At 67.1% G+C, this 115,343-nt stretch carries 105 protein-coding genes, 7 tRNA genes, 1 other RNA gene and 2 riboswitches (1 of these 115 only partly in view); of the genes, 82 read left to right on the top strand and 31 right to left on the bottom strand.

Going from position 1 to position 115,343, the window contains the following annotated elements; translation table 11 throughout:
- Window positions 1-1,154: the 5' portion of a glucose-6-phosphate dehydrogenase gene (locus tag BM372_RS05920; RefSeq protein ID WP_090953169.1), read on the bottom strand. The gene continues 235 nt to the left of window position 1, outside the view; 1,154 of the gene's 1,389 nt are visible here — the first part of the coding sequence; the start codon lies at window positions 1,152-1,154; its stop codon lies off the left edge, out of view.
- A 152-nt stretch (window positions 1,155-1,306) separates the two neighbouring features.
- On the opposite strand from BM372_RS05920, the gene ffh reads away from it, so the two are divergent.
- Both ffh and BM372_RS05930 read left to right on the top strand, forming a co-directional pair.
- Window positions 1,307-2,893: a signal recognition particle protein gene (gene ffh / locus BM372_RS05925; RefSeq protein ID WP_090953171.1), complete on the top strand. Its 1,587-nt coding sequence runs from the start codon at window positions 1,307-1,309 to the stop codon at window positions 2,891-2,893.
- A 71-nt stretch (window positions 2,894-2,964) separates the two neighbouring features.
- Window positions 2,965-3,699, top strand: a complete 735-nt coding sequence (locus tag BM372_RS05930) for an alpha/beta hydrolase (RefSeq protein WP_090953173.1) — start codon at window positions 2,965-2,967, stop codon at window positions 3,697-3,699.
- A gap of 11 nt (window positions 3,700-3,710) precedes the next feature.
- Here the strand turns inward: BM372_RS05930 and thiC are convergent, their stop codons facing one another.
- Complete coding sequence (gene thiC / locus BM372_RS05935) at window positions 3,711-5,537, bottom strand: phosphomethylpyrimidine synthase ThiC (protein ID WP_090953175.1); 1,827 nt, start codon at window positions 5,535-5,537, stop codon at window positions 3,711-3,713.
- Window positions 5,533-5,640: riboswitch (TPP riboswitch) on the bottom strand. It overlaps the preceding gene by 5 nt.
- A gap of 79 nt (window positions 5,641-5,719) precedes the next feature.
- Between thiC and BM372_RS05940 the strand changes: the two genes are divergently transcribed.
- The 17 genes from BM372_RS05940 (at window position 5,720) to BM372_RS06025 (ending at window position 20,118) form a co-directional block, all read left to right on the top strand.
- On the top strand, window positions 5,720-6,802 hold the full coding sequence (locus BM372_RS05940) for an amidohydrolase family protein (protein WP_090953176.1): 1,083 nt from the start codon (window positions 5,720-5,722) through the stop codon (window positions 6,800-6,802).
- 82 nt (window positions 6,803-6,884) lie between these two features.
- Window positions 6,885-7,760 (top strand): VOC family protein, encoded by an 876-nt coding sequence (locus tag BM372_RS05945; RefSeq protein WP_090953178.1) that lies wholly within the window; start codon window positions 6,885-6,887, stop codon window positions 7,758-7,760.
- A gap of 573 nt (window positions 7,761-8,333) precedes the next feature.
- A complete protein-coding gene (locus BM372_RS05950; RefSeq protein ID WP_090953180.1) occupies window positions 8,334-8,771 on the top strand; it encodes a hypothetical protein in 438 nt (145 codons plus the stop codon).
- 230 nt (window positions 8,772-9,001) lie between these two features.
- A complete protein-coding gene (gene rpsP / locus BM372_RS05955) occupies window positions 9,002-9,427 on the top strand; it encodes a 30S ribosomal protein S16 (protein WP_090953742.1) in 426 nt (141 codons plus the stop codon).
- A 1-nt stretch (window position 9,428) separates the two neighbouring features.
- On the top strand, window positions 9,429-9,671 hold the full coding sequence (locus BM372_RS05960) for an RNA-binding protein (RefSeq protein ID WP_018773450.1): 243 nt from the start codon (window positions 9,429-9,431) through the stop codon (window positions 9,669-9,671).
- Window positions 9,672-9,779: 108 nt separating this feature from the next.
- Window positions 9,780-10,373, top strand: a complete 594-nt coding sequence (rimM, locus tag BM372_RS05965) for a ribosome maturation factor RimM (RefSeq protein ID WP_090953182.1) — start codon at window positions 9,780-9,782, stop codon at window positions 10,371-10,373.
- Complete coding sequence (trmD, locus tag BM372_RS05970; RefSeq protein ID WP_090953184.1) at window positions 10,374-11,186, top strand: tRNA (guanosine(37)-N1)-methyltransferase TrmD; 813 nt, start codon at window positions 10,374-10,376, stop codon at window positions 11,184-11,186.
- 250 nt (window positions 11,187-11,436) lie between these two features.
- Window positions 11,437-11,796, top strand: a complete 360-nt coding sequence (gene rplS / locus BM372_RS05975) for a 50S ribosomal protein L19 (RefSeq protein ID WP_090953186.1) — start codon at window positions 11,437-11,439, stop codon at window positions 11,794-11,796.
- Window positions 11,797-11,925: 129 nt separating this feature from the next.
- The gene (gene lepB, locus BM372_RS05980; protein WP_090953188.1) at window positions 11,926-12,606 is read left to right on the top strand and encodes a signal peptidase I; all 681 of its coding nucleotides are present in this window, start codon (window positions 11,926-11,928) and stop codon (window positions 12,604-12,606) included.
- Between the two features lie 249 nt (window positions 12,607-12,855).
- Complete coding sequence (gene lepB, locus BM372_RS05990) at window positions 12,856-13,680, top strand: signal peptidase I (protein ID WP_090953189.1); 825 nt, start codon at window positions 12,856-12,858, stop codon at window positions 13,678-13,680.
- Between the two features lie 10 nt (window positions 13,681-13,690).
- Complete coding sequence (locus BM372_RS05995) at window positions 13,691-14,356, top strand: ribonuclease HII (RefSeq protein WP_090953191.1); 666 nt, start codon at window positions 13,691-13,693, stop codon at window positions 14,354-14,356.
- Window positions 14,357-14,418: 62 nt separating this feature from the next.
- Complete coding sequence (locus BM372_RS06000; RefSeq protein ID WP_018773443.1) at window positions 14,419-14,745, top strand: DUF2469 domain-containing protein; 327 nt, start codon at window positions 14,419-14,421, stop codon at window positions 14,743-14,745.
- Window positions 14,746-14,867: 122 nt separating this feature from the next.
- Window positions 14,868-15,227: a YraN family protein gene (locus tag BM372_RS06005; protein ID WP_090953193.1), complete on the top strand. Its 360-nt coding sequence runs from the start codon at window positions 14,868-14,870 to the stop codon at window positions 15,225-15,227.
- Window positions 15,228-16,775, top strand: coding sequence for a YifB family Mg chelatase-like AAA ATPase (locus tag BM372_RS06010; protein WP_090953195.1), 1,548 nt, complete (start codon window positions 15,228-15,230; stop codon window positions 16,773-16,775).
- A 58-nt stretch (window positions 16,776-16,833) separates the two neighbouring features.
- Entirely contained in the window at window positions 16,834-18,021 is a 1,188-nt protein-coding gene (dprA, locus tag BM372_RS06015) for a DNA-processing protein DprA (RefSeq protein WP_090953197.1), read from the top strand.
- Between the two features lie 78 nt (window positions 18,022-18,099).
- Window positions 18,100-19,026: a tyrosine recombinase XerC gene (locus BM372_RS06020; RefSeq protein WP_090953199.1), complete on the top strand. Its 927-nt coding sequence runs from the start codon at window positions 18,100-18,102 to the stop codon at window positions 19,024-19,026.
- Window positions 19,027-19,614: 588 nt separating this feature from the next.
- Entirely contained in the window at window positions 19,615-20,118 is a 504-nt protein-coding gene (locus BM372_RS06025; RefSeq protein ID WP_090953201.1) for a DUF3145 domain-containing protein, read from the top strand.
- 145 nt (window positions 20,119-20,263) lie between these two features.
- Here the strand turns inward: BM372_RS06025 and BM372_RS06030 are convergent, their stop codons facing one another.
- From BM372_RS06030 to aceE, 6 genes are all read right to left on the bottom strand, one after another.
- Entirely contained in the window at window positions 20,264-21,499 is a 1,236-nt protein-coding gene (locus tag BM372_RS06030) for a beta-ketoacyl-[acyl-carrier-protein] synthase family protein (protein ID WP_090953203.1), read from the bottom strand.
- 207 nt (window positions 21,500-21,706) lie between these two features.
- Window positions 21,707-21,952 carry an acyl carrier protein gene (locus tag BM372_RS06035; RefSeq protein ID WP_090953205.1) on the bottom strand — a complete coding sequence of 82 codons (246 nt, stop codon included), beginning with the start codon at window positions 21,950-21,952 and terminating at the stop codon, window positions 21,707-21,709.
- 200 nt (window positions 21,953-22,152) lie between these two features.
- A complete protein-coding gene (locus BM372_RS06040) occupies window positions 22,153-23,214 on the bottom strand; it encodes a beta-ketoacyl-ACP synthase III (RefSeq protein ID WP_090953206.1) in 1,062 nt (353 codons plus the stop codon).
- Entirely contained in the window at window positions 23,211-24,140 is a 930-nt protein-coding gene (locus tag BM372_RS06045) for an ACP S-malonyltransferase (protein ID WP_090953208.1), read from the bottom strand. The genes BM372_RS06040 and BM372_RS06045 overlap by 4 nt, the downstream gene beginning before the upstream one ends.
- 87 nt (window positions 24,141-24,227) lie before the next feature.
- Window positions 24,228-25,472, bottom strand: a complete 1,245-nt coding sequence (locus BM372_RS06050) for a PucR family transcriptional regulator (RefSeq protein WP_090953210.1) — start codon at window positions 25,470-25,472, stop codon at window positions 24,228-24,230.
- A gap of 217 nt (window positions 25,473-25,689) precedes the next feature.
- Window positions 25,690-28,470, bottom strand: coding sequence for a pyruvate dehydrogenase (acetyl-transferring), homodimeric type (gene aceE, locus BM372_RS06055; RefSeq protein ID WP_177235913.1), 2,781 nt, complete (start codon window positions 28,468-28,470; stop codon window positions 25,690-25,692).
- Window positions 28,471-28,877: 407 nt separating this feature from the next.
- On the opposite strand from aceE, the gene BM372_RS06060 reads away from it, so the two are divergent.
- The 8 genes from BM372_RS06060 (at window position 28,878) to BM372_RS06095 (ending at window position 34,795) form a co-directional block, all read left to right on the top strand.
- Window positions 28,878-29,297, top strand: coding sequence for a DUF3052 domain-containing protein (locus BM372_RS06060; protein WP_090953212.1), 420 nt, complete (start codon window positions 28,878-28,880; stop codon window positions 29,295-29,297).
- On the top strand, window positions 29,294-29,800 hold the full coding sequence (locus tag BM372_RS06065; RefSeq protein ID WP_090953214.1) for a peroxiredoxin: 507 nt from the start codon (window positions 29,294-29,296) through the stop codon (window positions 29,798-29,800). Before BM372_RS06060 ends, BM372_RS06065 begins: the two co-directional genes overlap by 4 nt.
- A gap of 31 nt (window positions 29,801-29,831) precedes the next feature.
- Complete coding sequence (locus BM372_RS06070; protein WP_371261705.1) at window positions 29,832-30,737, top strand: NAD-dependent protein deacetylase; 906 nt, start codon at window positions 29,832-29,834, stop codon at window positions 30,735-30,737.
- 111 nt (window positions 30,738-30,848) lie between these two features.
- A tRNA-Val gene (locus tag BM372_RS06075) sits at window positions 30,849-30,924 on the top strand.
- Window positions 30,925-31,050: 126 nt separating this feature from the next.
- Window positions 31,051-31,341, top strand: coding sequence for a hypothetical protein (locus BM372_RS06080; RefSeq protein ID WP_090953218.1), 291 nt, complete (start codon window positions 31,051-31,053; stop codon window positions 31,339-31,341).
- Window positions 31,342-31,533: 192 nt separating this feature from the next.
- Window positions 31,534-32,406, top strand: a complete 873-nt coding sequence (locus BM372_RS06085; protein ID WP_090953220.1) for a fumarylacetoacetate hydrolase family protein — start codon at window positions 31,534-31,536, stop codon at window positions 32,404-32,406.
- Window positions 32,407-32,485: 79 nt separating this feature from the next.
- The gene (locus BM372_RS06090) at window positions 32,486-33,283 is read left to right on the top strand and encodes an IclR family transcriptional regulator (RefSeq protein ID WP_090953223.1); all 798 of its coding nucleotides are present in this window, start codon (window positions 32,486-32,488) and stop codon (window positions 33,281-33,283) included.
- Window positions 33,284-33,445: 162 nt separating this feature from the next.
- The gene (locus BM372_RS06095) at window positions 33,446-34,795 is read left to right on the top strand and encodes an MFS transporter (protein ID WP_090953746.1); all 1,350 of its coding nucleotides are present in this window, start codon (window positions 33,446-33,448) and stop codon (window positions 34,793-34,795) included.
- Window positions 34,796-35,012: 217 nt separating this feature from the next.
- Here the strand turns inward: BM372_RS06095 and BM372_RS06100 are convergent, their stop codons facing one another.
- A complete protein-coding gene (locus BM372_RS06100; protein WP_090953225.1) occupies window positions 35,013-36,077 on the bottom strand; it encodes a D-2-hydroxyacid dehydrogenase in 1,065 nt (354 codons plus the stop codon).
- A 63-nt stretch (window positions 36,078-36,140) separates the two neighbouring features.
- Here BM372_RS06100 and BM372_RS06105 point away from each other — a divergent pair, with 63 nt between their 5' ends.
- Genes BM372_RS06105 through BM372_RS06115 form a run of 3 tightly spaced genes read left to right on the top strand, consistent with a single transcriptional unit; the run spans window position 36,141 to window position 38,942 of the window.
- The gene (locus tag BM372_RS06105) at window positions 36,141-37,094 is read left to right on the top strand and encodes an NAD(P)-dependent oxidoreductase (protein ID WP_090953227.1); all 954 of its coding nucleotides are present in this window, start codon (window positions 36,141-36,143) and stop codon (window positions 37,092-37,094) included.
- Window positions 37,095-37,107: 13 nt separating this feature from the next.
- Complete coding sequence (locus BM372_RS06110) at window positions 37,108-37,878, top strand: SDR family oxidoreductase (protein ID WP_090953229.1); 771 nt, start codon at window positions 37,108-37,110, stop codon at window positions 37,876-37,878.
- Window positions 37,878-38,942 (top strand): L-idonate 5-dehydrogenase, encoded by a 1,065-nt coding sequence (locus BM372_RS06115; protein WP_090953231.1) that lies wholly within the window; start codon window positions 37,878-37,880, stop codon window positions 38,940-38,942. The genes BM372_RS06110 and BM372_RS06115 overlap by 1 nt, the downstream gene beginning before the upstream one ends.
- A 47-nt stretch (window positions 38,943-38,989) precedes the next feature.
- Here the strand turns inward: BM372_RS06115 and BM372_RS06120 are convergent, their stop codons facing one another.
- Window positions 38,990-39,718 carry a FadR/GntR family transcriptional regulator gene (locus BM372_RS06120; RefSeq protein WP_090953233.1) on the bottom strand — a complete coding sequence of 243 codons (729 nt, stop codon included), beginning with the start codon at window positions 39,716-39,718 and terminating at the stop codon, window positions 38,990-38,992.
- 263 nt (window positions 39,719-39,981) lie between these two features.
- Here BM372_RS06120 and gndA point away from each other — a divergent pair, with 263 nt between their 5' ends.
- Entirely contained in the window at window positions 39,982-41,418 is a 1,437-nt protein-coding gene (gndA, locus tag BM372_RS06125; RefSeq protein ID WP_090953235.1) for an NADP-dependent phosphogluconate dehydrogenase, read from the top strand.
- A gap of 90 nt (window positions 41,419-41,508) precedes the next feature.
- Window positions 41,509-42,342, top strand: coding sequence for an oxidoreductase (locus tag BM372_RS06130; protein WP_090953237.1), 834 nt, complete (start codon window positions 41,509-41,511; stop codon window positions 42,340-42,342).
- An 84-nt stretch (window positions 42,343-42,426) separates the two neighbouring features.
- Here BM372_RS06130 and epsC read toward each other — a convergent pair whose 3' ends face one another.
- The 3 genes from epsC to msrA form a co-directional block, all read right to left on the bottom strand.
- Window positions 42,427-43,011, bottom strand: coding sequence for a serine O-acetyltransferase EpsC (epsC, locus tag BM372_RS06135; RefSeq protein WP_090953239.1), 585 nt, complete (start codon window positions 43,009-43,011; stop codon window positions 42,427-42,429).
- Between the two features lie 39 nt (window positions 43,012-43,050).
- Window positions 43,051-43,986 (bottom strand): cysteine synthase A, encoded by a 936-nt coding sequence (gene cysK, locus BM372_RS06140; protein WP_090953241.1) that lies wholly within the window; start codon window positions 43,984-43,986, stop codon window positions 43,051-43,053.
- A 65-nt stretch (window positions 43,987-44,051) separates the two neighbouring features.
- Entirely contained in the window at window positions 44,052-44,576 is a 525-nt protein-coding gene (gene msrA / locus BM372_RS06145; RefSeq protein ID WP_090953244.1) for a peptide-methionine (S)-S-oxide reductase MsrA, read from the bottom strand.
- Window positions 44,577-44,674: 98 nt separating this feature from the next.
- Here msrA and BM372_RS06150 point away from each other — a divergent pair, with 98 nt between their 5' ends.
- Window positions 44,675-45,634 (top strand): Nif3-like dinuclear metal center hexameric protein, encoded by a 960-nt coding sequence (locus BM372_RS06150; protein WP_090953246.1) that lies wholly within the window; start codon window positions 44,675-44,677, stop codon window positions 45,632-45,634.
- Between the two features lie 61 nt (window positions 45,635-45,695).
- Entirely contained in the window at window positions 45,696-46,433 is a 738-nt protein-coding gene (locus BM372_RS06155; protein ID WP_090953248.1) for a zinc ribbon domain-containing protein, read from the top strand.
- Window positions 46,434-46,440: 7 nt separating this feature from the next.
- Here the strand turns inward: BM372_RS06155 and BM372_RS06160 are convergent, their stop codons facing one another.
- Window positions 46,441-47,205, bottom strand: a complete 765-nt coding sequence (locus BM372_RS06160) for a YaaA family protein (protein WP_090953250.1) — start codon at window positions 47,203-47,205, stop codon at window positions 46,441-46,443.
- A gap of 24 nt (window positions 47,206-47,229) precedes the next feature.
- Window positions 47,230-48,171, bottom strand: a complete 942-nt coding sequence (locus BM372_RS06165; RefSeq protein ID WP_090953252.1) for an alpha/beta hydrolase — start codon at window positions 48,169-48,171, stop codon at window positions 47,230-47,232.
- Between the two features lie 90 nt (window positions 48,172-48,261).
- On the opposite strand from BM372_RS06165, the gene rnpB reads away from it, so the two are divergent.
- Window positions 48,262-48,653, top strand: an RNA gene (gene rnpB, locus BM372_RS06170) — RNase P RNA component class A.
- A gap of 56 nt (window positions 48,654-48,709) precedes the next feature.
- On the opposite strand, the gene BM372_RS06175 is transcribed toward rnpB, so the two are convergent.
- The gene (locus tag BM372_RS06175) at window positions 48,710-49,783 is read right to left on the bottom strand and encodes a hypothetical protein (RefSeq protein WP_143111439.1); all 1,074 of its coding nucleotides are present in this window, start codon (window positions 49,781-49,783) and stop codon (window positions 48,710-48,712) included.
- Between the two features lie 197 nt (window positions 49,784-49,980).
- Between BM372_RS06175 and BM372_RS06180 the strand changes: the two genes are divergently transcribed.
- The 6 genes from BM372_RS06180 to BM372_RS06205 all read left to right on the top strand — a co-directional run bounded on the left by BM372_RS06180 (window position 49,981) and on the right by BM372_RS06205 (window position 55,845).
- On the top strand, window positions 49,981-51,648 hold the full coding sequence (locus BM372_RS06180; protein ID WP_090953256.1) for a GMC family oxidoreductase: 1,668 nt from the start codon (window positions 49,981-49,983) through the stop codon (window positions 51,646-51,648).
- 230 nt (window positions 51,649-51,878) lie between these two features.
- Window positions 51,879-53,369, top strand: coding sequence for a glyceraldehyde-3-phosphate dehydrogenase (locus BM372_RS06185; RefSeq protein WP_090953258.1), 1,491 nt, complete (start codon window positions 51,879-51,881; stop codon window positions 53,367-53,369).
- Window positions 53,370-53,475: 106 nt separating this feature from the next.
- On the top strand, window positions 53,476-53,685 hold the full coding sequence (locus BM372_RS06190) for a hypothetical protein (RefSeq protein ID WP_090953260.1): 210 nt from the start codon (window positions 53,476-53,478) through the stop codon (window positions 53,683-53,685).
- 112 nt (window positions 53,686-53,797) lie between these two features.
- Window positions 53,798-54,604, top strand: a complete 807-nt coding sequence (locus BM372_RS06195) for an HNH endonuclease family protein (protein WP_090953262.1) — start codon at window positions 53,798-53,800, stop codon at window positions 54,602-54,604.
- A gap of 62 nt (window positions 54,605-54,666) precedes the next feature.
- Entirely contained in the window at window positions 54,667-55,125 is a 459-nt protein-coding gene (locus tag BM372_RS06200) for a DUF1579 family protein (protein ID WP_090953264.1), read from the top strand.
- Window positions 55,126-55,134: 9 nt separating this feature from the next.
- Complete coding sequence (locus tag BM372_RS06205) at window positions 55,135-55,845, top strand: alpha/beta fold hydrolase (protein WP_090953266.1); 711 nt, start codon at window positions 55,135-55,137, stop codon at window positions 55,843-55,845.
- A 154-nt stretch (window positions 55,846-55,999) separates the two neighbouring features.
- Here BM372_RS06205 and def read toward each other — a convergent pair whose 3' ends face one another.
- From def to orn, 4 genes are all read right to left on the bottom strand, one after another.
- Complete coding sequence (def, locus tag BM372_RS06210) at window positions 56,000-56,572, bottom strand: peptide deformylase (protein ID WP_090953268.1); 573 nt, start codon at window positions 56,570-56,572, stop codon at window positions 56,000-56,002.
- Between the two features lie 38 nt (window positions 56,573-56,610).
- Complete coding sequence (locus BM372_RS06215) at window positions 56,611-57,765, bottom strand: acyl-CoA dehydrogenase family protein (RefSeq protein WP_177235914.1); 1,155 nt, start codon at window positions 57,763-57,765, stop codon at window positions 56,611-56,613.
- Between the two features lie 212 nt (window positions 57,766-57,977).
- Window positions 57,978-58,050 (bottom strand) — tRNA-His (locus BM372_RS06220).
- Between the two features lie 131 nt (window positions 58,051-58,181).
- Window positions 58,182-58,799 carry an oligoribonuclease gene (gene orn, locus BM372_RS06225; RefSeq protein WP_090953270.1) on the bottom strand — a complete coding sequence of 206 codons (618 nt, stop codon included), beginning with the start codon at window positions 58,797-58,799 and terminating at the stop codon, window positions 58,182-58,184.
- Between the two features lie 168 nt (window positions 58,800-58,967).
- Between orn and mptB the strand changes: the two genes are divergently transcribed.
- The 3 genes from mptB to BM372_RS06240 all read left to right on the top strand — a co-directional run bounded on the left by mptB (window position 58,968) and on the right by BM372_RS06240 (window position 62,470).
- Complete coding sequence (mptB, locus tag BM372_RS06230) at window positions 58,968-60,584, top strand: polyprenol phosphomannose-dependent alpha 1,6 mannosyltransferase MptB (protein WP_177235915.1); 1,617 nt, start codon at window positions 58,968-58,970, stop codon at window positions 60,582-60,584.
- Between the two features lie 17 nt (window positions 60,585-60,601).
- Window positions 60,602-61,369: a type I methionyl aminopeptidase gene (gene map / locus BM372_RS06235; RefSeq protein WP_090953273.1), complete on the top strand. Its 768-nt coding sequence runs from the start codon at window positions 60,602-60,604 to the stop codon at window positions 61,367-61,369.
- 84 nt (window positions 61,370-61,453) lie between these two features.
- Window positions 61,454-62,470, top strand: a complete 1,017-nt coding sequence (locus BM372_RS06240) for a magnesium and cobalt transport protein CorA (protein WP_090953275.1) — start codon at window positions 61,454-61,456, stop codon at window positions 62,468-62,470.
- Window positions 62,471-62,542: 72 nt separating this feature from the next.
- On the opposite strand, the gene BM372_RS06245 is transcribed toward BM372_RS06240, so the two are convergent.
- Window positions 62,543-62,615: transfer RNA gene (locus BM372_RS06245), tRNA-Arg, on the bottom strand.
- A gap of 70 nt (window positions 62,616-62,685) precedes the next feature.
- Entirely contained in the window at window positions 62,686-63,597 is a 912-nt protein-coding gene (locus tag BM372_RS06250; protein WP_256214075.1) for an EamA family transporter, read from the bottom strand.
- Window positions 63,598-63,680: 83 nt separating this feature from the next.
- Here BM372_RS06250 and BM372_RS06255 point away from each other — a divergent pair, with 83 nt between their 5' ends.
- The 3 genes from BM372_RS06255 to ettA all read left to right on the top strand — a co-directional run bounded on the left by BM372_RS06255 (window position 63,681) and on the right by ettA (window position 67,042).
- Window positions 63,681-64,589, top strand: coding sequence for a LysR family transcriptional regulator (locus tag BM372_RS06255; protein ID WP_090953278.1), 909 nt, complete (start codon window positions 63,681-63,683; stop codon window positions 64,587-64,589).
- Between the two features lie 117 nt (window positions 64,590-64,706).
- Entirely contained in the window at window positions 64,707-65,240 is a 534-nt protein-coding gene (locus BM372_RS06260) for a single-stranded DNA-binding protein (RefSeq protein WP_090953752.1), read from the top strand.
- Between the two features lie 119 nt (window positions 65,241-65,359).
- Window positions 65,360-67,042, top strand: coding sequence for an energy-dependent translational throttle protein EttA (gene ettA, locus BM372_RS06265; RefSeq protein WP_090953280.1), 1,683 nt, complete (start codon window positions 65,360-65,362; stop codon window positions 67,040-67,042).
- Between the two features lie 78 nt (window positions 67,043-67,120).
- Here the strand turns inward: ettA and BM372_RS06270 are convergent, their stop codons facing one another.
- Complete coding sequence (locus BM372_RS06270) at window positions 67,121-68,095, bottom strand: acyl-CoA thioesterase (RefSeq protein WP_090953282.1); 975 nt, start codon at window positions 68,093-68,095, stop codon at window positions 67,121-67,123.
- Between the two features lie 164 nt (window positions 68,096-68,259).
- Between BM372_RS06270 and BM372_RS06275 the strand changes: the two genes are divergently transcribed.
- Window positions 68,260-68,919: a DUF8185 domain-containing protein gene (locus tag BM372_RS06275; protein ID WP_090953284.1), complete on the top strand. Its 660-nt coding sequence runs from the start codon at window positions 68,260-68,262 to the stop codon at window positions 68,917-68,919.
- 57 nt (window positions 68,920-68,976) lie between these two features.
- On the opposite strand, the gene BM372_RS06280 is transcribed toward BM372_RS06275, so the two are convergent.
- The 4 genes from BM372_RS06280 to pepN form a co-directional block, all read right to left on the bottom strand.
- Entirely contained in the window at window positions 68,977-69,435 is a 459-nt protein-coding gene (locus tag BM372_RS06280) for a globin (protein WP_090953286.1), read from the bottom strand.
- A gap of 4 nt (window positions 69,436-69,439) precedes the next feature.
- Window positions 69,440-70,099, bottom strand: a complete 660-nt coding sequence (locus BM372_RS06285) for a mechanosensitive ion channel family protein (protein ID WP_090953289.1) — start codon at window positions 70,097-70,099, stop codon at window positions 69,440-69,442.
- 145 nt (window positions 70,100-70,244) lie between these two features.
- A complete protein-coding gene (locus BM372_RS06290; protein WP_090953291.1) occupies window positions 70,245-70,724 on the bottom strand; it encodes an OsmC family protein in 480 nt (159 codons plus the stop codon).
- Window positions 70,725-70,847: 123 nt separating this feature from the next.
- The gene (gene pepN / locus BM372_RS06295) at window positions 70,848-73,403 is read right to left on the bottom strand and encodes an aminopeptidase N (protein ID WP_090953292.1); all 2,556 of its coding nucleotides are present in this window, start codon (window positions 73,401-73,403) and stop codon (window positions 70,848-70,850) included.
- A gap of 306 nt (window positions 73,404-73,709) precedes the next feature.
- Here pepN and BM372_RS06300 point away from each other — a divergent pair, with 306 nt between their 5' ends.
- From BM372_RS06300 to BM372_RS06310, 3 genes are all read left to right on the top strand, one after another.
- Entirely contained in the window at window positions 73,710-74,711 is a 1,002-nt protein-coding gene (locus tag BM372_RS06300; protein WP_090953294.1) for a hypothetical protein, read from the top strand.
- A 78-nt stretch (window positions 74,712-74,789) separates the two neighbouring features.
- Window positions 74,790-75,281, top strand: coding sequence for a ribose-5-phosphate isomerase (locus tag BM372_RS06305; protein WP_090953296.1), 492 nt, complete (start codon window positions 74,790-74,792; stop codon window positions 75,279-75,281).
- On the top strand, window positions 75,281-76,252 hold the full coding sequence (locus BM372_RS06310; RefSeq protein WP_090953298.1) for an Fpg/Nei family DNA glycosylase: 972 nt from the start codon (window positions 75,281-75,283) through the stop codon (window positions 76,250-76,252). The genes BM372_RS06305 and BM372_RS06310 overlap by 1 nt, the downstream gene beginning before the upstream one ends.
- 105 nt (window positions 76,253-76,357) lie before the next feature.
- Here BM372_RS06310 and BM372_RS06315 read toward each other — a convergent pair.
- Window positions 76,358-76,431: transfer RNA gene (locus BM372_RS06315), tRNA-Gly, on the bottom strand.
- A 131-nt stretch (window positions 76,432-76,562) separates the two neighbouring features.
- Here BM372_RS06315 and BM372_RS06320 point away from each other — a divergent pair.
- From BM372_RS06320 to BM372_RS06350, 7 genes are all read left to right on the top strand, one after another.
- Window positions 76,563-76,637 (top strand) — tRNA-Pro (locus BM372_RS06320).
- A gap of 67 nt (window positions 76,638-76,704) precedes the next feature.
- Window positions 76,705-78,102: a trigger factor gene (tig, locus tag BM372_RS06325; protein WP_090953300.1), complete on the top strand. Its 1,398-nt coding sequence runs from the start codon at window positions 76,705-76,707 to the stop codon at window positions 78,100-78,102.
- A 260-nt stretch (window positions 78,103-78,362) separates the two neighbouring features.
- On the top strand, window positions 78,363-78,983 hold the full coding sequence (locus tag BM372_RS06330) for an ATP-dependent Clp protease proteolytic subunit (RefSeq protein ID WP_090953301.1): 621 nt from the start codon (window positions 78,363-78,365) through the stop codon (window positions 78,981-78,983).
- 38 nt (window positions 78,984-79,021) lie between these two features.
- Entirely contained in the window at window positions 79,022-79,681 is a 660-nt protein-coding gene (locus tag BM372_RS06335; protein WP_090953754.1) for an ATP-dependent Clp protease proteolytic subunit, read from the top strand.
- A 131-nt stretch (window positions 79,682-79,812) separates the two neighbouring features.
- A complete protein-coding gene (gene clpX, locus BM372_RS06340) occupies window positions 79,813-81,102 on the top strand; it encodes an ATP-dependent Clp protease ATP-binding subunit ClpX (RefSeq protein WP_090953303.1) in 1,290 nt (429 codons plus the stop codon).
- 101 nt (window positions 81,103-81,203) lie between these two features.
- Window positions 81,204-81,821, top strand: a complete 618-nt coding sequence (locus BM372_RS06345) for a mycothiol-dependent nitroreductase Rv2466c family protein (RefSeq protein ID WP_090953305.1) — start codon at window positions 81,204-81,206, stop codon at window positions 81,819-81,821.
- A 361-nt stretch (window positions 81,822-82,182) separates the two neighbouring features.
- The gene (locus tag BM372_RS06350) at window positions 82,183-84,081 is read left to right on the top strand and encodes a glycoside hydrolase family 15 protein (protein WP_090953307.1); all 1,899 of its coding nucleotides are present in this window, start codon (window positions 82,183-82,185) and stop codon (window positions 84,079-84,081) included.
- A 46-nt stretch (window positions 84,082-84,127) separates the two neighbouring features.
- Here the strand turns inward: BM372_RS06350 and valS are convergent, their stop codons facing one another.
- A complete protein-coding gene (gene valS, locus BM372_RS06355) occupies window positions 84,128-86,734 on the bottom strand; it encodes a valine--tRNA ligase (RefSeq protein ID WP_090953309.1) in 2,607 nt (868 codons plus the stop codon).
- Window positions 86,735-86,784: 50 nt separating this feature from the next.
- Between valS and BM372_RS06360 the strand changes: the two genes are divergently transcribed.
- Both BM372_RS06360 and BM372_RS06365 read left to right on the top strand, forming a co-directional pair.
- On the top strand, window positions 86,785-87,165 hold the full coding sequence (locus tag BM372_RS06360; RefSeq protein WP_090953311.1) for a DUF488 domain-containing protein: 381 nt from the start codon (window positions 86,785-86,787) through the stop codon (window positions 87,163-87,165).
- A 27-nt stretch (window positions 87,166-87,192) separates the two neighbouring features.
- Entirely contained in the window at window positions 87,193-87,966 is a 774-nt protein-coding gene (locus tag BM372_RS06365) for an SDR family oxidoreductase (RefSeq protein ID WP_090953313.1), read from the top strand.
- Window positions 87,967-87,992: 26 nt separating this feature from the next.
- Here the strand turns inward: BM372_RS06365 and BM372_RS06370 are convergent, their stop codons facing one another.
- Window positions 87,993-89,039, bottom strand: a complete 1,047-nt coding sequence (locus tag BM372_RS06370; protein WP_090953315.1) for an endonuclease/exonuclease/phosphatase family protein — start codon at window positions 89,037-89,039, stop codon at window positions 87,993-87,995.
- 181 nt (window positions 89,040-89,220) lie between these two features.
- Here BM372_RS06370 and BM372_RS06375 point away from each other — a divergent pair, with 181 nt between their 5' ends.
- From BM372_RS06375 to ndk, 5 genes are all read left to right on the top strand, one after another.
- Window positions 89,221-90,303 carry a glycerophosphodiester phosphodiesterase family protein gene (locus BM372_RS06375; RefSeq protein WP_090953317.1) on the top strand — a complete coding sequence of 361 codons (1,083 nt, stop codon included), beginning with the start codon at window positions 89,221-89,223 and terminating at the stop codon, window positions 90,301-90,303.
- 399 nt (window positions 90,304-90,702) lie between these two features.
- The gene (gene ileS / locus BM372_RS06380; RefSeq protein WP_090953320.1) at window positions 90,703-94,053 is read left to right on the top strand and encodes an isoleucine--tRNA ligase; all 3,351 of its coding nucleotides are present in this window, start codon (window positions 90,703-90,705) and stop codon (window positions 94,051-94,053) included.
- A gap of 3 nt (window positions 94,054-94,056) precedes the next feature.
- Complete coding sequence (locus tag BM372_RS06385; RefSeq protein ID WP_090953322.1) at window positions 94,057-95,415, top strand: bifunctional folylpolyglutamate synthase/dihydrofolate synthase; 1,359 nt, start codon at window positions 94,057-94,059, stop codon at window positions 95,413-95,415.
- 3 nt (window positions 95,416-95,418) lie between these two features.
- Window positions 95,419-95,895, top strand: a complete 477-nt coding sequence (locus BM372_RS06390) for a DUF4233 domain-containing protein (protein WP_090953324.1) — start codon at window positions 95,419-95,421, stop codon at window positions 95,893-95,895.
- 51 nt (window positions 95,896-95,946) lie between these two features.
- Window positions 95,947-96,360 carry a nucleoside-diphosphate kinase gene (gene ndk, locus BM372_RS06395; RefSeq protein WP_090953326.1) on the top strand — a complete coding sequence of 138 codons (414 nt, stop codon included), beginning with the start codon at window positions 95,947-95,949 and terminating at the stop codon, window positions 96,358-96,360.
- 97 nt (window positions 96,361-96,457) lie between these two features.
- Here the strand turns inward: ndk and BM372_RS06400 are convergent, their stop codons facing one another.
- Window positions 96,458-97,129 carry a vitamin K epoxide reductase family protein gene (locus tag BM372_RS06400; RefSeq protein WP_090953328.1) on the bottom strand — a complete coding sequence of 224 codons (672 nt, stop codon included), beginning with the start codon at window positions 97,127-97,129 and terminating at the stop codon, window positions 96,458-96,460.
- A gap of 482 nt (window positions 97,130-97,611) precedes the next feature.
- Between BM372_RS06400 and BM372_RS06405 the strand changes: the two genes are divergently transcribed.
- The 17 genes from BM372_RS06405 (at window position 97,612) to BM372_RS06485 (ending at window position 115,080) form a co-directional block, all read left to right on the top strand.
- The gene (locus BM372_RS06405) at window positions 97,612-100,968 is read left to right on the top strand and encodes an Rne/Rng family ribonuclease (RefSeq protein WP_090953330.1); all 3,357 of its coding nucleotides are present in this window, start codon (window positions 97,612-97,614) and stop codon (window positions 100,966-100,968) included.
- Window positions 100,969-101,133: 165 nt separating this feature from the next.
- Window positions 101,134-101,231, top strand: a riboswitch (TPP riboswitch).
- 48 nt (window positions 101,232-101,279) lie between these two features.
- Window positions 101,280-102,896: a bifunctional hydroxymethylpyrimidine kinase/phosphomethylpyrimidine kinase gene (locus BM372_RS06410; RefSeq protein ID WP_143111440.1), complete on the top strand. Its 1,617-nt coding sequence runs from the start codon at window positions 101,280-101,282 to the stop codon at window positions 102,894-102,896.
- 368 nt (window positions 102,897-103,264) lie between these two features.
- Window positions 103,265-103,573 (top strand): 50S ribosomal protein L21, encoded by a 309-nt coding sequence (rplU, locus tag BM372_RS06415; protein ID WP_090953333.1) that lies wholly within the window; start codon window positions 103,265-103,267, stop codon window positions 103,571-103,573.
- Between the two features lie 60 nt (window positions 103,574-103,633).
- Window positions 103,634-103,897, top strand: a complete 264-nt coding sequence (gene rpmA / locus BM372_RS06420; protein WP_009372867.1) for a 50S ribosomal protein L27 — start codon at window positions 103,634-103,636, stop codon at window positions 103,895-103,897.
- Window positions 103,898-104,013: 116 nt separating this feature from the next.
- Window positions 104,014-105,603: a GTPase ObgE gene (gene obgE / locus BM372_RS06425; RefSeq protein WP_090953335.1), complete on the top strand. Its 1,590-nt coding sequence runs from the start codon at window positions 104,014-104,016 to the stop codon at window positions 105,601-105,603.
- Window positions 105,593-106,738: a glutamate 5-kinase gene (gene proB / locus BM372_RS06430; RefSeq protein ID WP_090953755.1), complete on the top strand. Its 1,146-nt coding sequence runs from the start codon at window positions 105,593-105,595 to the stop codon at window positions 106,736-106,738. The genes obgE and proB overlap by 11 nt, the downstream gene beginning before the upstream one ends.
- A 26-nt stretch (window positions 106,739-106,764) precedes the next feature.
- On the top strand, window positions 106,765-108,132 hold the full coding sequence (locus tag BM372_RS06435) for a glutamate-5-semialdehyde dehydrogenase (RefSeq protein WP_090953337.1): 1,368 nt from the start codon (window positions 106,765-106,767) through the stop codon (window positions 108,130-108,132).
- Window positions 108,133-108,212: 80 nt separating this feature from the next.
- On the top strand, window positions 108,213-108,452 hold the full coding sequence (locus BM372_RS06440) for a hypothetical protein (RefSeq protein WP_090953339.1): 240 nt from the start codon (window positions 108,213-108,215) through the stop codon (window positions 108,450-108,452).
- 55 nt (window positions 108,453-108,507) lie between these two features.
- Window positions 108,508-109,191, top strand: a complete 684-nt coding sequence (gene nadD, locus BM372_RS06445) for a nicotinate-nucleotide adenylyltransferase (protein ID WP_371261713.1) — start codon at window positions 108,508-108,510, stop codon at window positions 109,189-109,191.
- A gap of 7 nt (window positions 109,192-109,198) precedes the next feature.
- Complete coding sequence (locus BM372_RS06450) at window positions 109,199-110,395, top strand: hypothetical protein (protein WP_090953343.1); 1,197 nt, start codon at window positions 109,199-109,201, stop codon at window positions 110,393-110,395.
- 131 nt (window positions 110,396-110,526) lie between these two features.
- Window positions 110,527-110,928 (top strand): ribosome silencing factor, encoded by a 402-nt coding sequence (gene rsfS / locus BM372_RS06455; RefSeq protein WP_090953345.1) that lies wholly within the window; start codon window positions 110,527-110,529, stop codon window positions 110,926-110,928.
- Between the two features lie 153 nt (window positions 110,929-111,081).
- Window positions 111,082-111,154 (top strand) — tRNA-Ala (locus BM372_RS06460).
- Window positions 111,155-111,354: 200 nt separating this feature from the next.
- Window positions 111,355-111,430, top strand: a tRNA-Ala gene (locus tag BM372_RS06465).
- Window positions 111,431-111,588: 158 nt separating this feature from the next.
- Window positions 111,589-112,410, top strand: a complete 822-nt coding sequence (locus BM372_RS06470; RefSeq protein ID WP_177235917.1) for an amino acid ABC transporter substrate-binding protein — start codon at window positions 111,589-111,591, stop codon at window positions 112,408-112,410.
- Window positions 112,411-112,446: 36 nt separating this feature from the next.
- Complete coding sequence (locus BM372_RS06475) at window positions 112,447-113,112, top strand: amino acid ABC transporter permease (protein WP_090953349.1); 666 nt, start codon at window positions 112,447-112,449, stop codon at window positions 113,110-113,112.
- Window positions 113,099-113,896, top strand: coding sequence for an amino acid ABC transporter ATP-binding protein (locus tag BM372_RS06480; protein ID WP_090953351.1), 798 nt, complete (start codon window positions 113,099-113,101; stop codon window positions 113,894-113,896). Before BM372_RS06475 ends, BM372_RS06480 begins: the two co-directional genes overlap by 14 nt.
- Before the next feature lie 74 nt (window positions 113,897-113,970).
- On the top strand, window positions 113,971-115,080 hold the full coding sequence (locus BM372_RS06485) for an NAD(P)/FAD-dependent oxidoreductase (RefSeq protein ID WP_256214076.1): 1,110 nt from the start codon (window positions 113,971-113,973) through the stop codon (window positions 115,078-115,080).
- Window positions 115,081-115,343: the final 263 nt, after the last annotated feature.

Consider the following 115,343-nt stretch of genomic DNA (forward strand, 5'->3'; position numbering starts at 1 on the left):
ACATCACCCGGGCCGTTCACATCGACGTCGAACGCCAGCGTGTCCGGGCCGAAACCGATCCTCAGCTTGTTGGGGGCGTCCACGCCGGTGAATCCCTTCGGCAGGTGCGGCACCGGCCGGAAGGTCACCACTGCTTCCTTGCGCTTGTTGCTCAGCGCCTTGCCGGAGCGGAGGATGAACGGCACGCCCTGCCAGCGCCAGTTGTCGATCGCGAGCTGCACTTCGGCCAGCGTCTCGGTGCCCCGGGACGCGTCCACGCCGTCCTCCTTGGCGTAGTCCGGGACTTTCCGGCCATTGATGGAGCCTGCCGTGTAGCGGGCCCGGCGCGTGGTCTCCCGGTACGGGGCCTTGATGCTGCTGGCGCGCAACAGCGTGGCCACGGCATCGCGCAGGTCGCGTTCGTCCACGGACGCCGGCGGCTCCATCGCCATGAGGGCCATGATCTCCAGCAGGTGGCTCTGAATCATGTCCCGCAGGGCGCCGGCGCCGTCGTAGTAACGGGCACGGCCTTCCAAGGCGAGGTCCTCGTCAAAGATGATCTCGATCTTTTCAACGTGCTGCCGGTTCCACACCGGCTCCAAGAACGTGTTCGCAAAGCGCAGGCCCAGAATGTTTAGGACGGTCGCCTTGCCCAGGAAATGGTCCACCCGGTGGATGTGGTCCTCCGGGACCAGCGCGGCCAGCGTCGCGTTCAGGTGACGCGCGGACTGCTCGTCGGAGCCGAACGGCTTCTCCATCACCAGCCGGGTACCGGCGGGCACTTCTGCCGGGGTTAGCGCCTCGCACGCCAGCTGGCTGACGCGCGGCGGGAGCGCAAAGTAGACGGCCACGGGCCCCTCGAGCTCTGCCAGCAGCCCGGCGAGCTGGCCCTTGGCCGTGACGTCGAGCTGGTGGTAGCTGCTGTCCTGCCGGAGCCGCTTCAGCTCCCGCTTGCCGTGGGCGTCGGCCTGGGAGTCCTCGTCCGCGAAGGACTCCTCGACGCGTCCCTGCCACTGTTCGGCCGTCCAGGGCTCCGATCCCGCCCCGGCCAGCACCAGCCCGTCGGCACGGCCGCGGGCCACCAGCCGGGCCAGCCCGGGAAGCAGGAGCCGGCCGGTGAGATCGCCCGAGGCGCCCAGGATGAGCAGGGTTTTTACAGTCGTTTGGCTGGTCATCTAAGCCAGCATGCCATCTTGGAGGCGCATCTTGGTACCCTAGATAGTCGAGTCCCGTTGTCGAGGCGGTTCGTTCAGGCGAAAACCAGCCGCGACGCTGGCGTGCCGGACCGGCCGCCACCTGTAGATCCACTGAAAGAAGTGCACGGCGCGTGTTCAATTCACTCTCTGACCGGTTGACAGCAACCTTCAAGAATCTGCGTGGCAAGGGCCGCCTCACCGAGGCGGACGTTGACGCCACGGTCCGCGAGATCCGGCGTGCCCTCCTGGACGCTGACGTCGCCGTTCCCGTCGTCCGGGAATTCACCGGCCGCGTCCGCGAGCGTGCCCTCGGCGCCGAGGTGTCCGGCGCACTGAACCCGAGCCAGCAGATCGTAAAGATCGTCAACGAGGAGCTCGTGGAGATCCTCGGCGGCGAGACCCGCCGGATCCGGCTCGCCAAGACCGGACCCACCATCATCATGCTGGCCGGTCTCCAGGGTGCGGGTAAGACCACCCTCGCCGGCAAGCTGTCCAAGTGGCTCAAGGCCCAGGGCCACAGCCCCATGCTGGTGGCCTGCGACCTCCAGCGCCCCAACGCCGTCACCCAGCTTCAGGTGGTCGGCCAGCGCGCCGGCGTCCCAGTGTTCGCCCCGCACCCGGGCGCCACGTCCACCGAACTTGACCACCCTGCCGGCGACCCGGTCGCCGTCGCCCGTGCCGGCGTCGAGGAAGCCAAGCGCACCCTCCACGACGTCGTGATCGTGGACACCGCCGGCCGTCTCGGCGTCGACGCCGACATGATGGAGCAGGCGCGCCAGATCCGCCGCGCGATCGTCCCGAACGAAGTCCTGTTCGTGATCGACTCCATGATCGGCCAGGACGCCGTCAACACGGCCCTGGCCTTCGACGAGGGCGTCAACTTCACCGGCATCGTGCTCTCCAAGCTCGACGGCGACGCCCGCGGCGGTGCCGCGCTCTCTGTCGCCTCGGTGACCGGCAAGCCGGTCATGTTCGCGTCCACCGGTGAAGGCGTGGACGACTTCGAGCTCTTCCACCCGGACCGCATGGCTTCGCGCATCCTGGACATGGGTGACGTCCTCACCCTGATCGAGCAGGCCGAGAAATCCTGGGACAAGGACGAGGCCGCCCGGATGGCGAAGAAGTTCGCCGACCAGGAAGACTTCACCCTGGACGACTTCCTCGCCCAGATGCAGCAGATCCGCAACATGGGCTCCATGAAGAAGATGCTCATGATGATGCCCGGTGCGCAGAACATCCGGCAGCAGCTGGAGCAGTTCGACGAGCGCGAGATCGACCGCGTCGAAGCCATCGTCCGGTCGATGACCCCGCACGAGCGCGTGGCTCCCAAGATCATCAACGGCTCGCGCCGGGCACGCATTGCCCGCGGTTCCGGTGTGCACGTCTCCGAGGTCAATGGGCTGCTGGAGCGTTTCGCCCAGGCCCAAAAGATGATGAAGAAGATGGCCGCCGGCGGCGGCATGCCCGGTATGCCGGGAATGCCGGGCATGAACGGCGGCGGTGCCCGCAAGGGAGCCAAGAACGCGCCGAAGAAGAAGGCGCGCTCCGGCAACCCTGCCAAGGCGGCGCAGGAACTGCGCGACGCCGAGGCGCGGCGCGCGGCCGGCGCCAAGGCCCTGCCCACCGGAGCGTCGTTCGGCCAGCAGGGCGGCGACTTCGATCCGTCCCAGCTGAATCTGCCCAAGGGCTTCGACAAGTTCCTCGGCGGCAGCAAGTAGCCACCACCGGCTGGCGCCGCCGGGGCTGTGTCGACGGCGGCTCAAGCGGTCCGGTGCCATAGGGTTAGACCATGTTCAAGCAGCGCGTAGTCTTCGTCCACGGGGACGGCAGCTTCGGCGCTGCCGCGTGGCCAAAGCAGCACGGAATGGCGCTGGACTACGACGCGTTGTTCCTGCGGCGGCACGGGTTTGACCCCGTTGCCGAACCGCTCGAATCCAGCTTCTCCGCCGACGCCGCGATCGTGCTCGCGTCGCTGGCCGACGACGGCCGCGGTGAGGCCGGCGGCCATGTGGTGGCCCATTCCCAGGGCGCCATCTCCGCCATGATGGCCGCGGTGGAGCGGCCGGACCTCGTCCAGTCCCTGACCCTGGTGGAACCGGCCTGCCTGTCGCTGACCGCGGAGCTGCCGGCCACCGCCGCGCACCGTGCCCTCATGCAGCCGCTGTACGACGTCCGGCACAGCCTCAGCGACGACGACTTCCAGCGGGAGTTCATCCGACGTGCCTTCGCCGCAGACGCCCCGGGGGCCACGACGCCGGAGGCCCTCCGCTCGGCCCGCCGGCTCCGGCTGCAGGCGCCGCCGTGGGATGCCCCCCTGCAGATCGTGCCGGGCGTGCCGACGCTGGTGCTCACCGGCGGCTGGGAACCGCTTTACGAGGAAATCGCCGGCTACCTCCGCGAGACCGGTGCGCTGCACCGCACCGCCCCGGGAGGGCACCGGCCCCAGGACTCAACCGAAGGGGACCGGGCCATCCGGTCGTTCATCGCCGAGGTCAGCCGGCGCCGGCACGCGCGGGCCTCCTGAGAAACGGCTGGTCAGCCTACGGCGGGTTCGCCCACGGCGGGCTCCGGCAAGTAGACCTTGCCGCCCGAGGCCAGGAACTCATTGCTTTTGGCCTGCATCCCGGCCGCCATCTGCGCCAGGGCCGCTTGTGAATCAGCTGAACCGTATTCGTTCCGGATGTCCTGGCTGATCCGCATGGAGCAAAACTTGGGTCCGCACATGGAGCAGAAGTGCGCCGTCTTGGCCGGCTCCGCGGGAAGCGTCTCATCGTGGAAAGCCTCTGCGGTGACCGGGTCCAGGGACAACGCGAACTGGTCCCGCCAGCGGAACTCGAACCGCGCCTTGGACAGGGCGTCGTCGCGTTCGTGCGCGCCGGGATGGCCCTTGGCGAGGTCGGCGGCGTGGGCTGCGATCTTGTAGGTGATCACGCCGGTCTTCACGTCGTCCTTGTTCGGCAGACCGAGGTGTTCCTTGGGCGTGACGTAGCACAGCATGGCGGTGCCGTAGCGGGCGATCTCCGTGGCCCCGATGGCCGAGGTGATGTGGTCATACCCCGGCGCGACGTCGGTGACCAGCGGCCCCAGCGTGTAGAAGGGCGCGCCCTTGCAGAGTTCCTGCTGGCGCTCCACGTTCTCCCGGACGAGGTGGAAGGGCACGTGTCCCGGACCCTCCACCATCACTTGGACATCGAACTCCCATGCCCGCTGCGTGAGCTCGGCCAGGGTGTCCAGTTCGGCGAACTGCGCGGCGTCGTTCGCGTCCGCCGTCGCCCCTGGCCGCAGGCCGTCGCCCAGGGAGAACGCGACGTCGTACTTCGCGAAAATCTCGCACAGCTCGTCGAAGTGGGTGTAGAGGAAGTTCTCCCGGTGGTGCGCCAGGCACCAGCCGGCCATGATGGAACCGCCGCGGGACACGATGCCGGTGACCCGGTTGGCCGTCAGGGGCACATACCGCAGCAGCACGCCGGCGTGGATGGTCATGTAGTCCACGCCCTGCTCGCACTGTTCGATCACGGTGTCGCGGAAGATCTCCCAGGTCAGGGCGTTCGCTTCGCCGTTGACCTTCTCCAGCGCCTGGTAGATCGGGACCGTGCCGATGGGGACGGGGGAGTTGCGGATGATCCATTCGCGCGTCGTGTGGATGTCGTCCCCGGTGGACAGGTCCATCACCGTGTCCGCGCCCCATTGGGTGGCCCACTGAAGTTTGTCGACCTCCTCGGCGATCGAGCTGGTCACCGCGGAGTTGCCGATATTGGCGTTGATCTTCACCAGAAAGGCCTTGCCGATGATCATCGGTTCGGACTCGGGGTGGTTGACGTTGTTGGGGATAATCGCCCGGCCCGCTGCCACCTCGCTGCGGACAAGTTCGACGTCGCAGTTCTCGCGCAGGGCCACGAACCGCATCTCCTGGGTGATCACCCCGTCCCGCGCATAGCGCATCTGCGTCACGGTCCGGCCGTCGACGGCGCGGCGCGGCGCCGGGCGCCCGCCCCGCCACTCCGCCGACGCCGCACCCCGGCGCACCGCCGACTTGCCGTCGTCGAGCAGGTCCCTGGCCCGGCCATCGTAGGGCTCCGTGTCCGCCCTCGCCTCAATCCACGGGGTACGGAACGGCTCGAGCCCGCAGACCGGGTCGCTGCCCGGACCGGCCGTTCGGTAGACCCGGAACGGCGGGTTTTCGACCCCGCCAGGAGAGGGCTCCAGGGCAATTTCGGTCACCGGGACGCGGAGGCCGTATTCCGGGTCCGTCGTGAAGGCCAGCGAGTGGGACTTCAACGACTGCGTGGGGGCGGCAGGCTCGGTTTGGGCAGGGCTGTGCTCATTCTGGACAGGGCTGTGCTGTGTTTCTGTGGTGCTCAAAGGACTACTCACTTCCTTCGCCGGCATTACCCGGACAGGTTCAACGGTCGCAGGCTGCGTCAGCCCGATCTCAGCCCCTGCAGGGGCACCCGTGTGGTCGTAGACGAAGCTACCACGTCCCCGGCGCCGGCCTGCGAGTGTGACGGGCCGCCAGGGTCAACGCGGGGGCTAGGCTGGGTGCCATGATCGGCATCATTGCATTCACTGGCCCCGTCCTCACCGGACCCGACCAGGAACGGTGCGGGCTCTGGTCCGTCAACGGCAGGCTGACCTTTAACCGCCCCAGTGCCGCGCCGGACCTCGTGCTGGACGGCTGGGTCATCCCCGGCCTGGTGGACGCGCACTGCCACATCGGGCTCGGCCCGGATGGGGACGTCCCGGACAACGTCGCCGAGCAGCAGGCCGCTACCGACCGCGACGCCGGGACGCTGCTGGTCCGCGACGCCGGTGCCGTCCACGACACCCGTTGGATCCAGCAGCGGGCCGACCTGCCGCGGATCATCCGTGCCGGCCGGCACATTGCCCGCGCAAGGCGCTACCTGCGGGGCCTCGCCGTCGAGGTGGAGCCGGACGGACTGGTCGAGGCGGTGCGGAAGCAGGCCCGCGCGGGCGACGGCTGGGTCAAAATCGTGGGGGACTGGATCGACCGCGACGCCGGCGACCTCGCTGCCAGCTTTCCCGCCGCGACCGTCAAGAACGCCGTCCGGGCTGCCCACGATGAAGGCGCCCGCGTCACCGCGCACTGCTTCGCCGAAGACACGCTGGATGACATGCTCGACGCCGGAATCGACTGCATCGAGCACGGCACCGGCCTGCTGCCCCGGCACCTGCCGCGCTTCGTGGAACAAGGGGTGCCGATTGTCCCCACCCTGATCAACATCGCCACCTTCCCGGACATCGCCGCGCGGGCGGAGGCCAAGTTCCCACGCTACGCCGCGCACATGCGCTCGCTGTGGGAGCGCAGGGAGGAGCGGATCCTCGAAGCCCACGAGGCCGGGGTGGCCATTTATGCCGGCACTGACGCCGGCAGCGTGATCAGCCACGGCCGGATCGTGGACGAGATCCAGGCCCTGCACGCCGCGGGCCTGCCGGCCGCCGCCGCCCTCGACGCCGCCAGTTGGTCCGCAAGGACGTGGCTCGGGGCGGAAGGCATTGCCGAGGGGGCCAGCGCCGATGTCCTGGTGTGCGCCGAGGACCCCCGGCAGCACCTTGGCACCCTCGGCGGACCGCGGCACATAGTGCTGCGGGGCCAGCTCCTCCATTAGGAATAAATTGAAGCTTCAAGTAATTTAACTGTATGCACAGGTCGCCGAAACCCGGCGGCCACAGAACCCTTGGAGAGTTTCGATGACCGCAGAAGCCAGCACCCAGGATCTCCTTCCTGCCGCACTCACTATGGGCACTGTGATGCTCAAGGTTGGCGACATGAAGCTCATGACCGATTACTACCAGCGTGCCCTCGGCCTGGACATCGTGGCTGAACAGGACGGCGGGCTCTACCTCGGACGCCAGCAGAAGCCGCTGGTCCACCTGGCGCCCGCGCCGGGTCTGAACCTTCCCTCCCGCGGCGAAGCCGGGCTCTTCCACACCGCCCTACTCTTCGAAGACCAGCACTCCCTGGCGGCCACCATCGCCAGCGCGGCCCAGTATGAGCCCCAGTCCTTCACGGGCAGCGCCGACCACCTGGTCAGCGAAGCCTTCTACTTCAACGACCCCGAAGGCAACGGCATCGAGCTGTACTGGGACCGGCCCCGCGAAGCCTGGTCCTGGGAAGGCAACAACGTGGTCATGGACAGCCTGGCCCTGCCGCCGCAGCGCTACCTGCAGCAGTACCTGACCGAAGAGTCCGTCGCCGGGCAGCGGAACGCCGCCGCCGGCGTCGGGCACGTCCACCTGCAGGTCGGCGACGTCCAGTCCGCGCACGACTTCTATGTCGGCACGCTCGGGTTCGAAAAGACGGCGGGCTGGCACGGCCAGGCGCTGTTCGTCTCGGCCGGCGGCTACCACCACCACATGGCCATGAACGTGTGGAACAGCCGCGGCGCCGGTCCCCGGCGCGACACATTGGGCCTGGGTGAAGTGCTTATCGAGGTGCCGTCTGGCGACGACGTCGGAGCCCTCGCCGACCGGCTCCGGGTCGCCGGTGTCGACTCGCACCACACCGGCGCGGAACTGCGCTTTGAAGACCCGTGGCGCAACCGGATCCGCGTCGCCGTTCGGTGAAAGCCGCCGGCCGGTGAAGGCCGCCGGTCGGTGAAAGCCGCCGGGCCGGGGGAGCATGTCCACCCGTGGCCGGCGAGTCCGCTGGACATGTCCATTGGTCAGGCCCGGCAATGGGCATATTGGCATCATGTCCAGTGGTCGTGGTCTGGGTAGGGCATGTCCGCCAGAGGTTAGGTCCGCCGGGGAGCATGTCCAGTGGTCGCGGGCAGGGTAGAGCATGTCCCCGGGAGACCGGATGGTGCCCGCGCCGGGGAGCATGTCCACCCTTGGCCGGTGTCACCGCTGGGCATGTCCATTGGTCAGGCCCGGCATTGGGCATATTGACATTATGTCCAGTGGTCGCGGTCAGGGAAGGTCATGTCCGCCAGAGGTTGGGTCCGCCGAGGAGCATGTCCAGTGGTCGCGGGCCGGGAAGGGCATGTCCGCCAGAGGTTAGGTCCGCTGGGGAACATGTCCAGTGCTCGCGGGCCGGGCAGGGCATGTCCCCCGGAGCCGTTTGCTGAAGGCACGCTAGGCTGAAGCGACGCCGACAACAGCGGACAATGTGCCGCCGAACCCTAAAGGACTAGCTGCATGGGATTCACCGAAATCTTTGTGTCCACCCACGAAGAGGCCCTCAAGCGCGCCGGCGCACTCGAAAGTGGCGCGCAGGCAGCCGCGGGCGCCGTTCGCATCCCGGACATCAGCGACTTCGAGGTGGAACGCCTCGGCGACCTCGCCGGGGTGGCCGTACACGCCCCTGGCGCGGACTACGAACTGGCCATGGTGGACGTGGCAAGCGACGCGCTGCTCGGCGTGCCCTCCGCCATGGTCCGCACCCTGGCGGAACTGCTCAGCTATGAGACCGAAGGGGACGGCGACGTCCTTGAGGACGTTGCCGTGAACTGGGCCAACGAGGAAGACATGCCCTTCGGTCCGGACGAGGCCAGGAGCTACGTCCGCCGGATCGCCGAGCTCGCCGCGGAAGTCGACCCCGCCACCAGGTCCGGGCTGTACGTCTGGACGTCCTGACCGGACGTCCGATCGGGACCGACGGCCCCGCCCGGGCCGGGCGTTCCTGCGCCGGGACCGTGTCAAGTCGAAATCTTGCCGGTGATCTGGCACAATGAACAGGTACTTGATCTGCGTGGCCCCTCTCTCCGCGTCCGGATCTTGTCCTTTAGAACCCCCTAGTATGGCCCGCCCCACGGGTGCAGAACGCCGGGCTCGACCCCGTTTCAGAAACAGGAGTGACCACAAAAGTGGCCGTAAAGATTCGCCTTAAGCGCTTCGGTAAGATGCGCGCACCGTACTACCGCATCGTCGTCATGGACTCACGCTCCAAGCGTGATGGCCGTGCCATCGAAGAGATCGGCAAGTACCACCCGACCGAAGAGCCCTCGTACATCGAGGTCGAATCGGACCGTGCCCAGTACTGGCTCGGCGTCGGCGCACAGCCGTCCGAGCAGGTTGCCGCGATCCTCAAGATCACCGGCGACTGGCAGAAGTTCAAGGGTCTCCCCGGCCAGGAGGGCACCTTGAAGACCAAGGCCCCCAAGGCTGCCTTCGTTACCCCGGAAAAGGGTTCCGTGATCATCCCGGAAGCCATCACCAAGAAGGCTAAGAAGGACGAAGCTGCCGAGGCTCCCGCCGACGCCGCCGACGCAGAGACCACCGAGGCTGAGTAAATTGCTGGCAGAAGCGCTCGAACACCTGGTCCGAGGGATTGTTGACAGCCCCGAGGACGTCAAGGTCAGTGCGAAGAACAACCGCCGCGGGGAAACCCTCGAGGTGCGCGTTCATCAGGACGACCTCGGACGGGTGATCGGCCGGCAGGGCCGGACCGCACGCGCATTGCGCACTGTGGTTGCGGCGCTGGCGGACGGTGAGCCGGTCAGGGTCGACGTCGTCGACACGGACCGCCGCCGCTAACGCGTTCAGCATTACTTGTCTTAAAAGGCCGGCCCCTTCACCAGATGGTGGAGGGGCCGGTCTGCTTTCAGCCCCACTCCACACGACCAACCCCGAACAGAGGACCAGATGCAGCTCCAGGTGGCACGAATCGGCAAACCCCACGGCATCCGCGGCGAAGTGACCGTCCAGGTGCTGACCGATGCGCCCGGCGACCGTTTTGTCCCCGGCACGCGATTCATCGTGGAGCCCGCCTCCTCCGGCCCGCTGACGGTATTCAGCGCCCGCTGGAACAAGGACATCCTGCTGCTGGCGTTCGAGGAAATCGAGACCCGCAATGACGCCGAGACACTCCGCGGCGCCAAGTTGTTCATCGAGACCGAAGATATCGACGAGGACGACGACGAAGGCTGGTACGAGCACGAGCTCGTGGGCCTGGACGTCCGCGTGGGCGACGCTGTGGTCGGTAAGGTCTCGGCGCTGCACACGATGCCGGTCCAGGACCTGCTGGTGGTCACCACGGACGAGGGCAACGAAGTCCTTGTCCCCTTCGTGGAGCAGATCGTGCCCGAGGTCAACGTCGGTGAGAAATACGTCCTGGTCACCCCGCCGCCCGGGCTCTTTGAGGTCAACACCGACGAGGCCGCTGAATCGCCGGCCGCCGAACTGCAGGGTACTGACAAGCAGGGACCCGAAGGTGCCGGCGCGGGGAGCAACGCGTAGATGAGAATCGACGTCGTCAGCATCTTTCCGGAGTATCTGGCCCCGCTGGAACTGTCCTTGATCGGCAAGGCCCGTCAGGACGGGCTGCTGGACCTGCAGGTCCACGACCTGCGTGCGTTTACGACGGACCGGCACCGGACCGTCGATGACACCCCCTACGGCGGCGGGGCCGGCATGGTCATGAAGCCGGAGCCCTGGGCCCAGGCGCTCACGGCGGTCGCGGCTGCGCGCCCCGTGGGTGCCGCCGTTCCCGGATCCGCCGGCAAGCCGGTGCTGATCGTCCCGTCGCCGGCCGGAGAGCGGTTCACCCAGGCCATCGCGCATGAGCTCGCGGAGGAGGATCATCTGGTCTTCGCCTGCGGCCGCTACGAGGGCATCGATGAGCGGGTCCTGGAGTGGGCCGCGGACCACTTCACGGTGCGCCCCATGAGCCTGGGGGACTACGTCCTCAACGGCGGCGAAGTCGCCGTGCTGGCCATGGTCGAGGCCGTCGGCCGGCTGCTGCCCGGCGTCGTCGGCAACCCCGAATCCCTCGTGGAGGAGTCCCACTCGGACGGGCTGCTCGAGTATCCGGTGTACACGAAGCCCTCCAGCTGGCGGGACCGGGACGTCCCGGCGGTGCTGCTGAGCGGCAACCACGGCAAGATTGCCCAGTGGCGCCGGCACGAGCAGTACCGGCGCACCGCGGAGCGCCGCCCCGACCTCCTTGACGAGTTCGACGCCGGCGCGCTGCCCCGCGCGGACCGTACGGCGTTCGCTGACCTCGGCTACGACGTCGTCGACGGGCACCTCTTGCGCCGCCCGGACGCCTAGCCGCTCCGCAGCCGAAAGGTCCTGGTTGGTTTGTTCTGGTTGATTGTGGCAAAATTAGTCCTTGTGCCTGCTGGGTTGCGAACCTGCCACAGGGGGAGCGCTACCAACAGCCCGGCACCCCGGCCCCGTCTAGTCCTGACAGGGCCGGATTGACAAACTTTCGGCGGAAATTTCCGGGCGGCGCCTGCCCCCGGGCTTGGCCGCCGTAACCCAAAGTGAGTGACCTGTGGCGTTCACCAGGAGTGGATCAATGCATATCCTCGATTCCGTAGACGCAGCCTCGCTGCGCAGCGATGTTCCCGAGTTCCGCGCGGGTGACACCATCAAGGTTCACGTGAACATCATCGAAGGCAAGAACTCCCGCGTCCAGGTCTTCCAGGGCTTCGTCCTGGGCCGCCAGGGCGATGGCGTCCGCGAAACCTTCACCGTCCGCAAGGTTTCCTTCGGTGTGGGCGTGGAGCGTACCTTCCCGGTGCACTCCCCGATCATCGACAAGATCGAGCTCGTCTCCAAGGGTGACGTGCGCCGCGCCAAGCTTTACTACATGCGTGCACTGCGTGGTAAGGCCGCGAAGATCAAGGAAAAGCGCGACTTCCAGACCGCCAAGTAAGCCTTCCAGACTTTCACAAAGGCTTTCACCGCGGGCCCACGGACCGTACCCGGTGCGTCAGCTAGTGCGGCGCCGGAGCTATCCGCAACAGCGCCAATCAGTTCACCACAGCGCCAAGGGATACGGAACATGGATCAGCCAAAACGCCAGCCCAGGAACCCGGGCTGGCGTTTTGCGTTGCTGGCCGTTGTGCTTGCGGTGGCCATCAGCGCCGTGGTCCGCTCGCTGTGGGTGGACATCTACTACATCCCGTCCGCCTCCATGGAGCCGCTCCTGCTCACGGGGGACCGGATCCTCGTGGCACGGACCGCCGTCGAGCCCGCATCCCTGAGCCGGGGTGATGTCGTGGTCTTCGACGGCCGCGGCTCCTTCGCCCCGCTGAACAGCGGGAAGGGACCCGTGGTGGACGCCCTCGCCGACGCCGGACACTGGCTGGGCCTTGCGGGCAGCGACACCACGTACGTCAAGCGAGTCATCGGACTGCCCGGAGACCGGGTGGTGTGTTGCGACGCCGGCGGCCGGCTCACAGTCAACGGCCAGCAAATTGCGGAACCCTATCTGTATCCCGGGGACACCCCGAGCGAAACGAAATTCAGTGTTGAGGTGCCGGCGGGGCGGCTATGGCTCATGGGGGACCACCGTTCGGCGTCGGCCGATTCGAGGAGCCTCCTCGGCGCCCCGGGCGGCGGCATGGTGCCGCTGGAACGCGTCATCGGCCGGCCGGTACAGATCATCTGGCCGCTTGATAGATTTGCAGCAGTAGCGCGGCCCGAACAGGCCGCGGCAACGACGACGACGAACGGACAGTAGATGCCCGAGCCAGAACCGCGCATTCCTGATCCACAGGGCCAGGACCTGCCGCGGGTTACCTCCTCGGCAATCCCCGACGAGCAACAGGCCGGACTCCCGACCACCCGGCTGCCGCAGGCGCGGGTCGCGGGCGAAAGTGCCGCGGATGCGGGTCCAGGTGCTCGCGCGGGTGCGGGTGCTAGTACAGGCGCTGGTGCTGGTGCGGGGCGGGTTGCTGGGGCTGTTGACGGTACGGCAGCCACGGCGCCGGTGTCGCAGGGCGAAAAATCCGGAGCGCCGGTCGCTGACCGGTCGAGCGCTGACCGGTCGAGCGCCGAGCCGGCGGGCCCGCGGCCCGCGGGTCCCGCCCACGCTGGCGCGTCCTCCCGCCGGGCCAAAAAGGCCAAGGCCCGCGAGGGACGCAGCCCGCTCTTTCTGTGGCTGAAGGAAGTCGCCACCGTCGTGATCGTTGCGGTTGTGCTGTCCTTCCTGATCAAGACCTTCCTGTTCCGGGCCTTCTACATCCCGTCCGAATCCATGGTCAGCACCCTAGATGTGAACGACCGCATCTTCGTCAACCTCCTCGTGCCCGAGCCCATGGCGCTCCAGCGCGGCGACGTCGTGGTGTTCAAGGACAGCCAGGGCTGGCTCGCCCCGGCCGCGCCGAAGACCAAGGGGCCGTTCACGTCGGTACAGGACGGGCTGACGTTCGTCGGCCTGCTCCCGGACAACTCCGAACAGCACCTGGTCAAACGCGTCATCGGGCTCCCCGGCGATCACGTGGTCTGCTGCGACGCCGGTGGACAGCTCACCGTCAACGGCGCGCCGCTGGACGAGAAGTACGTCAACCCCGCAGAAATCCCCCAAGTCCGCGACTTCGACGTCGTGGTCCCGGCGGGCAAGGTCTGGGTCATGGGTGATAACCGGAACCACTCCGCGGATTCGCGCGCCCATATGGACACCAACGGCGGCTTCGTCAACGAATCCGACATTGAAGGCAAGGCCGCCGTCATCGCCTGGCCGCTGAACCGGATCTCGGCCCTGGACAACTATCCGGACGTCTTCCGCAGCGTGCCGGCCCCGGAAGGAAAGTAAGCCGACCGCCATGTCCATTGCCCCCACCCTCGACTACGAACGCCGCTTCCGCGGCTCCGGCGCCCGGCTGCTCGCGGGCATCGACGAGGTCGGCCGCGGCGCCCTCGCCGGCCCTGTCAGCGTGGGGATCGCCGTCGTGGACCTGGAGCGACCGAAGCTCCTGGCCGACGTCCGGGACAGCAAGCTGCTCAAGGTCGGGGACCGGGAGCGGCTGGTGCCCGTCGTCCAGCACTGGAGCGTCGCCTCCGCCGTCGGGCACGCGTCCGCGAAGGAGATCGACGACCTCGGAATCATCGCCGCGCTCCGGCTGGCCGGCAACCGGGCCTGGTTCGCCGTCCTGGCCGCCGGCGTCCGGCCCGAGGTGGTCCTGCTGGACGGCAGCCACAACTGGCTCTCGCCGGATCTGCAGCCCTCGCTGTTCGACGACGCTCCCGCCGAACCCGGCTGCGACGCCCCGGTGCACACCCTGGTGAAGGCCGACATGCAGTGCCTCAGTGTCGCCGCGGCCAGCATTATCGCGAAGGTCGAGCGCGACCGGATGATGTGCGAGCTGCACAACGAATACCCGGTCTACGGCTGGGACGTGAACAAGGGCTACGGTACCGCCACACACAAGGAAGCCCTCCGCGCTGCCGGTCCCTCGCCGTACCACCGGGTCAGCTGGCAGCTGCTCTAACCGGCGGGTGCCCCCGCCGTCGTGTGGCGCGCGGGCGGCACCGGATGGTGCAAGATGGAACCATGAGTGCCGAGGACCTTGAAAACTATGAGACCGACATGGAGCTGCAGCTCTACCGCGAGTACCGTGACGTCGTCGGGCTGTTCAGCTATGTGGTCGAGACCGAGCGGCGTTTCTACCTTGCCAACCATGTGGATCTGCAGGCCCGCAGTGCCGACGGCGAAGTCTATTTCGACCTGACCCTGCAGGACGCTTGGGTGTGGGACGTGTACCGCTCCGCCCGCTTCGTCAAGAGCGTCCGCGTCATCACGTTCAAGGACGTCAACGTCGAGGAACTGCCGCGCAGCGAGGAGCTGGCCCTGCCCAAGGTCGAGGACCTGGGCAACTGATCCTTCGCGGCGGCCGGACCCCGGTTCCGCCACTTGTCCTCCACAGGGGCCCGGCGATCGGGTTGTCCACATAGCCCAAGTGGGTCCTGTGTCCGCCACGGGCGGCGCTGCACGCTGGAGGCATGAGAGCTAAGGACGTGCTGGGCCGGCGCGGTGAGGAACTGGCGGCGTGCTACTTGGAAGCCCAGGGCATGCAGATTCTGGACCGCAACTGGCGCTGTCCCGAAGGCGAGATCGACATCGTGGCGCTGGACGGCGACGCGCTGGTCATTGCGGAGGTGAAGACCCGGAAATCCCTTGCCTACGGACATCCGTTTGAGGCTGTGGGCGCGGAGAAACTGGGCCGGTTGCACCGTTTGGCGTCGGCGTGGTGCCGGGTGCAGGGGCTGCGAACGCCCGCGCCCTGCCGTGTGGACGTGGTTGCCGTGCTCGACGACGGCATCGGCGAGCCCGCCCTCGAACACCTTAAAGGGGTGGGCTAGGTGGCGCTGGGCCGGACGTACTCTATCGCCCTCGTGGGCCTCAAGGGCTACATCGTGGAGGTCGAGGCCGACATCGGCCAGACCCTGCCGGCGTTCGTGATTCTGGGTCTCCCGGACGCCTCGCTCAACGAGGCCAAGGAGCGCATCCGCTCCGCGGCGCAGAACTCCGGGATCCCGCTGAGCCGCCGGAAGATCACGGCCAACCTCATCCCGGCCTCGCTGCCCAAACGCGGCTCCGGCTTTGACCTCGCCATCGCCATGTCCGTCCTGCTCGCGGCCAACGACATCCGGCCCACGGGCCACACCGTCTTCATCGCCGAACTCGGACTGGACGGCCGGCTGCGGCCGGTGCGCGGCATCCTTCCTGCTGTGATGGCCGCGGTGCAGGCGGGCTATCCCGAGGTCGTCGTTGCCCGGGCCAACGTGGCCGAGGCCGCACTCGTTCCGGGCGCCAGGGTCCGGGGCTACGCGACGCTGGCCCGGCTGGCTTTCGACTGCGGCGCCGATCCGCAGGACCTGGCCCTCGACTTCGAACCCGAGCCGGAGGACCAGGAAGACCCCGGTGCCGGCGTCGTTCCCGCGCTGGCGCCGGACATGTGCGATGTCTCCGGCCAGGCTGCGGCCCGCAGGGCTTTGGAAGTGGCCGCCGCGGGCGCCCACCACCTCCTGCTGACGGGACCGCCCGGCGCCGGGAAGACCATGCTCGCCGAACGGCTGCCGGGCCTGCTGCCGGACCTGGGTGACACCGAGGCCATGGAGGTCACCGCGATCCGTTCCCTGTGTACGCTGCCTTCGGGCTCCGTGCAGCTGGTGCGCCGCCCGCCCTACGAAAACCCGCACCACACCGCCACGGCGGTGGCCATCATCGGCGGCGGGTCCGGGCTGCCGCGGCCCGGGGCGGCGTCCCGGGCGCACCGCGGTGTTCTCTTCCTCGACGAAGCCCCGGAATATGATCGCGGCGTCCTGGACGCGCTGCGGCAACCGCTCGAGAGCGGTGAAGTCGTGATCCACCGGTCGGCCGGGGCCGCCGCCTATCCCGCCCGCTTCCAGCTGGTCCTCGCGGCCAACCCCTGCCCCTGCGGCAAGGCAACAGGGAAAGGGGTGGACTGCATCTGCACCCCCACCATGCGCCGCCGGTACCAGGCCCGCATGTCCGGACCCCTGCTGGACAGGGTCGACATTCAGCTCGAAGTTGAACGGGTCTCGCTCGCAAGCTTCGGCCAGCCCGCGGCCGAGGAGGGATCCGCAACCATCGCGGCGAGGGTCCGCGCGGCCCGGGACCGTCAGCTGGAGCGGCTGCTGCCCTTCGGGATGGAAACGAACTCGCAGGTGCCAGGCCGCCTGCTGCGTGGAGCATTGCGGCTCAAGGCTCCCACCACTCGCATCCTGGACTACGCCCTGGAACGCAGCGCCCTGACGGCACGCGGCTATGACCGTGTCCTGCGCCTCGCCTGGACCCTTGCGGACCTGTCCCTGCGTGACGTCCCGGACGGCGATGACGTAGGGCAGGCGCTGGGTCTGCGCCAGGCCGCGTCGGCCTCCCCGTGAGCCGGATGGCCCAGATTCCCAACTCCAGACCAACGCAAGCCAAGCCGAAGGAACCACCATGAGCGATGACGAACGGACAGCCCGGGCAGCCCTGTCCCGGCTGTTCGAGCCGCAGGACGCAGCGGCCCTGGCCTTGGTGCAGGCCGCAGGGGCGCAGGACGCCCTGGCGATCGCCAGCGGCCGGCTCGCGGCCAGTCCCGCGCTTGAGCAGAAGATCGCAGCAATCCTCGCTGACAGCGGCTCCGGCAGCGGCTGGTCCGGGCTGAGCGGGGCGCTGCAGCGCTGGGCGCCGCGGATCCCCGACCTCGCCCCCGAACGGGACCTGGCCACCATGCAGCGGCTCGGCGGACGGCTCATCATTCCCTCAGACGGGTTGTGGCCGCCACAATTGGCGGACCTCGGGCTCCAGGAGCCCCTGTGCCTGTGGTGGCGCGGCGTCGAGCAGGAGCTGCCCGCCGCGGCGATGACTATCGCCCTCGTGGGTTCCCGGGACAGCACCAGCTACGGAGCCTCGGTCACGGGTGACCTCTCGTACGCGCTGGCCCAGCGCGGCTTCACGATTGTTTCCGGCGGTGCCTACGGGATCGACGCCCACGCCCACAGGGCGGCCCTTGCCGGAAGCCCGGCCGGCCTGCCCACCATTGCCGTCATGGCCGGGGGAGTGGACCGGTTCTATCCCGCCGGAAACGAGGACCTGCTCCGCGCCGTGGCCGACCACGGCGCAGTCCTGGCCGAAGTCCCGCCCGGGTCCGCGCCAACCCGCTACCGGTTCCTGCAACGGAACCGCCTGATTGCGGCGCTGGCGTCCGTCACCGTGGTGGTCGAGGCCCGGTGGCGGTCCGGTGCGCTCAATACGGCCCACCACGCGGAAACCCTGGGCAGGGCCGTGGGCGCCGTTCCCGGATCAATCCACAGCGCCAATTCGGCCGGCTGCCACCGCCTGCTCCGGGAAGGCGGGGCCGTGTGCGTCACGGATGCGGGGGAAATCGCCGAACTCGCCTCCCCGAGCGGTGATTCCCTGCCCGCGGACAAAACGGGCCAGACCGCGGTTCAGGACGGGCTCACCCTCGAGGATCTGATCCTGCTCGACGCGCTGCCGCTGCGGACCACGAGCTCGGTCGAGAAGCTCGCCGCGGTGGCCGGCCTGAGCCCGGAATCGGTCCGGGCAGGGCTTGGCCGGCTGGGCTTGTTGGGGCTGGCAGAATCCCGGCACGGCGGCTGGAAACGCACAGGGAAGGAGTCCTGACATGCTCAGTGCCGCCGGTATGCGGCGGCTCGCCGACCGGCTCCTTGATTGCCCCGCGATTACTGCCAGAGTAAGAGGGTGTCTACACAGGTTCTTCCCGCCGCGCTGGCTGGCGCCGCCGCACGCTTTGGCCGTTACCTGGAAGCGGAGCGGGGGCGATCCGCGCATACGGTGCGGGCCTACCTCTCCGATGTCGAGAGCCTGCTGGCACACGCCGCGACCGAGGGGGTCCAAGACCTGGCGGGAGTGGAACTGGGTACCCTGCGCCGCTGGCTCGGCGCCCAGAGCGAGTCCGGGAAGTCCCGTGCCACCCTGGCCCGCCGCGCCGCCACGGCCCGGGCCTTCACCGCCTGGGCCGTCCGCGAGGAGCTGATCGGAGCGGATCCCGCCCTGCGGCTCAAGGCCCCGAAACGGGAGAAGTCCCTTCCCGGTGTCCTGCACCAGCGCCAGGTCCGGCGGCTGGTGGATGACGCGGCAGCGGCCTCGACCGAGGGGGAACCGCTGGCCTTGCGCAACCGCGCCATGCTCGAACTCCTTTACGCCACGGGCGTCCGGGTTGGCGAGCTGGCCGGCATGGACGTGGACGACCTCGACCCGGACCGCAGAACCCTGCGCGTGCTCGGCAAGGGCAACAAGGAACGCACCGTGCCCTACGGGCTGCCGGCGGCGCTCGCCGTCGACGACTGGCTCCGACGGGGCCGGCCGGCCCTCGCGACCGGAACGAGCGGCCCGGCGCTTTTCCTGGGCGTGCGCGGCGGCCGGGTGGACCAGCGCCAGGTCCGCAGCGTGGTGAAGGACATGCTGGAGCGGCTGGGGGACACCGCTGCCACCGGGCCGCACGCGCTGCGGCACTCGGCCGCCACCCACTTGCTCGACGGCGGGGCGGACCTGCGTGCCGTGCAGGAAATCCTCGGCCACAGCAGCCTTGCCACCACGCAGATTTACACCCATGTTTCCGTGGAGCGGCTCCGGCAAAGCTACCAGCAGGCGCACCCCCGGGCGTGAGGTGGGCCGGGGCACCGACCCGCACGGCTGCTGCCCGGCTGCGACCGGCACGAAGGCTGGCCGGCATCGACCGGCCCGGGGGCTGCCCGGCTGCGACCGGCCCGGCGGCTGCGCGGCTGCGACCGGCCCGCAGGGCGTGTCAAGCAGCGTCCGGCGGCTAGCTGCTTGGTCCCGGACCGACCGGCTCCCGCGGCCGCGTCCCCGGTGCCATGCCGTGTCATGCGGCGTCATGCGGGCGATCTCAGGCGGAAGCCACGGCTGGCCCGGACCGTATCTGGACGGGCCGCGGAGACCGCTGAAACCAGCGTTGGAGGGGCCCGCCCAGGTGCTCCCCGGGACCCGGAACGGCGCGCCGAGAAGACGCGCCGAATCGCACTGGCGGAATTAGGAGGGGTAGGGCAGAATAAAACTCACGCCCGGGAAGTTTCAAGTCGAGCTTGAAGCTGGAATGCATCACGTCCAGCTTGGAAACCGGTTGTACATTAGTAGTCATGCAGGGACCGCCGGCACCATTACGGATCCGCGCAACAGACTTACATCCAGGCAGAGGTCGTTGGGGAAGACGTACCTACAGCTATGGAGGATGGAATGTCTGTTGCACTGACCCGCGGTGTGTTGTTCGTTCACTCGGCCCCGACTGCCTTGTGTCCCCACGTCGAGTGGGCCATAGGGTCGGTCGTGGACAAACGGACGGATCTGGAGTGGACTGCTCAGCCTGCTGCGCCCGGAATGTTCCGGGCCGAGCTGTCGTGGACCGGAAAGCCGGGCACGGGGGCTCAATTGGCGTCGGCTCTGCGCGGCTGGGCGCACCTGCGCTACGAAGTCACCGAAGAGCCGAGCCAGGGAGTCGACGGCGGACGCTGGTCGCACACCCCCGAGCTGGGGATCTTCCACGCCACCACTGACGTGCACGGCAACATCATGGTCTCCGAGGACCGCATTCGCTACGCCTACGAATCCGGCGCCGGCGACCCCTCGGCCGTCTACCACGAACTCTCGCTCGCCCTTGGTGAGGCCTGGGATGAGGAACTGGAGCCCTTCCGCCACGCCGGCGAGGGCGCCCCGGTGCGCTGGCTCCACCAGGTCGGCTAAATACCGCCAGGCGCAACCCGCGGCAGTTCCGCAGCAATTTCACAGCCGGCGCCAAATCCATAGCTAGGTGCCAAACGACAGATGGCGGCAATGTTCATGATGAACATTGCCGCCATCTGTCGTGAGGCCGGGAAGTGTGGTGGAACTACACGCTGCGAACCGCGATCACGGCGTTGTGGCCGCCGAAGCCGAACGAGTTGCTCAGCGCGGTGATGCTGCCGGCGGGCAGGTCGCGGGCCGTCGTGACGACGTCGAGCGGGATTTCCGGGTCCTGGTTCTCCAGGTTGATGGTGACCGGGGCCTTGCGCTCGTACACGGCCAAGACCGTCAGGACCGCTTCGACGGCACCGGAGGCGCCCAGCAGGTGCCCCATCTGGGACTTCGTGGCCGAGACGGCCACGCTGTCCACGTGCTTGCCCAGGGACGCCTTCAACGCGGTGTATTCCGGCTTGTCGCCGACCGGGGTGGAGGTGGCGTGCGCGTTGACGTGCACAACGTCCTCGGCCTGGATGCGGCCGTCGAACATGGCGGCCTTCAGGGCGCGGGTGGCGCCGAGGCCCTGGGGGTCCGGCGCGGTGATGTGGTAGGCGTCGGCCGTGACCGAGGTGCCGGCCAGTTCGGCGTAGATCCGGGCGCCGCGTGCCAAAGCGTGCTCCTCGGCCTCGATGACGAGGGCGCCGGCACCCTCACCCATGACGAAGCCGTCACGGCCCAGGTCGTAGGGGCGGGAGGCGTGCTCGGGGTCATCGTTGCGGCGGGAGAGCGCCTGCATCGAGGAGAAAGCCGCGATCGGCATCGGGTGGATGGCGGCCTCGGCGCCGCCGCAGACCACGACGTCGGCCTTGCCGGAGCGGATCAGGTCCAGGCCCATGTGCACGGCTTCCGTGCCGGAGGCGCAGGCGGAGACGGGGGTGTGGGCGCCGGCGCGGGCACCGAGGTCCAGGCTGACCGCTGCCGCGACGCCGTTGGGCATCAGCATGGGCACGGTCATCGGCAGGACACGGCGGGGGCCCTTTTCGCGCAGGGTGTCCCAGGCGTCGAGCAAAGTCCAGACGCCGCCGATGCCGGTGGCGAAGGCCACGGCGAGGCGGTCGTGGTCGATCTCCGTGATCCCGGAGTCGGCCCATGCTTCCCGGGCCGCTATGACACCGAACTGCGTGGACGGGTCCATGCGCTTGGCCTCGACCCGGCTAAGGACCTCGAGGGCCGGGGTGGAGGCGCGGGCGGCGAAGTGGACGGGCAGTTCGTATTTTGCCACCCAGTCGTCCTCAAGCGTGTGCGCGCCGGAGACGCCCTTGAGCGCGTTCTTCCACATCGTGGGGACATCGCCGCCGATGGGCGTCGTGGCACCCAGCCCGGTAATGACTACTTTGCGTGCCATGGGATCACTCTCTGTCGGTGCGCCTGCCGTATCCGGAACCCGCAAACGGGGTCACCGGGGCCTGCGTGGGGAAAACTCTGTGGTGGTGCACTTGATGGTGGTGCACTCGAATGGTGGTGCACTCGAATGGTGGTGCTGGGCGGCCGGTCCGGGCGCTGCTGCGCCGGGACCGGCCACCGGGTCCGCCGTCGCCGGCGAGAGCGTGGCTTAGGCCTGGGCGCTGGAGATGAAGGTGACGGCGTCGCCGACGGTCTTGAGGTTCTTGACCTCTTCGTCCGGAATGCGGACGCCGAACTTCTCTTCGGCGTTGACGACGATAGTCATCATGGAGATGGAGTCGATGTCCAGGTCTTCGGTGAAGGACTTGTCCAGCTCGACAGCCTCCGGCGCCAGGCCGGTCTCTTCGTTGACGATTTCAGCCAGGCCGGCCAGGATTTCTTCGTTGCTAGCCATTGATGGCTCCTTTTCTAGTTGGTGCCCTCGGCTGCCGGTGGAGTGCCGGCCGTCTAGGGCGGAAATGATTCAAACCGAGGGTTTCGGCTTGGTGCGGGAATGCTTGCGGTGCGCCGTCCGGGGAAGAGATCGGAATCTCAGGCCTGCGGTGCAGGGTGGAACAGGCAGAACGTATTCAGTTCAGAAAAGCGGGTGGCTGCCTAGGGAAGCACGACCACCTGGGCGCCGAAGACCAGTCCGGCTCCAAAGCCGATCTGCAGCGCCAGCCCGCCGCTGAGCTCGGGGTTTTCCTCGAGCAGGCGGTGGGTGGCCAGGGGGATCGACGCCGCCGAGGTGTTGCCGGCGTCGGCGATGTCACGGGCGATCTTGACCGTCTCGGGCAGCTTGAGCTTCTTGGCCATCTCGTCGATGATGCGCATGTTGGCCTGGTGCGGGATGAAGGCGGCGAGGTCCTCGGACGTGATGCCGGCGGCGTCCAGCGCCTGCTGGGCCACCTTGGCCATCTCCCAGACGGCCCAGCGGAAGACGGTCTGGCCGTCCTGGCGCAGGGTCGGCCACAGGGACGCGTCGGTCACGGCGGCTTCTTCGGCGCTGACGGCTCCGCTGTTCTTGCCGCTCCGGGCCAGTTCCCGGACGTCCAGCATGGAGTGGGTCATGCCGATGGCATCCCACTTGCTGCCGTCCGAGCCCCACACCGAAGGGCTGATGCCGGGTGTGTCGGAGGGGCCGATGACGACGGCGCCCGCGCCGTCGCCGAGGAGGAAGGAAATGGTCCGTTCCGTGTTGTCAATGACGTCGGAGAGCTTTTCGGCGCCCACCACCAGGACGTACTTCGCCGCCCCGGAGCGCACCAGGGCATCGCCCTGGGCAATGCCGTAGCAGTACCCGGCGCAGGCGGCGGAGATGTCGAACGCCGGAGCCGGCGTCGCGCCGAGCCGGTCGGCCAGGCTCGCGGCGGCGGACGGGGTGGCGTAGGGGTGGGTGACCGTGGAGACGATCACGGCGCCCAGCTGGGAGGCCTCGATGCCGGCCTTCTCCAACGCCTCCCGGGCGGCGCCTTCGGCCATGTCGATCACGCTGACGTCGGCCGGCGCGCGGTGCCGCGTAATGATGCCGGTGCGCTGGCGGATCCATTCATCCGAGGAATCGATCCACTGGCAGACGTCGTCGTTGGTGACGATGACCTCGGGCCGGTACGCGCCGACGGCCAGGATCCGGGTGTTTTCCTGGACAGGCGCCTGCTTCAGAGTGGGAACGCTCATGCCCCTCCCTCCAGTTCTGCAAATAGGGCCAGGGCCGCGGAAAGATCGTCCGGGGTCTTGACGGTGACGGTCTTGACGCCGGGCATGCCGCGCTTGGCCAGGCCGGCGAGGGTCCCTGCGGGAGCCAGTTCAATCACACCGGTCACGCCGCGCTGCACCAGCGTCTCCATGCAAAGGTCCCAGCGGACCGGGCGGGACACCTGGGCGATGAGGCTGTCGACGGCGGCGCCGCCGTCGGCCACTTCCGCGCCGTCGAAGTTGGACAGCAGCGGCACATGCGGGTTGCCGGGGTGCAGCGACGGGCGCAGCGCCTTGAGCGCAACACCGGCGGGGGCCATGTGCGAGGTGTGGAACGCACCGGCGACCTTCAGCGGAATGACCCGGGCCTTGGCCGGCGGGTTCTCGGCCAGGACCTTGAGCTGCTCCAGGGTGCCGGCGGCCACGGTCTGGCCCGCACCGTTGACGTTAGCCGCGGTAGCGCCGGCGGCTTCAATCGCCGCCAGGACCTCGGCCGGGTCGCCGCCGACGACGGCGCTCATGCCGGTCGGGGTGGCGGCAGCTGCGGCGGCCATGCTGTTGGCGCGTTCGCGGACAAACGTCATGGCCTCGGTTTCGGTCAGGACGCCGGCCAGTGAGGCCGCGGTGATTTCGCCGACGGAGTGGCCGGCAAGGATGACCGGAAGCGTGCCCAGTTCGACGTCGAACAGCGACTTGGCGGCCACAAGGCCCGCCGCGACGATCAGAGGCTGCGCGACGGCAGTGTCCTTGATGGTTTCCTCATCCGAGGTGGTGCCGTGGGCGGTGAGGTCGATGCCTGCTATTTCGCTGAGGGAGGCCAGGAGGCCTGCGACGGGTGGCAGTTCCAGCCAGGGGGCCAGAAAACCAGGGGTCTGGGAGCCCTGTCCAGGGCAGACGATTGCAAGCACGTAACCAGCTTTCCAAATTACCGCGTGAACATTGGTGTTTTCATACACCAAGCTCACTGGGTCAGTTTGTAGGAAGTCTACAACGGTTCAGGAGCCGTTTCGGGCAGGTTGCCGCTCGGCGGGGGCCTTCGGCGGCGTCGACAGCCGGCCCACGACGAGCGCGGTCTGGAGCACGAACGCCTCCCGTGGCAGGAGCGGGTCCCACCCGGTGACGTCGCACACCCGCTTGAGCCGGTAGCGCACCGTGTTGGCATGCACGAAGAGTTCGCGGGCTGTCGCCTCAAGCGAATGGCCCAGTTCGAGGTAGGTGCCCAGGGTCTCCACCAGCCCGTTGGAGGCCGCCACCAGGGGCCGGTAGATGTTCTTGACCAGGGACCGGCGCGCCGCGTCGTCGCCGGAGATGACGCGCTCGGGGAGCAAATCATCTGCCGCCACCGGGCGGGGCGCCGAGGGCCAGGCGCGGGCCGCGGTGAGCCCGGCGAAGGCCGACTGGGCAGAACCGCTGGCCTCGAGAAGGGAGCCGGCCTCGGGGCCGTAGACCACCGGGCCGGGGGCGAAGAGTTCGCTCAGTTTCAAGTACGCGGTCTCGCGGTCCTGGACCCCGCCCAGGATCAGGATGAGGCGGTCGCCCTGGATGCCCACGAGGGCGTCTTCGGCGAAGCGTCCGGCGGTGCGGCGCAGCTCGCTGACGTAGCTGGCACTCGGTTCCGACGGGGAATTGCCCACCATGACGGTGAACCGCTCCTGCGCCTTCCAGCCCAGGGCCGCAATCCTTGACCGCAGCGCGTCCGTGTTTTCGCCGCGCAGGATGGCATCGACAATCAAGGCTTCCAGCCGGGTGTCCCAGGAGCCGCGGGATTCCGCGGCGCGGGCGTAGACGTCGGCAGCCGCGAACGCGACCTCCCGGGAATAGCGCAGCACGGCCTCCCGGAGGGCCGCCTGGTCCGCCTCCGGGGCGATGACCGGAACCTGGTCCTCCACGACTTCCACGACGATCCGGATGAGCTGGAGCGCCTTCTGGAGGCTGATGGAGCGGGTCAGTTCGGTCGGGGCGGTGCCGAAGACGTCGGACAGGATCCACGACGGCGAACTGGGCCGCTCGTACCAGGTCACGAACGCCGCGATGCCGTTCTGGGCCACCATGCCCAGGGCAGAGCGTTCATCCGAGTTCAGCCGGCTGTACCACGGCAGGGACTTTTCCAGTTGGCGCAGTGTTGTGGTCGAGAGCTGGCCCACGCTGGCCCGGAGCTTCTTGAGCGTCTCTGCCTTCTCCGGAGTCATCGCCCGCGAGGCCGGCTTGCGTTTTTCTGGAGTGGTGATCGGCTCTGCCATGCATCGAGCATACGCACCGCGCCGCCCAAAGCTCCATTTGTGCGAAGGCTACAACTGTCGTTGTCCTGCATCACAGCAGCCCGGCCCGGGCACCGGACTTAATTGCCTCCGGAGCTTATAGGCCCCCGGCGCTTAAACGCCCGACGGCGGCCCCCTCCTTTCGGAGTGGAGCCGCCGTCGGACACGGCTGCCAGACGTCGCCGCCCGGCAGGGGCCGTTAGGAGTCGCCGCCCGCGTTGCCGGTGGTGCCGGCGTTGACGTTGTGCAGGCGGTACTTCTCGATAGCCTGGGCCGGAGCCTGGGCATCCACTTCACCCCGGCGGGCCAGCATCTCCAGGGAACGGACCACCACGGAGTGGGTGTCGTTCTTGAAGAACCGGCGCGCCGCGGCGCGGGTGTCCGAGAAGCCGAAGCCGTCAGCGCCAAGCGAGGCAAACTCGTTCGGCAGGAACTGGCGGATCTGGTCCGGCACGGCCTTCATGTAGTCCGTCACGGCGACGATCGGTCCGGTGGCGCCGGCGAGCTGCTGGGTGACGAACGGGACACGGGCGGGCTGGCCGGGGTTGAGGAAGGCGTCTTCCTCGGCCGCCATGGCGTCGCGGCGCAGTTCGGTCCAGGAGGTCACGGACCAGACATCGGCGGAGACACCCCAGTCCTCCGCGAGGATCCGCTGGGCGTCGAGGGCCCAGGGAACCGACACACCAGACGCAAGGATCTGCGTGCGCGGGCCGTCGATCTTGGCCGGCGCCAGCAGATAGATGCCCTTGACGATGCCCTCGACATCGAGTTCCGCCGGTGCCGGCGGCTGAACAATCGGCTCGTTGTAGACAGTGATGTAGTACATCACGTTCCGCGACGGGTCGTTGTCGGCCGGGCCGGGACCGTACATCCGGTTGAGGCCGTCACGCATTATGACGCCCATCTCGTAGCCGTATGCCGGGTCGTAGGTGATGACGGCCGGGTTGGTTGCCGCAAGCATGGGGGAGTGCCCGTCCGCATGCTGCAGGCCTTCGCCGGTCAGCGTGGTGCGCCCTGCCGTTGCGCCGATGATGAACCCGCGGGTCATCTGGTCGGCGGCGGCCCAGAAGGAATCGCCTGTGCGCTGGAACCCGAACATCGAGTAGAAGACGTAGACCGGGATGAGTGGTTCGCCGTGCGTGGCATAGGACGTGCCGGCGGCCGTGAAGGCAGCCACGGAACCGGCCTCGTTGATGCCGGCGTGCACGATCTGGCCGGAGATGGACTCCTTGTATGCCAGGACGAGCTCACGGTCCACGGAGAGGTAGTTCTGGCCGTTCGGGTTGTAGATCTTCGCCGTCGGGAAGAACGCGTCCATGCCGAAAGTACGGGCCTCATCCGGAATGATCGGCACAATCCGCTTGCCGAACTCCTTGTCCCGCATGAGGTCCTTAAGCAGGCGGACAAACGCCATGGTGGTGGCGGCCTGCTGCTTGCCGGAACCGCGGTTGGCGACTTCGTAGACCTTCTCATCCGGGAGTGTGACGTCGACGTGCTTGGAGCGGCGCTCGGGGACGAATCCGCCGAGTTCCTTACGGCGGCCCATCAGGTACTGGATCTCGGGGGAGTCCATGCCGGGGTGGTAGTACGGCGGCCGGTAGAGGTCTGCTTCCAGCTGCTCGTCCGTGATCGGGATACGCAGGTGGTCGCGGAAGGCCTTGAGGTCGGCCATCGTGAGCTTCTTCATCTGGTGGGTCGCGTTGCGGCCCTCGAAGTGCGTGCCCAGGCCGTAACCCTTGACCGTGTGGGCCAGGATGACGGTGGGCTTGCCCTTGAACTCGGTCGCTGCCTTGTACGCGGCGTAGACCTTGTTGTAGTCGTGTCCGCCGCGCTTGAGGTTCCAGATCTCGTCGTCGGTGAGGTCCTGGACCAGTTCCTTGGTCTGCGGAGTCTGGCCGAAGAAGTGCTCGCGGACGAACGCGCCGGACTCGGCCTTGTACGTCTGGTAGTCCCCGTCGACGGTCTCGTTCATGATCTTCACCAGCGAACCGTCCCGGTCCTTGGCCAGCAGGTCATCCCACTCCCGGCCCCAGACCACCTTGATCACGTTCCAGCCGGCACCGCGGAAGAATGCCTCAAGTTCCTGCATGATCTTGCCGTTGCCGCGGACGGGTCCGTCGAGGCGCTGCAGGTTGCAGTTGATGACGAAGTTCAGGTTGTCGAGCTTGTCGTTCGCGGCGAGCTGCAGCAGCCCGCGGGACTCCGGCTCGTCCATTTCGCCGTCGCCCAGGAACGCCCAGACCTGCTGGTCGGAGGTGTCCTTGATGCCGCGGTTGTGCAGGTACCGGTTGGACTGGGCCTGGTAGATCGCGTTCATCGGCCCGATGCCCATCGAAACCGTGGGGAATTCCCAGAACTCCGGCATCAGCCGCGGGTGCGGGTATGAGGAGAGGGCGTGGCCTTCCTTGGACTTTTCCTGCCGGAAGCCGTCCATGTCCTCCTCGGACAAACGGCCCTCCATGAACGCCCTGGCGTACATGCCGGGGGAGGCGTGGCCCTGGAAGAAGATCTGGTCACCGCCGCCGGGGTGGTCCTTGCCGCGGAAGAAATGGTTGAACCCGACCTCGTACAGGGTCGCGGCCCCGGCGTACGTGGAGATGTGCCCGCCGACGCCGATGTCGGAGCGCTGCGCCCGGTGCACCATGACCGCCGCGTTCCAGCGCAGCCACGCCCGGTACTTCCGCTCGATCTCCTCATCGCCCGGGAAGGGCGCTTCCTGGTCCACCGGGATCGTGTTGACGTAGTCCGTGGTGGTGACCATCGGAACACCCACGCTCTGCGCCCCGGCCCGCTGAAGCAGGCTCCGCATGATGTACTGGGCACGTTCGGTGCCCTGTTCCTGAATCAAAGAATCCAGGGACTCCAGCCATTCGGCGGTCTCTTCCGGATCACGATCAGGCAGCTGGTTAGTCAACCCGCTGAGGATATGGGAGGTATCTTCTCCTGCAGCCACGTCCAACCTCTCTTTGAGCGCATCCATCGGCACCCTCAGCTCCGGGCAGGGTGACTGCCTGGGGTGAACGCGACGTGTGCGACATATCGGTTACAACAGCCCGGTCGGATGCGCCGGGCGGTCCAGTCACGGTACGCCTGCCTGTGTCATTAGGGCGGTTGCCCGCGCAGGCGTAGTCGTCAACAGCCACTCTAGCCGGGGGAGCAGGCTGATGCGTAGCCGTAGTCTGGACCCCTCGACGCATTTCACGGGCATACTGGTTGTGTGACCGAGCGCTGCCCGACAGCCTTCGGATTGCCCTGTGTGACGCAGAATATGGCGGATCGCGGTGCCAACAGCTTGAAGCGAGGGCTCAAAGGGTGTTGGCTTGGAGTAATGGAAATCACTAGTGCCATTGAAAACATGAAGCAATTCACAAAGCATAGGAGCAACACGTGAGCGAGGCCGACGCCGCCACTTCGGTAAATGTGGCGGAGAAACTGGGTTTCAAAGACGGGGACCTTATTCAGGAATTCGGTTATGACGACGACGTCGACTTCGACTTGCGTGACGACATCGAGGATCTTACGGGCTCTGAACTCCTCGATGAGGACGATCACGAAGTCGTCGACGCCGCCATATTGTGGTGGCGGGCTGGTGACGGAGACCTCGTTGACACCCTGGTTGATTCGCTGACCACGCTCACCGAGGGCGGCGTCGTATGGGTCCTGACCCCCAAGTCCGGACGTGCCGGCTACGTTTCGCCGGCCGACATCCAGGACGCCGCGCCCACCGCAGGACTTCACTACACCACCTCGGCGGGCGTCTCCAAGGACTGGAGCGCGACCCGGCTGGTCACGCGGAAGAACAAATGACCCAAGCGGTCCAGCAAGACGCCGCCGCCGGCGCCGCGCCGGTTCCCGCCGTCGGCGATTCTGCCCCGGATTTCGAGCTCGCCAACCAGTTCGGCGAACCGGTACGCCTCTCGGACTTCCGCGGGGGCAACGTCGTGATTGTCTTTTATCCCTTCGCTTTTTCCGGCATCTGCACCGGGGAACTCTGCGAGATCCGGGACAATCTGGCGCTCTTCCAGGACGCTGACGCCGCCGTGCTGGCGGTCTCGGTGGACAGCAAGTTCGCCCAGCGCGCGTACGCCGAAAAGGAAGGCTACGACTTCGACCTGCTCGCCGACTTCTGGCCGCACGGCGCGGTGGCCTCGGCTTACGGCGTGTTCGACGCCGAAAGCGGGATGGCCCTGCGAGGCACCTTCATCATCGACGCGTCAGGCGTTGTCCGCTATGTCGTGGTCAACCCCCGCGGCCAGGCCCGCGACCTCGCCGAATACCGGACCGCCCTCGCGGGGCTCGGCGGGAACTGATCCGGTGAGGCAGCGGCGGCCAGGGATCGGCATGACCGGGTTTGCCAGCCTTCCCCCGGTCACTGCCGCCGGTACCCCGGCCGAACTGGGGCGGAGCGAGCTCCAGATCCTGCAGCACATCCACGCGCTCCTGGCCGGGCGACAGTTCGCGGTGCTCACCGGCGCCGGCCTGAGCACGGATTCCGGCATCCCGGACTACCGCGGCCCGGGCGCCGTCCCGCGTGCCCCGATGACCTACCAGGAATTCATCGGCGCTGCCGAAAACCGGCAGCGCTACTGGGCCCGGAACCACATCGGCTGGTCGCATCTGCGCCGGGCGGACCCGAACGACGGCCATGCCGCAGTGGCCCGGCTGGAGCACCGGGGGCTGCTCACCGGGCTCATCACCCAGAACGTCGACCGGCTCCACCAGGACGCCGGGAGCATCAACGTGGTGGACCTGCACGGCCGGTTCGACCGGGTCGTCTGCCTGGACTGCCACCGGAGATACAGCCGCAGGCTCCTGGCCGGCGTCCTGGAGGAGCTCAATCCCGGGTTCCTCGAACGGGCCCGCGCCGGCGGGGCCGTTGAAATGGCGCCGGATGCCGACGCCACGGTCGAAGACTCCGCGTTGATCCAATCCTTCGTCGTCGCCCGCTGCCCCGCCTGCGGAGGGACGCTGAAGCCCGACTTCGTGTACTTCGGGGAAAACGTGCCCAAGGACCGGGTGGAGCGCTCCTACGCCATGGTCGACGCGGCCCGGGCGCTCCTGGTGGCCGGGTCGTCCCTCACCGTGATGAGCGGCCTGCGCTTTGTCCGCCACGCCGCGAAGCAGGGCAAGGCCGTAGTCATCATCAACAGGGGAGCGACCCGCGGGGATGACCTGGCCACCATCAAGCTTGAAACAGGCGTCAGCGGGGCCCTGACCTGGCTCGCCGCCGAGCTGCCGCCGCTCTGAGCGGTCTTGGTGCAGCATCGGCGCGGCGCCGGCCAATTGGCGCTGGGCCGGTTGCGTCCGGTAGAGTAGCTGTTCGTTGGTTGAAGCGCTGAGGCGCGGATGCCGCGGTTTGGGTCTTTAGCTCAGCTGGTAGAGCGCCACGTTTACACCGTGGATGTCATCGGTTCGATCCCGGTAGGACCCACCACGAAGAACCCCGTCATTGCCGTCCAAGGGACCGGTTATGGCGGGGTTTTGTGGTTTCGGGAATCTGAGGGGATCAGGGCCCGTCCGACACCCGAAATTGTCTGAGCCCCGCCCTAGTGTGACGGGCATGGAGCACGTGGTGATTAAGACAGGTCCAGACGGGCAGCCCCACGCGGTGGTCCGCGGGGGCAGGGAATGGTTGATCGGGGCAGAGCCGGTCCGCTGGTTCGAGCGCGTGAACTGGTGGGAGGCAGAGCGCCGGATGCCGAAGGGACGCAGCCGGGTGGACGTCGAGGTCTGGCAGGTCCAGGCCCGGCTTGGCCGCAACGTGGGATCCGCGCTTACCACCATGGAGTTGATCCGGGACGGACTCGGCGGCGGCTGGCGCCTGCGGGAGGCAGTCGCGGACGCTGCCTAGAATCCCCGCCCAAACCGGCATTGGAAAAGCCTTCCACCGCGACTATTGGGGGATGCCGCGGTGGAAGGCTTGTTATGAATATACCGTGAACGTTTGGAAATGTTAAACGCCGGGCGCCGTTTCCGCCCGACGTAAATACCCTAATCGATGGCCTAACCGGACCCGGCCGCCCGCCTGCCTAGGATGTGTTTCATGACCGTTCCAAGTGGCCGCCGAATCGCCCGAGTCCGCCCCGTTTCCCCTCTTGACGAAGACGAGCACTTCTTCGTCATAAATGACGCCGAGGACTTCGAAAGCGCTGCAGGCAGGGTGTGGACCGTGGCGCCGACGCCGTTCCCCGGCTCTGCCGCCAACGCAGGCAGCCCGCCCCGCGACGGTTGGGAACTGGGCGCCAGCGTAGATGAGGAAGCGTTCAGCTTCCTGGCCCCGAGCGTCCCCGCCAACGTTCTGGGCATGGCGCACAACACCGGCCGCGCCGGCCGCGACCTTCCGCCGCAAGCCTTCCACAAGGCGGCGACCAGCGTGGTCGGGCCGGGTGACGCCATCGAACTCCAGCCAAACGTGGGCCGCGTTGAGCCGGAGGCCGAGCTGACCGTTGTCATCGGAAGCAAGGCCCGGGGCTTGACGCCGGGGAACGCAACGACGGCCATTCTGGGTTACACGATCGGAAACGACGTCTCCGCCCGTGACCTGCAAGACTCCGATGATTTGTGGATCAGCGCCAAGAGCCAGGACACGTTCACACCCGCGGGACCCTGGATCGTAACGGGCCTGCCGGGCGGGAACCTCACAATCGGAATCCAGCACAACGGCGTGCAACTCGAGGCGGCCGGTTCCGCCGATCTCGGCTGGAAAGTCGAAGAGATCCTCGCTTATCTGACGTCCTTTATGACGCTGCACCCCGGCGATCTCGTCCTCACGGGATTTCCCGCACAGACCGTTCCCATCGCCGCCGGCGACACCGTCAGCTGCCACATCTCCGGGATCGGCCAGCTGACGAACCCTGTAGTGGCCGCAGGCTCTCCCGCCGTGCCGAATTCTGGCACCAGACACTATGATGGTTAGTGTTCAACTGACTGGACGGCAGTCAAGAGATGGCTGCCCATGACGGCACGGATCTACGCGCAATACCTGAAGGAGAATCATGGCCGATTCCCGAGTACCCCGGACCTCTGACGGATTGGGGAGCGCGTCACCTGCGCCGGCCGTCACCCGAGCCGCGGCCGTGCTGGACGCACTCTCCGCGTCTGCGACCGGACGCCTGACGCTGAGCGACCTGGCCCGGGAGCTGGGAATCCCGAAGTCCTCCACGTCCAACCTGCTGCTCGCGCTCGAGGAGGCCCGGCTGATCAGCCGCCAAGGGGCAGAATTCACCCTCGGGCGCAAACTGGTGGAGCTCGGTGCGGCGTACCTCAGCCGGCTCGATGAGGTCCAGGAGTTTTACCGCTTCTGCGAGCAGGCCCCCACCCTGTCCGGCGAAACTGTCCGCATCGCCATGCTGGACGGGACCAACGTCATTTACCTGGCCCGGTACGAAGGGCATCCCGCGGTTCGCCTGACGTCAAACATTGGCGACAAAATGCCGGTGTCCCTGTGCGCCGTGGGCAAGGCCCTGATCGCGCGGCTGCATGACCACGACATCGACGAGATGTTTCCCGACGACGCCGAACTGCCGATCCTGACGCCAAAATCGCTGCGGACCGGAGCTGAACTCAAGGAGCAACTCGCCCTCATCCGGAAGCGCGGCTACGCCTTCGAGGACGAGGAATCCACGACGGGCGTTGTCTGCCTCGGTGTCGCCGTCCCCACGCGCGGTGCGCACGGGCCCAGCCTGGGCCTCTCGGTCACCGCGTTGAAGGCGACCTACTCCGAGGAGCAGGGCGCCATGATGGTGAAGGAACTCCAGGACCTGGCCCGCTCCTTGGGCAATCCCATGGGCTGAGTCTCTGCCGGGGCAACTTCCGCCCCGGCAAGAATAAGTCTGATAGTCATTGGCTCGTCGATCAGTATGTTGTACGCTGTTCAACATAGTGATCGACTCCTCGAGGGTTGCTCCTATCCCACCAGGCCAACGGGGGTCTGGAGTGTTCTTGAGGGAGTGCTTGTGACAACTAGTACTAATACACCGCTCGCAGAAGCGGACGGCGCCGTCGTCGATCCGGACCAACTGCGGCGGGCAACGCTTGCCAGCTCCGTGGGCTCCGCCCTGGAGTACTACGACTTTTACATCTACGGCCTGGCTTCGGCCCTGATCTTCGGCCCGCTGTTCTTCAAGCCGCTCGGCGATGACGGAGCCCTGATCGCCTCGTTCGCCACCTATGGCGTAGGCTTCGCGGCCCGGCCGTTTGGCGGCATGGTCTTCGGATACATCGGTGACCGGTTCGGGCGCAAGATGGTGCTGATCCTAACGATTGGCCTGATGGGAACCGCAAGCTTTGCCATCGGCCTGCTGCCGACGTACGAACAGGCAGGCATGCTGGGTGCCGTTCTCCTGGTGACGCTGCGCATCCTGCAGGGACTCGGCGCCGGAGCGGAGCAGGCCGGCGCCACCACGCTGATTTCCGAAGTCGCACCGCGCCGCCGTCGTGGTTTCTTTGCTTCGCTCCCGTTCGTCGGCATCCAGCTGGGTACGCTGCTCGGTGCCGGAACGTTCGCCCTCATAGCGATGGCTGACAAGGCCGTCCTGGAGGGCTGGCTCTGGCGGGTGCCCTTCCTGGCCAGTGTGCTCCTGGTTGTGGTCGCCATCTTCATTCGCCTGCGGCTGAAGGAAACGCCCGTCTTCCAGGAGTTGGAAAAGCACAAGAACGTGGTCAAGAACCCCCTCGGGCAGCTGTGGAAGAACTCCAAGAAGAACGTGCTGATCGGTATCGGGCTGCGGATGGGCGAGAACGGGAATTCCTCGATCTATTCAGCCCTCCTCATCGCGTTCCTGGCGGCCAAGGGCGGTATTTTCCCGGACGATAAGTTCATCGGTCCGGTGGGGCTGCTCATCGCGGCGGGCTTCGCCGCCGTCATGGTGATTACCTTCGGCGCGCTGTCCGACAGGTTCGGCCGCGTGCCGGTCTACCGCTACGGTGCGCTTTTCCAGGCAGTCATCGCGCTGCCGGCGTTCTATCTGGTGACGCTGGGCAACGTCACGCTCGTCTGGGTTGTCATGGTGGTGGGCATCGCCCTCGGCGTGCAGTCGATGCTCGGACCGCAGTGCCCGCTCCTGCCGGAACTCTTCGGCTCGCAGTACCGCTTCACCGGTGTGGCCATGAGCCGGGAGCTTTCCGCCGTGCTGGCCGGGGGACTGGTGCCGCTGGTGGGCGCCGCCCTGCTGGCCGCTACGGGTCATTCCTGGCTGGTGCTCGCACTGTATTCGCTGGTGCTTGCCCTGATCTCGTTCGTCACCACGTTCTTCACGCCCGAGACGGCGGGACGCGATCTCCTTTTGACGGAGGACGCGCACTAGGTCCAACCGCAAGACCAGCAGAACCAGAGGCCGTGGCCCCTTCCACCCGGGAAGGGGCCACAGCCGTTTCTGCGAGACGGCGTTCTGCCGAAGCGCGTTGCCGGGGGACGCGCACAGCCGCGGCGGTGCGCACCAATGCAAGGGGCGGCCCCTCCGGAACCGGAGGGGCCGCCCTGGTATGCGCTGCGGCGCGGGCCGCAGGGGTGGGGGGTTAGACCTAGTAGAAGTGGACCGTGTCCACGAGGTGGGGGAGTTCGCCGCCGTCGAGGTAGGTCCGCAGGTTGCTGCAGAAGCGGTCGGCGATCAGCCGGTTCTCTGCGGCGCTAAGGGCCGAGGTGTGCGGGGATACCATCACCCGGGGGTGGGTCCACAGCGGGCTGTCCTGCGGAAGCGGCTCCACGGCAAACACATCGAGGCAGGCGTAGGAGACCTGGCCGTTCCCGAGCGCCTCAAGCAGTGCCTCTTCGTCCACGACGGTGCCGCGGCCCACGTTCACGAAAACCGTGTCCGGCTTCATGGCAGCGAAGACTTCGCGGCCGAAGAGTTTCTCCGTGTAGGGGGTGCCCGGCAGGGTGTTGACCACGGCGTCGGCCGAGCCCAGCAGGTCCACGAGGCCGTGGTTGTCCGTGACGTCCTCGATGCCCTCGATGGGCTCCACGGTCCGTTTGGTGCCGCTGACGATCATGCCCAGGGCACGCGCGATCCGTGCAGTTTCGAGCCCGATCTCGCCCAGTCCGGTGACCACGAGGCGGGAACCGTTCACCAGCCGCGTTGGTGTGCGCAGCTCGGGCCAGACCTTGGCTGCCTGGTCCTGCGCCAGTTCGGCGCTGCGCTTGAAACCGTTGAGGATGCCGAGGGCGGCGAACTCGGCGAGCGGAAGGGCGTGCACCCCGGCGGAGGTGGTGACCTTGAACTTCTGCAGCGTCGCGGCGTCGAGCCCCGATGCCTTCACCGCGCCGCCCGCGCCGGCCGCCATGGCGTGGATCCACTCCAGGCGGGGATTGCTGCCGGCGATTTTGGCAAGGCCGGCCGGGCTTTCGTTGGGGAACCCGTAAAGCACCTGGGCCTTGTTGAGCATGTCCCAGTAGCGCTCTTCCTGTTCCGGCGTCCGGCGGAAGTCCGGATCGCCCGCATGGTCGGCGGGAAAGCGTTCGGGCGGCAGGAGTTCGGGGTCGTAGAGGACAGTCACAGTGGGGTCGACGGCGCGGATACGTTCCACATGTTCTGCTTCGAGCGGGACGGCAATCGCGACGGTGGTTTGAGTCGTCATGCTGTTCATCATACTGAATGGAGGTTAGAATACTGAACAAGTTTGAGCAGATTAACCACGACGGAGTGAGGCAACATGCAGCTGGACCGGAAGGAAGCGGGGTTTGTCGGGCTCGGCCTGATGGGCGCACCGATGGCGGCAAATCTCTTGGCGGCGGGGTGGGCCGTGCGGGCCTGGAACCGCTCGCCGGCGGCGTTGGAGGCGTTCGAGGCCCTCGGCGGTTCCCGCGTCACAGCGGTCGCCGATCTCCGCGACCAGCCCGTCATTGTCTTCATGCTTCCGGACCTTTCCGATATTGAGGACGCCAGCGCCGGGCTCCTGGCCTGCTGGGCGCAGGAACCGCCCGCCCCCGGAACTGTCATCGTGGTGATGAGCAGCGTCTCGCCGGCGTTGGTCAAGGAATTCGGCGAACGGGTGGCCGGGGCCAGCGGCGGGAACGCCGTCGTCGTCGATGCTCCCGTCAGCGGCGGCACCAAAGGCGCGCTGGACGGGACGCTCGCCATTATGGCGGGCGGAAGCGAGGACCAGTTCCGGCGGCTGCTGCCGCTCTTCAACGCGATGGGCGGCACGGTGCGGCGGCTGGGCGAGTTGGGGTCGGGCTCGCTCGCCAAAGCGTGCAATCAGCTCATTGTTGGAACCACGACGGCGGCGCTCGCCGAAGCGGCGGAGCTTGCCGAACGTTCCGGCCTGGACGTGCCCGCGCTCTACGAGGTGCTCGCCGGCGGCCTGGCCGGAAGCCGGGTTCTGGACATTGTGGGGCCCCGGCTCGCCGCGAAAGACTACGAGCCCACCGGCCCCGCCAAATTCATGCACAAGGACCTGACCTTCGTGCTCGAAAGCGCCGCCGCCGCCGCTGTGGCAACACCCATGGCGGCCGCGGGCGTGCAGCTCTACGCGGCTCTGTTGCGCCAGGGCCTCGGGGACCAGGACCTCGCCGCCGTGCGGCAAACCATCTGCAATCTCAGCGGCACCTCCAGATGCAGCACAGCAGGCAACACAACAGTCACCCCAGCAGCAAACACGCATTGAGGATCAGCGAACCATGAGTGGACTTTTTGACCTGACAGGCCGGACCGCCCTGGTCACCGGCTCCAGCCGCGGGATCGGCAACGCCCTGGCCCGGGCACTGGCCGACGCCGGCGCCACGGTGGTACTGAACGGCATCAACGCCGAGCGGCTCAAGGCCGCGGAAGCTGCAATGGCCGCGGACTACCCGCCGGGGCGGATCCACAGCTGCGCGTTCGACGTCACCAGCGACGCCGAGGCAGCCCGGGGCGTCGCCTGGGTGGAAGAAAACATCGGGCCACTTGAAATCCTGGTGAATAACGCCGGCATCCAGCACCGGGTGCCGATGCTCGAGCTCGATGTCGCCGACTGGGAGCGCGTGATCTCCACGGATCTGACCAGCGCCTTCCTCGTGGGCCGGGAGGCGGCGGGGCACATGATCCCGCGCGGCCACGGCAAGATCATCAACATCTGCTCGGTGCAGACAGACCTGGCCCGTCCCACGATCGCGCCCTACGTTGCGGCGAAGGGGGGCCTGCGGAACCTGACCCGTGCCATGACGGCGGAGTGGGCCGGATCCGGGCTGCAAATCAATGGCATCGCGCCGGGCTACATCCACACTGAAATGACCCAGAACCTCGTGGATGACCAGGCCTTCAATTCGTGGATCCTGGGCCGGACCCCGGCCCACCGGTGGGGGACCGTCCAGGACCTGGCCGGTCCCGCGGTGTGGCTGGCCTCCGACGGGTCGAACTTCGTCAACGGGCAGACGATCTTCGTCGACGGCGGAATGACGGTGGTGGTCTGATGGGCGGCGCAGCAGTGCTGCCGGCACGGACCGCAGCGGTGGTGGCCCACGCGGCGGGCGACCTGCGGATCGAGGACATGCCGGTAGCGGTGCCGCGACCCGATGAAGCGCTTATCGAAGTGGCCTTCGGCGGGATCTGCGGCTCGGATCTGCATTACTGGATGCATGGCGCAGCGGGGGAGTCCGTGCTCAGGGCGCCCATGATCCTGGGCCACGAGATCGTCGGAACCGTGATCCGGGCCGCGGCGGACGGTTCGGGACCCGGGGCCGGCACGGCCGTCGCGGTGCATCCGGCCACCCCGGGTCCCGGTGCCGCCAGGTACCCGGAAGACCGCCCGAACCTTTCCCCCGGCTGCACCTACCTGGGCAGCGCGGCCCGTTACCCGCACACCAACGGTGCGTTCAGCCGCTACGCCGCACTGCCTGCCCGGATGCTCCGGCCGCTGCCGGCGGGGCTGGAGCTGCGGACCGCGGCCCTGGCGGAACCGGCCGCCGTCGCCTGGCACGCCGTCTCGCGGGCCGGAAAGGTGGCTGGCAAGACGGCGCTGGTCATCGGCAGCGGTCCCATCGGGTCCTTGGCGGTGGCCGTCCTCAAGCGCGCCGGCGCGCGGCGGATCGTGGCGGTGGACATGCACGACCGGCCGCTGGAAATAGCGCGGGCTGTAGGGGCGGACGAGGTCCTGAAAGCCGACGACGCTGAAGCGATCGAGGCCGTGGAGGCCGACGTCGTGATCGAGTCCTCGGGAAACCACCACGGGCTGGCATCGGCCATCAAGGGCGCCGTGCGCGGCGGGACCGTGGTCATGGTGGGCCTGCTGCCCACCGGAATGCAGCCAGTGCCGATCTCGCTGGCCATCACGCGGGAACTCCAGCTGCGGGGGTCCTTCCGCTTCAACGATGAGATCGACGAGGTCATCGCGGCGCTAGCCGACGGATCGTTGGCGGTGGATCCCGTGGTCACCCACACGTTTCCGGTGGACCAAGGACTCGAGGCGTTCGGGGTGGCCAGGAACTCCGCCGAATCCGGAAAGGTCCTGCTGGACTTCAGGCCGGCCCCGGAGTGAGCCTGACGCCCCTAACAGCGGTGGCGCCCCTAAAAGCGTTGCCGCCTCTAAAATCGCTGGAACGGGACAAAAACCCGCGGCTGGTTCTTCCAGTCCGGCTCCATCTCGGAGATCGTCTCGCGCATGATCCGGTTGGAGGCCTCGCGCGCGGCCGCGGCATCCCCTGCGGCAATGGCTTCGGCGACGTCGACGTGCCACTGCAGCGCCGTCTCCCGCGGGTGGTCCGGCATCAGGCCGTGGAGGGTACGGCCGGTCAGGGTTTCCGTGACCTGACCCACCATGTTGGCGAACATCTCGTTGCCGGAGCCTGTCAGCAGCAGGGAGTGGAACAGAATGTCCAGCTCGAGGAACCTCGGCACGTCCCCGGCCTGCCCGGCCTCCCGCATGGCGTGGGAGATCTCCACGAGTTCCCGGCGGAGCTCGTCAGGGGCGTTGGCCGCGGCCAGCTCGGCAGCCACCGGTTCGACGGCGGTGCGGAGCTCGGCAAGGGAACGCAGCTGGGCGCCGCGGCCCTCGCCGGCCAGGCGCCAGCGGATCACTAGCGGGTCGAACGGGTTCCACCTGCTGGCGGGCAGCACGCGGATGCCGACACGCTTGATGGTCTCCACCAGGCCCAGGGACTGGAGAACGCGGACCGCCTCCCGGACCACCGAGCGGGAGACCTTGAGTTCATCCTCGAGGTGCTCGGCAAGCATGACGTGCCCGGCAGGAAGCTCGCCGGCGACGATCCGGCTCCCGAGGTGCTCAATGGCACGATGGTGGAGGCTGGTTGACATAGTCGTAAGCATAATGCGGCTGCACCCGTCCGGGCTGACCGGCGCAAAGGGCGCGGCGGATCATAGACTGTTTGTGACGCGCATTATTCCGCTACGTGGGCGCTGCTTTCCCGCAGCCCGCGGAAATACATATGGTTTATAGACAGCCACTGATCATCTAGAGCGGGTTCCGCCCACTGCGGCACGGCCTGCCCGAGCCCTGGAAGAACGTCATACATGAGTCGCCGTGCATCCATGGCGAACAGAAATGAATTGGAGTTTTGATGTCAGCACACATCGGTGTCACCGGCCTCGCGGTGATGGGGGCCAACCTCGCACGCAACCTGGCCCGGAACGGCTTCACCGTTGCCCTGCACAACCGGTCCGTGGAAAAGACGGACGCCCTGCTCGCCAAGCATGGTGACGACGGCGACTTCGTCCGCACGGAGACGCTGCAGGAACTCGTCGATTCGCTGGAGAAGCCGCGCCGGGTCCTGATCATGGTCAAGGCCGGCAAGCCGGTCGACTCGGTCATCGAGCAGCTCGAGCCGCTGCTGGAAGCTGGCGACATCATCATCGACGCCGGCAACTCCCACTACGAGGACACCCGCCGCCGCGAGGCCGCGCTGGCCAAGAAGGACCTGCACTTCGTCGGGATCGGCGTCTCCGGCGGCGAGGAGGGTGCCCTGAACGGCCCCTCGATCATGCCGGGCGGCTCCAAAGAGTCCTACGACGCCCTTGGCCCGCTGCTGGAAAAGATTGCCGCCCAGGTTGAGGGCCAGCCGTGCTGCGCATGGATCGGAACCGACGGTGCCGGACACTTCGTCAAGATGGTCCACAACGGCATCGAATACGCCGACATGCAGGTCATCGGCGAGGCCTTCGACCTCCTGCGCTCCGGCGCCGGGATCGAACCGGCCGAGCAGGCCAAGATCTTCGAAGAGTGGAACAAGGGCGACCTCGCCTCCTTCCTGATCGAAATCTCCGCCGAGGTCCTCGGCCACGTGGATGCGAAGACCGGCAAGCCGTTCGTCGACGTCGTGGTGGATGCCGCCGGCCAGAAGGGCACCGGCCGCTGGACGGTCATCTCCGCGCTTGAACTTGGCTCCCCGGTCTCTGGCATCGCCGAATCGGTCTTCGCCCGGGCCCTGTCCTCCCAAGCGGAGCAGCGCGTCCTGGCCCAGGAACTGCTGACCGGCGCCGAAGCCGCCGTCGAGGTTCCGGAAAGCTTCGTCGAAGACGTCCGCCAGGCGCTCTACGCCTCCAAGCTGGTCTCCTACGCCCAGGGCCTGGACATGCTGACCTCCGCCGCGAAGGAATACGGCTGGGACCTGAAGCTGGACGAGATCGCCTCGCTGTGGCGCGGCGGCTGCATCATCCGTGCGGAACTGCTCAAGGAAATCACCAAGGCGTACGCCGCCGCGGAAAAGCCGGCCAACCTGCTGTTCGCCCCGGCGTTCACCAAGGCGATCGCCGAGGTCCTGCCGGCCTGGCGCCGCGTGGTCGCCACGGCGGTCCAGCTCGGCATCCCGGTGCCGGTGTTCTCCTCCTCGCTGGCCTACTACGACGGCCTGCGCCGCAAGCGCCTGCCGGCCGCCGTCATCCAGGGCCAGCGCGACCTGTTCGGTGCGCACACCTACGGCCGCGTTGACACCGAGGGCACGTTCCACACCCTGTGGGGCGAGGACAAGTCCGAAATCGAGGCAGTCGACACCCACTAGGCACCGCCCCGGACGGCCGGCTCTTTCCAGATACTCTGGGAGGCGCCGGCCGTTCGTGTATCCGGCCGCACCTGCTAAGGAGTTCAGCCCATGCCCCAGCCCGTAGCATTTGTCACCGGTGCATCCACGGGCATCGGCTTCGAAACGGCGAAGAAGCTCGCCGCGGCCGGCTTCACGGTTTATGCCGGTGCCCGACGGGTGGAAAAAATGGAGCCGCTGTTGGCTTCCGGCGTCAATGTGGTGGCCCTGGACGTAACGGACGAAGCCTCGATGAGCGCCGCCGTCGAAAGGGTGCTGGCCGCCCACGGCCGGATCGACGTGCTGGTCAACAACGCGGGCTACGGGACGTACGGATCCCTTGAGGAAGTGGACCTGGCGGAGGGGCGGCGGCAGTTCGACGTCAACGTCTTCGGCCTGGCACGGATGACGCAGCTGGTGATCCCTGCCATGCGGGCCGGGCGTGCCGGAAGGATCATCAACATCTCCTCCATTGGCGGAAAGATGTACGAGCCGTTGGGCGCCTGGTACCACGCGACGAAGTTCGCGGTGGAAGGCCTCAGCGATTCCCTGCGGCTGGAGCTAAAGCCGCACGGCATCAAGGTTGCCATCATTGAGCCCGCCGGGACGGCGTCGGAGTGGGGCTCCATCGCGGCGCAGGGGCTTCTGGCAAGCTCGGGGAGCGGGCCCTACGCGGCCCAGGCCACGGCGGTGGCGGCGGCACTGGGCACTACAGTGAATCCGGCGACCTCGACGCACCCGGAACAGGTGGCGGAGGCGATCCTGCATGCCGCTACCGCGCGGCGGCCCAAGACGCGCTACCCGGTGGGTGCCAGCGCCAAGGGGATTTTGCTGCTGCGCCACCTGCTGCCGGACCGGGCGTTCGACGCCCTGCTCTGGAACGCCTACAAGCGTCTTCCCCGGTAGAGCCGCCGGCCGCGGGCGTGCCCGGTGGGCCGGTCGCCGCGGAACCGCCAGCGGAACTCCCGGTCGGGGCCCGCCGGCCACGCCCTAAATGTGGTAATCGATCAGGTATTCGGCGGGGTCGACGGCGGGTTTGGTCTCGCGCTGGGCGTCGCGGTGCCGCCACGTGGCGGGCACACCTGTAACAATCGATTCGGCCGGGGCATCCTTGACCACCACGGCGTTAGCACCGACGGCACTGTCCCGGCCGATCGTGATGGGCCCCAGGACCTTGGCCCCGGCGCCGATCACCACGCGGTCCTCGATGGTGGGGTGCCGCTTGATCTTCGCCAGCGAGCGGCCGCCGAGCGTCACGCCGTGGTAGATCATGACGTCCTCGCCGATCTCGGCGGTCTCGCCGATGACCACGCCCATGCCATGGTCGATGAAGAAGCGCCGGCCGATGGTGGCTCCGGGGTGGATCTCAATGCCGGTGAGGAACCGGGCCAGCTGGGAGATCAGCCGGGCCGGAAACCGCAGTGCGGGATTTTGCCACAGCCGGTGCGTCAGGCGGTGGAACCAGATCGCGTGCAGGCCGGAGTAGGCGAAGAAATTCTCAAAAGAACCCCGCGCCGCCGGGTCGTGCGACCGGGCGGCGTCGAGGTCTTCCTTCAGTCTTGCGAAGAAGCTCACAAAGACCTTTCTGGGCATTCGTGGGGCAGCGGCTGGTACTTAGCCGCGGATGTCGTCGTACAGCACGGTGGAGATGTAGCGCTCACCGAAGTCGCAGACGACCGCAACAATGAGTTTACCGGCGTTCTCCGGGCGCTTGGCGACCTCCAGGGCGGCCCAGACGATCGCGCCGGAAGAGATGCCGCCCAGGATGCCTTCCTTGATGCCGAGATCGCGCGCGACGCGGACGGAATCCTCCAGCGTGGCGTCGATCACCTCGTCGTAGACGTTGGTGTCAAGGATCTCGGGGACGAAGTTCGCGCCGAGGCCCTGGATTTTGTGCGGGCCGGGGGCGCCGCCGTTGAGGATGGCGGAGTCCTTCGGCTCGACGGCGACGATCTGCACGTCCGGCTTGCGCTCCTTCAGGACCTGGCCCACGCCGGTGACGGTGCCGCCAGTGCCGACGCCGGCGACGAAGATGTCCACCAAGCCGTTCGTGTCGGCCCAGACTTCCTCGGCGGTGGTGCGGCGGTGGACCTCCGGGTTGGCCTCGTTGGCGAACTGCTGGGCCCAGATGGAGTTCTCCGTGTTGGCCACGATCTCCTGGGCCTTCTCCACGGCGCCGCGCATGCCCTCGGACCCGGGGGTCAGGACGATCTCGGCACCGTAGGCGCGAAGCATCACGCGGCGCTCGGTGGACATGGTCTCGGGCATGGTCAGGATGACCTTGTAGCCGCGGGCCGCGCCGACCATGGCCAGGGCGATGCCGGTGTTGCCGGAGGTGCCTTCGACGATCGTGCCGCCGGGCTTGAGGGCACCGGACTTCTCCGCCGCATCGATGATGGCGACGCCGATCCGGTCCTTGACGCTGTTGGCCGGGTTGTAGAACTCCAGCTTGACGGCCACCGTGGCCTCCAGGCCTTCGGTCAGCCGGTTCAGCCGGACGAGCGGGGTTCCGCCAACCAGCTGGGTAACATCGTCATAGATCGGTGCCATGTATGTATGCCTGTCTCTGAAGAGGGATAACTTTGGTCAGCCTAACGAGCGCTGGCAGACCCAAGCTAAGAATTAAGCCACGCAGAGTAATATTTCCTGGCCTTGGCCAGCTTCGGGTTGATGATGACCTGGCAGTAGCCCTGCTCCGGGTATTTGGCGTAGAAGTCCTGGTGGAAATCCTCGGCCACATGGAACTTCGGCAGCCGGCTGACCTCGGTGACGATCGGGTGCCGCCACAGCTCCTGGTTCCGTTCGATGGCCTCCTCGAACAGGATTTTTTCCTCGGTGGTCTCGTAGAACATCGAGGAACGGTACTGGGTCCCGACGTCGTAGCCCTGGCGGTTCAGGGTGGTGGGGTCGTGGAGGGCGAAGAACATGTCCAGGATGACCTCGGCGGGGATGACGTCCTCGTCGAACGTCACGGCCACCACCTCGGCATGGCCTGTGGTGCCGGAGCACACAGAGTAGTAATCGGGGTTGTGGTCATGGCCTCCGGTGTAGCCCGAAATGACCGAACTGACACCCTTGGTTTTCTGGTAGACGGCGTCGAGGCACCAGAAGCAGCCTCCGCCGAGGACAAAAGTTCTCATGATCTCTTCAATGGTTCGGCGCCTCCGATGATTCCCCATCCACCTTACGAGACTGTTACAAGTGCCGGGGCTGACCATGGATAGGGTAAAAATGGGGTATGGAACCTGTGAACACCGATGTTTCAGCTGAGTCCGACGGCGCTGCAGCCGCCCCCGACGCCGGTACCGGCGCCCGGGACGCCCCCGGCGCCGCGACCCTGGGAACCACGACCCTGGGAACCACGACGCTGGGAGCGATCCAGCTGGCGGTGGAGGAACTCTGGCCAGAATCGCTGGCCGAGGACTGGGACGAGGTGGGTCTCGTGGCAGGCCATCCGGACGCCGAGGTGCGCAAGGTTATGTTCGCCGTCGATCCGACCAGCGAGGTGATCGAGGAAGCGATCGACTTCGGCGCCGAGCTCCTGATCACCCACCATCCGCTGCTGCTCAGAGGTGTGACGAGCGTTGCCGCCAACACGGCCAAGGGCAGGGCCGTCCACCGCCTCATCGAGTCCGGCACCGCGCTCATGACTGTGCACACCAACGGCGACTCCGCCGTCGGAGGCGTCTCCGATGTTCTGGCCGACGCGCTGGGACTGCAGGACGTGGCCCCCCTGACGCCTGCCGCGAACGGGCTCCCGGAGGAAGGCATCGGCCGCGTCGGCGACCTCGAAGAGGCGCTGACCCTGGGGGACTTCGCCGCCCGCGTATTCGGCATCCTGCCCTCCGTGGCCGGCGGGGTCCGGGTATCCGGGGACCGGGACGGCATCGTCCGGCGGGTGGCTGTCTGCGGCGGCGCCGGCGACTCCCTCTTCGGCGAGGTCCGGGCCAGCAACGCCGACGTCTACCTGACCGCGGATCTGCGCCACCACCCGGCGTCGGAAGCCCGCGAAGCCGCGGTCAATGACCGGCCGTACCTGATTGACGTTTCCCACTTCGCCAGCGAGTGGCTGTGGCTGCCCGCGGCCGCCGAAGCGCTGGGCAACGTGCTCGCCGACCAGGGACACGACGTCGAGATCCGGGTCAGTACCACCAACAGCGATCCGTGGGACTTCATTCTGACTCCGGGCGGGGACTAGAGTTAGGAAGCGCCGCGACGGTGCCCGGCTACGGCCGGATGGGAACAAGCGGAGGTAAAGAGTGGCTAAGGCAGCACCGGCGGAACAATTGAAGTTGCTTGACTTGCAGGGACTGGACGCCAAGCTCAAATCCCTGTCCAGCCGCCGCCGAAGCCTTGAAAGCGACTCCCGGATCACCGACCTGGAAGCAGCCCTCAGCGTGGCCAACGGGGAACTCGGTGCCGCCAAGATGGCCGTCCACGATGCTGAGCTGGAACTCAAGCGTGCCGAGGCCGACGTTGAACAGGTGACGTCCCGGATCGAGCGTGACGAGGCGCGGCTGAACAGCGGCACCGGACTCTCCAAGGACCTCGTCGCCCTCCAGCGTGACCTCGTCTCCCTCAACAAGCGCCGCTCCGACCTCGAAGACGTTGAGCTCGAGGTCCTGGAACGGCTGGACTCGCTCCGTGCCCGCCAGGCTGCGCAGCAGCAAATCGTCGACGACATCCAGGGCTCGTTCGGCTCCATCCGTGCCGAGCTGGACGAGCAGTTGGCTGAGATCGCTGCCGAGGCCACCGTGGTGCGCGGGCAGCGCGCCGAGTTCGCCGGGGGACTGGACGCGGGAATGCTCGCGGTCTATGAGAAGACCCTGGCCAAGCGCGGGGTGGGCGCTGCGCGGCTCTTCCACGGCACCTCCGAAGGCTCCGGGATGCAGCTGAGCCCGGGCGACCTCGCCGAGATCAAGGCCGCGGCCGAGGACGACATCGTCTTTTGCCCGGATTCCGGCTGCATCCTGGTCCGCTCGGCTGAGTGGGCCTAGGCGGTTCCTAGCCCGGCAGGATGATGTTCAGGGTGTGCGGCTTCCGGGCCGTGCCCTCAACAAGCTCCGCAACCCACTTTTCCGACGCCGCCTTCTGCAACTGGGCGGCCGTCTGGGGCGCCTTGCCTCTGCGGCTGAGCAAATGCCGGGCCAGCTCGCCCCGGGTGTGCTTGGCGAAGTGGCTGACCACCTTGCGCACGCCGGCTGTCTCGGTGAAGACATTCACGGCCACCGTCTGTTCCGCCGGGGGAGTCCAGGCCGCCGCGTAGGTGCTGGACCGGCAGTCCACCAGCAGTTCGCCCGCGGTGGCCGCCGCCAGGGCATCGTTCAGCAGCGGCTTCCAGAAAGCGGCGAGCCGTCCGACGTCGGGCAGCGAGGTCCCCATCGACAGCCGGTAGGCCGGCACGCGGTCGGCGAAGCGGATGGCACCCCACAGCGCGGACACCACCAACACCGAATCGTCCGCCTTCTTTCGCTGCGCCGGGGTCAGGGAGTCGTAGCCCAGGGCGTCGTAGAGCACGCCCGAATACACCTGATGGGCCGGGGCGGCCGGTTCGGCGTGCAGGCGGGTGTTGCGTTCGACGTCGGCACTCAGCGACGCCCCGACGCCCAGCAGCGCCAAGGCGTCCTCGTGCGCGCTGACGGTGCCGAGTGCGTCGAGGACCGCAGCCCGGGAGCTGTTGAGGGCGGGAAAGCTCAGTGCGCTCCAGTCGGCGGCGTCCCCGCCGGTCGCGGGAGTCTTGCCCTCGGAGGGCGGCAACAGAATTAGCACCGTACGATCTTACCGGCGGCGGGTTCAGGCGAGGTTGTAGCCGAGAAAGGACACCACCTCTGGCAGGATGGTCCGCCAGTAGTGGTAGTCGTGGCCGCCGGGCCGGAACCCGCCCTCGACGTCGCCCGGCAGTCCTGCGCGGTATGCACGAACCGTTGCGGCAAGGTCGTCCCCGGTGCCGCAGTCGATCCGCTTGGGCACGGCCGCGAGCCGGGGCCGGAGCGCGAACACATCATGTGCCGCGAAATCGGCCGGGCCGTCGAAGGCGGATCCCTCCCGTGGGTCGTAGTGGTCCCAGACCGCCGGACTCATGGCCGCGACGGCGCGGACTCCGGGCAGCCGGCCCTGCGAGGCCAGCAGCAGGGAACCGAAGCCGCCCATGGAAATGCCGAAGAGGCCGATCCTGCCAAGGTCGTAGCCCTGGCCGCCCAGGAACGGAACAAATTCCCTGACCAGCATCGACTGCGTGTCGCTGCCGTCCGCGCGGGCGTGCCACCAGGTGTTTCCGCCGTCCACCGCGGCGATCGCGAAGGGCGGGCCGCCGGCGTCGAGGTGCCGTTGGAGGGTCTCATGGGCGGCCAGATCGCCCAGCAGGACCGTGTGGCTGCCGCCCACTCCGTGCAGAAACACAGCCAGGGGCAGTTGGGGCTGCGCGCCGCCGGGCGGCATTCCGGGGGCTGCCAGCGACCAGTGGCTGGTGGTCCCGGGGCGGAAAGCCGAGACGAACGAACCGGTGCTGGTCCGGACTGTCAGCGGGGCAGGCGCCAACGGCGCTGTCGCCGTCGCTGTCGCCGGCGCTGTCGCCGTCGCTGTCGGTCCGGCGGGCGGCGGTGTCGGCGCGGGCGGCACGGGTGGGGATGTCCCCGCGGGCGCGATGCCGGCGGTGCAGGCCGTGAGGGCAGACGCCCCAAGGCTGACTCCTGCCAGCTCAAGCAGCCGGCGCCGGGTCAGACCGGACTCCTCCATCCCTCGATCATAAGCCTGTGAACACCTCCGGTGCAGACCTGGCATCGGATGCGGCGCCGCCACCGGGGAGCCCGTAGACTGGACAACGGATGGGTTGACCAGGCGGCCGCGCGCCACGCAAGTGGCTCGAGGAACGTCCGGGCTCCGCAGAGCAGGGTGGTGGGTAACGCCCACTCGGGGTAACCCGCAGGCCAGTGCCACAGAAAACAGACCGCCTGCATCGCGCCGATTTGAAAGCGGCACGAAGCAGGTAAGGGTGAAACGGTGGTGTAAGAGACCACCAGCTTCCCGGGTGACCGGGAAGGCTAGGTAAACCCCACCCGGAGCAAGGCCAGACAGGACGCGATTGAGGGCTGCTCGCCCGAGTGTCCGGGTAGGCCGCTGGAGGGCGTCGGCAACGGCGTCCGTAGATGGATGGCCGCTACTCCCGCGCCGGCAACAGCGCGGGAACACAGAACCCGGCGTATCGGTCAACCCATCCACTTAACCGAATCAGGTAACGGGCCGTGGGCCAGGTTTTTGCGCGCTTCGCCAAGGGTCAGTGACCCAGCAGTTTCGCTGGCTGCATCTTGCCCCGGACTCCGTCCAGCCGGTGGTGCTGGAGCACCAGGACCCGCGCGTCAGTGATCACGGAAGGGTTGTTGTTCACGACCTGCACCGAGACGAGTTTGCCCTCGTAATTGAGTGCGCCCTCTGCCTCGTAGGCATATTTCGGGTTCGTGAGGTACCCGGGCTTGAGTTTATTGACCAAATTCCTAAAGTCGCTGCGGGTGTATTTGCAGGCCACCGCCAGTTTACCGTTGGAGTCCCATGCCTGGAACGTGGGGCTCTGCGCCGGATTACCTTGGATGAGGTAGAAGTAACTGCCGACCCAAGCCAAGCCCTGGTTCTTTCCTGCGGTCCTCGCCCCGGCCTGCGCAGGAATGGTTGCCACCAGCCGGGGAGCGCCGGCGCGGACACTGCTCCAGTCGTAAATGTAGAAGTGTTTCACCGATATGGTGTTCGCGTCTGTCGTGACCAGATATCCGCCGGATACGTCCGCCCGCCATATGCCTTTTATGGGAATGTTGGCGCCCTTGGTTCCGGTGGTGTAGTTGTAGATCGCGTAGGTGGATGAATGCGCATATCCTCCGCCGGTTGCCCTAATGATGAAACACAGCTGCCCCCTTTTGTTGTAGAACCAGGGCAATGCTTCCGTCCAGCACTTATCCTCGGTTCTAATAGTTCTCGAGGACTTTCTGGCTCCTGACGGCAGGGCCCGCACGTCAATCCGCAGTTGGGTGCCATTCTGGTTCGACACATAGATTTCCTTGGCAGCCTGGTTGATCGACACGCCTTGTGGCCACGTTGTTTGGCCTTTTTCCCGGGCGGGAAACTCGCAGAGGAGCGCCACGCTATTGAGGTAGGCGAACGGGCTGGAGTTGAGTTGGAAATCGCTTCTGTAGCCCGTCCGGGGGACGGCGGGGTTGGCGACCGCGCCGTGGTCAGCCGCCGTGGCGGCGTTGTTCAGTGCTGTGGCTACGGCTGCTAGCGCGCCTGTTAACCAGGCCCGCCGCGTCAATATCCGCCGCTGCATTGCGCTGAAGGAAGTTCCTCGGGGCGACGGCCCCATTGCAGAGCCCCTCATAAACCGTAAGGTACTCAGGAGCCCCCGGGCCGTCTAGGGTCTTTCGGCGTTCCGGCTGTCCGTAATTGCCGCGCCATGCCGGAACACTAAGCTGCAGAGAATGCTTGACATAGATCGGGCGTGGCCCGACACTTCAGTGAACGCTTCAAATCGGTGCATGGATTTATGGTTGAGGAGCCAAGGTGCCGGACGATGCAGCATACGACTATGTAATTGCGGGGGGTGGAACGGGCGGCAGCGTCCTGGCCGGCAGGCTAAGTGAAGACCCGTCTGTTCGCGTACTCCTGCTCGAGGCCGGCAGATCCGACCGCCATCCCTTCATCCATATGCCCGCCGGCTTCCCCAGACTCAAGGGAGGCCCCTATCAATGGGGCTATAGAAGCGTTCCGCAAAAGTACAGCAACGGCCGTCGCATCCCGCTCGCCCAAGGCCGCGTGCTCGGCGGCGGAGGGTCCATCAACTCCCAGGTCTTCACCACGGGGGTGGCCGCGGACTACGACGGCTGGGCCGTGGACTACGGATGCGAAGGCTGGTCCGCAGAGGAGGTGCGCAAGTATTTCGTCCGCTCGGAGGCAAACTCCAGACTCTCAGGACCCCACCACGGAACCCAGGGACCGCTCGGCGTCTCGGACCTCCGGCGTCCGCACACTCTCTCGGCCGCCTTCGTGCAGGCAGGCCAGGAGTTTGGGCTGCCCTACAACAGCGATTTCAACGGTGCCGAACAGCTCGGCGTCGGCTTCTACCAGACCACCACCAAGAACGGCCGCCGGTGCAGCGCAGCCGTCGCCTATCTGAAACCCGCGCGCAAACGGCCCAATCTCACTGTTCGCGTCAATGTGACCGTCTCAAAAGTAATCATCAAGAATGCCCGCGCCACCGGCATCCAGACGATCGAACGCGGCGTGGTGCGGACCTACAGCGCACGGCGTGAAGTGATCGTCGCCAGCGGCGCTTTCGGCTCGCCGAAGTTGCTGCAGCTCTCAGGCATTGGCGACCCGGCAGACCTAGCTGCAGCCGGCATCGACGTCCTCCACGCGCTGCCGGGCGTCGGGAAGAACCTGCAGGACCACCTGGATCTGGACATCATCTACGAACTCACCGACGACCACAGCCTGGACCGGTTCAATCGCGTGCGCCCGGCGACCGCCATGGCCGGCCTGGAGTACCTGGCCTTCCGGTCAGGACCGTTCGCCTCCAACCTCGTGGAGGCCGGTGGCTTCAGCTATGCCAACACCGAAGAGTTGACCCCGGACCTGCAGTTCCACTTCCTGCCCGCGGCGAGGTCGGAGCCGGGCATAGCGTCGCTGCGGCCCGGATTCGGGGCGACGCTGAACTCGTACTTCCTGCGCCCCCGCAGTCGGGGGACCGTACGCGTCGCGTCCGCGGACCCCACAATGACCCCGCTCATCGATCCGAATTTCCTCGCGGACGACTACGATCTCGAGGAAACGATCGCCGGCGTGCAGCAGAGCCGCCAGATCATGGGGCAGGCATCGATGGCAGCCTTCATCAAGAAGGAGCACATCGGCGACGGCTCTCGGGTGGCAACCCGCGACGAGTACGTGAAGTTCGTTCGCTCCTACGGACGGACCTCATACCACCCGGTTGGCACCTGCGCGATGGGTACCACCGATGATTCTGTCGTCTCCCCGCGGCTGAAGGTCTATGGGCTGGAGGGATTGCGCGTCGTTGACTCCTCGATCATGCCCCGACTGATCAGTGCGAACACTCAGGCGCCCACCATCATGATCGCGGAAAAGGCCGTCGACATGATCCTCGAGGACGCAGCTGCCGCGGCCCCGGGCGTGAGTGGCTTGGCCGGCTCCTACAGGGGCCCGAACGGTGTGTGAGTCATTTCACGCGTAACCGGGCAGCGTAGGCCGCCGGGCCGCCCGTAGTATTGAAGGCGAACGTAGAAGTTCCGCCGCCGGGCCTGCGTTCGCAGCCGGCGGTTTTCTTTGCGCTCAGCGAGGCGCCCGGGGTGGACCGAATCCCCGGTGCCGCCAGGTACCCGGACACCCGCCGGCGGCCGACTTCCCCATACGAGGACGTAGGGGATGGATTCTAGGAAGGTAGTTCTGTGAGCCAGACGTCAGATTCTTGTCTTGATACGTGGATGAGCCGTGAGGCGCTCGCCGAGGCCATGATCCCGGTGATCGGCCGGCTGTACCGCGAGAACAACGTGGTGACGTCCATCCACGGACGCAGCCTGATCAACAAGTCCACGATGAATATTCTCAAGGCCCACCGCTTCGCCCGCCGGATGAGCAAGGAAGAACTGCGCCTGGAGGAAACGGCCCCTCTGCTGGAGGCCCTGACCAGGCTGGACCTCGGCGCCGCTGCGATCGACATCGCCCGCCTCACCGAGAAGTACCGCGCCGAGGGTGACGGCGTCAGCCTGGACGAGTTCCTGCGCGGGGAACTCGCTGAGGTTGTCGGCAAGCGTGGCGGCGATGACCGGACCAGCACCGACGTCGTCCTTTATGGCTTTGGCCGCATCGGCCGGCTCCTGGCCCGCCTCCTGATCGAAAAGGCCGGCGGCGGGCACGGCCTGCGCCTGCGGGCCATCGTGGTGCGCCGCGGTTCGGACAACGACCTCGCCAAGCGCGCCAGCCTGCTGCGCCGCGACTCGGTCCATGGTTCCTTCGAGGGCACCATCAAGGTGGACCTCGAGAATGACACCATCACCGCCAACGGCGTCCAGATCCAGGTCATCTACTCGGACAACCCCGCCACGGTCGACTACACCGCCTACGGCATCAACGACGCCCTGGTGGTGGACAACACGGGACGTTGGCGCGACGCCGAGGGCCTGTCCCAGCACCTGCAGAGCAAGGGCGTTGCCCGGGTCCTGCTCACAGCCCCGGGCAAGGGCGAGCTGAAGAACATCGTGCACGGCATCAACCACCGGGACATCACCGACTCCGACACCATCGTGTCGGCCGCATCCTGCACCACGAACGCCATCACCCCGGTGCTTAAGGCGATCAACGACCGCTACGGCGTGGTGCATGGGCACGTGGAGACAGTCCACTCCTTCACGAACGACCAGAACTTGATCGACAACTTCCACAAGGGTGACCGCCGCGGACGCTCGGCCGCGTTGAACATGGTGATCACCGAGACCGGTGCCGCCAAGGCCGTCGCCAAAGCCCTGCCCGAACTGCTGGGCAAGCTCACCGGCAGCTCCATCCGTGTCCCCACCCCGGATGTGTCGCTGGCTATCCTGAACCTGAACCTGGAGAACGGCACCACCAAGGACGAAGTCAACGACTACCTGCGGGAGTTGTCGCTGCACTCGGAGTTCCGCAAGCAGATCGACTACATCGATTCGCCCGAGGTTGTCTCCACCGACTTCGTCGGCTCGCGCCGCGCAGGCATCGTGGACGGCCTGGCCACCATCTCCAACGACAAGAACCTCGTGCTCTATGTCTGGTACGACAACGAGTTCGGCTACAGCTGCCAGGTGGTCCGCGTTATGGAGGAAATGGCCGGCGTCAATCCGCCGTCCTTCCCCGCCAAGGACGCAGCTGCCATCCTCGAGGCCGCCGGGCTGCCGGTCGAGGTCTAACCGGGCAGCCAATCCTGCAGGCGGAGCCGCCCGCCTGAGCGGAGCTCGCTGCGCTTTCCCGGCCGATGCACTGGAATCGGCCGGGAAAGGACCCCACAATGGAGCCATGGAACAGAACCCGGCACTTGAACACGAGACCACCCTGGAACACGCGCTGGACGTCGCCCGGAGGAACGCTAAGGAAGCCAAGCGGCTCCTCGACGACGCCCTCGTCAAACGCCAGGCCGGTGAAGTCAACGACGACCGGGTGAACCAGCTTCGGGACCTGCTGGATCTGGCCAACGAAGACCTGAAACGGGTTACGCGGGAACAATAAAACCCCCGGCTTCTTCGGCACCTGTCCCCAACACTGTGGACAGGGCCCCGGGTGTCGGGCCGCCGTCGTAGGCTCACTGTGTGCAACCAGAACGCGGCGCCCGGCGACCCTCATGACCGTCACCTGGACGCAATACCGCCGCGCCCGGCGCCGGTCGCGCCAGGCGTGGATTCTCCTGGCTGCGGCTGGCCTGGCCGTGCTGGGCGGACTGGTCTGGTTCTTCACCGCCGGACAGTTTGCCCTCGGGGAACCCTCGCCCCAGGGTCCCAGCGAGGCCCCCGTGCTGGCGGCCGGGTGGATGAAGCCCGTCAGCGCCGTCCGGGCGGTGCCGGAGGCGCCCGCCGCCGTCGTTCTTGACACGCTCGAGGTGAAGGGCCGGTCCGCCAAGGACAACTATGACCGGAGCGCCTTCGGCCAGGCGTGGCTCGACGTCGACGGCAACGGCTGCGATACCCGCAACGACATCCTGCGCCGGGACCTGACGGCGGCGCACTTCGTCGAAGGCTCCCGGTGCAAGGTCACCGGCGGCACTTTCCGGGAACCGTACACCGGCCACGTGATCGCGTTCCGGCGGGGCGCCGAGACCTCCGCCGCGGTGCAGATCGACCACGTTGTGGCGCTCGGTGACGCCTGGCAAAAGGGCGCCCAGCAGCTCACCGCGCAGCAGCGCGAACATCTGGCCAACGACCCCCTCAACCTGGTCGCCGTCGACGGTCCCGCCAACCAGGACAAAAGCGCTTCCGACGCCGCCACCTGGCTGCCGCCGAACAAGGCTTTCCGCTGCCATTATGTTGCCCGCCAGATTTCCGTCAAGGCGGCCTATCGGCTGTGGGTCACGCCAGCAGAGAAGGAGGCAATGAAGCGGATCCTCACTTCGTGCCCCGAGCAACAGACCATCGTTCCGCAGCCGCCCCGCTGAGCGGCCTGCTGCACCGCCGGCGGCCGGGGCTGTCCGCTTGACGGTGCTCAGTAAACTGCAGCATGGACATTGTGCGATACCTGACGCCTCTGCTGGGCAGCTGGCAGGGCGAAAACCGTTTCCGGCTCATGCCCACGGACGATTTCAAGGGCTCGGCGGCCACCGGCACCGTCACGGTGACTGCGGCGCATTTCGCGACCGTCGCCTACACGTGGTCGGACGGGGAGAGCCCGCAGGAAGGCCTCCTGCTCCTGGCCGGCGGAATGTCCGACGCGGACCCGGCCACCGCTGTGTGGGCGGACTCCTGGCATACGGGAAGGGCGCTGATGCAGTTCGCCGGGACGGTGGGCGGTGACGGTGTGCTCCGCCTCCATGGCTCCTACGCGGCACCGAGCGGTCCGGACTGGGGCTGGCAGATCCACATTCACCCGGGGGAGGGCGGTGGCGGGCGCCTCACCATGCACAACGTCGTCCCAGGTGAGGACCCCTATCAGGTGGTCGAGCTGGCACTCGAACGGTAGGGTACCGGCATGGACATCATCCTCGTTCCCGGATTCTGGTTGGATGCCTCGTCGTGGGACCAGGTCACCCCGCCGCTCACTGCGGCCGGGCACAACGTCCACCCGCTGACATTGCCGGGCCTGGAGTCGGCGGACGCTCCGCGCGCTGGCATCGGCCTGCGCACCCACATCGACGCCGTCGTGGCGAAGATCGACACCCTCGATGCGCCGGTGGTCCTGGTGGGCCACTCCGGCGGCGGAGCCATCATCCATGGCGCCGTCGACGCCCGGCCGGAGCGGGTGGCCCGGGCGATCTACGTGGACAGTGGCCCGCTCGCCGACGGTGGCGTCATCAACGACGAACTCCCGGCTGACGGCGACGACGTGCCGCTGCCGCCGTGGGAACTCTTCGAGGACGAGGACCTCACGGACCTGACCGACGGCCTGCGCGCCATGTTCCGGGCCCGGGCCATCCCGCAGCCTCGCGGCGTGGCCCAGGACCGGCAGCAGCTCCAGGATGAACGCCGCTTCGAGGTGCCTGTCACCGTCATTGCCTGCGAGTTTCCGTCTGCGATGCTGACCGGAATGATCGCCGAGGGCCACCCGTACGTGGCCGAACTCGGACGGATCCGGGACGTCGAGTACGTGGACCTGCCCACCGGGCACTGGCCGCAGTTCACCAAGCCGGCCGAGCTCGGCGCCGCCATCCTGGCCGCCGTCGACCGAACCTCGGGCAGCTAGCTGGCGGGCAGCTTCTGAACTCGGGAAATTCCGCCGAAATTCCCCACCTTTGGGACCCGCCGCCGCCGCGTCCCGCCAAACCGCCGGCGAGTTCCTGCGCATCGGCGTCAAGGGTGGGGAAAATCCGCGTACAGCCGCGCCTAACTGCCTGCCGTCAGTGGCCGAACGGGTCCGGGTCGACGCCCGGCATCCAGGTCAGCCCGGGGACGCCCCAGCCGCTGCGCTTGGCCTGCTTCAGGGCCTTGCGGGAGTAGCGGTCGATCAGCCGGTTCACGTAGAGCTTGCCGTCGAGGTGGTCGTACTCGTGCTGGATGACGCGGGCAAACCAGCCCGTCGCCTCGAATTCCACCGGCTTCCCGTCGCCGTCGAAGCCCTGGACCCGCGCCCATTCGGCCCGCTTGAGCGGATACTGTGCGCCGGGGAAGGACAGGCAGCCTTCCTCTTCCTCGTCCGGGTCCGGCAACGCGCCGGAGACCTTGGAGAGCGTCAGCACGGGGTTGACGACGACGCCGCTCGGCGGGGCGCCGTCGTCGTTGGTGTACTTGTACACGAAGAGCCGTTTGCCGACCCCCACCTGCGGGGCGGCCAGTCCGACGCCGTTGGCGGCGTCATTGGTCTCGAACATGTCGGCGATCAGGGTGCGCAGTTCGTCGTCGAAGGTTTCGACTTCCGCGGCCCGGCGGTGCAGTACGGGCTCGCCCCAGATCGTGATGGGCAGGACGGTCATGTCAGGAAAGTTCCTCGGGTGCAGGTGGAAGCGGCGGGTCAGCCGGCGATGGTGCGGCCGACGACGTCGCGCATGATTTCGTTGGTGCCGCCGAAGATGGTCAGCAGTCGGGCGGCGAGGTAGGCCTGGGCCACCGGATATTCCATGATGTAGCCGTAGCCGCCGTGCAGCTGCAGGCAGCGGTCCGTGACGGACTTGGCGCGCTCGGAGGCCCAAAGCTTGGCGCGGGCGGCGTCCCCTGCGTCGAGCTCGCCGGCATTGAAAGCCAGGATGGCCTGATCCACGTAGGCCTCGGTGACCTCAACCTCGGTGAGGATGTCGGCGAGTTCGAAGCGGCTGTTCTGGAAGTCGATGATCCGCTCGCCGAACGCGTTGCGGTCCTTCGTGTAGCGGACGGTCGCCTCGTAGACGGCGCGCACGACGGCGGAGCTGGCCACGGCGATCGCGAGGCGGCCCTGGGGGAGCTGCTCGGCCGCGTACTGCAGGCCTTTGCCCTCCTCGCCCACCAGGTCGGCGTGCGGGACGCGGACGCCGTCGAAGAACAGTTCGGCCGTGTCGGAGGCTTTGAGCCCCATCTTGTCCAGCTGCTTGCCGGTGTTGTAGCCCTCGCCCTTCTGCACCATGAACAGCGAGAAGGAGTCGTGGTTTCCGCGTCCCGTGCCGCCGTCGGTCCTGGCCAGGACCAGGGAGGCGTCTCCGGAAATGCCGTTGCCGATGAACGTTTTCTGGCCGCTGATCAGCCAGTCGTCGCCGTCGCGGACGGCCTTCGTGCGGATACCGCGCAGGTCCGAGCCGGCGCCAGGTTCCGTCCAGGCGATCGAGGTGACCTTTTCACCGGTGACCATGGCCGGCAGCCAGCGGGACTTAAGGTCCTCGGAGCCGTAGGCCAGCAGGTGGGGGAGGACCATGTCGTCGTGCAGGTGGAAGGCCAGGCCGACGGCGAGGTGGTCGCTCTTGGCGAATTCTTCGTCCAGCACCGCCCGGAAGCGGTAGTCGGACATGCCCATGCCGCCGAACTCCTCGGGCACGGCCAGGCCCAGCAGGCCCTGCTCGCCGGCAGAGGTCCACAGGTCCCGGGACATCATGTGGTCCTGGTCCCACTGGGCGTAGTGCGGGGCCACCGAGCGCGCGTTGAACTCGGCTGCCATCTCACGGAACATCCCGTGGTCTTCTTCAAAGAGCTTCCGCTTCACTGCGTTTCCTTCCAATGACAGATCCTGCACAGACACAGACCAAAAGGCACGGTACCCAAAAAACGCGGTCCCAAAAGGCGCGGTCCCAAAAGGCACGGTCCCCAAAAGGCGCGGTCCCAAAAGCAAAGTGCGGGTACAGACAACAAAGGCCGCACCGGATATCCGGTGCGGCCTTTGGAAAAGGTCGGACAATCACTGCCGTCCTTCATGAGGGTGAGCGACGGGGGTTGAACCCGCGACCTCCTGGACCACAACCAGGCGCTCTGCCAACTGAGCTACGCCCACCATGTGCCCTATCGCGCCCTCCGGCGAACCGGCTGGCTGGAAAGGCAACGACAAATAGCTTACCTGCTGTTCGGGGGTGGTTTTGCCACTTTTGCGGTTTTCCCCAAAATTTCCGCAAAACGTGGCGCAGATTACTCTTTCGTGCCGCCGCCCATGACGCGCTTGGCGATCTGCTGCGCGGTGGCGCTGTCCGGGCCCGGCGCGGGAACGAACACCGCCTCGCGGTAGTAGCGGAGCTCGTCAATGGAGTCCTTGATGTCCCCGAGGGCACGGTGCCCGCCCATCTTGGCGGGGGACTGGAAGTAGGCGCGGGCAAACCAGCGGCGGGAGAGCTCCTTGATGGTGCTCACGTCAATGACCCGGTAATGCAGGTGCTCGACAATCTCGGGCATGTCCCGGACGAGGAACACCCGGTCCGTGCCCACCGAGTTGCCGCCGAGCGGGGCCTTCTTGGCGTCCGGCACCCACTTCTTGATGTACTCGAGCACGGCGGCCTGTGCTTCGGCCATGGTCTTGCCGTGCGGAAGTTCGGCCAGGAGGCCGGAACGGGTGTGCATGTCGCGGACGAAGTCGTTCATCTGGGCCAGCGCGGCGTCGTCGGGCTTGATCACGACGTCGACGCCGTCCCCCAGGATGTTGAGCTCCGAATCTGTCACCAGGGCGGCCACCTCGATGAGGGCGTCGTTCTTGGTGTCCAGGCCGGTCATCTCACAGTCGATCCAGACGATGCGTTCGTTAGTTATAGGCACCCGCTCAGCCTACCGTTCCGACGCCGCGGAGCCGTCCGGTGCTAGGATTTCGGGTACGCGGCCGTCGAAGTATTTCGTCAACTTGTTTCGCAAGCGCGGCGCCCCGGGCCGGTCCATTCGGCCGGCTGTGGGCGGTATGTGGCCCACAACAGATTGGACGATTCTGACATGACGGCGCCTGTGCCTGCGGCGGGGGAAACGGCTGTCGGTACCTCGCGCGTGGCCCCGTCCCGGCTGTCCCCGTCCTCGGTGTCCGCCTCCGGGCAGTCAACCTCCGGCCAGTCCTGGGGGGACGACGTCGACAACCCGCGGTCCCCGATCCTCGCCGGCCTCCTGGGGTCGCTGGCCATGATGATCGGTTCGATCGGCGTCGGCTGGCTCGCCCCCGTTTCCGGTCTCCGGCGCGTTCCGCTGTTCATCTGGATGCGCACCGAAGCCGTCGGCGTTGCCCTGTCCATCATCCTGCTCTCCTTTGGCGGCATGCTGCTGGTCCGCGCGTGGCTGCGGCTCGGCCAGCGCGTCCGCGTCTGGGGGCCCGGCGCCAGGAAGGCCACCCTCCTGGCGACGGTTGCCTGGGGCCTGCCGCTGATGTTCTCCGTGCCGCTGTTCAGCCGGGACGTCTATGCGTACATCGGCCAGGGCCGGCTCATGGTGGAGGGGTTCAACCCCTACGAAAACGGCATCTCCGCACTGTCCAACTACTTCCAGCTGGGCGCGGACAAGATGTGGACCGAAGCCCCCGTTCCCTACGGCCAGCTCTTCCTGTGGATCGAACAGTTCGTAGTCTGGGCCACCAACGTGCACCCGGAAGGCAGCATCATGCTGTTCCGCCTCGTCGCGCTGGCAGGCGTCGCCCTGTGCGTGATTTACGTGCCGAAGCTGGCCGAACTGCATGGCGTGAACCCGCAGCGTGCATTGTGGCTGACCGCGGCGAATCCGCTGTTTCTCACCAACTTCATCGCCAGCGTCCACAACGACTCCCTCATGATCGGGCTGGCCCTGGCCGGGCTGTACTACTGCGCCACGCGCCGCGTCATCCTCGGAATTGTCCTGGTCACGCTCTCGATCTCGGTCAAGCCCATTACCATCGTCTTCCTGCCGTTCATCGGCCTGCTCTGGGCGGGAAAGAATGCCAGCTGGCCGCGTAAGTTCGTCTTCTGGGGCCTCACCGCCGGCCTCAGCCTGGCCCTGCTGTATCTCATGAGCCGGGTCAACGGCTTCGGCTTCGGCTGGATCAACGGGCTCTCCGCTCCCGGCAGCATCTGGATCTGGTACGCGCCCGTGGGGCTGGTGGGACTGATCGTTGCCTCCCTCTCGAACGCGGTCGGGCTCGACGGCTGGGGTCTGGCCAAATGGGCGTTCGACGCCGGCAAGCTGGTCGCCGTCGGGATCGTCGCGTGGCAGATCTTCCGCGGTGACTACGACCGCCTGATGCGCCGGCTCACCCTGGCGTTCGCCGCCGTCGTGCTCCTGTCCCCGATGATCCAGTCCTGGTACATCGTCTGGCTCGTCCCGCTGTTTGCCGTCACCGGCATCCGCGACGACTGGCAGGTCAAGGCGCTGTACTTCATCGTGTCCTTCTTCATGGTGTACGCGATCTCGGACCAGCTGGACGTCTTCCCGTACCTGCAGACCGCGGACCTCGGCCTGGCCCTGGCCCTGGCCCGCAATGCCGCGGCGATCATCGCCCTGCTGTTTGCCTTGTACCTGATCTTCCTGGACCCGAAAACCAAGATGCTCTTCAGCAAGTCGGACGAGCCGGTGACCACCCGCCCGGTCATCTAGGCTCCGGAAGGAACCCCATGTCCATGATCAAGAGTCCCGAAGAGATCTCCCTCATGCGAGAGGCGGGCAGGGTGGTCGCCACCACGCTGGTCCGCGTCCGGGAAGCGGCCGCCGTCGGTGTCTCGCTCAAGGAACTGGACGACGTCGCGGCGGAGTCCATCGCCGGCGCCGGCGCCACGCCCGCGTTCCTGAACTACCGGCCGCGGTGGGCGGCCGTCCCTTTTCCCGGGGTCATCTGCACGTCCGTCAACGACGCCGTCGTCCACGGCATCCCCAACGGCTACCGGCTCCAGGACGGGGACCTGCTCAGCGTGGACTGCGGTGCCTTCCTGGACGGCTGGTGCGGCGATGCTGCCGTTAGCTTCATCGTGGGCACGCCGGATCCGGTAGACCAGGCGCTGATCGACGCCACGGACGCCGCACTGGCCCGGGGGATCGAAGCGGCGAGGATCGGAAACAAGATGGGGGACCTGGCCTACGCGATCGGCGGGGAAGCGCGCCGGTCCGGTTACGGGCTGCTCGCCGACCATGGCGGCCACGGGATTGGCCGGACCATGCACGCCGAACCGCCCGTGCCCAACGACGGCCGGCCCGGCCGCGGCATCAAACTGACCGAGGGCCTGGTCATCGCCATCGAGCCCATGCTGATTCTCGGCCGCAAGGACGACTACTACCACGACGAGGACGAGTGGACCCTGCGGACTGCCAACGGGCGCCGCGCCGCCCACAGCGAGCACACCGTCGCCATCACCGCGGACGGGCCCGTGATTCTAACCCTGCCCTAGGGTGTTCGTACGGGGCTGTTGGCAGGGGACAGGGCACGGTATAACGTTCCAGCCAAGGGAAGGCCTTGGCGAGGAGGCGCGGCCGTGACGATTATTGACAACGCCGTCTATGTGGAAGGTCACCGGACCGCCGACCCGGAAGACCTTGAGGAGACGTATTTCCTCCTGCGCCAGCGCCAGGGCATGGCCTGGATCGGGCTGTACCGGCCGGACGCCGTCGAGCTGCGGTCGGTGGCGGAGGAATTCGACCTGAGCCACCTGGCCGTGGAGGATGCGCTCGCCGGCCACCAGCGCGCGAAACTGGAGCACTACGGCGACACGCTGTTCCTGGTGCTGCGGCCCGCCCGGTACCTCGACGAGGTAGAGAAAGTCGAGTTCGGCGAGATCCACGTTTTCGCCGGCCCGGACTTTGTGGTCACTGTCCGCCGGGCAGAGTCTCCCGACCTGGCCCGCGTGCGCCGGCGCATGGAATCCCAGCCGGAGTTCCTGGCGCTCGGACCTGATGCGGTGCTGTACGCGATCGTGGACCAGGTGGTGGACGAGTACGAGCCGGTCGCCGCAGGGCTGGAAAACGACATCGATGAAATCGAGGACGACCTTTTCGCCGCCGATCCCGGGGTGTCGCGCAGGATTTATGAATTGTCCCGCCAGGTCATCACGTTCCAGCGCGCCACCGCCCCGCTTGCCGGCATCCTGCAGACGCTCATGGCCGACGGCCAGGACGGCGCGGCGGACCAAGAATTGCAGGACCATTTCCGGGACGTACTGGACCACGCCCTCAGGCTCGGCGAACGGGTGGCGGCCTTCCGGGCGCTGCTGCAAAATGCGTTGGCCGTCAACGCAGCGCTGGTGGCCCAGCGGCAAAACGACGAAATGCGCCTCCTGACGGAGTCGAGCTTCGCCCAAAGCGAGCAGGTCAAACGGATCTCGTCGTGGGCGGCTATTTTATTCGCCCCGACGCTGATCGCGTCGATCTACGGCATGAACTTCCGCTCGATGCCCGAACTCGACTGGTTCTTCGGCTATCCGATGGCCCTCGCGCTGATGGTGCTCATGGGCGGGGCCCTGTACCTGACGTTCAAGCACAACAAGTGGATCTGACGGGGCTGTCGGGGCTGTTGCGGCTGGGGGCTCTGGGCTGCGGAAAGTCCGCAGCCCAGAGCCGCTCTCTTGTGCCCCAGGAGGGAATCGAACCCCCGACCGGCGGATTAGAAGGCCGCTGCTCTATCCCCTGAGCTACTGGGGCACGCTGGTGCCCGCCGGCTGCTGCCGGGGGACGCCTCAAAAAGTTTACAGTGCCGGACGCCCGGCGGCGGTCATTGGTGTGCCGTCAGGGTCGGCCCGGTGGTTTCCGGCAGCCCTGACTCCTGCGGGGAGCGGTCCGCCTGGACAGTGACGCCGATGCCTGCCGCCACCACCAGAGCTATCCCCACGATGGCGCCGAGGCCGGGGGTTTGTCCCAGTACGGCGAAACCGATCAGTACGGCAATGGCCGGTTCCAGGCTCATGAGCGTCCCGAAGGCCGAGGCTTTGAGGCGGCGCAGGGCGAGCAGCTCCAGGCTGAACGGGATGACCGGCAGCAACAGCGCCAGGCCCGCTCCCACGAGCAGCAGCTGCCAGTCGAGCCGGCCGAACACCGACGGTCCCACGACGACGGTCGCCGCCACCGCGGCAACGGGCATGGACACCGCCAGCGCCTGCAGGCCGCTCACCTCGTCCCCTGCGCGCTGGGTCAGAAGAATGTAGGCCGCCCAGCAGGCGGCAGCGCCCAGGGCCAGGAGGACCCCGACCAGGTCCGTGCCGCCGTGCCATGGCTCGGTCAGCGCAGCCACCCCGGCCGCTGCCGCCAACGCCCACCACCGTCCGGTCCGCCGTCCCCGGATGACAGCCACCGACAGCGGACCCAGAAACTCCAAGGCACTGGCCGTGCCCAGGGGTATCCGGACGGCGGAGGCCATAAACAGCAAAGTCATCCCTGCAGTGACCAGTCCCAGCAAGGCGCAGGTGATGAGACCGGATCGTGTGAACCGTGCGCGCCAAGCACGCGTGAGGGCCACCAGGATCAGCGCCGCCCATGCCAGCCGCAGCCAGGCGACCCCTTCGGCGCCCAGGCGATCCGACAGCCCCACCGAGGCGGCTAGGCCCAGCTGCACGCAGCACATTGCTGCGCCTGCCATCGCCGTGCCGGTGCGTGGAGAGCCGGAATTACCAAGTGAAATCGTCGCCATGAGTCCAGTAGACCCGCCGGTGACTATGTACGTCCACGTGATAATCATTCACAAACCGTCCATAAAACACGGACAATGTTGGAATGGAGACCCGCCGCTTAGAGATCCTTCTTGAACTCGCCCGCCAGGGCTCAATGCGCAATGTCGCCGACACTTTGGGAACGACGACGTCGACCGTGTCTCAGCAGATCGCGGCCCTGGCCCGGGAAGTCGGAACGCCGATGCTGCAACCCGCGGGCCGGGGTGTGCGTCTGACCCCCGCCGGCCGCCGCCTGGCCGATCACGCGGTGACCATCCTTGGCGCGGTCGCGGCCGCGACGGCAGAACTGGATGCCGGAGCTGAACCCGTGGGAACAGTCCGGGTGGCTGGATTCGTGACCGCTGTCCGCAAAATCCTCATGCCTATCGTCGCTGACCTGGCCTCCAGCCACCCCGACGTGAAAATCGAGGTGCGGGAGCACGAGCCGGCTGAGGCGCTCGCGCTCCTTGCCTCGGACACCGTGGACCTGGCCCTGACCTATGACTACAACCTCGCTCCGGACGGGACCGGCGCCGACTTTGACTCAATCCCCTTGTGGACCACGCCGTGGAGCCTTGGTGTGCCCGACAGGGACTCCGATGACCTGCCCGGCAGCGCCCCCGAGATCTTCCTGGCCTTCCGGGACCAGGACTGGATCGGCAACTCGCGAAACCGGGCGGATGAGGATGTTCTTCGGCTGGTTTCATCGATGGCGGACTTCGAGCCCCGGGTCAGGCACCAGGCAGACAGCCTGGAGCTGGTCGAAGACCTTATCCTCGCCGGGATGGGAATCGGCCTCCTGCCCGCGGACCGGCAGCCCAGGCACGGCGTCACGCTGGTTCCGCTCGCCCAGCCCGAGCTCCGCCTGCGGGCATTTGCCCGCACACGGCACGGCAACAGCGCCTGGCCCGCCCTTGCCGCGGTGCTGAACCACATCAAGAGGAGGGCCGCCGCGGTCGGTACGGCGCCCTGAGCCGCCCGAAGTTCCCGGGTTGTCCACATAGCGCCTTCCGGGTCTGGCTGGCCCGCGTCCCCTGCAGGAAGCTGGAAGTGCCCGTCAGGGCGAGACAACTCGAGACAGGACATGAGCATGAATGACAACATCACGGTCCGCGGCTTTGTCGCCTCGGAGATCAGGACCTCGACGACGCCGGGAGGCGTCGGAACCGCCTCTTTCCGGCTGGGTTCGACCGAACGGCGCTTTGACCGCACCGCGAACGCCTGGGTTGACGGAAACACGAACTGGTTCACTGTGCAGGGGTACCGTCAGCTGGCCGGGAACATCGGCTGCAGCATCAAGAAGGGCCAGCGGGTCATCGTCGTCGGCAGGCTTAAGCTGCGCAACTGGGAAAAGGACGGCCGCGTCTATCATGCGGTTGACATCGACGCAGAATCCGTCGGCCACGACCTCATGTGGGGTTCCGCGAACTTCATCCGGACGGCCGGCGGCGCCCCCGCAGCCGGCCAGGACGCGGCCGCCGGCAATGACGCACCAGGCGATGCCGATCACGACGGGCAGGGCGACGCCGACCACGACGTCGACGCCAGCGGGGACGGGGACGCCGACGATGACGACCTGGAGTTCGACGCGGTGACCGGCGAACTGAAAGAGACCGCCGCCTGAGCCCGGGGCTGGCGGCGGGCCGGTGTTTCTTCGGCCGCGGCTTCGGTGCCGCTACCTAGCGCCTGGGAAAAGGCTTGCGGAATGTGAGTTATCCCGGCCGAACCACTAGATTTGTAGGCATGGCGGAATTTATCTACACAATGACCAAGGCCCGTAAGGCTGTCGGCGAAAAACTCATCCTCGATGACGTAAGCATGTCCTTCTTCCCGGGGGCCAAGATTGGCGTTGTCGGCCCGAATGGTGCCGGTAAGTCCACCATTCTGAAGATCATGGCGGGCCTGGACACGCCCTCCAACGGCGAGGCCCGGCTCAGCCCCGGCTACACGGTCGGCATCCTGCTTCAGGAGCCGCCGCTGAACGAAGACAAGACCGTCCTGGGCAACGTCCAGGAAGGCGTCGGTGAAATCTACGGCAAGATCCAGCGCTTCAACGCGATCTCCGAAGAAATGGCCAGCCCGGATGCTGACTATGACGCTCTCCTCGAGGAAATGGGACAGCTGCAGGAAGCGATTGACGCGGCCGACGCCTGGGATATCGATTCCCAGCTGGAACAGGCCATGGACGCCCTCCGCTGCCCGCCGGCCGACGCCGACGTCACCCTGCTCTCCGGTGGTGAGCGCCGCCGCGTTGCCCTCTGCAAGCTTCTGCTGCAGAAGCCTGACCTGCTGCTGCTCGACGAGCCCACCAACCACCTCGACGCCGAGAGCGTGCTGTGGCTTGAGCAGCACCTCTCCAGCTACCCCGGCGCCGTCCTCGCCGTCACCCACGACCGGTACTTCCTCGACCACGTCGCCGAGTGGATCGCCGAAGTGGACCGCGGCCACCTGTACCCCTACGAGGGCAACTACTCCACGTACCTGGAGAAGAAACGCGCCCGCCTGGAAGTCCAGGGCAAGAAGGACGCCAAGCAGGCCAAGCGCCTGTCCGAGGAACTCGAATGGGTCCGCTCCAACGCCAAGGGACGCCAGACCAAGTCCAAGGCCCGCCTGGCCCGGTACGAGGAAATGGCTGCCGAGGCAGACCGGACGCGCAAGCTCGACTTCGAAGAGATCCAGATCCCGCCGGGACCGCGCCTCGGCGGCCTCGTGCTGGAGGCCAAGGACCTCCAGAAGGGCTTCGATGACCGTACGCTGATCGACGGCTTGTCCTTCAGCCTGCCCCGCAACGGCATCGTCGGCGTCATTGGCCCCAACGGCGTCGGCAAGTCCACGCTGTTCAAGACCATCGTGGGCCTCGAGCCGCTTGACGGCGGCGACCTGAAGATCGGCGATTCCGTCAAGATCTCCTACGCCGACCAGAGCCGTGGCGGCATTGACCCGAACAAGACCCTGTGGGAGGTCGTGTCCGACGGCCTGGACTACATCCAGGTCGGCCACGTCGAAATGCCGTCCCGCGCCTACGTGGCCGCCTTCGGCTTCAAGGGCCCGGACCAGCAGAAGAAGGCCGGAGTGCTCTCCGGCGGTGAGCGCAACCGCCTCAACCTGGCGCTGACGCTCAAGCAGGGCGGCAACCTGCTGCTCCTCGACGAACCGACCAACGACCTTGACGTCGAGACGTTGAGCAGCCTCGAGAACGCCCTGCTCGAATTCCCCGGCTGCGCCGTCGTCGTCTCGCACGACCGCTGGTTCCTGGACCGGGTGGCCACCCACATCCTCGCCTACGAAGGCGACGAGGAGAACCCGTCCAAGTGGTACTGGTTCGAAGGCAACTTCGAATCCTACGAGGAGAACAAGGTGGAGCGCCTGGGCCCGGACGCGGCCAAGCCGCACCGCGTGACGCACCGCCGCCTCACCCGCGACTAAGCCCGCTACGCAGAAGGCCGGCTCCCTTGGGAGCCGGCCTTCTGCGTTATCCCGCGGCCGTGCGGCCGTCCGGGTGCGTCAGCGGGTTTCGGCCTCGCGCAGCCGGTGCTCCAGCATCTCGGACTGCACGGCGGCAGCGTTCGGCTGATCTGTCGGGATCCTGACCATGCCTTCCTGCGCCACCGTGGCCACATGCCGGCCGTCGCGGCTGAAGATCTTGCCCGTGGCGAGGCCCCGCGCGCCCTGGGCGCTGGGGGACTCCTGGACGTAGAGCAGCCATTCGTCCACCCGCACCGGCCGGTGCCACCACATGGCGTGGTCCAGGCTCGCCACGGACATCCCGGGCGTAATCCAGCTCATCCCATGCCTGCGGAGGATTGACTCGAGCAGCGTGTAGTCGCTCGCGTAGGCCAGGGCGGCCCGGTGCAGGCCGGCGTCGTCGGGCATCGGGCCGAACGTCTTCATCCAGACGGCGTTGCGCGCCTCCTTGGGCCCGTTCGCCGAGACGTACAGCGCCGGGTCGACGTGGCGGATATCGAACGGCCGTTCGTAGGCCCAGTGCCGGGCCACGGGGTGGTCGAACTTGCCCAGCAGGTCAGCGGTGCTGGGCAGCGACTCGGGGTCGGGGATCCCGGCTGGCATCTCGGACTGGTGCTCGATGCCCTCGTCCCCGGCCTGGAAGGACGCGATCATCGACAAAATGGGTGCGCCCTCCTGATATGCGTGGACCCTGCGGGCCGAGAAGGACCGTCCGTCGCGCAGGCGCTGCACGCCAAAGGTGATCGGCTTGTTGGCATCGCCCGGCCGCAGGAAATAGCCGTGCATGGAGTGGACACTGCGGTCCGGATCGACAGTGCGGCTGCCGGCGATGAGGGACTGTGCCAGCACCTGGCCGCCGAAGACCCGGTGCCGCGGCTGCCGCTGGGAAGGGCCCATGAAGATGTCCTCGTCCGTCCGCGCGCCCTCGAGTTCGCCAAGGTTGAGGAGTTCAATCAGCGAGGAGGTGGGGTCCTGGGTCGGGAGCGCCGGGAATCCGGCTTCGGCTTCAGTCATGGTCTGACTCTAGACGGCCCTGTCCCACTGCTCAAAAGGGGACACTGCTCAAAAGGGGACACTGCTCAAAAGGGGACACTGCTCAAAAGGGGACACTGCTCAAAAGGGGACACTGCCAAAAAGGGGACGCCGCTCCTTAGGAGCGCAGCCGGTAGAGTCGGAGTGTGTCTGATGTCCTAACCCAGTCCCTGCAGTTCACCGATCCCCGCGACCTCGCCGATCTGCGCACCTTCGCCACGCGTGCCAAGTCCATTGACGACGGCGCCATCCGGCTCCAGGCCGCGGGCCCGGTCCTGGCCGCCTACGTCTGCGTCCTGCGGCCCCGGCTCCTGGGTGAATCCACCCCCACCATCCTCGGCCTGCGGACCGTGGCCCTGGCGCAGCCGGCCGAGGCCGATGTCACCGTGCCGCTGTCCGCCGTGCTGGACCGTCTGGCCCGGGCGGGGGAGCACGACGTCGAACTTCCCCTGCCGCCGATGACCGTCAGCGAGTCGTGGGCCGGGATCGGGGCGCCGCGGGCCGGCTGGGAGCTGCTCGGCACGGTCCAGGACACGGTCCTGCGGGACGCAGCCGAGGCAGGCATCAGGGAGATCGCCGCGGTCATTCCGGACAAGCCGGGCGCGCTGATCGTCAACAACGCCCGGGCGACGGTCTGGGGGCGGGAACTGCCCGACGCCGGCGGCCTTCCGGCCGGCGCCGCGTTCGCCGCGCTCACCCTGGGCTTCCTGGCCGACGGCGAGCAGCGGCTCTTCCGGGCCGGGCGCTGGTTCCGCCTCAGCGGCACCCGCGGGCACGTGCTGGTCCGGACGGGCTCCGGACTCTAGGGCAGACCGGCGGCGGCTGCCGGCCGCGGCTGTCGCTGACTCAGGTATTCGACGGGCTCAGCCCTCCGACGGGCTGTTCACCATGGACAGGGCTGCCCGTTCCATGTAGTCCCAAAGCGTCCCCTCATACAGCGGCGGCAGCTCCAGGGCATCCACCGCGGTGCGCATGTGGTGAAGCCAGCGGTCCTTGGCCTCCGGCGTCACGCGGAACGGCATGTGGCGCATCCGCAGGCGCGGATGCCCGCGCTCCTCGCCGTACGTCGTCGGGCCGCCCCAATACTGCTCCAGGAACATCAGGAAACGCCGTTTCGCCGGGTCGAGGTCCGCTTCCGGGTACATGGGGCGCAACAGCGGATCGTCCGCGACGCCGTCGTAAAAGACATCGATGAGCTTCACGAAAGTCTCGTGCCCGCCCACGGCGTCATAGAAATTGTCCGTGTAGCCGGGCTGGCTGAAGGGGTCGTTCTGCAGCAGCTGCTTGGGCTGCCGGGGTCCGCCGGCGCTGGGAATCGTCATTACTCTATTCTCCGGCCTGCTGCTGCGGCGCGGGCTCGGCCCCGTCGGCGGACGGCTCCGGAGGTGCAATGTACGTGCCCTGCGAACGGTTGCCCACGCGCAGGATTTCGCCGTTGCGCAGGTACCAGATGGTGCCGTCCTCCGCCAGGACCCGGGTGAACCGCAGGTTCATGGCCTCCACTGTGCCCACCACCTCGGAAGTCTCGATGACGTCGCCGATGCCGTACTGGTCCTCGATGGTGATGAAGATGCCGGCCAGGAAGTCGCGGATCAGCTGCTGGGCGCCAAAGCCGATGGCCACACCGAGGATACCGACGCTGGTCAGAATCGGGGCGATGTTCACGTTCAGGTTTTGCAGCACGTACATGATGGTGAGCGCGGCGACCAGCACGCCGATGACGCTCCGGAGCAGCGAGCCGATGGTGTTGGCGCGCTGGACGCGGCGCTCGTGGTCCAGCACCCGGAGGGCGGGAGCCACCCAGCGGAAGTGGGGCTTCTTGAACAGCCTGCTGCCCTCGGCGACGCGCTTGGTGATCCCGGAGATGATGAAGGAGGCCACCAGCCAGACCGCAACGCCGATGCCGATGCTGATGAGGACTCCGGGCAGGTTGATCGCCGAAATGTCCTGCGCCGTGATGGGCTCTACGGTTGTCATGCTGTACATCAGTAAGGCTTGCTCCTTGCAATGCCCCTGTGGGGCAGATGTTCAATGGGGTGCAGGTGTTCACTTCCGCCGGGCCATTGGCGGCGCGAAAGACACTTTGTTGTCCTTCAACTTTAGTGGAGGGGGCGCGGTCCCGTTGCCACGATCAGGCTGGCTCCACCACAGCCGTGGGCTCGTGCAGCACCGGAAAGTTCACGCTGCGGGCGATAAAACAGACTTTGTTGGCCTCGGCGTGGAGTTCCTCCAAAAGGTCCGGGGTGGCCTGCTCCGCCAGGGTTACCAGGGGCTTGAGCGTGACGGACTCGAACTGCCCGCTGCCGTCCCGGTTGGTGCGCATCAGCCCCTCGGCCCGGTCCTCATACGCGGTCACCACCACGCCATGCTTCACGGCCACATGCAGGAAGGACAGCATGTGGCATTGCGAGAGAGCGGCCAGGAGCAGCTGTTCGGGGTTGTAGCGCTGGCGGTCGCCGTGGAACGTCGGATCGGCCGAACCGTGCAGCACGGGCAGCCCGGGGATCTCGACGTCGTGGTCCCGTGAATAACCGCGGTAGGAGGACGTCCCAGCCCCGAGGTTGCCCGTCCAGCGGACCGTCAGCGCATAGCGGTGTTCGTCAAGGCTCATGCCTCCAGCCTAGGACACACCCTGTCCAAAGTAGTTCGGCCCAAGTGGTTCGCAGCAGGGCCGCTCTGGGCTCCAGAGCGGCCCCTGCTGCTAGTCAGTCGGGGAGTCCCGTCGGCGGGCGTCCTAGCCCACGTCGGCCTGGCGGGCCCGCAGGGCGCGGACCACGCCGTCGCGGTTTTCCAGCATCATCCGGCGCAGCGCGGCGCTGTCCGCCGGCAGCGAGGCCAGGAACTGATCCGTCCGGTCCACTGTGGCCTGGGTGGTCAGCTGGTCCGGGTAGAGCCCGACGACGATCTGCTGGGCCAGCGCGTGGGTGCGGTTGGCCACGATCCCCGGGACGGCCTCGAAGTACTTCTCGGCGTACGGCTCCAGCAAGGACGTGTCCAGGACCCGGGTAAACCCGGTCACCGCGGACCCCTGCAGGGCGTTGGAGAGATCGCCCTTGACCACGATTGATTCCCACGCTTCGGCCTTGGCCTCCGGAGTGGGGATTGCCGCCTTGGCCAGCGCTGCCGCGTTTTGCCCGTTGGAGGTGTTGTCCTGCGCCAGTTCCTCATCGATCCGGTCCTGTCCGGCACGGCCGCCCGCCACCAGGGACGTCAGCAGCTCCCAGCGCAGATCCTGGTCCACGGTGAGCCCGTCCAGGGTGCGTGAGCCGTCCAGCAGGCCGGACACCGTATCCAGCTGGCCGGCGCTGCGGGCCAGCAGGGCGTAGGACTTCACGAACTGCAGCTGGGCGTCGGAACCGGGGGCGACGGCCGAGGCGAGATCCCAAAGCGTGTCGGCCGCGCGGACCGAGGTGGCCTCCTTGTGCTCCTCGGCAACGTAGAAGGTCAGTGTCGTGGCGAGCTGGCGGAGCTGGACCAGGATCACGGAGGAATCGGACTCCTCCGCGATGTTGGCAAGAATCAGGTCCACGTAGCCGCGGGCCGGGGATTCGCCGTCGCGGGCAGCGTCCCAGGCCGAGCCCCACACCAGGGTGCGGGGGAGGCTTTGGCTGATGTCCTTCAGGTGGGCCGTGGCTGTGGCTTGTGACTGCGGATCCAGCCGGACCTTGGCATAGGCGAGGTCGTCGTCGTTCAGCAGGATCAGGTCAGGCCGGGCCAGGCCGGCCAGGGCCGGAACGTCGGTGCGCTCGCCGTCGACGTCGAGCTCCTCCCGGTGCACGCGCTCCAGCTTGCCCTCGCCGTTGAGGTTGTAGAAGCCGACGGCGAGCCGGTGCGGCCGCAGCGTCGGTTCGCTCTCGACCGCCGACTGCACGATGGCGAAGGAGCTGATCGTGCCGTCCTGCGTCACCGAGACGTCCGGGGCCAGGGTGTTGACGCCGGCGGTCTCAAGCCAGAGCCGCCCCCACTGGTCAAGGTCGCGGCCGCTGGCCTTTTCGAGTTCGGTCATGAGGTCGCTGAGCTCGGTGTTCTGCCAGGCGTGCTTGCTGAAGTACTCGCGCACGCCGGACATGAATTCCTCCGGGCCCACCCAGGCGACGAGCTGGCGCAGCACCGACGCGCCCTTGGCGTAGGTGATGCCGTCGAAGTTCACTTCGACGTCCTGGAGGTCGTTGATCTCGGCGAAGATCGGGTGCGTGGTGGGCAGCTGGTCCTGCCGGTAGGCCCACGACTTTTCGACGGAGGCGAACGTGGTCCAGGCGTGGTCGAACCGGGTGTTCTCCACGGCGGCCAGGTGGGACATGTACTCGGCGAAAGACTCGTTGAGCCAGAGGTCGTTCCACCAGCGCATGGTCACGAGGTCGCCGAACCACATGTGCGCCAGCTCGTGCAGGACGGTGATGGCGCGCCGTTCCACCTGGGCGTCGGTGACCTTGCGGCGGAAGACGTAGCCTTCCAGGATGGTGACGGCGCCGGCGTTCTCCATGGCCCCGGCGTTGAACTCGGGCACGAAAAGCTGGTCATACTTCTCGAAGGGGTACGGGCAGCCGAACTGGGCCTCAAAGAACTCAAAGCCCTGCCGGGTGAGCTCGAAGATGTTTTCCGGGTCGAGGTACTGCATGAGCGATTTGCGGGCGAAGATGCCCAGCGGAGTGACGCGGCCCTCCGCCGAAACCACCTCGCTGCGGACCGACTGGTACGGTCCGGCGATCAGCGCGGTGACATAGGACGAGAGCCGGGGCGTGGGCGCGAACTCCCAGACGGAGCGGGCGCCCCCGTCCTCGCCGGGGAGGGTCTCGACCGGCACCGGGGTGGGGGAGTTGGAGACGACGTCCCAGTGCGAGGGGGCCGTGACGGCAAACGTGAAGCTGGCCTTGAGGTCGGGCTGTTCGAAGACGGCGAACATGCGGCGCGAATCCGGGACCTCGAACTGGGTGTAGAGGTAGACCTCGTTGTCTACCGGATCCACGAAGCGGTGCAGGCCTTCGCCCGTGTTCATGTAGGGCGCCTCGGCGACAATGAGGAGGTGGTTCTCGGCCGCCAGGTCCGGAAGCTGGATCCGGACGCCGTCGGAGACCTCGGCGGGGTCGAGTTCGCGTCCATTCAGGTTCACGCTGTGCACCGCGTGGGTCACGGCGTCGATGAAGGTCGAGGACCCCGGCTTGGCCGTGAACTTCACGGCCGTGGTGGACCCGAAGACTTTCTCGCCGCGCGTCAGGTCCAGCTTGACTTCGTAGGACTCGACGTCGATCAGGTCGGCGCGCTCGCGGGCTTCCGCGCGGGTCAGGTTCATACCGGGCAAAGGGGCCTCCAGAAGAAGATGGATACTGCCGGCCGGCCGCAGCCGCCGGCGATACTGTGAAATTATTCTTTCACGTCAGCGGCCCGTGGCAAGTTAGCCCGGTCACAGTGTTCCGGACCGCGCCACGCCGCACCCCCCGGGTCGGGACCGGCCGGCACGCCCCGAGCCCCCTGGCGCTGCGGGCCGCCTGCCGGCCCGGGACCGGCCGGCACGCCCCGAGCCCCCTGGCGCTGCGGGCCGCCTGCCGGCCCGGGACCCCCCTGATCAGGGCAGGTCCGGCCGGGGTAGCGTTGGAGTATGGGAAAGTTTCGGGACTCAGTTGACGGCAGGGCCTTGCGCTTTGCCATCGGGTTTCCCCTGGTGCTGGCGGCCGGATTTGTGGTGTGCGCGCTTCTGGTGAAGTCCGATCTTCCCGAGCCCCTGGCCGTGCGCTGGACCGACGCCGGCGCCGCTGATTTCGCGCCCTTCGCCGCCGTGACCGGTGCCGGCGCCGCGCTGATCGTCGTGATGGGCTGGGCTGTGCTGCTGCAGGCCGTCCCGTTGTCCCGCCCCGCAATGATGCGCCGCATCATGATGGGAGCGGGCTTCGCCATGAGCCTGTTCATGGCCACCGTCCTCGCCGCCGTGCTCGTGGGCCAGCTGGGACTGCCCGACGCGCGGGAATCCCATGTGGATGCCTCGGTCCTGGCCCTGGGAAGCGGCGCGGCCCTCGCCATGGGCGTCGTCATGGGTTGTGTTTTCAAGGCCGACGAACGCTGGTCCGTCGATGACGATCTCGCCATCCGGCAGGCCCTCGAGCGCGAACGCGACCCCGATCTGGCCAGGGACTTCGTCCGCCTCTGGGTGCACGCCCGCAGCTCGATCTTCGTGATGCTCGGCATCGCCACGCTGCTGCCTGCCGCCCTCCTCAGCATCGCGGTACCCTGGCTGGCCGCGGTCCTCGTGGCCGGCGCCCTGGTGGCCGCGGCATTCCTGGTTGCCCGGATCCGGGTCGACCGCGGCGGACTGCAGGTCTTCGCGGCGGGCTTCGTGCGGGTCATGAACGTCCCGGCCGCGGCCATCGACTCCGCCACGGCCCGGGACGTCCGGGCGGCAGACTACGGCGGATGGGGGTACCGGGTCCACGGCAGCACCACGGCGCTGCTGGTCAGCAGCGGCCCGGCCGTGGTTGTGGACCGCTCGGATGGCCGCCGGCTGGCGGTGAGCAGCGGAAGTGCCGCCACGGCGGACAACATGGCCCGGACCCTTTCCCGGGTGGCGGACCGGGCCCGGCGAAACGGCGGAACCCCCGTCGCGTAACGCAGGGGCCTAGTACGCTTGGACCAGCCCCCGAACCGCCCCGGCCGCCGCGCGCAGCCGCAACCGAATGGACTCGCCGTGACCACTTCTGACTTCCCCCGCGTGCACATCGCCACCGACCACGCCGGAATGGAGCTCAGCGCCCACCTCGTCAGCCACCTCAGCGCGAAGGGCTACGAGGTGGTGGACCACGGACCCAAGGTCTACGACGCCCTGGATGACTACCCGTCGTTCTGCATCAACGCGGCCCTCGCCGTCGTAGCGGACCAGGAAGCCGGGACCAACGCCCTGGGCATCGTCCTCGGCGGCTCCGGCAACGGCGAACAGATTGCCGCCAACAAGGTCAAGGGCGTCCGCGCCGCACTGGCCTGGAACCTGTCCACCGCACAGCTCGCCCGCCAGCACAACGACGCCAACGTGGTGGCCGTCGGCGGCCGGCAGCACAGTGTGGACGAGGCGACGGCCATCATCGAGGCCTTCCTGGCGGAGCCGTTCAGCCAGGACGAGCGCCATGTCCGCCGGATCGGCAAGATCGCCACCTACGAGCGCACCGGCGAGGTTGTCCAGTAGTGCCGGAAGGGCACTCCGTCCACCGCCTGGCGCGCCAGTTCGGTGACGTTTTCGCGGGGGAGAAGCTCGCTGTTTCCAGTCCCCAGGGCCGGTTCGCCGCCGGTGCCGCCCTGCTGGACGGCCACATTCTGACCGCCGCCACTGCCCACGGGAAGCACCTCTTCCTCGACTTCGACCACGATCTGGTCCTGCACGTCCACCTGGGCCTCTACGGAGCCTGGGATTTCGGCGGGGATGCCACCTTCCGTGGCGCGTCCACCATCGGTGCGCCCCGCAAGGTGGGGGAGCGTGAGGTCTACGACGCCGGTCCCGCCGGCGACGTGCCGGCGGCGTCGTCTGCTTACGCAGGTCCGCCGGAGCCGGTGGGCGCCGTCCGGGTACGGCTGGTGAGCGGACATGGCTGGGCGGACCTGCGCGGCGCCACCACCTGTGAGGCGATCACAAGGGCGGAAGCCGCCGCCGTACTGGCCCGCCTCGGCCCTGACCCGCTGCGCAACCTGCCGGGGGACCGGGACGCGTTTGCCGCCACGCTGGCGGGCAAACGCACGCCCGTGGCGTCCCTGCTCATGGACCAGAAGGTGATTGCCGGCGTCGGAAACGTCTACCGCGCCGAACTGCTCTTCCGGCAGCGCCTCAACCCGTGGCTTCCCGGAGCCGGCCTGTCTCCGGAAGCGGCCCGCCGGCTCTGGGACGATACCGCGGCCCTCATGGCCGACGGCGTCCGCGACGGCCGGATTATTACGACGCCGCCGCAATACTGGCCCGGGACTTCCCGGGACGAGCCGGTTGGCGGGGCGCCGGCGGGCCCAGGGGCCGCGCTTCCGGATCCCGCTGTGCTTCCGGAACCGGACATGGCCCACTTCGTCTACCGCCGGCACGGCCTGGATTGCCGGAACTGCGGCACCCCCGTCGCGCTCACGGAGCTGGGCGCCCGGAAGCTGTACTGGTGCCCGCAGTGCCAGCAGGCCTGACCGGGCAGAACCAGCACACCTGACCGGAGGGAAAGAGTACACGGAAAGAGAACAGAGAAGGGAACACAAAAAAGGCCCCTCCGGAGAGGGGCCTTTTTGATTCCGTGGAGGGGACGACGGGAATCGAACCCGCGTAATCAGTTTGGAAGACTGAGGCTTTACCATTAAGCTACGTCCCCGGGATGATGCTGGAAATCCAGCAAAACTTCCGGGCGGCTGTTCAAGCCGGATACAACTAAACCTAATGCAGGGCCCCGGTGTCAAATGTGCAAATCGGCGCAGTATGACCGTAGACTGTTCTGTGCACTTACGGGGTGTAGCTCAGCTTGGCTAGAGCGCCTGCTTTGGGAGCAGGAAGTCGCAGGTTCAAATCCTGTCACCCCGACTCTGCAAGCACTGTCAGCACGTGGCACCGCAGAACCCCATTCCCCCACACCAGGAGTACTTAGACTGTGAAGAGCGCTGTCGAGAACCTCACCCCCACGCGGGTCAAGCTCAATGTTGAGGTCCCCTTCGAGGAACTGAAGCCCAGCATCGCAGAGGCATACAAGACTGTTGCTTCCCAGATCCAGGTCCCCGGTTTCCGCAAGGGCAAGGTCCCCTCCAAGCTCATCGACCAGCGCGTTGGCCGCGGCTACGTCCTGGAGACGGCCATCAACGAAGGCCTCAACGGCTGGTACCAGGCTGCCGTGCAGGAAACCGGCATCCGTCCCCTGAGCCGTCCCGAGGTCGAGATCACCGAAGTTCCCGACCCGTCCGCCACCGACGGCGAGCTCAAGTTCCACGCCGAGGTCGACGTCCGCCCCGAGATCGAGCTGCCCGAATACGCCGGCATCAAGGTTGAGGTTGCAGCCGCCGAGTCCTCCGACGCCGACGTCGACAAGGCCCTGGACGAGCTCCGCGGCCGCTTCGGCACCCTGAAGAGTGTGGACCGCCCGGCCGCCGATGGCGACTTCCTGACCATCGACATCGCCGCCACCATCGACGGCGCCGAGGTGGACTCCGCCTCCGGCCTGTCCTACCAGGTGGGCGCAGGCACCATGCTTGAAGGCCTCGACGAGGCCGTCACCGGCCTCAGCGCCGACGAGGACGCCATCTTCGACACCACCCTGGTGGGCGGCGAGCACGCCGGCGAGTCGGCTCAGGTCAAGGTGACGGTCAAAGCCGTCAAGGAGCGCGAACTCCCGGTTGCCGACGACGACTTCGCCCAGCTCGCCAGCGAGTTCGACACGCTCGCCGAACTCCGCGAGGACCTCGCCAAGCAGGCCGCCGACTCCAAGGTTGTCGAGCAGGGCGTCGAGGCCCGCGACAAGGTCCTGGACAAGCTCGTTGAGCTCGTCGCCGTTCCTGTCCCGGAATCGATCGTTGAAGAGCAGCTCGAGCAGCACTTCAACGCCGAGAACGCCCACGGTGAAGGCGAACACGACACCGAGGAGCACCGCGCCGAGGTCAAGGCCAACACCGAGCGCGCCTTCCAGAACGAGATCATCCTTGACGCCATCGCCGAAAAGGAAGAAGTCAACGTCAGCCAGAACGAGCTGATCGACTACATCGTCACCACCGCCAGCCAGTACGGCATGGACCCGAACCAGTTCGCCCAGATCATTGACCAGAGTGGCCAGGTGCCCATGATGGTTTCCGAGGTCCGCCGCCGCAAGGCGCTGGCCGTCGTCCTGGGCCAGGCCGAGGTCACCGACTCCGAGGGCAACAAGGTTGACCTGAGTGACTTCGTCCGCCCCGGCGACGAGGCTGCTCCGGACGCCGCTGAGCCCGTCGAGGAAGGCGCTTCCGAGGAAGCGGCAACCGCCGAGACCGTGCCGAGCGATGACCCCGCAGCAGTGAAGTTCTAGCCTTACCGCTCGCTTCTGGCAGTACCGCTGACGGCCCCCGGATCACCGATCCGGGGGCCGTTTGTTTTAACGCCTGACGGACCCCGGCCCGCGGCGTCCGGGCAATCGTGCGCCGTCAGCGAACAGCCCCGCGCCAGCGAACAAACGGGCCGGGAAAACGGTTAGTGTCCATGTAGGAAAGTTCAGTGATGTTGAACAGTAACGTCACCGTCGCCAGCGAGAGGTAAGTACATATGTCACAGCACGCAGGGGCACCCCGGATGGCCACGGTCGATCCGGCAGCCCAGGATAACTACATTTACAACCGCCTGCTGAAAGAGCGCATCATCTGGCTCGGCTCCGAGGTCCGCGACGAGAACGCCAACGCGATCTGCTCGCAGCTGCTGCTGCTTTCGGCGGAGAACCCTGAAAAGGACATCTACCTCTACATCAACTCGCCCGGCGGCTCCGTGACCGCCGGTATGGCCATCTATGACACCATGCAGTTCATCCCGAACGATGTTGTCACCGTGGCAACCGGCCTGGCCGCCTCCATGGGCCAGTTCCTGCTCTCCTCAGGCACCAAGGGCAAGCGCTACGCAACCCCCAACGCCCGCATCCTCATGCACCAGCCCTCCGGCGGCATCGGCGGAACGGCGTCGGACATCAAGATCCAGGCCGAGCTGATCCTGCACATGAAGAAGGTCATGGCCGACCTCACCGCCCACCAGACCGGGCAGACCGTGGAGACCATCCTCAAGGACAACGACCGTGACAAGTGGTTCACGGCCACGGAAGCCCTGGAATACGGCTTCTTCGACAAGATTGCCGCCCACGCGGGATCCGTGGCCGGTGGCGGCGGCACGAACGCCAACGGCAACGGCTCCCCTTCCGCGAACTGACCGGCAGGTAGCAAGAAATGACTTCAGGAGCAATGAACATGAACTACAACTTCGGATCGACTGCCGGGAACCTGCCGAGCAGCCGCTACGTCCTGCCCCAGTTCGAAGAGCGCACGCCCTACGGCTTCAAGCGCCAGGACCCGTACACCAAACTGTTCGAGGACCGCATCATCTTCCTGGGTGTCCAGGTCGACGACGCCTCGGCCGATGACATCATGGCGCAGCTTCTGGTGCTCGAGTCCACCGACCCGGACCGCGACATCACCCTCTACATCAACTCGCCCGGCGGCTCCTTCACCGCCATGACCGCGATCTACGACACCATGACGTACATCCGGCCCGAGATCCAGACCGTCTGCCTGGGCCAGGCGGCCAGCGCCGCCGCCGTGCTGCTCGCCGCCGGCACGCCCGGCAAGCGGCTGGCCCTGCCGAACGCCCGGGTCCTGATCCACCAGCCCTCGCTCTCCGGCGGCCAGGGCGGCCAGGCGTCCGACCTGGAGATCCAGGCCGCAGAAGTCATGCGCATGCGCTCCTGGCTCGAGGACACACTGGCCAAGCATTCCGGACGGACGCCGGAGCAGGTCAACAACGACATCGAGCGGGACAAGATCCTCACCGCGGCCGAGGCCATGAATTACGGCCTCATTGACCAGGTCCTGGATTCGCGCAAGATCAAGCCCCAGGCAATCGCCCGCTAATCAGTAATCCGCGACGCCGGTGCGGCACTATCAAATGGCCGCACCGGCGTTCGCATTCCACCTAACGGGCCCAAAGTGACCTAGAGTGGAACATGTCACAGCCAGCAGCAAGCTACTAAAGGGGTTCACACATGGCTCGGATTGGCGAGAGCACTGATCTGCTGAAGTGTTCTTTCTGCGGAAAGAGCCAGAAGCAGGTTCGCAAGCTCATTGCCGGGCCCGGCGTTTACATCTGCGACGAGTGCATCGAACTCTGCAACGAGATCATCGAAGAGGAACTCGCGGAAGTAGCCGACCTGGGCAGTTTCGAACTGCCAAAGCCCCGCGAAATCTTTGATTTCCTGCAGGAGTACGTGATCGGGCAGGAACCCGCCAAGCGCTCGCTCGCCGTCGCGGTGTACAACCACTACAAGCGGATCCAGGCCGGCCACGCGCCGAAGAGCGGAAGCCTTGCCGACGGCGGCCACCACGACGACGTCGAGATCGCCAAGTCCAACATCCTCCTGATCGGCCCCACCGGCTGCGGCAAGACGTACCTGGCCCAAACCCTGGCGCGCCGGCTCAACGTCCCGTTCGCGGTGGCCGACGCCACGGCGCTGACCGAGGCCGGCTATGTCGGCGAGGACGTAGAGAACATCCTCCTCAAGCTCATCCAGGCCGCCGACTATGACGTCAAGAAGGCCGAGCAGGGCATCATCTACATCGATGAAATCGACAAGATCTCACGCAAGAGCGAGAACCCGTCCATCACCCGGGACGTCTCCGGCGAGGGCGTGCAACAGGCGCTCCTGAAGATCCTCGAGGGGACCGTCGCCTCCGTCCCGCCACAGGGTGGACGCAAGCACCCGCACCAGGAATTCATCCAGATTGACACCACGAACGTGCTGTTCATCGTGGCCGGCGCCTTCGCGGGACTCGAAGACATCATCGGCTCGCGCTCCGGACGCAAGGGCATCGGCTTTGGCGCCCCGCTCAACGAGGTCAAGAACACCACGGATTCCTACGGCGAAGTCATGCCGGAGGACCTGCTCAAGTTCGGCCTGATCCCCGAATTCATCGGCCGGCTTCCCGTGATCACCACCGTCTCGAACCTTGACCGCGCAGCGCTGATCCAGATCCTGTCCACGCCAAAGAATGCCCTCGTCAAGCAGTACCAGAAGATGTTCCAGCTCGACGGCGTCGAACTGCTCTTCGACGACGACGCGTTGAACATGATCGCCGACCAGGCACTCGAACGCGGCACGGGTGCCCGCGGGCTGCGCGCCATCATGGAGGAAGTGCTGCTTCCGGTCATGTTCGACCTCCCCAGCCGCGAAGATATCGCCAGCGTCGTGATCACTGCCGATGTGGTGGCCAAGAAGTCGGCGCCCACAATGATCGCCCACGACGTCGTCGCCAAGCGCCGGAATAAATCAGCTTAGTTTCCCGCTGAATCCTATGTGTGTGCCACGGGCGCGCCGAGACCTCACGGGTTCAATGCGCCCTGACGCTGTGCCCTGACGACTTCCCTAAGGAGACTCCTGTGCCTGAAACTGCTTCCAACAAGGCCGATTTCTGGTTCGACCCGCTGTGCCCCTTCGCCTGGGTGACCTCCCGCTGGATCGGCGAAGTGGAAGAAGTCCGCGACATCAAGACCGACTGGCACGTCATGAGCCTGGCCGTGCTGAACGAGGGCCGCGAGGAGCTGCCCGAGAACTACAAGGAGCTCATGAAGAAGGCGTGGGCACCGGTCCGCGTCATCGTCGCCGCCGCGGAACAGCACGGCGCCGAGTACATCAAGCCTCTCTACGACTCCATGGGAACGAAGATCCACAACGAGGGCATCAAGGACTTCGACGAGGTCATCGCTAAGTCCCTGGCCGAGGCGGGACTGCCGACCGAGCTTGCCGCGGCAGGCAAATCGGAGGAATTCGATGCCCAACTGCGGGCCAGCCACGACGCCGGCATCTCGCTGGTGGGCCAGGACGTCGGCACGCCGGTGGTCGCCTTCAACGGCACCGCCTTCTTCGGCCCGGTCCTGACCCGCATCCCGCGCGGCGAGGAGGCCGGACGCATCTGGGACGCCACCGTCACGCTGGCATCCTTCCCGTACTTCTTCGAAATCAAGCGCAGCCGGACCGAGAGCCCCGTTTTCGACTGAGTCCTGTCTCGGGCTGAGCCGCTGCCGGCACCCCCAGAGGGCCGGGAAGAATTACTGGCATGTAGTTCTTCCCGGCCTCTTGTGTGTGCCGCGGCCGCGGAGAACAATGGGACTTACCCACTTCGAGAGAAGCGGGACGCAGGAACCAAAGATTCAGTGACACTCATCTGACGCAGCCTTCGGCAAAGTCAGATGATGGCTACCGGTGACGAGGTAGGAAGACCTGAAAGTCTGAGGATCCCGCCAGATTATCTAAGACGTCACGTGATAATCGAAAAAGTCGAAGCCCCACCAACGGCTAAACGCTGATGGGGCTTCCCCTTTGCCCAAAAACGCGGGGTGCCAAAGGCGGGTGGTTCAAGTGGCGAGTGAGCCCATCGCGAACTACGCGCTACTCTCGGACTGCCGTTCCGCCGCCCTCGTCAGTATCTCCGGCTCCGTTGACTGGCTTTGCTTCCCGCGCTTCGACAGTCCCTCGGCGTTCGCCCAGCTTCTGGGCGCGGAGGCCGGACACTGGGCCGTCCGGCCGCTGGGGGAGTCCTCCGTCACCCGCCGCTACGTCGAGTCGACCATGGTGCTCGAAACGGTGCACACCCAGCCAGGGGGTGTCGCCGTCGTCACTGATGCGCTGGTCCTGGGCGACGGCAGGCGGGGCCATGACCTCGGCGCGGACGTGCCTGGCACGCTCGTGCGCCAGGTGCACTGCAGCTCGGGCGAGGTGGAAATTGAGGTCGTTTTCGCGCCCCGGCCCGGATACGCGGAGGTCCCGCCGCAGCTGGTTGCCGACACCGAGCGGCTCCTGGTCCTGCATGCCGACGACAGCGCGTCCCGGGGCGGCACGCTCCAGGACGCCAGCGAGGTGCTGGTCCTCTCGACGCCCGGGCCGCTGGACGTCGAGGGGCATGTCGCACGGGGCCGCTTCCGGCTTCAGGCAGGGGAGCGGATCGGCTTCGCCCTGCAGCACCGGGACCCCACCCGCGACGCGCCGGCGCCCTGGACCCAGGACGAAATCAGCCGCCGCCTGGACGATACCCGGCAGGGCTGGGCCAGCTGGTCCGCGCTGCACCAGAGTTACCAGGGGCCGTGGCAGGACCTGGTCGGCGTGAGCGGACGCGTTCTGCAGGCCCTCACGTTCTACCCGACCGGTGCAATCGTGGCCGCTGCCACCACGTCGTTGCCGGAGGTTGCCGGCGGGGTGCGGAACTGGGACTACCGGTACACGTGGGTGCGGGATGCGAGCATGACTCTGCAAGCACTCTGGGTGGCTGCCTGCCCGGACGAGGCCGGCCGGTTCTTCGGATTTTTGGCCGCGGCCGCCACGGCGGCGGCCAGCCGGCCCGGCAACGGGTCAGAGCTGCAGATCATGTTCGGCGTCGGCGGGGAACTGGACTTGACCGAGCGAGTGCTGGCCCACCTGCCGGGCTGGCGGGGGAGTGCGCCGGTCCGGATCGGCAACGGGGCCTGGAACCAGCGCCAGCTGGACGTTTACGGCGAACTGCTCGACGCCGCCGCGACACTGCCGGAATTCCTCGTGGACACCGAGCCCGGCACCAAGCTGTTCCTGGTACGGGCCGCGGACATCGCCGCCGCGCAGTGGCAGGCCCCGGACCAGGGCATCTGGGAGAGCCGCGGCGCGCCGCGACACTATCTGCATTCAAAACTGATGTGCTGGGTCGCCCTGGACCGTGCCGTCGCCCTCGCACCCCTGCTGCAGGCCGAAGCGAAGGTGCCGCAGTGGAAGGCCGAGCGCGAACGGGTGGCGGGCTCGATCCGGGAGCACGGCTGGAACGCGGCGGCCGGAGCCTACACGCAGGCGTACGGATCCGAGGACCTCGACGCTTCCGCTCTGCTGCTGACCATCGTGGGTTTCCTGCCGGCCAATGACCCCGGAATGCTGGCCACGATCGAGGCGATCGAGGCACGCCTCACGGACCAACGGGGCCTGGTCTACCGCTACCGGAGCGCCGACGGGTTCACCGGAGAGGAAGGCTCCTTCCTGTTGTGCACGTTTTGGCTTGCCCACGCCCTGGCCTTGGCCGGCCTGACGTCCCGGGCACGGGAAGTCTTCGAGCGGGCGGCGGTCTTCGCCAACGACCTCGGCCTTCTGGCCGAGGAAGTGGCCCCGGACTCCGGTGAGCTGCTGGGGAACTTCCCGCAGGCCTTCAGCCACATCGGGCTGGTCAACGCGGCGTGGGCCATCAGTGCCGCGGAAGAGAACGAGCGCGGAGGCCAGGATCAGCTCGGGCCCCGTCCGGGGTAGACCGGACGGGGCCCGAGCGGGCAGTTCCTTACGCGTCGGCGGCCGTTTACGCTTCTGCGGGCGCCAGGACGACGTCGTTCACGCTCAGTTCGCCGTCGCCGGCGACCAGCGAGAGTTCACGTGCGTTGGACGCCGCCTTAAGGTCGGCCAGGCCGGCCTTCAGCTGCGTGATGACCGCTTCCGGGGCCGCGATGGCAGCGGACAGCACCTCGGTGCGCTGCTTGACCTTGGCCTCGGACTTGGCCTTGCGGATCCCGCTCAGCGCGGTCCCCACGGTGGCCAGCAGGGTGGTGTCGCCGTCGACCTCCACGGCGGACGGCCACGGCGCGCGGTGCACCGAACCGGACCGCCACCAGCTCCAGACTTCCTCCGTGGCGAAGGGCAGGAACGGGGCGAAGAGCCGCAGCAGCGTGTCAAGGCTCGTCGCCAGGGCGGCGAGCACGGAAGCCTGCTGCTCCTCGCCGGCAGCCCCGTAGGCACGGTCCTTGATCAGCTCGACGTAGTCATCGGTGAAGTTCCAGAAGAAGCTCTCGGTGATCTGCAGCGCCCGGGCGTAGTCGTAGTTCTCGAACGCCTTCGTGGCCTGCTGGACGACGTCGGCGAGCTGGGCCAGGACAGCCCGGTCCAAGGGGTTGATCAATACCGAGAGGTCGCCGGAAACGACCGAATCCTCGGTGGCGCCCAGGTTCAGGACGAACTTGGAGGCGTTGAGCAGCTTGATGGCCAGGCGGCGGCCGATCTTCATCTGCGCGATCTCGTAGGCGGTGTCCGCGCCGAGCCGGGCCGAGGCCGCCCAGTAGCGCACGGCGTCGGAACCGTACTCTTCCAGCACGTCCGTGGGAACAATCACGTTGCCCTTGGACTTGGACATCTTCTTCCGGTCCGGGTCCAGGATCCAGCCGGAAATGGCCGCGTGCTTCCACGGCGCGGTCTTTTGCAGCGCGTCGGCGCGGACGGCGGAGGAGAAGAGCCAGGTCCGGATGATGTCGTGCCCCTGCGGGCGCACGTCGAAGGGGTAGACCTTGGCGAAGAGCGCCTCGTCGGTGCTCCAGCCGCCTACGATCTGAGGGGTCAGCGAGGACGTGGCCCAGGTGTCCAGGACATCCGCGTCGCCGGTAAAGCCGCCCGGCACATCGCGCTGGGCTTCTTCGTAACCGGGCGCGGCGTCGGCGGCCGGATCCACGGGGAGCTGGGCGTCCGTGGGCAGGATCGGGGCGTCGTAGTCGGGGTTTCCGTCGGCGTCCAGGGGGTACCAGACCGGCACGGGCACGCCGAAGAAGCGCTGGCGGGACACCAGCCAGTCGCCGTTGAGCCCGGAGATCCAGTTCTCATAGCGCGAGCGCATGAAGGACGGGTGGAACTCGATGTCGTTGCCCCGGCCGATCAGCCGTTCGCGGCGGTCTTCGTCCCGGCCGCCGTTGCGGATGTACCACTGGCGCGAGGTGACGACCTCGAGGGGCTTGTCGCCCTTCTCAAAGAAGTTCACCGGGTGCATGATCTTCTTCGGCTCGCCGTCGAGCAGGTCCCCGGAAGCCAAAAGCTCCACTACAGCTTCCTTGGCACTAAAAACGGTCTTGCCGGCGATAGCCGCGAAGCTGGCGCGGCCCTCCTCGGTGGTGATCCATTCCGGGGTCTCACCGATGATGCGGCCGTCGCGGCCGACGATTGCGCGCGTCGGCAGCTGCAGTTCGCGCCACCAGGTGACGTCGGTCAGGTCACCGAAGGTGCAGACCATGGCGATGCCTGAACCCTTGTCCGCCTTCGCGAGCGGGTGGGCCTTGACCTCAACCTCGACGCCGAACAGGGGAGAGGTGACCTTCTTGCCGAACAGCGGCTGGTAGCGCTCGTCGTCGGGGTTTGCCACGAGCGCGGCACAGGCGGCCAGCAGTTCGGGCCGGGTGGTCTCGATGAAGATCTTCTCGCCCTCGGCGGTGAAGAAGGGGTAGCGGTAGTAGGCGCCGGCGACTTCGCGGTCCTCCAGCTCGGCTTGGGCCACCGCGGTGCGGAACGTGACGTCCCACAGGGTGGGGGCCTCGGCCATGTAGGCGTCCCCGGCGCTCAGGTTGGCCAGGAAGGCGCGCTGGGAGATCGCGCGGGATTTGTCATCAATGGTCCGGTAGGTCAGGTTCCAGTCCACGGACAGGCCAAGGGTCTGGAACAGGTGCTCGAAGACCTTCTCATCCTCGACCGCGAGCTCTTCGCACAGCTCGATGAAGTTCCGGCGGGAGATGACGTCGAAGTCGCGCTGGTTCTTGGCCGGCTCGGCCGGGGGACGGTATCCGGCGTCGTAGGCGATCGACGGATCGCAGCGCACGCCGTAATAGTTCTGCACGCGGCGCTCGGTGGGCAGGCCGTTGTCGTCCCAGCCCATGGGGTAGAAGACGTTCTTTCCGGTCATGCGCTGGTAGCGGGCCAGGACGTCGGTCTGCGTGTAGGAGAACATGTGCCCGACGTGCAGGGATCCCGACGCGGTGGGCGGGGGAGTGTCGATCGAGTAGACCTGCTCCCGGGTGGTGTCCGGGTTGAACTTGTAGGTCCCTTCGTCAAGCCAGCGCTGCGTGAGGGCGGCTTCCAGCCCCTCGAGGGCGGGCTTGTCCGGAACGTTGATGGGGGCGGTGGTGGGCGTGTCTGTACCCTGTTTGTCTTCAGCCATGGGTCAATTCTTCCACGGCACGCAGTACCGACCTGCAGTAGCATGCGCAAATGGACAATTCTGGGGAAAGTTCGGCCGGAAACTTCACGATCAAGCGCGTCTACGACGACCCGTCCGACGACGACGGCTGCCGGGTTCTGGTCGACCGGCTCTGGCCGCGGGGGGTCAGCAAGGAACGGGCCCAGCTGGAGCTCTGGCTCAAGGAGGTGGCACCGTCCGCACCACTGCGCCAGGAGTTTGCGCACATGCAGGAGCGGTTCGCGGACTTCCGGGCGGCGTACGAAGCGGAGCTGGAAAGCAACCCGGAGGTGCAGACACTTCATCGACTGGCGGCGGAGCACGGAAAAGTGACCCTACTGTTCGGCGCGCGTGACCCGGAGACGAACCACGCCCGGGTACTGCAGGAGTTCCTGCAGCGCCGCGGGAAATGAGTCCGGCGTTGCCGTTACTGTGGTGCCATGACTGAGGAAATCGAGAACAACCCAACAGCAGCCAAGGCAGCGGTAGTCACCGGCGCCAGCACCGGAATCGGCGAAGCCACCGTGCGGGCGCTCCGGAAGGAAGGCTGGACGGTGTTCGCCGTCGCCCGCCGGGCCGAGCGGCTCGAGGCGCTTGCCGCCGAAACCGGTGCCGTTGCCCTCCCCGCCGATGTGGCCGACGACGCCGACGTGGCACGGCTGCTCGACGAAGTGACCCGGGCAGGCGGCATCGACACACTGATCAACATCGCGGGCGGGGCCCGCGGTGCGGACAAGGTTGCCGAGGCCAAGACCGAGGACTGGGAGTGGATGTACCAGGTCAACGTGCTGGGCAGCATGAAGCTGATCCGCGCGTTCCTGCCCATGCTGCGGGCCTGCGGCGAGGGCACGGTGCTGAACCTGACCTCGACCGCCGGGCTCGCGGCGTATGAAGGCGGCGGCGGGTACAACGCGGCCAAGTTCGCCCAGCACGGCCTGACGGGCGCGTTGAGGCTCGAAGAGGCCGAGCACAACGTGCGGGTGATCGAGGTGGCCCCCGGCATGGTCTTTACCGAAGAGTTCGCGCTGAACCGCCTCGGCGACCAGGACGCAGCCGCCAAGGTCTATGCCGGGGTCGCGAAGCCGCTCACCGCCGAGGACGTCGCAGACGTGGTCCGCTACGCCGTCGCAGCCCCGCACCACGTCAACTTGGATGAGATCGTGATTCGCCCGGTGGCCCAGGCCTCCAACTTCAAGGTGATCCGCGAAGGCTAGCCGGATCCTCTCGTTGTCCCCGGCCGCTAACCCTCCACCGGAATGCTGAGGGTCGCCAGAATGGCCGCGTGATCGGTTCCCGGCACCGGATGGACCGAGTAAGCGCCGCCACTGATCTCCGGGTTCGTGAGGATGTGGTCGATCACGATTCCGGGCAGGGGCAGTCCGTCCATCGGCCAAGTGGGGATCAGCCGCGATCCGGCAGCAACGCCAACGTCCACCGTCGGCCTTCCGCCGGCTCCGGCCAGGAGCTGGCGGAACTCCGCGTGATCGTAGGTGGCGTTGAAGTCACCGATCAGGACCACGTTCCCGGGGCGTGCCGCCACCTTGCCGAGCGCTGCAAGATCCTGCCGCCACTGCACAACTCCGGCATCCACCGGCGGTTTCGCATGCACGATTGTCACCTCGAGGGAGGTTTGGCCAGCGGAATCGCCCGCAGAATCCCCCGCCGAATGAAGGTCCAGCCGGACCATCGGCATCAGGAACTGCGAATCCGGCACGGCACCGGTGAGCCTGAGGGGGTGCAGGGAGTAGACCGCGGCGCCGGAGGCGCGGCCGTCCGGGCGGCTGATCCGGTTCGGCAGGAGGCTGGCGAGCCCCTCGGCCGCCAGCCGGTCCTCCAGAGCGGGGGTGTATTCCTCAACGGCAAGGAGCCCGATGCCGTTGTCCCGCACCAGCCGGACGATTTCGGCCGCATCCGCCCGGCCAAGCTGTGCATTGATGTTCATCACCTTCAGCTCCACGCGTCGGGTGTCGGCGGCCTGGGTCGGGCGGGCGTGGCCCAGCGGGAAGAGCCAGAACAGCTGCAGGGCGAGCAGCGACGCCGTTGTGGCGAGCAGCCAGGCGCGCCGGCTCAACGCCGCACACGCCAGCCCGACGGCAGCGGGTAGCACCAGCCAGGGGGTGAAGGACAGCAGTTGCACCACAGGCCTTGGCCACGCGACCTGAACGGCCCGAAAGACGGACACCGCGGCCACCGGTGTCGCGGCCAGCACGGTCGCGACGAACCACACCCGGGAAGGGCGCCGAGGGCGCGGCGACCGCGCAGCGCGGCCGATGGTTGGTCCTGCCATGCTCCAGAGTCTAAGCCGGGAAGACCGTGAAGTGACCGTGGCCGGCGGCGGAGTTTCGGTCGCCGCCGCCTGACGTTCACCTCTGCGTGGCCCGGCGGTCAGGCCACGGTAGCCCGGTATTGGCCGTGGCGGGGCACGGTGGCTGGTGCAACTGCACACCACCAGAGTGGAGACCTTCCCCATGCGAACCCCGATGAAGCTGGGCGCTGCCGTACTCAGCGCAGCCCTGCTGCTCACCACCTCTACCCAAGCCCAGGCGGCGGACACCAACGCCAGCGCCAATGGCGGGGCCAACCGCAATCATTTCGACCTCCAAGCCCACCGCGGCGGCATCGGCCTCACCGTCGAGTCCACGTTGGCGTCCTTTGCCAAGGGGATCGAGACCGGCGTATCAACTCTCGAGCTTGACCTCCAGATCACCAAGGACGGCCGCGAAGTCATCACCCATGACCGCAAGATCAGCGGCACGAAGTGTCTCGACACCGCTCCTGTCACTCCGAATGACCCCCAGTTTCCGTACGTCGGCAAGTACATCAAGGACCTGACGTTCGCCCAGGTCCGCACTCTGGACTGCGGTTCGCTCACCCAGCCGCAGTTCCCCGGACAGCAGGCGTCGCCGGGCGCCACGATGCCCACGCTGGCCGAGGTCTTCGCGCTCGCCGACTCCTACCGCGCCAGCCAGGTGAAGTTCAGTATCGAAACCAAGGTGGAAGCCGGCGCCCCGCAGGAAACCGCCCCGCGGGAGCAGTTCGTGGATGTCGCGCTGCGCGAGATCAACGCAGCGCACGTGCAGAGCCGGGTCTCGATTGAGAGTTTCGACTGGGGCTCGCTGCGCCTGGTCCAGGAGCGCCAGCCGCAGATCCCCACCGTGGCCCTGACCAATAAGGACTTCCTGCAGGTCGGCCAGCCCGGAAAGTCGCCCTGGCTCGGCGGAATCGACGCCGACGATTTCGGCGGCGACCTTGTCGCGGCCGCAGCCTCCCTCGGCTTCAAAGCCATCTCCCCGGTCCACGGCACCCCGCAGAACGGCACCGTGACGGACGCAAACTACGTCCCGTACGTCACGGCGGACATGGTGCGCCGGGCGCACGCGGCCCGGATGCAGGTCATCCCGTGGACCGTCGATGACAAGCCCACCGTGCGCGCGCTCATCGGCATGGGCGTGGACGGCCTGATCACCGACTACCCGAACGAGCTCCGCGACGTCATGGCCGAGTCCGGCATGAAGCTGCCGCAGAGCTTCCAGCTGCAGCCCGGACACTGACCCCCGACGCTGACCTCCGGCACAGCCGGCGGGGTGTTCCGCAGGTTACCGGGCTTTACGAACCCCCGTCCGTAAAGTCCGGTAACATCGTGGTAGCAGCTTTGACCCGGCCATCACCGGTGAGCTTCCGGAAGAACGCTTAGGCAGCGCAACTGCGCGTGCCGCGGCCAGTAGAACCGGACGGGTAAGCCCGTCACAGCAGTAATGAGCGGCCGACGCCGGTGCAGCCCCTTTCTCGAAAGGTGCGGACCGGTGGCGGTAAGTGAGGTGGTACCGCGGTGCCGGTGTTGTCGAAAGACAGTTGTTGTCAAAAGACAGTTGTTATCAAAGACAGTGCAGGGGCCGTCCTCGCATCCTGAATGAATACACGTGTTCACTAGCTCAACCCAGGATGTCGAGATGACTTATTACCCCAAGGCCTCCGCCGCAGGCGCCGGCTCCACCACCTCTGCTTCCAACGCAGCTTCCAACGCCGCAGGCGTGCCGGCCTCCGTGAAGTTCCCGGAGATCGAAGAGCGCATCCTCAAGTACTGGGACCAGGACGGCACCTTCCAGGCCAGCATCGACCAGCGCGATGCTGGTCAAGACGGCAGCAACGAATTCGTCTTCTATGACGGCCCGCCGTTCGCCAACGGCCTGCCGCACTACGGCCACCTCCTGACCGGCTACGCCAAAGACCTTGTGGGCCGCTACCAGACCCAGCGCGGACGCCGGGTGGAGCGCCGGTTCGGCTGGGACACCCATGGCCTGCCCGCCGAGCTGGAAGCCATGAAACAACTGGGCATGACGGACAAGACCCAGATCGAGGCCATGGGCATCGACAAGTTCAACGACGCCTGCCGTGCCTCGGTCATGAAGTACGCCGACGAGTGGAAGAGCTACGTCACCCGCCAGGCGCGCTGGGTGGACTTCGAGAACGACTACAAGACACTGAATGTCGAGTACATGGAGTCCGTGCTGTGGGCCTTCAAGCAGCTGCACGAAAAGGGCCTGACCTACAACGGCTACCGCGTGCTGCCGTACTGCTGGAAGGACGAGACGCCGCTGTCCAACCATGAGCTGCGCATGGACGACGACGTCTACAAGAACCGCCAGGACCAGACCGTCACTGTCACGTTCCCCATCACGGCAGGGGAGTCGGAGCTGTCCAGGCAGCTCGCCGGGGTGCAGGCGCTCGCCTGGACCACGACGCCGTGGACGCTGCCCACCAACCTGGCTCTCGCCGTCGGGCCTTCCATCAGCTACGCCGTCCTGCCGGCCGGACCGCACGGCATCAAGGCTGCCGCGGCCGATGCCCCCGTCGCCGGGAGCTTCCTGCTCGCCGCCGACCTCCTGGGGACCTACGCCAAGGACCTCGGCTACGGCGACGGCGCCGAGGGCGCCGCCGCCGCCGAGGCCGCCGTCACCTCCCGCCACACCGGGGCAGAACTCGCGGGGCTGGCCTACGAGCCGCTTTGGGACTACTTCCACGACACCGAAAAGTACGGCACCGAGAACGCCTGGCGCTTCCTCGTGGCCGACTATGTCACCACGACTGACGGCACCGGCATCGTCCACCAGGCCCCTGCCTACGGTGAAGACGACCAGAAAGTCTGTGAAGAGGCCGGCATTCCGGTGGTCCTTTCCGTCGACGAGGGGGCAAAGTTCCTGGCGCTGTTCAGCCATGGGCCGCTGGCCGGAATCGCCGGCGTACAGGTCTTCGAGGCCAACAAGACCATCACCCAGGTGCTCCGCGGCCAGGGCAGGCTGGTCCGCCAGGCCAGCTACGAGCACAGCTACCCGCACTGCTGGCGCTGCCGCAACCCGCTGATCTACCGCGCCGTGTCCTCCTGGTACGTCGAGGTCACCAAGTTCAAAGACCGCATGTCCGAGCTCAACCAGGAAATCAACTGGATCCCCGGCAACGTCAAGGACGGCCAGTTCGGCAAGTGGCTGGCCAACGCCCGCGACTGGTCCATCAGCCGCAACCGCTACTGGGGCAGCCCCATCCCGGTCTGGCAGTCGACGGATCCGGACTACCCGCGCACCGATGTCTACGGCTCGCTGGCCGAGATCGAGGCAGACTTCGGCCGCCTGCCGCTGAACAATGACGGCCAGGTGGACCTGCACCGGCCGTTCATCGACGAGCTCACCCGCCCGAACCCGGACGACCCCCGCACCCCGGAAGAAGGACAGTCCGTCATGCGCCGCGTCGAGGACGTCCTGGACGTCTGGTTCGACTCCGGCTCCATGCCTTACGGCCAGGTCCACTACCCGTTCCAGAACGAGCAATGGTTCGACACGCACAACCCGGCTGACTTCATCGTCGAGTACATCGGCCAGACCCGCGGCTGGTTCTACATGCTGCACATCCTCTCCACCGCGCTGTTCGACCGGCCGGCCTTCCGCAACGTCATCAGCCACGGCATCGTGCTGGGCTCCGACGGGCAAAAGATGTCCAAGAGCCTGCGCAACTACCCGGACGTCTCCGAGGTCCTGGACCGCGACGGCTCCGACGCCATGCGCTGGTTCCTGATGTCCAGCCCGATCCTGCGCGGCGGCAACCTCGTTGTCACCGAGCAGGGCATCCGCGACGGCGTCCGCCAGGTCATCCTGCCGCTATGGAACGTGTACAGCTTCTTCACGCTGTACACGAACGCAGCGGCTGGCGGGAACGGGTACGACGCGAAGCTGCGCTACGACGGCTACGCCGACACCTTGGACCAGTACCTGATGGCCAACACCGGGGACCTCGTCCGGAACATGACCGCCCAGCTGGACAGCTACGACATCTCCGGTGCCTGCGACGAACTGCGCGGCTACCTGGACATGCTGACCAACTGGTATGTCCGGCGCAGCCGCCAGCGCTTCTTCGACGAGAACGTCGACGCCTTCGACGCCCTCTACACGGCGCTGGAAACCGTCTGCCGTGTCGCGGCCTCGCTGCTGCCCCTGGTGTCCGAGGAGATCTGGCGCGGCCTCACCGGCGGCCGCTCCGTGCACCTGGCCGACTGGCCGGACGCCGGGCTGTTCCCGGCCAACCCGGACCTGGTCGAGGCGATGGACCGGGTCCAGCAGATCTGCTCCACCGGATCCTCGCTGCGCAAGGCCGCGAACCTCCGGGTGCGCCTGCCGCTGCAGGAACTTACCGTCGTGGCACCCGGGGCGGGCGCGCTGGAAGGCTTTGCCGCCGTCGTCGCCGATGAACTGAACCTGCGCTCGGTCCGCCTGCTCGACGCCGAGAGCGCCTCCCCGGAGGAGTTCGGCATCGAGCAGAAGCTCGTGGTGAACGCCCGGGCCGCCGGCCCCCGCCTGGGCAAGAACGTCCAGCAGGCCATCAAGGGCTCCAAGTCCGGCGACTGGTCGGTCAGCGAAGAGGGCGTGGTCACCGCCGGCGGCCTCGAGCTCGAACCGCAGGAATACACGCTGGAAACCGTTGCGGCCGAAAGTGCCGAAGGCGCGGGACCGCGTGCGGCCGCCGTGCTGCCCGGCGGCGGGTTCGTGGTGCTCAACACCGAAGTCACCCCGGAGCTGGAGGCCGAGGGGATGGCGCGCGACATGGTCCGCGCCATCCAGCAGGCCCGCAAGGACGCCGGACTCAACGTCAGCGACCGGATCAGCACCTCCGTGACGGCCAAACCGGACGTCGTCGAAGCCCTGCTGGCCAACGCGGAGCTGGTCAAGACCGAAACCCTGACCATCGAGCTGGAAACCCTTGCGGCAGACGTCAGGGAACCGCAGGTCAGTGTTGCCAAGAAAGCAGGGGCCTAAGCCATGACTGACGAATTCTCCGTAGAAAGCGTCTACGCCGAACTTCTGGGCCGGGCACCGGAAAACAAGATGGAGCCGCGGCTCGCCCCGCTGCACCGTGCCATGGAAATCCTGGGGGAGCCGAACAAGGCGTTCCCGATCATTCACGTCACCGGCACCAACGGCAAGACCTCCACGGCCCGGATGATCGAGGCCGGGCTGCGGGCCCACGGCCTGAGCACCGGCCGGTACACGAGCCCGCACCTGTCCAAGGTCACCGAACGGATCAGCATCGACGGCGCCCCGGTGCCGGATGAGACCTTCGTCCGGATCTGGGACGAGATCCGGCCCTACCTGCAGATCGTGGACGGCGAACTCGAAGAAGCTGGCCAGCCCCGGCTGACCTACTTCGAGTGCCTGACCATCCTGGGCTTCGCGGTCTTCGCGGACCAGCCCGTCAACGTCGCCGTCATCGAAGTGGGCCTGGGCGGCATCACCGACGCCACAAACGTCGGTGACGGCCAGGTGTCCGTGGTCACCCCGATCTCCCTGGACCACACGGAACTGCTGGGCGACACCACCGGCGACATCGCCTACGAGAAGGCCGGCATCATCAAGCCCGGCGGCTTCCTCATCAGCGCCGCGCAGCCGGTCGACGCAGCCCAAGTCCTGTTGGAGAAGGCCAATGAAGTCAACGTGCCGTTCCGCTTCGAGGGAGTGGAGTTCGGCGTGGAATCCCGCACCGTCGCCGTGGGCGGGCAGATGGTCACCATCCGGGGCATCGCCGGCCGCTACGAGGACCTGCTGGTGCCGCTGCACGGCGCACACCAGGCCGAGAACGCCGCCGTCGCGATTGCCGCGCTGGAAGCGTTCTTCGGCGGGGAAAGGGCGATCGACGCCGAGATCCTGCAGGAGGCGTTCGCCTCCGTCACTTCGCCGGGCCGTCTCGAGGTGGTCCGCACCTCGCCAACGATCCTCGTGGACGCCGCCCACAACCCGGCAGGCATCCGGGTGTCCGCCGAGGCCATCCACGAGGCCTTCAACTTCACCAAACTCGTGGTGGTGGTCGGCGTGCTGCGGGAAAAGGACGCCGAGGAGATCCTCCGCCAGCTCCAGGAATCCCTGGGCGGCCTCGCCACCGAGTACTGCTTCACGCAGTCCAACTCGCCCCGGGCCGTGCCGGCGGAGGACCTTGCCGAGCTCGCGGTGGACCTCGGGTTTGGCGAGGACAATATCCATGTCACCGAGAGGCTCGATGACGCGATCGAATGGGCCGTCGAACGCGCGGAAGCCGATGACGAACTCGCCGGCGGGGTCCTGGTGACCGGTTCCATCACGCTCGTCGCCGATGCCCGGATCCTGCTCGGAAAGGCGGACGCGTAAGCGATGGCCAAACTCACCAAAGCCCAGCGCGAATGGCGCCCGGGCATGCCCAAAAAGCGTCGTTCCACAAAGATCATGTTCGCCTCCACGGTCCTGCTGCTAGAAGCGTTTGTGGTGCTCTTCGGCACGCTGGTCGTCTTCGGGCTGCACCGGAACGAGTATCCTGCGGCCCTCATCTTCTCGGTCGGAATCGGGCTATGCCTCGTGTTCATATTCACGTGCGCAGTCCTCTCGAAACCGTGGGGCGTGGCCCTGGGCTGGATCCTGCAGCTGGTCCTGATCCTGAGCGGCATCCTGGAACCGGCCATGTACGTCGTCGGCGCCCTCTTCGCCGTGGCCTGGTGGTACGGCATCCGCACCGGCATCCGCCTGGACCGCGAAGCGGCCCAGCGGGAGCGCGAGCAGGCGGAATGGGAAGCGGCCCACCCCGCCGGCAGCGGGCCGGACCAAACCCCCGGCACCGGCGCCCGGAACGCGTAGCCCAAACCCGTAGACTTGACCCGAACCCCACCCCCACACATTGGAGCAGCTGTGAGCATTGAGCGCACCCTCGTCCTGATCAAGCCCGACGGCGTCGCCCGCAACCTGTCCGGCGCCATCCTCAGCCGGATCGAAGCCAAGGGCTACACCCTGGCCGAGCTCAAGAAAGTCGATGCCAGCCGTGAGCTGCTGGAGCAGCATTACGAGGAGCACGTCGGCAAGCCGTTTTACGAGCCGCTGGTTGAATTCATGCTCAGCGGCCCCGTTGTCGCCGCGATCTTCGAGGGACACCGCGTGATCGAGGGCTTCCGCACCCTCGCCGGCACCACGGACCCGACGACGGCGGCCCCCGGCACCATCCGCGGTGACTTCGGCCGCGACTGGGGCCTGGCCGTGCAGCAGAACCTGGTCCACGGCTCGGATTCAGTGGAGTCCGCCGAGCGCGAGATCAAGATCTGGTTCTAGGAAGTCCCTGACACTTTCCTCACCGAGGTGACAGTTAAGGCCAATGTTCAACTCGAACATTGGCCTTAACTGTCACCCGGCGGCGTTTGGGAGCGCTTTAGTAGCCGGACGTCCCGACGAAGACCTGGATGAAGGCGAAGAAGATCGTGGCGATGACGGCCACGTACAGCAGGGCCGTAATGATCCAACCGGCGTCGCCGATGACTTTGGCGGGTCCGGCGGGAAGCGGGATCACGCCGTGGGAGATGTTGCGGACGGTTACCCACACAAACATCGGGATCATAACGGCCCAGACCACCATGCAGAACGGGCACAGGATATGGATGGCGTACAGGGCCTGGGACCAAAGCCAGACGACGAACACGAAGCCCAGCGTCACGCCCGCCTGAAGGCCCAGCCAGTACCACCGGGCAAACTTGCCGCCGGCCAGGATGCCCATGGCCGTGGTGATGATCACCGCGAACGCGACAATGCCGATGAACATGTTCGGGAAGCCGAACACGGAGCTTTGCGGTGTCTGCATGACCTGCCCGCAGGAGATCCATGGGTTCACGTCACAGACCGTGACATGGTTCGGGTCCTTCAGGACCTCCAGCTTTTCCAGGACAAGAGTTCCGGACGCGAGCCAACCGATGATGCCGGTGATCAGCAGGAGCCAGGCGAACGGGCGTTCGCGGGTCATCAGGGGGAGGGACTGGTCCGCGGGAGCCGGACCGGAACCCGGCCGGCGCACAGTCGCGTCGCCGGCAGTGCTGGAGATGCTAGGCATGGAATATGAGTCCTTTTTGGGTCGTGTGCTTCTGGCCCGATTGTAACGCCGCAGACTGAACGGCAGCCGAGGATCGGCCCCCGGCCTCCCCGATGGCCTCCCCGCCGGTATCTGCCGCGGCATCTCCAGCCTTGCCTACGCCAGCTTTGACGGCTCCTGTGAGACAATGATCGTGGCTGGAACCCGATCCACATCCGGATTCCGGTCCGGCGATTTTGTTTCAAGACCGCCAATGATGAGCAGGGAGCTGCGGATCCTCTGGTTCCAGCTGTCCCGCCGCCATTGGACGGCACCTGGCTGTGGCGTAGAGGTCAACGGGTTCAAGACAATCTCGCCGGCCCTCCAGGGCTGCCGCACCCCACTGCCGGTGCGAACCTGAGGGTATCCAATTGACTTCTGTCAATGCCTGCGGGTGTTGACGCATATTTGCCCCATCGGGCGCCGGATGTGGCGGCGAATCGGGGGCAGGAGTGTCGCCACATATGGATAATGATCAGGTTGTAGCCGGCAACGAAGAGCTAGTTGTTACCGAAGGCGCAGCAGAAGCTGCAGAAGCAGAGGCTCCGGTAGCGCCGAAGAGGGCCGTTCGGACCCGTCGCAAGACGCCCGTTCCAAAGGTATCCGCCGCCGCGGCAGCAGAGGCCGTGGCGGAAGCCGCTGCCCTCGCCGAAGCGGACGGCTCCGATGAGCCCGTCACCGAAAGCCAGGCAGCCGGAGACGCCGCGGTCCCCGAAGCCAAGGCCAAGGCACCCGCACGCCGTACCCGTGCCCGCAAGTCCATTGCGGCACCGGAGCCCTCGCCTGCCTTCGCCGAAGACGAAATAGCGGCCGCGGCCGCAGAAGGAGTAGCGGCCGCCGATGCTGCAGAAGCTCCGGCAGCGGCCGCTGAGCCGGCCGCCGAGCCGCCCGTCGCCGAGAAGCCGGTCCGTCGCCGGGCCAGCCGGGCCAAGGCGGCCCCGAAAGCGGACGAGGTTCCCGCGGTAGCGGCAATCCCCGCCGAAGTTGCGGCAGTCGAAGCGGCAGCCGTCGAAGAAGTGCCCGCCGAAGAAGTGGCAGCCACTGAAGAAACCGCCGCCGCCGGAGACGCGTCAGTTGCTGCACAGACCGCAACGCCGGACGCCGCCCAGCCCGCACAGGCGCAGGCCGGAGAACCCGAAACCAAGCCGGAAAACCGGGCCGCGTCGCTCTTCCTGGAACCCGGTGCCCTCACCTCCGTCATCTTCCAGGCCCCCGACCTCAGTACGGTGGTGCGTTCGGCACCCGCCGCAGCACCGACGGAACCGGATGTCGAAGAGGGTGAGGAAGACGAGGACGCCGGTAGCCGCCGTCGCCGCCGCAGCCGCGGTCGGCGTGGGCGCAGCCGCACGGGTGCCGAGTCGGACACGGACGTGGAAGGCGCCGACGAAGAGGGCGACGAAGCTCCGGAAGAGGTGCTCGAAGACGGAGTGACCTCGCGCCGCCGTCGCCGCCGCCGCCGTGGCGACCAGGACCTGGAACTGACCGGCGGGGGAGACGATGACCCGCCCAACACGGTCACCCGTGTACGCGCGCCCCGGGCGATCAGCGAAGCCCCGGTCAACAACCGCGTCACCTCCGTCAAGGGTTCCACCCGCCTCGAAGCCAAGAAGCAGCGCCGCCGCGAGTCCCGCGACACCGGCCGCCGCCGCACCGTCATCACCGAAGCAGAGTTCCTGGCCCGCCGCGAATCCGTCGACCGGCAGATGATCGTCCGCCAGCGCGACGACAGAATCCAGATCGGCGTCCTTGAAGACGGCGTCCTGGCCGAGCACTTCGTTTCAAAGACCCAGCAGGACTCTCTGATCGGCAATGTCTACCTGGGCAAGGTCCAGAACGTGCTGCCCTCCATGGAGGCCGCCTTCGTTGACATCGGACGCGGCCGCAACGCCGTCCTCTACGCCGGCGAAGTGAACTGGGACGCGGTCAACCTCGAAGGCAAGCAGCGCCGGATCGAGAACGCGCTCAAATCCGGCGACTCCGTGCTGGTCCAGGTCACGAAGGACCCGGTCGGCCACAAGGGCGCCCGCCTCACCAGCCAGATCTCGCTGCCCGGACGCTACCTCGTGTACGTGCCCGGCGGTTCCATGACCGGCATCTCCCGCAAGCTGCCCGACGTCGAACGCAACCGCCTTAAGCGGATCCTCAAGGACCGCCTGCCCGAAGACGCAGGCGTCATTGTCCGCACCGCCGCCGAAGGCGCGTCCGAGGAGGAACTGACTCACGACATCAACCGCCTGCGCGCACAGTGGGAAGGCATCGAGAGCCAGTCGACATCCACAAAGATCCTCGCCCCGGAGCTGCTCTATGGCGAACCGGACCTGACCATCAAGGTGGTCCGCGACGTCTTCAACGAGGACTTCTCCAAGCTGATAGTTTCCGGAGAGGAAGCCTGGGACACCATCGAGGCCTACGTCACCTACGTGGCACCGGACCTCGTGGGCCGGCTCGAGAAGTGGACCAAGGACACGGACATCTTCGCTGCCTGGCGCATCGACGAGCAGATCCACAAGGCCCTGGACCGGAAGGTTTTCCTGCCCTCCGGTGGTTCCCTCGTGATCGACCGCACCGAAGCCATGACAGTGGTGGACGTCAATACGGGCAAGTTCACCGGCTCCGGCGGCAACCTCGAGGAAACCGTCACCAAGAACAACCTCGAAGCGGCCGAGGAAGTCGTCCGGCAGCTTCGCCTGCGCGATATCGGCGGCATCATCGTGATCGACTTCATCGACATGGTGCTCGAATCCAACCGTGACCTCGTGCTGCGCCGCATGGTGGAGTGCCTGGGCCGGGACCGCACCAAGCACCAGGTGGCCGAGGTGACCTCGCTGGGCCTGGTCCAGATGACCCGCAAGCGGATGGGCACCGGACTGCTGGAAGTCTTCGGCGAGCAGTGTGAAGCCTGTGCGGGCCGCGGAATTGTCACCCACGACGAACCCGTCGAGCACCGTCGTGCCAACACCGTCGCGGCCGAGCACTACGTGCCGCGCACTGAGGCACAGCCGGCTGCCCGGACCGAACGCAAGAGCCGCCGCCGCGGCAGGGGAGGCCAGGGCCCGGAGTCCGTGCCCTCGGCACCGGCCGCCGTCCATCCCGAGCCGAGCGAGGCCGAGCGCCACGCCAAGGCTGAAGCCACCCGTGCCGCACTGGCGAACATCGCTGCCGCGGCGCACGCCGCCCATCTGCACGACGGCGAGGCTGCCACTGCCAGCGACGCCGGGGTCCGCCAGGCCGCAGCCGACGCCGTCGAAGCTGTCGCCCAGCTCGCGGCCACCGAGGAAGCAGCCGGCCGTCCCGCGGCTGTCCTGACCTTTGGCGGCGAGCAGGTGGCCATTCCGTTCGTCGAGCACGCCGAGGAGGACGCGCCGGCACCGGCACTGACCCTGGATCTGCTGGCCGAAGCGTTCGCCAACCTGGGCGAGACCGAGGCCCGCGCGCAGGACGATGTCCGCACCCCGGATGCCACCCGCGCTCAGGGTGAGAGTCAGGGTCTGGCGCAGGGACAGGCGCAGGGACAGGCAGCCGCCGCGCCGCAGACGCCGGCATCCGGTGCTGCCGGATCACCCGCAGCGGTCCGTGCTGAGGTTCCTGGTTCCCCGGCGGCCGACGCTGCGACGTCCCGTGGCCGCCGTGGGCGCCGCAACCGGAGCGCCAGCCGCGCCCAGGGGGCAGCCAACGAGACCTCCGTGGAGCATCGCGAGCCCACCGCCCCGGCGGCGGCCGGGTCGGTTCACGAGGCTAAAGCCCCGGCCGCGCCTGCCGCTGTTCCGGCCGGCAACGAGCCGATCATCCTCGGCGTTGGGGTGCCGGCATCGGAGCTTTAGTCCTCCAAAGGCTAAATGCCTGCTGACGGACTCCTTCGGCTGGCTGTTCCCCTCCGCTACTGGTGGGGCAGCGGGAACGGGTCCGGAGGGGCGTAACACTACGTCCCCTCCGGCCCGGTCCCGTTCCGCCGTTAAAGGGGCGCGCGGGGGCAACGGCTAGGCTGGAGCACTGACACGGGGTGCCGCGCATCGGGCCGGCTGAGATCCAGACCCGTTGAACCTGTCCGGTTAGCACCGGCGAAGGGATGTCTGACTTGTCCGCAGCCAATTCGTCCGAGTTTGTGCGCAGTGATTTTCTGCACAGTGATCTTGTGACCAGTGATTTCCTGCCGGCGGCGCCGGCCCTGTCCGCGCCGACCCGTATTCCCCGCGTGCTGGCCATCGCCGGGTCGGACCCGTCCGGCGGGGCCGGGATCCAGGCCGACCTGAAGAGCATCGCGGCGAACGGCGGTTACGGCATGGCCGCCATCACCGCGCTGACAGCGCAAAACACCCGGGGCGTGAGCGCTGTCCACGTACCGCCGGCAGCGTTCCTCACCGCGCAGCTGGACGCCATCAGTGACGACATCGTCATCGACGCCGTCAAGATCGGCATGCTCGGCGACGCAGCAGTGATCGACGCCGTCCGCAGCTGGCTTCAAAAGGTGCGTCCCGCCGTCGTGGTCCTGGACCCGGTGATGGTCGCCACCAGCGGCGACCGGCTCCTGCAGGAATCGGCCGAGGCCGCCATGGCGTCCCTCCTACCAATGGCGGATCTCATCACGCCGAATCTGTCCGAACTTGCCATTCTGCTCCGGGAGCCGGTCGCGGCCGACTGGGCGGAAGCCCTGGCACAGGGCAAGCGGCTGGCCGCCCTGGCCGGCACCACCGTCCTGGTTAAGGGCGGACACCTCAAGGGCGGCCGGCCTGGCGGTCCGCTGCAGGACGACGGCGCGGATGCCGGGAACGATGCCGGAAGCGCCGCGGCCGGCTGCCCGGACGCGCTGGTCAACACCGGGGGCCTGCTGGGCCAGGAGACCGTGGTGGTGCCGGGGGAGCGGATCGACACGCGCAACAGCCACGGCACCGGCTGCTCGCTGTCCTCGGCCATGGCCACGGTGCAGGCCCGGGTCGGGGACTGGGAAGCGGCGCTGCGGGAGGTCAAGCCGTGGCTGCTGGGCGCGCTGCGCGAAGCCTCGGCCCTGGACGTCGGCACCGGCAACGGCCCGGTCCATCACTTCCACCACCTGCAGGGCCCCACGCACGGCGGCCACACCCTGGCCGGCCAGGCCCCGGCGGAGGGCGAGTTCGCCGCGGCCCTGCGCGCGGGTGCCACGGAAGACCTCGACGCCATCTACGCCCTGGACTTCATCCGCGGACTCGCCGACGGCACCCTGCCCGAACATGAGTTCGCCTACTACCTCGCCCAAGACGCCATCTACCTTAACGGCTACTCCCGGGTCCTGGCCCGCGCCGCCGCCATCGCCCCCACCGAGGCAGAGCAGCTGTTCTGGGCCCGCTCGGCACAGACCTGCCTCGAGGTCGAGTCCGAGCTCCACCGTTCCTGGCTCAGTACCCGCCCTGCAGCGCCCGCCCTGGGCCCGGTCACAAAATCGTACGTGGATCACCTGCTGGCCACCTCGGTATCGGGGAGCTACGCGGTGCTCGTGGCGGCGGTCCTTCCGTGCTTCTGGCTCTACGCCGAAGTCGGGTCCACCCTGCACCGGGAGTTCCTAGCCGGCGGCGCCCCCGGGACGAACCCCTACGCCGGGTGGCTACGGACCTACGCCGACGAGGACTTCGCCGCCGCCACCCGGCAGGCCATCGCGTACACGGACACGGCGGCCCGGCAGGCCTCCGCCGGCGAGCGGCAGGCCATGGCCCTGGCCTTCCAGCAGTCCTCGCGCTACGAAGTGGACTTCTTCGACGCGCCGAGGCTGTACGCCTGACTCCAGTGGCCGCCGCAGCCGGTAGGATGGTGGGGCACGGTTCCGGAAGTCGTTGCGGCGCTACAACATCAAGACAGCATCAAACACGTTGTGGTGCCTATCACGGACTACCCGCCGGAACCAGCCTCATTTGCGGCCGAAGGCGAAATTAGCGTATTCTAGATCTTCGGTGCTTACGCCAACACTTGGGTTATGACCCCGAGAGCTGTCCGCTTGGAATTCCAACTGGATATGTTCCGGGGATAGCTCATGGGTTCCCCCGGGGAACCCACCGGCGTTGAGGCACAGCGTGAGCCGGTCCAAACAGTTTGGCCCCAGGTTCCGCACGCAAATCTAGTAATAAACGTCGAGAGAAGTGAGTTCCCCAAGTGGTGTACGCGATTGTCCGCGCAGGCGGCCGCCAAGAGAAGGTTTCCGTTGGAGACTTCGTTACCCTGAACCGCGTCGCCGGTGGAGCCGGCAGCACCATTGAGCTGCCCGCACTGCTCCTGGTTGACGGCGAAAAGGTCACGTCCGCTGCCGCGGACCTGGCTAAGGTAACGGTTACGGCTGAGATCCTCGAAGACCTCCGTGGTCCGAAGATCGTCATCCAGAAGTTCAAGAACAAGACCGGCTACAAGAAGCGCCAGGGTCACCGTCAGGAACTGACCAAGGTCAAGATCACCGGTATCAAGTAACTTCGCGTTACTGTTCAGGTTTTCAACAGATTCCCCAGAATTTAAAGGCAGGCAATTCAAATGGCACATAAAAAAGGCGCGAGTTCCACCCGCAACGGTCGTGACTCCAACGCTCAGTACCTCGGCGTCAAGCGCTTCGGCGGCCAGGTAGTTTCCGCAGGCGAGATCATCGTCCGCCAGCGCGGCACCCACTTCCACCCGGGTGCAGGCGTAGGCCGCGGCGGCGACGACACCCTGTTCGCTCTCACCCCCGGCGCCGTCGAGTTCGGCACGCGCCGTGGCCGTCGCGTTGTGAACATCGTGGCTGCTGCAGCTGCAGAGTAACAGCAAGTTTTCAATCGGTGGAGCGGGCCAATAGGTCCGCTCCACCGGTGTTTTAACCGCATTACAATCAACTTGGGCCCTTCCGGGGTCCGGTGAACAGCACTGAGGAGATCCACGTGGCCAGCTTTGTAGACCGGGTAGTACTGCACGTATCCGGCGGTACCGGCGGCCATGGCTGTGTCTCCGTGCACCGTGAAAAATTCAAGCCCCTCGGCGGTCCCGACGGCGGCAACGGCGGCAACGGCGGCGACGTCATCCTGCGCGTCGACCCGCAGACCACCACCCTTCTGGACTACCACCACGCACCCCACCGGCACGCCACCAACGGCGGCCCCGGCATGGGCGACTGGCGCGGCGGGAAGAACGGCGAGACCCTCATCCTTCCGGTGCCCGAGGGCACCGTCGTCAAGTCCAAGTCCGGTGAAGTCCTCGCCGACCTCGTAGGCGAGGGCGCCGAGTACATTGCCGCCGCTGGCGGCATCGGCGGCCTCGGCAACGCTGCGCTGTCGTCGCAGAAGCGCCGGGCCCCCGGCTTCGCGCTGCTCGGCATCGAAGGCGAATCCAGCGACATCGTCCTGGAACTGAAGTCCATCGCGGACATCGCCCTGGTCGGCTTCCCGTCCGCCGGCAAATCCAGCCTTATCGCCGCGATGTCCGCCGCGCGGCCCAAGATCGCCGACTACCCCTTCACCACCCTCATTCCGAACCTGGGCGTCGTCCAGGCCGGTGACGTGCGCTTCACCATCGCCGACGTCCCCGGCCTGATCGAGGGCGCCAGCGAGGGCAAGGGCCTGGGCCACAACTTCCTGCGCCACGTGGAGCGCTGCGCCGCCCTGGTGCACGTGCTGGACTGCGGAACCCTGGAATCGGACCGCGACCCCCTCTCCGACCTCGCCATCATTGAGGCGGAGCTCGAGAAGTACGCCGTGGACATGAGCTATGCCGGCACCGACGGTGAAGTGGTTCCGCTGAACCACCGCCCCCGCCTGGTGGCCCTGAACAAGGTTGACCTGCCTGACGGCAAGGACATGGCCGAGTTCGTCCGCCCCGAACTGGAATCCCGCGGCTACAAGGTCTTCGAAATTTCCGCAACGAGCCACGAGGGCCTCCGCCAGCTCGGCTTCGCCATGGCCGAGATCGTCAAAGCCGCCCGCGACGCCGTCGCCGCGACCCCGCCGAAGGTGCAGGCGCCCGTGCTGCGCCCCCGCGCGGTCAATGAATCCGGCTTCAGCATCCGCCGCGAAGAAAAGAACCTCGAGCCGCTGTTCCGCGTCCTTGGCGAGAAGCCGGTGCGCTGGGTCAAGCAGACCGACTTCACCAACGAGGAAGCGATCGGCTACCTGGCAGACCGCCTGGCCAAGCTCGGCGTCGAAACTGAACTCTTCAAGCAGGGTGCCAAGCCGGGCGACACCGTGGTCATCGGCGAGGACGACGGCGTCGTCTTCGACTGGGAGCCGACCATGATGGCCGGCGCCGAACTGCTGGCCTCGCCGCGCGGCACCGATGTGCGCTTCGCCGAAATCGGCGACCGCCCCACCCGCGGACAGAAGCGCGAAGAGCAGCAGGAACGCCGCGACGCCAAGGCCGCTGCCCGCGCCGAACTGGAGGCCGAGCGCAAGGCCGGCATCTGGACCGAATCGGTCAGCCGGCGGCGCGCCCCGCAGCCGCTCAAGGAGAGTGGACTGGGCGCAGCCGATGACGAGTAGCACCGCGGCGCGGGCCAGGACTGCGCCGGACCGCACGGCGCTCTCAGGGGCCCGCCGGATCGTCGTCAAGGTGGGCTCGTCCTCGCTGACGTCCCTCAGGGGCGGGATCTCGGAAGAGGCCCTGACCGACCTCGCCGACGCCCTGGCGCACAAACGGAACGCGGGCGCGGAAATCATCCTGGTGTCCTCAGGTGCCATCGCGGCGGGGCTCGCCCCGCTGGGGCTGGAGAAGCGTCCCCGCGACCTCGCCACCCAGCAGGCTGCCGCCAGCGTGGGCCAAGGCTTGCTGATGGCACGGTACACGCACGCGTTCGGGGCGCATGGCGTCACGGTCAGCCAGGTGCTCCTGACGGCGGACGACCTCGTGCGGCGCAGCCAGCACACGAACGCGTTCCGCGCACTGGACCGCCTCTTGAACCTCGGTGTCGTCCCGGTGGTCAACGAAAACGACACCGTGGCCACGCATGAGATCCGCTTTGGCGACAACGACCGGCTCGCCGCCCTTGTGGCGCACCTGGTCCGCGCAGACGCGCTCGTGCTGCTCTCCGACGTCGACTCGCTGTACGACGGCCCGCCGTCGCATGGTGCCAGGCGGATTCCGCACGTATCCGGCCCCCACGACCTTGAAGGCGTCTCGATCGGGAGCACCGGCAAGGCCGGCGTGGGCACGGGCGGCATGGTCACCAAGGTCGAAGCCGCCAGCATGGCCGCGGGTTCGGGGATCCACGCCCTCGTGACCTCGACGGCCAACGCGGCCGCCGCGCTGGCGGGGGAGGACGTGGGCACGTGGTTCTCCGTCAACGGCTCACGCAAACCGATCCGCCTCCTGTGGCTGGCCCACCTGGCGTCGGTGCACGGCACCCTGGTGCTCGACGACGGCGCGGTGCAGGCTATCCGCGACCGCCGCACCTCGCTGCTGCCGGCCGGGATCGCCGCGGTGAAAGGCCACTTCGAGGCAGGCGACGCCGTGGAGATGGTCTCCGCCGACAACACCGTGATTGCGCGCGGGCTGGTGAACTATTCGGCCGCGGAACTACCCCAAATGCTGGGCCGCTCAACGCGGGAACTGGGCAAGGAACTGGGCCGCGGATATGACCGCGAAGTTGTTCATGTTGACGATCTGGTGCTGGTCTAGGTCGCCCGCTCGCCTAAACTGAAAGCATGACTGAGGCCCTGACTTCTCCCGCCGTGCCCTCCGAAAACTCGGCGTCTGCCGAAAACGCTGCGCCTGTGCTGCAGAACCCGGCAGTTGCAGGGGTGCCTGCGGAAACAGACGTCGAGGCCGCCGTGCACGCCATTGCTGACCGGTCGCGGAACGCTGCCCGCAAGATGGCCCACGCGAACCGGGCCTGGAAGGACCGCGGCTTGCGCGCCATCGGCAAGGCGCTGCTCGATCACAAGAGCCACATCCTGGCCGCCAACGCCAAGGACGTCGCGGCCGAACGGGCCAACGGCACCGGCGCCGCACTGCTGGACCGCCTGACCCTGAGCGATGCGCGGATCGCTGCCCTCGCCGCTGCCCTGGAAAACCTCGCCACCCTGCCGGATCCGGTCGGAAACGTGGTCCGCGGCCAGACGCTCCCCAACGGGCTGCGCCTGCGGCAGATCAACGTGCCCATGGGGGTGGTGGCCGCAATCTACGAGGCGCGCCCCAATGTCACGGTGGATATCGCCGGCCTGGCACTCAAGAGCGGCAACGCCGTGATCCTGCGCGGCGGGTCCGCCGCCGCCGCCACCAACGCCGCGCTTGTCACGATCCTCCGCGAGGCGCTGGAATCGGTGGGCCTTCCCGCAGACGCCGTCCAGACCGTGGACCAGTACGGCCGCGACGGTGCCAACGTGCTCATGCGGGCGCGCGGCCGCGTGGACGTCCTCATTCCCCGCGGTGGCCGCGACCTCATCCAAACCGTGGTGACCAACTCCTCCGTTCCCGTCATAGAGACCGGCGAGGGCAACGTCCACATCTTTTTGGATGCTTCCGCCAGCGAGGAAATGGCCGTGGACATCCTCCTCAACGCCAAGACCCAGCGGCCCAGCGTCTGCAACACTGTGGAAACGCTCCTGGTGCACTCCGAGTCCACCGTCCTGCCCGCTGTGGCCGCCGCCCTGCGTGCCGCGGGGGTGACCTTGCACGCGGACGGCCGGGTCCGGGCCGCGCTGCCGGCGTCGATCGAGTCAGTGCCCGCCACGGATGAGGACTGGGCTACCGAATACATGGACCTGGACTTGGCCGTCGCCATGGTGGACAGCCTGGACGAGGCCGTCAAGCACATCCGCAAGTGGTCCACGGGCCACACCGAAGCCATCCTGACCAACGACCTCGCCAACGCCGAACGCTTTATCGCCGAAATTGATTCGGCGGCCGTCATTGTGAACGCCTCCACGCGATTCACCGACGGCGGCGAGCTGGGCCTCGGGGCGGAAGTGGGGATTTCAACCCAAAAACTGCATGCCCGCGGCCCGATGGGATTGACGGAGCTGACCACCACGAAGTGGATCGTGCAAGGCGAGGGCCAGATCCGGGCCTAACAACGCTGTAACATGGAACGGAAGACCGGAACGGCGGACACCTCCGCCGTCGTCAAATTTAGAACTTACTAGGGGAGAACATGCTTTCGCAGCAGATCGCCACTTTCGTCGCCGCCGCTGGCGAATCAGGCAGCGAGGAACTCGCGCCGCTCATCGCACCGCCGTTTGTCATCGGTGGTGCCATGTTCCTGGTCCTCGTTGTCCTGCTGTTGATCACGCTGTCCTACTCCAACCTGGGCAGGCGCCACGCCGTGGTCGACGAGCACGCTGATCCGCACCGTCAGCACCCCAACAAGCACGATCACGGCCAAGGTCACTAATATTTCCGCCACCATGAGGCAGCGCGGCGCCGAGCGCCGCCTGCGTCTGGGTGTGATGGGCGGCACGTTTGATCCGATCCATCACGGACACCTTGTCGCGGCCAGCGAGGTCGCGGCTAAGTTCGAGCTCGACGAAGTCGTGTTTGTTCCCACCGGCCAGCCTTGGCAGAAGACCCATAAGCAGGTCAGCGAGGCCGAACACCGTTACCTGATGACAGTTATCGCGACGGCCTCGAATCCGAGCTTCACCGTGAGCCGGGTGGACGTGGACCGGCCGGGCCCGACCTACACCATCGACACCCTGCGCGACCTCCGGACCCTGCGTCCCGACGCCGATCTCTTCTTCATCACCGGTGCGGACGCCTTGGCCCAGATCCTGTCCTGGAAAGACATCGATGAGCTCTGGTCGCTGGCGCATTTCGTAGGTGTCACCCGGCCCGGGCACGTTCTGGACGGCATGGGCCGCAAGGACGTCAGCCTGCTCGAGGTTCCCGCCATGGCCATTTCCTCCACGGACTGCCGCACTAGGGTGGCCGAAGGCAACCCAGTCTGGTATCTCGTTCCGGACGGGGTGGTCCAGTACATCGCGAAATACGGCCTGTACCACACGCATCCCCAGGCCGGCAGCGGCGATGGCGCGGGCACAGACGCTGGGGCCACCAGCACCGGAAGCGGCGCGGCTGACCCGGCACAGCACGATCCAGCGTTCGAGATAACCCAACCAGCCAGCACTGAATGAGTTTGCCATGAGTCAGGAACAGCCTCCCATCCGCAGCCGCCGCGAATTGCGGCAGGCCAGAGATGAACGCCTGGACACTGGGCGACCGGAAGAGCCGACCGAGGCCGAAATCACCGGCCGGAGCCGTCGGGTAGCGGACGCTCCCGTGGACTCTGTGCGTGGCGCGGAACGGTCCTCGCAGGTGCGTGCCCGGGACCGTGCCGCGCTGCGAACCATCAAGGAGCTGGCCGAGAAGGAAGGCCACCTGGCGCAGGGAGGCCCGCCCACGCGGCGCCAGCTGCGGCTTTTGCAGCTGGCAGCCGAAACCGCGCCCGCCACCCAGGCCAACACCATTGTCCCGGCCAACCCGCGGACGCGGGCCACGCCCGTGGTTTCGCCCGCCGGGAAAGATGCCCCGCAGAAGGACGCGCCCCGCAGCAGCCCGGGTGCCGCGGCATCCAAGGATGCCCCGCAGAAGGACGGCGTCGGGCCAGGCGGGAAGACGCCGGAGGGCATGACGGTCGAGCAGGCGCTGGCCGCGCGGGAGCTCCTCGCGGAGCAGGCCCGGAACCAGATGGCCAAGATGGAGCACATCGCGGCCACGGATCCCGACGCCGTTGATCCGGCCGTCCTCGCCGAGCAGATCGCTTTGGCCGAGCGCGCCGCGGTACTGAACCGCCGTGCCGCCGCCAAGCAGAAGCTCGCGGAACAAACGAGCCAGCCCGCGGCCCCGCGCAATGATCCCGCCACGGCTGACAACCTGGCCATGGTTACACCCTTGGAATTTGAGAAGGTTCCCGGCGTGGAGCGGCCCGTCATGAAGCGCCCTGCCACGTCGTATGTCCCGGTTGCCACCAACCCCGGTCCGCGCGTGGACTCGCCCCGCAAGCCCGGCCTCCGCAGGCCCGGTCCGTCCCGGCAACGGGCTGCGGGTCCGGCGGCCGGCCGGGCCGGCGTCCTGGCCCGCGCGGAAGCTGTCGCCAAGGCCGGAGCGGTGCGGCCGGCAAGTTCAGCGCCGGTCGCCGCGGGGGAGGGGGACGAGCGCTTCGTTGCCGCGGAACCCGTCGCCGCGAATTCCGCCTACGGCCTGGATCCCCTGGACGCCGCCACTGCCGGCTTGGGCCGGGCGCGGCGCCTGCGCATGCTCCAGGTGGGCGTCCTGGTCCTGGGGGTCGTTGCCCTCATCGCCGGCATCACGCTGATCGTTACAGGGCTGGCCCGCTAGCCGGTCGTTACCGTTTGTCGTCCGGAACAGTGGGTTCCGTGCCCATGGGGCCTTTCGCCACAGCGTTCCACGAAGGACGCATCACTACAGAATTTCCATCACTTCAGAGCTTTATCACCACAAGGAGTCCCGTGACTGCAACCGATTCATCCATTACTACCGCCCGCCACGCAGCCCGCGCTGCCTCGGAGAAGCTTGCCGACGACATCGTGGCCCTGGACGTCAGCGAACGGCTGGCCCTCGCGGACGTGTTCCTGATTGCCTCGGCCCCGAGCGAACGCCAGGTCAACGCGATCGTAGACGGCATCGAGGACGAGCTCGCCAAGTTTGACCAGAAGCCCGTCCGCCGCGAAGGCCGCTCCGGCGGGCGCTGGGTGCTGCTGGACTACTCAAACGTCGTCATCCACGTCCAGCACGAGGAAGACCGCGTTTTCTACGCCCTCGAGCGCCTCTGGAAGGACTGCCCCGTCGTCGATCTCCAGCTCGGTGATGACGCCTCCGCCAAAGCCACCGCCAGCACCGACACGGAGTAGCAATCCCGGGGACCGAGAGGACCGGCAGGGCGAATATGCCCGATTTGGAATTTTCGGCAGGCTGGTCTAAGATATTTGAGTTGCTCCGGAGAAATCCGGATGGAAATCCCGGATTATCTGCGCTTGCGGGCGTGACCGGAGCAGCGAAAATCTGGGGCTGTGGCGCAGCTGGTAGCGCACCTGCATGGCATGCAGGGGGTCAGGGGTTCGAGTCCCCTCAGCTCCACCGGATGATCCGCCGGAATCGCAAGATTCCGGCGGATTTTTTTGTGCCGGATCCCTGACCGCTAGCCCGCCTCGCCCGCCCCCGGATTGCCCGGGCGATCCCGCGGTCGGCACGCATCAGCGCGCCGATTGGCGCAAGCGGCAATTGTGGTTTAGGCTATTCAGGTTGCTTCACGGAGGACCTAACTCCCGGGCAAATGAGGGGCTGTGGCGCAGCTGGTAGCGCACCTGCATGGCATGCAGGGGGTCAGGGGTTCGAGTCCCCTCAGCTCCACCAAAACAAGGGAACCACCGGAGGCGGTGGTTCCCTTTTTTGTACCGCTGAGTCGGTACCAAAATTTAGTACCCATGGCCCGGAACTTGCTATCGTCGCTAGGAGAGGGCCGCTCTGCGGCCGAGCTGAGGGGCCTTGCGGCTCCACGACGAAGGGCCATCATGAAGCGCACCGGACTTTCCGTTATCGGACTAATTGCAGCGGCAGGACTCGCCCTGACGGGTTGCGGCTCGGCCTCCACCAGTCCGTCCAGCTCCGCTCCGGCGGCCGGCGCAGACACCTCCTTGAGCGACGTCAAGAGCGCGGGGGTGCTCAAAGTCGGCACGGAAGGCACGTACCGGCCGTTTAGTTTCCACGAGAACGGCAGCGGTGACCTCACCGGGTACGACGTCGAGATCATCAACGCGGTCGCCGCGAAGCTGGGCGTGAAGCCGGCCTTCCAGGAAACGCAGTTCGACGCCATCTTTGCGGGCCTGGACGCCAAACGCTTCGACGTCGTCGCGAACCAGATTTCCATCACGGACGAACGCAAGGCCAAGTACGATTTCTCCACCCCGTACACCGTCAGCACCGGTGTCATTGTCACCAAGGCCGACAACAGCAGCATCAACTCCTTCGATGACCTGAAGGGCAAGACCACTGCGCAGTCCTTGACGAGCAACTGGTACAAGCTGGCGCAGCAGAGCGGCGCCAACATTGAGAACGTGGAGGGGTGGGCGCAAGCGATCACGCTACTCAAACAGGGCCGCGTCGATGCAACCATCAACGACAAACTGACTTACCTGGACTACCAGAAGACGGACCACGACACCGGCATCAAGGTCGCCGCCGAGACCACGGACAAATCGCTGAGCGCCCTCGCCCTGCGCAAGGGATCAACCAGTCTCACCGACGCCATGAACAAGGCCCTCGGAGAACTGGCGGCTGATGGCACGCTGACGAAGATTTCCCAGAAGTACTTTGACGCTGACGTATCCAAGTAGCACCGTGGGAGCCGTCGAGAAACGTCGCGTCCGGGCATGACCGTCAACTGGGCACTCGTGTGGGAGTCGCTGGGCCCGCTCCTGTCGGGCGCGATTTTCGGCACCATACCCTTGGCGCTGGCCTCGTTCGGTCTGGGCCTCATCCTGGCCCTGCTGGTGGCCCTCATGCGGCTGAGCCGCAATCGCCTGGTCTCCGCCATAGCGCGGACCTACATCTCGATCATCCGCGGTACCCCGCTCCTGGTTCAGTTGTTTGTCATCTTCTACGGACTTCCCTCCGTCGGAATCACCATCAGCCCCTGGCCCAGCGCGATCATAGCGTTCTCCCTGAACGTGGGAGGCTACGCGGCCGAGGTCATCCGCGCCGCCATCTTGTCCGTCCCCAAGGGGCAGTGGGAGGCCGGCCACACCATCGGGATGTCGCGCCGGCAGACCCTGGTGCGGATCATCCTGCCGCAGGCCGCCCGGGTGTCGGTCCCGCCGCTGTCCAACACCTTCATCAGCCTGGTCAAGGACACCTCACTGGCTTCCCTGATCCTCGTCACCGAATTATTCCGCCAGGCGCAGCAGGTGGCTGCCTTCAGCCAGGAGTTCATGCTGCTGTATCTCGAGGCGGCAGTCATCTACTGGGTCATCTGCCTCGTCCTCGCCGGCGGCCAGTCCGCCCTGGAGAAGAGATTGGACCGCTATGTCGCCCACTGACTCCCCGCAGCCCGACGCTGCCGTTCCTGAGGACGCCCTCCTGACCGTCCGGGGGCTCCGCAAAGCATTCGGCGACCATGAAGTGCTGAAATCCATCGACCTGGACGTCCGCCGCGGAGAAGTCGTGACGCTGATCGGCCCCTCCGGGTCAGGCAAAACGACAGTCCTGCGGTGCCTCAACGGACTCGAAGTGCCCGACGCCGGCGTCGCGGAATTCGCGGGGCAACTGACCGTCGACTTTTCCACGCCGATGGCGAAGAAGCAGGTGTACGGTCTGCGCGACCGCAGCGCCATGGTGTTCCAGCACTACAACCTCTTCCCGCACAAGACCGTTTTGGAGAACGTGATCGAAGGCCCGGTCCAGGTGCAGAAGCGGGCAAAGGCCGAGGCGATCCAGGAAGCCCGCGATCTGCTGAAGCGCGTTGGGCTCGCCGGCAAGGAGAACAGCTACCCCTTCGAGCTCTCCGGCGGGCAGCAACAGCGCGTGGGCATCGTCCGCGCCCTTGCCCTCCGCCCGCAGCTGTTGCTCTTCGACGAGCCCACCTCGGCGCTGGATCCCGAGCTGGTGGGCGAGGTCCTGACCGTCATCAAGGAGCTGGCGGAGGAGGGCTGGACCATGGTGGTGGTCACCCACGAGCTCGCGTTTGCCCGCCAGGTGGCCGACGAAGTCATCTTCATGGACGGCGGCGTGGTGGTCGAACGCGGGCACCCGGATATCGTGCTGCGCGACCCGCGGGAGGAACGCACCCGGCAGTTCGTCGACCGGCTGCTGAACCCGTTCTAAGCGCGGCCCGGTGCCCTGCACGTCCAGCGTGATCAAAAAAACTGAGTGGAGGCCGGACCATTAGCCAGGAGGCGGTGCGCACCGCCGACGTCGTCGTGATCGGCGCGGGCCAGGCCGGACTGTCGGCGGCCTACCACCTTCAGCGCCGCGGGTTCGTTCCAGCGGGCACCGGCCTGCGCGGAGGGTCCGGTCCGGATGGGCTGCCGGCCGGGACGTACATCGTGCTCGACGCCGAGGCCGGCCCCGGCGGGGCCTGGCGGCACCGCTGGAAGAGCCTTCTCATGGCCACAGTGAACGGCATCAGCGACCTGCCCGGCCGCCCGCAACCCGCCGTGGATCCTGCCGAGGCCAGCTCCAGTTTCCTCACCCGCTATTTCGGCGGGTATGAACACGACCTCGGGCTAGCGATCGAGAGGCCCGTGAAAGTGCGGTCGGTGCGCCGTGAGGACAGACACCCCGACGGGCGGCTGAACATCACAACCTCCCGCGGGCAGTGGTCCGCCCGCGCCGTCATCAATGCCACCGGCACATGGACCCGACCGTTCTGGCCCATCTATCCGGGTCAAGCGAGCTTCCGCGGCCGGCAGCTGCACGTGGCCGACTACGTATCCGCCGAGGAATTCCGCGGCCGGCATGTGATCGTGGTCGGCGGCGGGATCTCGGCCGTTGGGCTCCTCGATGAGATTTCCTTGGTCACAAGCACCACGTGGTTCACCCGCAGGGAACCGGTCTGGCGCGACGCCGCCTTCGACCGGCAGGCCGGCCACGACGCGGTCGCTCTCGTGGAGCAGCGCGTGCGCCAGGGCCTCCCGCCGCAAAGCGTCGTCTCCGCCACAGGACTGATCTGGACGCCGGACCTCCGCGCCGCGGCAGCGCGCGGCGTCCTTGACCGGCACCCCATGTTCACTGCGATCGAGCCCGACGGCGTCCGGATGGCCGACGGCAGCTTCCTGGCCGCGGGGGTGATCCTCTGGGCGACAGGCTTCCGGGCCGAACTCGAGCACCTCGCCCCGCTGCACTTGCGCGGACCGGGCGGCGGCATCGCGATGGACGGTACGCGGGTCGCTGCGGAACCACGGGTGCACCTCGTGGGCTACGGGCCGTCCTCGTCCACCATCGGCGCCAACCGCGCCGGCCGCTCCGCCGTCGCGGGAATCGTCACCCTGCTGGCCGGTTCGCGATAACGTAAGGCGTTGCGGTGCAGCGCCACGTGCCGGCACCGCCATCCCGGCCATCCTCGCCCGTGGGCAGCCGCTAGGCCACTCAAGTGCCAGCCACGTGGCTGATGCCAGAAATCGAGTACTGGCTACTCGTGTGCCGTAAGGTCCGGGCCTTTAGGGTCGGGGTCATTACTAGTTGCCTGGTGCAGCTTGGCTGTCGGAAGCGGGTCTCTCAATGTGCCAACAGACCATCCCTTGATTACAGCCGCACTTCGATGCGGCGCGCC

Origin of the sequence: Arthrobacter sp. ov118 (assembly GCF_900116495.1) — a bacterium.
Lineage (GTDB): Bacteria > Actinomycetota > Actinomycetes > Actinomycetales > Micrococcaceae > Arthrobacter.

Coding starts and splice junctions, on each gene's coding strand:
- BM372_RS05930 (WP_090953173.1), top strand. CDS start 2,965: ATGTTCAAGCAGCGCGTAGTCTTCGTCCACGGGGACGGCAGCTTCGGC.
- BM372_RS05940 (WP_090953176.1), top strand. CDS start 5,720: ATGATCGGCATCATTGCATTCACTGGCCCCGTCCTCACCGGACCCGAC.
- BM372_RS05945 (WP_090953178.1), top strand. CDS start 6,885: ATGACCGCAGAAGCCAGCACCCAGGATCTCCTTCCTGCCGCACTCACT.
- BM372_RS05950 (WP_090953180.1), top strand. CDS start 8,334: ATGGGATTCACCGAAATCTTTGTGTCCACCCACGAAGAGGCCCTCAAG.
- rimM (WP_090953182.1), top strand. CDS start 9,780: ATGCAGCTCCAGGTGGCACGAATCGGCAAACCCCACGGCATCCGCGGC.
- trmD (WP_090953184.1), top strand. CDS start 10,374: ATGAGAATCGACGTCGTCAGCATCTTTCCGGAGTATCTGGCCCCGCTG.
- rplS (WP_090953186.1), top strand. CDS start 11,437: ATGCATATCCTCGATTCCGTAGACGCAGCCTCGCTGCGCAGCGATGTT.
- lepB (WP_090953188.1), top strand. CDS start 11,926: ATGGATCAGCCAAAACGCCAGCCCAGGAACCCGGGCTGGCGTTTTGCG.
- BM372_RS05995 (WP_090953191.1), top strand. CDS start 13,691: ATGTCCATTGCCCCCACCCTCGACTACGAACGCCGCTTCCGCGGCTCC.
- BM372_RS06000 (WP_018773443.1), top strand. CDS start 14,419: ATGAGTGCCGAGGACCTTGAAAACTATGAGACCGACATGGAGCTGCAG.
- BM372_RS06005 (WP_090953193.1), top strand. CDS start 14,868: ATGAGAGCTAAGGACGTGCTGGGCCGGCGCGGTGAGGAACTGGCGGCG.
- dprA (WP_090953197.1), top strand. CDS start 16,834: ATGAGCGATGACGAACGGACAGCCCGGGCAGCCCTGTCCCGGCTGTTC.
- BM372_RS06025 (WP_090953201.1), top strand. CDS start 19,615: ATGTCTGTTGCACTGACCCGCGGTGTGTTGTTCGTTCACTCGGCCCCG.
- BM372_RS06030 (WP_090953203.1), bottom strand. CDS start 21,499: ATGGCACGCAAAGTAGTCATTACCGGGCTGGGTGCCACGACGCCCATC.
- BM372_RS06035 (WP_090953205.1), bottom strand. CDS start 21,952: ATGGCTAGCAACGAAGAAATCCTGGCCGGCCTGGCTGAAATCGTCAAC.
- BM372_RS06040 (WP_090953206.1), bottom strand. CDS start 23,214: ATGAGCGTTCCCACTCTGAAGCAGGCGCCTGTCCAGGAAAACACCCGG.
- BM372_RS06050 (WP_090953210.1), bottom strand. CDS start 25,472: ATGGCAGAGCCGATCACCACTCCAGAAAAACGCAAGCCGGCCTCGCGG.
- aceE (WP_177235913.1), bottom strand. CDS start 28,470: ATGGATGCGCTCAAAGAGAGGTTGGACGTGGCTGCAGGAGAAGATACC.
- BM372_RS06065 (WP_090953214.1), top strand. CDS start 29,294: ATGACCCAAGCGGTCCAGCAAGACGCCGCCGCCGGCGCCGCGCCGGTT.
- BM372_RS06070 (WP_371261705.1), top strand. CDS start 29,832: ATGACCGGGTTTGCCAGCCTTCCCCCGGTCACTGCCGCCGGTACCCCG.
- BM372_RS06080 (WP_090953218.1), top strand. CDS start 31,051: ATGGAGCACGTGGTGATTAAGACAGGTCCAGACGGGCAGCCCCACGCG.
- BM372_RS06085 (WP_090953220.1), top strand. CDS start 31,534: ATGACCGTTCCAAGTGGCCGCCGAATCGCCCGAGTCCGCCCCGTTTCC.
- BM372_RS06090 (WP_090953223.1), top strand. CDS start 32,486: ATGGCCGATTCCCGAGTACCCCGGACCTCTGACGGATTGGGGAGCGCG.
- BM372_RS06100 (WP_090953225.1), bottom strand. CDS start 36,077: ATGATGAACAGCATGACGACTCAAACCACCGTCGCGATTGCCGTCCCG.
- BM372_RS06105 (WP_090953227.1), top strand. CDS start 36,141: ATGCAGCTGGACCGGAAGGAAGCGGGGTTTGTCGGGCTCGGCCTGATG.
- BM372_RS06110 (WP_090953229.1), top strand. CDS start 37,108: ATGAGTGGACTTTTTGACCTGACAGGCCGGACCGCCCTGGTCACCGGC.
- BM372_RS06115 (WP_090953231.1), top strand. CDS start 37,878: ATGGGCGGCGCAGCAGTGCTGCCGGCACGGACCGCAGCGGTGGTGGCC.
- BM372_RS06120 (WP_090953233.1), bottom strand. CDS start 39,718: ATGTCAACCAGCCTCCACCATCGTGCCATTGAGCACCTCGGGAGCCGG.
- gndA (WP_090953235.1), top strand. CDS start 39,982: ATGTCAGCACACATCGGTGTCACCGGCCTCGCGGTGATGGGGGCCAAC.
- BM372_RS06130 (WP_090953237.1), top strand. CDS start 41,509: ATGCCCCAGCCCGTAGCATTTGTCACCGGTGCATCCACGGGCATCGGC.
- cysK (WP_090953241.1), bottom strand. CDS start 43,986: ATGGCACCGATCTATGACGATGTTACCCAGCTGGTTGGCGGAACCCCG.
- msrA (WP_090953244.1), bottom strand. CDS start 44,576: ATGAGAACTTTTGTCCTCGGCGGAGGCTGCTTCTGGTGCCTCGACGCC.
- BM372_RS06150 (WP_090953246.1), top strand. CDS start 44,675: ATGGAACCTGTGAACACCGATGTTTCAGCTGAGTCCGACGGCGCTGCA.
- BM372_RS06165 (WP_090953252.1), bottom strand. CDS start 48,171: ATGGAGGAGTCCGGTCTGACCCGGCGCCGGCTGCTTGAGCTGGCAGGA.
- BM372_RS06175 (WP_143111439.1), bottom strand. CDS start 49,783: ATGGGGCCGTCGCCCCGAGGAACTTCCTTCAGCGCAATGCAGCGGCGG.
- BM372_RS06190 (WP_090953260.1), top strand. CDS start 53,476: ATGGAACAGAACCCGGCACTTGAACACGAGACCACCCTGGAACACGCG.
- BM372_RS06195 (WP_090953262.1), top strand. CDS start 53,798: ATGACCGTCACCTGGACGCAATACCGCCGCGCCCGGCGCCGGTCGCGC.
- BM372_RS06200 (WP_090953264.1), top strand. CDS start 54,667: ATGGACATTGTGCGATACCTGACGCCTCTGCTGGGCAGCTGGCAGGGC.
- BM372_RS06205 (WP_090953266.1), top strand. CDS start 55,135: ATGGACATCATCCTCGTTCCCGGATTCTGGTTGGATGCCTCGTCGTGG.
- def (WP_090953268.1), bottom strand. CDS start 56,572: ATGACCGTCCTGCCCATCACGATCTGGGGCGAGCCCGTACTGCACCGC.
- mptB (WP_177235915.1), top strand. CDS start 58,968: ATGACGGCGCCTGTGCCTGCGGCGGGGGAAACGGCTGTCGGTACCTCG.
- map (WP_090953273.1), top strand. CDS start 60,602: ATGTCCATGATCAAGAGTCCCGAAGAGATCTCCCTCATGCGAGAGGCG.
- BM372_RS06250 (WP_256214075.1), bottom strand. CDS start 63,597: ATGGCGACGATTTCACTTGGTAATTCCGGCTCTCCACGCACCGGCACG.
- BM372_RS06255 (WP_090953278.1), top strand. CDS start 63,681: ATGGAGACCCGCCGCTTAGAGATCCTTCTTGAACTCGCCCGCCAGGGC.
- BM372_RS06260 (WP_090953752.1), top strand. CDS start 64,707: ATGAATGACAACATCACGGTCCGCGGCTTTGTCGCCTCGGAGATCAGG.
- ettA (WP_090953280.1), top strand. CDS start 65,360: ATGGCGGAATTTATCTACACAATGACCAAGGCCCGTAAGGCTGTCGGC.
- BM372_RS06270 (WP_090953282.1), bottom strand. CDS start 68,095: ATGACTGAAGCCGAAGCCGGATTCCCGGCGCTCCCGACCCAGGACCCC.
- BM372_RS06280 (WP_090953286.1), bottom strand. CDS start 69,435: ATGACGATTCCCAGCGCCGGCGGACCCCGGCAGCCCAAGCAGCTGCTG.
- BM372_RS06285 (WP_090953289.1), bottom strand. CDS start 70,099: ATGTACAGCATGACAACCGTAGAGCCCATCACGGCGCAGGACATTTCG.
- BM372_RS06290 (WP_090953291.1), bottom strand. CDS start 70,724: ATGAGCCTTGACGAACACCGCTATGCGCTGACGGTCCGCTGGACGGGC.
- pepN (WP_090953292.1), bottom strand. CDS start 73,403: ATGAACCTGACCCGCGCGGAAGCCCGCGAGCGCGCCGACCTGATCGAC.
- BM372_RS06300 (WP_090953294.1), top strand. CDS start 73,710: ATGGGAAAGTTTCGGGACTCAGTTGACGGCAGGGCCTTGCGCTTTGCC.
- BM372_RS06330 (WP_090953301.1), top strand. CDS start 78,363: ATGGCCACGGTCGATCCGGCAGCCCAGGATAACTACATTTACAACCGC.
- BM372_RS06335 (WP_090953754.1), top strand. CDS start 79,022: ATGAACTACAACTTCGGATCGACTGCCGGGAACCTGCCGAGCAGCCGC.
- clpX (WP_090953303.1), top strand. CDS start 79,813: ATGGCTCGGATTGGCGAGAGCACTGATCTGCTGAAGTGTTCTTTCTGC.
- valS (WP_090953309.1), bottom strand. CDS start 86,734: ATGGCTGAAGACAAACAGGGTACAGACACGCCCACCACCGCCCCCATC.
- BM372_RS06360 (WP_090953311.1), top strand. CDS start 86,785: ATGGACAATTCTGGGGAAAGTTCGGCCGGAAACTTCACGATCAAGCGC.
- BM372_RS06365 (WP_090953313.1), top strand. CDS start 87,193: ATGACTGAGGAAATCGAGAACAACCCAACAGCAGCCAAGGCAGCGGTA.
- BM372_RS06370 (WP_090953315.1), bottom strand. CDS start 89,039: ATGGCAGGACCAACCATCGGCCGCGCTGCGCGGTCGCCGCGCCCTCGG.
- BM372_RS06375 (WP_090953317.1), top strand. CDS start 89,221: ATGCGAACCCCGATGAAGCTGGGCGCTGCCGTACTCAGCGCAGCCCTG.
- ileS (WP_090953320.1), top strand. CDS start 90,703: ATGACTTATTACCCCAAGGCCTCCGCCGCAGGCGCCGGCTCCACCACC.
- BM372_RS06385 (WP_090953322.1), top strand. CDS start 94,057: ATGACTGACGAATTCTCCGTAGAAAGCGTCTACGCCGAACTTCTGGGC.
- BM372_RS06390 (WP_090953324.1), top strand. CDS start 95,419: ATGGCCAAACTCACCAAAGCCCAGCGCGAATGGCGCCCGGGCATGCCC.
- BM372_RS06400 (WP_090953328.1), bottom strand. CDS start 97,129: ATGCCTAGCATCTCCAGCACTGCCGGCGACGCGACTGTGCGCCGGCCG.
- BM372_RS06405 (WP_090953330.1), top strand. CDS start 97,612: ATGGATAATGATCAGGTTGTAGCCGGCAACGAAGAGCTAGTTGTTACC.
- rpmA (WP_009372867.1), top strand. CDS start 103,634: ATGGCACATAAAAAAGGCGCGAGTTCCACCCGCAACGGTCGTGACTCC.
- proB (WP_090953755.1), top strand. CDS start 105,593: ATGACGAGTAGCACCGCGGCGCGGGCCAGGACTGCGCCGGACCGCACG.
- BM372_RS06435 (WP_090953337.1), top strand. CDS start 106,765: ATGACTGAGGCCCTGACTTCTCCCGCCGTGCCCTCCGAAAACTCGGCG.
- BM372_RS06440 (WP_090953339.1), top strand. CDS start 108,213: ATGCTTTCGCAGCAGATCGCCACTTTCGTCGCCGCCGCTGGCGAATCA.
- nadD (WP_371261713.1), top strand. CDS start 108,508: ATGGGCGGCACGTTTGATCCGATCCATCACGGACACCTTGTCGCGGCC.
- BM372_RS06450 (WP_090953343.1), top strand. CDS start 109,199: ATGAGTCAGGAACAGCCTCCCATCCGCAGCCGCCGCGAATTGCGGCAG.
- BM372_RS06470 (WP_177235917.1), top strand. CDS start 111,589: ATGAAGCGCACCGGACTTTCCGTTATCGGACTAATTGCAGCGGCAGGA.
- BM372_RS06475 (WP_090953349.1), top strand. CDS start 112,447: ATGACCGTCAACTGGGCACTCGTGTGGGAGTCGCTGGGCCCGCTCCTG.
- BM372_RS06480 (WP_090953351.1), top strand. CDS start 113,099: ATGTCGCCCACTGACTCCCCGCAGCCCGACGCTGCCGTTCCTGAGGAC.